The following is a 113,677-nucleotide window of genomic DNA, read 5'->3' as shown; positions in this document are numbered from 1 at the left end:
ATACGTAACAATTCATCATACTGTCGCCAAAATCCTGCCTGCTGCGGTGCAATTCCGCAGCTAAACCAGCGGGATGTGAATGCACCATATGTGCGACCCAGATTTTGGCCCTGGTCGACAAACTACGTCTGCCCCCACAAATGCACCAGACCGTTCGGCGCGAGCGTACCGGTGAGATTCATCCAGCGCCGAACGTGTTTATGCGCAACTTTGCCTACCAATCCATGAAATCGCCCGCGAACTGGAAGTATCTAAACATTCAGCTGCTATCCGATATCACTGAAAACCGGCCAAAACACCGCTTTCACATCAAAAACAGGCCATGCATTTTCAGGTCTGTTTTATGCACGTTTTATTCACTCCATTTCTCCGCGTTTCGGCCAGCAAGCTGCTGAAAACAGGTCGTTCACATCGATTTGGCAGCGAGTGCCGTTTCGCCGGTACGCATAAGATTCATTATATTAAATTGGACTGTTTTTCACTCAAAATTCCATCTGGTCAGGATTCCGACCAGGTAGTCGCCTGCGGGCTATAAGAGATCAACAGATGAAGGAAGGCTGCACAATATTATTTTAATAAAAAAGGGGAAGTAATAGTCAGTTAAATAAAAAGATTAATTAATCAGTATCAGCCATGTTTTTCCATGCAAGCAACGATTTGTTTCCTTTTGGTTATTTTATCTCCTCGTGGATATTGAATAGGGTGGGGTTTTATTTTCGAAGGATTAAGAGTATGTCATTATTACCTGTTAACGGACCAGGAATTGGAATTGTGCGTAATAATATGAAAGAGGCGCGCCAAAAAGGCATGTCACATAATATGGCCTTGCCAAACACATATTTTTGGTTTTATAAAAAAGTTAGACTGAAGGGGCCATGGGACTATAAACGGTTTGATCCTTATTGGGCTGATTTCGGCAATTTTAATTATGGTGCAACAGGCACTGCAGCCGGCATTCCTGAAGCTATACTGCTGAAGGCTGCCGGATGGGCGCAGAGTCGCGCAGGGACATCAGATCCTGATTGGGGTAACTGGTATGATGGCCCGCCGTACGGAGATGACTACAATGATCAATACTGGATCAAGGAAGGCATAAAATATGCGATTGAAAACGGTTATTAGTCATTTACACATTATTGTTACGCTCGTGCTGTTGGTGACGGTAGTCGGGGGAATCTGGCTTAAGCTCACCGACACAGATCGTGCCGATGACAAGTTAATCGGCGTACGCCAGCTGGATAAACAAACATGGCTTTATATTACTGAATATGACGGTGGCGGCGCAACGGTGCCTTATATTTATCGCTATTACCTGGCCGGTAAGTTAGAAGGCAACGTAAGCCAGCAGCTGGCAGATATTGCGCCGTTTATGAGAGCCGCTACGGCAAACGCCAAAATAAACGCTGACGACGTAATTATCAATGTTAAATATCAGGGACGCGTATACGCTTTTAACAACCTGGTACCGTATCGCTATCAAGAAAAAACAATTTTTCCGCGTATCCACTTTGAGACAGACTATGAGCCGCAAAGTGCCCAGAAATAGTACTTCCTGTACGCTAAAAGCCCTGCCATAGCAGCAGGGCTTTTCAGGTGTGGCGATTTTATCAGCGCAGGGCGCCGGACGTTTCTACCGGCATCTCGCACGGTTCCATCTCAACAGGGATGCTTTTATAAGCGGGGATCCCGCTGACGGTATCGTGGCTATCAAGCGGCACCATCACGTTGGCTTCCGGGTAATAGGCGCCTAACGAGCCAGGCGCCATATCCAGCACCACGATTGTCAGGTTATCCATGCGGCGCCCGGTGCGTTTGCCATCGGGATCGAGCGCAATAATATTCACCTTATCACCCACCCGCAGCTGACGTTTTTCCGCCTCGTCCGCATTGATAAACAGCACGTCGCGTCGTCCGGTCACGCCGCGATAGCGATCGTTCAGTCCGTACAACGTGGTGTTGTACTGATCGTGGCTGCGTAAGGTGGTCAACACCAGATCGTGACATTTCAGCGAACGCGGATCCTCATTAACGCCGTCCATAACCAAGAACTGCGCCCGACCCGAAGGCGTGTTCCATTCGCGTTCCGAAGCCGCGTTGCGCAGGCGGAAACCGCCCGGCTGCTGCACGCGACGGTTGTAATCCTGGAAGGCCGGGAAAACGGCCTCAATCGCTTCACGGATAAAGCTGTAATCACCGATCATCCGATCCCAGTTGATTTTGGTATTGGGCAGCGTCGCTTTGGCCAGCCCGGCGACAATCGCCGGCTCCGATTTCAGATGCGGCGAAGCGGGTTTTAACATACCGCGCGAGGCGTGAACCATCGACATTGAATCTTCCACGGTAATGCTTTGTTCACCGGACGCCTGCACATCCTGCTCGGTACGGCCCAGCACCGGCAGAATATAGTTGTGCTTGCCTAACAGCAGATGTGAGCGGTTTAGTTTGGTTGCCATATGCACCACTAAATCGAGCTTACACATCGCCTCAAAGGTAACCTGCGGATCGGATATTGCTTCCGCCAGATTGCCGCCGAGGCAGAGCAGCGCTCTGGCTTTACCGTCGCGCATCGCCTGGATGGTGGCGACCGCGCCGTGGCCGTGATGCTGCGGCGGCTTAAAGCCGAACACCTTTTCAATGCTGTCGAGCAGCTCCTGCGAGGGAATTTCAGTAATGCCCACGGTGCGGTCGCCCTGCACGTTGGAATGGCCGCGCAGCGGACAAATCCCCGCGCCGCGCTTGCCGATATTGCCGCGCATCAGCAACAGGTTAGCGATTTGCTGCACATTCTGGGTGCCGTACTGATGCTGGGTAATGCCCATGCCGTAGCAGATAATGGTTTTCTCTGATTTGGCATACAGGTGAGCAATGTTCAGGATCTCCTTATAATCCATCCCGGATACTTTCAGAATATGCGGCCATTCGGTGGCATCCAGATCCTGCTTCAGCGCCTCGAAGCCTTCGGTATGTTCACGGATGAAATCCTCGTCGATAACGCCCGGCTGGCCCTCTTTCAGCGCGCTTTCATGCATCGCCAGCAGCGCTTTCATCACTCCTTTCAGCATCGCCGCATCGCCGCCGACGCGCACTTTATAGTAAGTGGAGGCCAGCGCGGTGGAGCTGAGCGACAGCATTTCAATCGGGCTTTGCGGCGAGGTAAAACGCTCCAGCCCGCGCTCGCGCAGCGGGTTAATCGCTACAATGGTCGCGCCGCGTTTGGCGACTTCGCGCAGCGTACCCAGCATACGTGGATGGTTGGTGCCGGGATTATGGCCGATACACATCACCAGATCGCAGTGATCGAAATCTTCCAGCTCAACCGTTCCTTTACCGACGCCAATCGACTGCGGCAGGCCGACGCTGGTCGGTTCGTGACACATATTGGAGCAGTCGGGGAAATTATTGGTGCCATATTCGCGGGCAAATAGCTGATAGAGAAAAGCCGCCTCGTTGGAAGCGCGCCCGGAGGTATAAAACTCGACGCTATCCGGATCGCTATAGCTTTGCAATTTTTCACCTATTTCACGAAAGGCGGTTTCCCACTCAATCGGCTGATAGGTATCGCTGGCGGCATCATATTTCATCGGATGGGTCAGGCGACCTTCACCTTCCAGTTCAAATGCGTTGCGCTGCCACAGTTCGCTAACCGTATGCGCGGCAAAAAATTCCGGCGTGGTGCGTTTGCTGGTGGCCTCCCAGGAAACCGCTTTAGCGCCGTTTTCGCAGAACTCAAAAGAAGAGGCGTGGCGTGGATCGGGCCATGCGCAGCCGGGACAGTCGAAGCCCTGTGGCTGATTAACTTTAAACAGCGCGATAACATCCTGCTTCACTGACATCTGACCGCGCAATGCATCGGCAACTGCTTTAAGCGCGCCCCAGCCGCCTGCCGATCCGCCGTAAGGAGCAATACCAATCGTACGGTTTTGTTGTTTCATCATTCCCGGTTCCCGATTGTAAATTTATTATTAAAGGGTAGAACACTCCGCCAGCACCGGAGAAAAAAAGGGCGCTAATTGCTTTCGAAATATTACAAAGGCGGCGGGGTAAGAAAGGGGTGATAAATTGCGCAATGATTAAATTGTGCTAAACATTAAGTGTAAATATCTGAACAGGAGGTTATGATGAAAAAGAAAGTGTTATTAGCATTTGCATTTGCCGCAGCCCTGCCGTTAGCGGGCTGTTCCAGCAGCAACTATACTATCCATACTAACGATGGACGTACGATTGTCAGCGATGGCAAACCGAAAGAGGACAATGCTACCGGCTTGATTAAGTATAAAGATGCTAACGGAAACGAGCAGCAGATCAACCGTTCCGACGTTAAATCAATGACCGAAATTCCACACTAATTTCCTCTGCGAATGTTAACGAACTAAGCCACCGTCAGGTGGCTTTTTTGTTATTAAGCGTCGGCGGCTAATGAAGGTTATTGACGCCCCGGCGAAAACTGGCGTAATAAACAGCAGCCCGGCGGGCGCTAAATACATAATTATTTGCAATTTATTAAGAAAAAGCACCGCTTAATCCCGTACAACAACGCCCTGGTTAAATTCATGTTTATGATTGAGGGTGTTCCGTTGAAAAGGCGTCAGCTTACAAGTATTACCGGTTTTCTGTTTTTAGCATTTCAGGCCCATGCGGCTTCGATCTCTTTTCCGCTGACGCCGCCGTCGGTGGATGCCGCATCCTGGGTGTTAATGGACGCTACCACCGGGCAAATACTGAGCGAAGGCAACGCCGATGAACAGCGTAATCCGGCCAGCCTGACGAAACTGATGACCGGCTATGTCGTCGATCGCGCTATCGATCAGCATCGCATCAGCCGTGACGATAAGGTCACTATTGGTCAGGATGCCTGGGGCGCCGGTAATCCGGTATTTAAAGGCTCCTCGCTGATGTTCCTCAAGCCGGGCGAGCAGGTTACGGTGCGCGATCTGAGTCGGGGCGTAATCATCGATTCCGGCAACGATGCCTGCGTTGCGCTGGCCGATTACGTTGCCGGCAGCCAGGACGCCTTTGTCAAAATGATGAATGACTATGCGGCGAAGCTGGGATTAACGCATACCCATTTCGAAACCGTTCACGGACTGGATGCGCCAGGCCAGCACACCACCGCGCGCGATCTGGCCGTGCTTTCACGCGCCATCATCAGCGGCGAACCCGATTTTTATCAGATGTACAGCGAAAAATCGCTGACCTGGAACGGCATCACCCAGCAGAACCGCAACGGTCTGCTGTGGGATAAAAACCTGCACGTTGACGGCCTGAAAACCGGACATACCGAAAGCGCTGGTTTTAACCTGATCGCCTCCAGTCTGGATGGCCGTCACCGGCTGATTGCGGTAATCATGGGCGGTAAAAGCCCGAAAGGCCGCGAGGAGCAGGCGCGTAAACTGCTGATCTGGGGCAACAGTAATTTTGATACCGTACAGCTGTTCCATGCGGGTAAAGCGCTGGGTAAAGAAACCGTCTGGTACGGCAATCCGCATCAGGTAGAAGTGGGCACCACCGAAGATATTTATCTGTCGGTGCCGCGCAGCGCGATGGACAACATCAAAGCGAAATATGTTATCGATCGCAAAGATCTGGAAGCGCCGCTGAAGCAGGGCGAAAAGGTCGGCACGATTCAGGTGATCGACAAAGATCAGGTGCTGGCCAGCTATCCGCTGATGACGCTGAATAAGGTGGAAGAGGGCGGTTTTGTTACTAAAGTCGGCGATTATCTGAAACAGAAGTTTTAACCTGCAGGCAGGGGCGAACTCTCGCCTCTGCTGCTGCCCGCTGGCGTCAAATCCGCTTATTTTCCTTGCCCCGCTTTTTTATATGCCAACCCGCCTGACCCTGACCCTGACGCCACGTCAGCCTTTATGTTGTCGGCGATGAATATGACGCCGTTAACAGAGCGGTAACGATGAGGTTTACGCCTGACGCGGCGATATGCTTTGGTCACCTGCATCAGGTGTAGCAATTCCACGCTCATTGCGTTAATTAGTCTTTTCATTAACGTTAAATTTAGATAAAAATCAGCTAAATACAGACGAAAGTCTCATGCCGCTGGCAACTCCAGGTTATGATTACGTCCCGTTTTTCGTTACCGCGGAGAGATTTCTTGCGTCCTGATAAGCCGCTTTCGACCGTTGAATTCAGCGTTTACCGCCACTACCGTATCGTCCACGGCGTCCGCATTGCGCTGGGCTTTATTTTGACTTTCCTGCTGGTGCGCCTGAGCGAAATCCCGGAGGGAAGCTGGCCGCTGATCACGCTGGTGGTGGTGATGGGGCCGGTCTCCTCGTGGGGCAATGTTTTTCCCCGCGCGTTTCAGCGTATTGGCGGCACCATTTTCGGTTCGATTTCCGGGCTGATTGCGCTGAAGCTGGAGTTGATTTCGCTGCCGGCGATGCTGGCGTGGTGTACGGTAGTGATGTTTCTCTGCGGCTATCTGACGCTGGGCAAGCGGCCCTATATGGCGCTGCTGATTGGCATTACCCTGGCGGTAGTCTGCGGCGCGCCGGCGGGTGAAATAACCACCGCGCTGTGGCGCAGCGGCGATGTAATCCTCGGCTCGCTGCTGGCGCTGCTGTTTACCAGCATCTGGCCGCAGAAAGCCTATATCCACTGGCGCATGAAGCTCTCTGATTCGCTGTCGGCGATGGCGAAAATTTATCATGCCGGTTTTTCGCCGAATCTGGTGGATAAGCCGCGTCTCGACAAGCCTTTGCAGCAGGTATTAACCGATGTGATACGTATGCGTTCGCTGCTGGAACCTGCCAGCAAAGAGACGCGGATTCCGAAATCGGTGCTGGAAGGCATCCAGACCACTAACCGCAATATTCTCTGTACGCTGGAGCTGCAAATTAACGCCTGGTGGTCTTCCCGCGCCAGCCATCTGATCTTGCTGAATGCATCCACCCTGCGCCGAACGCAGCAGATGACGGAAAATACCTTTAAAGCGCTGGCAGGGATGCTGATTAACGGCAACACCGACCGGGTTGCGGCCAATCATCATGAACTGACGGAGATAGTGCGCGAACTGCGTCAGCTGATTGCGGAAAACGACAGCGATCGGCTGGTGGAAACGCCGATTCATGGCTATGTCTGGCTGAGCCTGGAACTGGCGAAACAGCTGGAGCGCCTGTCCGATCTGATTCGGCTGGCAATGCGTAAATAGCCGTTTCGACAATCGTCGCTGTGGCTGCGCGGGATTTCGCGCTAAAATGTCCCACAGTCTGAATTTAAACGTGAAAATTGCCATCGGCCCAGGCGAGCCGCTAAGCTGAAGGCTACGACAATACCGCCTGTTCAGGCAGGCCTAATGAAAGGTGTCAACATGGAAAATGCAAAGCAATCATTTCAGGACGTGCTGGAGTTCGTGCGCATGAACCGTCGCAAGAACAAGCTACAGCGCGAAATTCACGATGTTGAAAAGAAAATCCGTGACAACCAGAAACGTGTGCTGCTGCTGGATAACCTGAGCGAATACATCAAGCCGGGCATGAGCGTTGAAGCGATTCAGGAGATCATCGCCAGCATGCGCAGCGACTATGAAGATCGCGTAGATGAATACATCATTAAAAACGCCGATCTGTCGAAAGAGCGTCGTGAACTGTCCAAAAAACTGAAGTCAATGGGCGTTAATAAAGTCCCAGGGCAGAATCAGTAATCTCTGCGGCCAGCGTCTGTGCTGGCCGGTTATCATCGGGTCGCGTTGCGGCCCGGTTTCGTTTTATTCACCGCCATCATCGCGCCCCGGCACGGGCCAGACACGCACCGTTTCATCAATCTTAAACGCATGAATATGCGGCTAACCAGCGTGGGCGTCAGTTCATGGCAGTAAAAGCTGTAAAAAAGTAATGTAAGTATCCCGCATAACCGGGCCATTCACATTCAGAGATCTTCCGGCATACTCAATCTGCCAACGAAGGAGATCGCTATGCGTAAGGCCCGTTTTACTGTGCATCAGATCATCGCCGTGATTAAGTCGGTTGAAGCCGGACGAACTGTTAAGGATGTCTGCCGGGAGGCCGGTATCTCTGAAGCCACTTACTACAACTGGAAGTCTAAATACGGCGGCATAGAAGTTTCTGATATTAAAAAGATAAAGGATCTTGAGGACGAGAACCGACGCCTTAAACAGATGTTTGCCGATCTCAGTCTTGAGAACCGGGTACTGAAAGATGTTATCGAAAAAAAGCTTTAAAACCAGCCTTTAAGCGTGAGCTGGTAACGCATCTGATAACGACATTCGGACTCAGTATTCGTCAGGCCTGCCGGAGTCTGAATCTGAGCAGAACGGTTTATCATTACCGCCCGGATACCACTCGTGATGAACCTGTTATTTTCGCATTACAGGCTGCCGCCGAACGGTATCCACGATATGGTTTTCCAAAGTTATTTCAGATTCTGCGGCGGCAGGGATACCAGTGGAATCATAAACGGATCCACCGTATTTACTGTCTGCTTAAGCTGAATTTTCGCCGCAAAGGTAAACAGCGTCTGCCGGTGCGTAATCCATTACCGCTGGCTACGCCGGAAGCGTTAAACCAGAGCGGGTCCGTTGATTTCATGCATGATGCCCTGATTTGCGGTCGTCGTTTTCGTACGTTCAATGTCGTTGATGACTTTAATCGTGAGGCGTTGTCGATCGAAACAGATCTGAATTTGCCAGCCCAGCGAGTGGTTCGTGTACCAGACAGGATCGCGGCCAACCGGGGATATCCCGTCATGCTTCGCATGGATAATGGCCCGGAGTTTATCTCTCTGACGCTGGCTGAATGGGCAGAGATGCATGCCGTAAAGCTGGAATTTATCAAGCCGGGGAAACCAACTCAGAATGCTTTTACAGAACGTTTTAACCGAACGTATCGTACAGAAATACTCGATTTTTATCTGTTCAGAGCCCTGAACGAAGTGCGGGAAATAACGGAAAGAGGGTGTCAGAATACAACAATGAACGCCCGCACGAATCACTGAATAACATGACACAGGAGGAATACCACCTACAACATCACAAGGCCGGGCTCTTAAAAAGTGCTTGGAACTAAAACGGGTCTATTTACAGCAGCACCTCCCATATTAATGGGAGCTGAAGCGACGATCCCTTTTCCGGTTGTCGCTGCCGCTATTATTCCTGCCATAATCGCTTCCACATAACTGAGCGGATGTTTTCCGTCAAGCTGTACGCCAGTATTAACTCCCACGCCGATTGCCATATTTACAGCCATACCTTTTATTGTGATCCCCAGCACGCTGCCGCCAAATAACAACGGAGCATCGCCAATACTGGCATTCGATTTATGATAGCCCCAGGTATTCATAATGCTCTGAGCCTTCGCCATTGCCTCTGAGTCAGGATTACGTTTGATATAATCCTGGCCTGACAACAGCCCTTTAACCAGTTCCTGCTCTGCGGCCCGCCGCTGTTCGTCCTGTTGCTGCTCCAGAGCAAGCAACACCCGACCGGCCTCACGTTTTATCACCGCCGCTTCGCACTCCAGCTCTGCCGCCGCCGTACCGATATACGCCTGGCGCTGCTTCGCGTGGTACATATCGAAGCTGTCCACGTGGAACGCCCCCGTGCTTTCGTCCAGTACCTGCACGTTCACCTTCATAACCTCCAGCAACGTGTTCTTCTGCCAGCCCCGCACCCGCCAGACACGCGGACCGGCGCGTAACAGCAGCTCGCCGGATGCAGCTATTTCACAGGCGATATTTTCAGCGGCAGGTGTCGTCTGAACCCCCGGTCGGGCAGCTAAAGAAGGGCGGGTTTCATCGCTGTCCGTCACACTTTCGGCTGCAACAACAGAGCCGCTTTTCATCCGCACCGCCGACTCCAGCGCCAGACCCAGCGCATGTTCCGGGTTACCGCTTTTCAGCGCGTAGTCATTCGCATCCAGCCCGGCCGGGAACCGCAGGACGAGCTGAAGCTGAAGTTTGAGGCGATTAAGCAGATGGACGAGGAAGAGATGAAGTCGGTGACATCGATTCTGGATGCGCTGATTTTAAAACATCAGGCCCGGCGGGTGCTGGGCCTGATTTAGCGTGATTGCAACACGATAAGACCGCTGACCACAACCAACTGACAAGGAGTTGATTATGGCTGAGCACGATACTAAGCCAGAAGTTGTCACAACTGAAGCGCCGGAGCTAAAAACCCGTCGCTATACCGTGGGTTATATCCGCGACTGGAAGACCCATAACAGGGCCACTTCCATCACGCTGAAGGGTGCCTGGCTGGATGATGCGGGGTTTGAGACCGGGACACCGCTCAGGGTGCGGGTAATGCCCGGCTGTCTGATACTGACGGCGCAGGAGCTCCCACCGGCCCCGCCGCCTGAGCCGGAGATTATGCAGACGCTCAAAAAGGTCTGTAAGCTCTCCGCCCGCAAGCAGCGGCAGGTGACGGATCTGATCGAGGTGATCAGCAAGCCGCAGCGGTAATACGGTAACTGACTGATTATAAAGTAAAATCCCGGCTAGATGGCCGGGATTTCTTTTATGATGGGCCAACCCACGTCAATTTAGACTTCAAATCGTCAGGCACTATATTAAATAACTCTTTTATATAAATAAGATGTTGATTGTAATTTGGCGATATATCCTCATTACATTTTTCAACGTAATATTTTGCTTGGTTATTTAAAAACCATATATCGTGTTCTGTAAAGTTCTTATCCAGGATAGTAACAGTCAAATTATGAACAAGTTCAGCTTCCAGATAGCAAGATAAATTCAAGCTTTTTTCTTTCTTTTCCAGTCGCTGTAGGTTTCGTATGTAAGGCAGTGCAAGCCCTAACATTTTCACGTATACTTCATTTTTATACATGTAGCCATCCTCATGATTAATATGCATAAATTCATCACTTTCTTGTCGGAATAGAAGAAGCTCCAGCCGGAGCATTTTTAGTCTGAGTCCATGAGCCATTTTGTATAAGCTTTTCAATATACGAAGCATCTCCTGTTTTTTTGTATATTTCCTGAGCTGCAACCATCCTGTGATTACCTTTAGATATATAATAATTCCCTTTACTATCAACATATCCAGCAATACGCCCTTCAGGCGCTGTGAATTTATAATTACCACTCACCATATCGTTTTTAAGCTGATCCACCTGTTGTGGATTCCGTAATCCAACTTGCATACTTTTTATTGCGAATGGAATGCCACCTTGGGATAAGTTGGTTACGGTAGCTTTTGCTAGTTGTACTAAATCCTTTGCCAGTAACCCACCCGAAACCAACATGGCCTGATTTTCCGGATCTGAGGCAAATACCGCAAATTTCGTCCAGGTCGGGCTATTAACATCAATATTCGCCAGATCCTGACCGTTCCACTGCTGAACATAGGCTTTAGCCTCATCACTGGTCATCACATCCGCGCCAATGTTGCCAAGCCAGCCCGGACGATTCGCCATATCCGAACCACCCTGAGCCACTTCCTTATCAACAACCACGGCTTCCAGCGGGTTATCTTTCAGCTTCTGATCGGTTTCTGCGCTTTGCTTGTCGCTGACCTGTTTCCATTTATCGATAACCGCCTGGCAGTCGCCACCAGATTTACGGCAGTCCGACAGCTCTTTATCAAAGGTCAGTGCCTGCGTTGAACTCAACGAGTTATTCTCAACCGTCGTTTTACCCGCCTGTGCGCCGGCCAGTGCAGAGGAGGTACTGTTTCCGGTCAGCCCACCCGCTATACCTGATGCAATGGTCGCCAGGGAACTGATGGTCTGTTTCTCACTTTCGCTCAGTTCGCTGACAGGCTTACCGTATATCTCCAGGGCTATCATCCCCGCCAGTTCACCGGTAGCCGCACCCGCCGCACCGGCCAGCGCATTCTGGCCCTGCATAGAGGCCAGTACGGCATTTGCCACGGCATGGGCGGCCACTTTACTCATGCCCTCAAGGCCGGACTGATGCCCAATAACCTCAGCAAGGTAGGGGGCTGCCGCGCCCGCAATCGCCGCATTTATGTCACCACCGGCCACGCCCTGTACGGCAGCGGTGACTGCCTGAATGGCCTGTTGTGTCCGTCCACCGGTTCCGTTTGAGGATTCATTCATCGCATTATTATATGCCGTCTGGTAAATCTGGCTGGCGATGTCCTCTTCTGTTATCCCGGTTTTCCCCTGTTTCTCCAGTGCCGCAATCGCGGCACTGCGGTCGTCATCCGTGATATTCTTCATTTTTTCCTGCGCCGCTTTTGTTGCTGAGACAGCGCCTTCAGTACGCGCAATATCGCTTACCTGCGTACCGATTTCGCTGATGAGCTGCGATTCCTGTATTTTCTGCCGCTCTTTTTCCCTGTCAAATATCTGACCGATACTGCCGCTGGCATTCGCCGTGTCACGGGACAGGTCATCCACGTTCTGTTGCTGGCTGTCCTTGTCCCGGATGATAATGTTACCACCGCTGATGGCGGATGAGGTGGTACCTTCTGCGCTGCCGCTGCTGTTTCCGCCGCTGAGCATGCTGTTTGCCATATTTCCTGCAAACTGACCGCCGGTGCTGCCGCCTGTGCTCATCCCGACGCTCTGGTGCTCAACTTTGTATTCAGCTTCGTTGTGAATATCGCTCCAGCCCAGGGTGCCGGTCTCCAGACGGTTTTTGTCTTCCGTTGCCGAAGATGCAATGACCGCACCGTCCAGCCGGGTGTGCCCGCCGGCTTTAATATCAAAGCCGCCGCTGCCCGCCGTTATCCCGCTTTGTTCATTAACGGACTGATAATTACTGTCCATCTTGTCCCGGCTGGCGTTGATACTGGCCGAACCGGACATGGAGCCGATATTAAAACTGCCGCCCGCGCTGATATTCTGCTGTTTGCTGTGGTAGCTGTCGGTGTCCTGTTCGCTGCGGATGGTCAGGTCACGCCCGATATCTGCCGTCACGCTCTCACCGCTGACCTGTGCCCCGATAAGATTTGCATCACGCCCGCTGATGAGGGTCAGGTTATTCCCCGCATCCAGCGTGGTCTCGGTATGGGTGGTGCCATTACCTTTCTCGCTGCCTTTACCGGCATTGATGCTGGCCGAAACATTAATTCCCCAGCCACCGGAGCCTGCACCGACACCCACGCCGACACTACCGTCCTTGCTTTTGTTTTTACCGTCAAGCTTCGAGGTGTTTTCTGCTGAAATCAGGCTGACATCCCGGCTGGCTGACAGAAGGGCATCATTACCGGCACTGACCTGGCTGCCCTGTATCAGGATATTTCCGTCCTGGCCTTTCTGCCCGTTACCGGTGGCGGTAACCGCGCCCCTGCTGACCAGAACGACTCCGTTTTCCCGAACCGTCAGGCGATACGAAGACGAAATGTTCACAAAACAAAACCGATATTTATCAGACCGTCACCGACAACATCATTAAGGCGCTGGAGTCCGGTGTTAAGCCGTGGAAATGCAACGGCCATATCACCGGCATAGGGTTATTCATACTGGCAAGAATGCGTGCGGCATAATCTGCCGACCACTTTTTATTACTTTTATGCCAGCTCAGAGCCACGGTCTCAAAGACTTTTTCCGGCGAGCGAGCAGCCCTTTCGGCGATACGCTGTTGAACAGGGTTAATGTTCTGCGCCAGCAGCTTGCGGATACCGTCGCGCTGTTGCCGTGCGCCAGACAGGGATACATCGGGATAAGCACTTAAACCAAGGCGGGATTCTTTACCGTTAATTCGATACTTAAGATACCAGAGACGTGAGCCGCCGGGATTGACCAGCAGATACAGGCCGTGAGCATCGGAGACTTTAAAGGATTTTTCAGGAGGTTTGAGACTGCGAATTTTCGTGTCGTTAAGAGACATATGGTGGTCACTCCATAATCGAACTGAAATGACCCCAGATCAGACCACCAATTTTTCCCGATGCGGAGGGTAAACTGAAAATGTATCGGGAATATAAAAAGCAAAAAGCCCGCTAAAAAGCGGGCTTCTCTAAATATGGCTCCTCTGACTGGACTCGAACCAGTGACATACGGATTAACAGTCCGCCGTTCTACCGACTGAACTACAGAGGAATCGTGTGAACGGGGCGCATAATATCGAGGGCACCAGAGCTTGTCAAAGCCTGTTTCGCAAAAAGCGATTGAGTGCTGAAGAAAACAGCAGTCCGCCGCTATCTTAACCTTTCTAAGCGGCGTGCTGGTGTTCACAAAGGTGATTATGGCTATGAGAGTGGTTTAAAAGCGAGGCGAAAGGAGCAACCATAACGCAGGTAAAGGCGGCGCTGATTATGTTATGGCGCGATCTGCTGTAACCGCGGGCTGGCGCTGTCTGCTTTGCTGCCTTTAGCAGGCAGCGTGTATTATTCCTTTCAGCAATGCGAGCGTTAAACCGGTGTATCACAGCGCCGTAAATAGCGCAGCGTGGCGGTGACGGCCAGCTGACGATTACGCTTAATGCTTTCCGCCTCGCTGTTGTCAGGACTGAACAGCGCATTAAAGGTATAGCGGTTTGAGACATGATGAACACAGATACTGCTGATCAGCCGATGCACATCAATGGTATTTACATCGTGATGGAACAGGCCAGCCTGCTGCCCGCGTGACAAAATATCATCCAGCACATCCAGCGCGCTGCGGTTAAGCGCTTTGATGCGCGGCGACTGGCTAATATAGCGGCCGCGCAGCAGGTTTTCACTACAGACCAGGCGCATAAAATCAGCATGGGTAGCGTGATAATCAAAGCTTTCTTCTACCAGCCGGGTAAGCGCTTCTTCCGGCGGCATTTCGCGTAAATTTAGTCCGGTTTCATGCTCGCGAATCTGCTGATAAACCTGTTCCAGCACGGCAATATAGAGGTTCTCTTTATTGCCGAAGTGGTAAACCACCATTCGTTTGGTAGTCTGCGCATTGCCTGCAATCTGTTCCAGCCGTGCGCCTTGCATACCATATTCAGCAAAGGATTTTAGCGCGCTTTCAAGGATACGTTTTTTCAGTCCTTCAGGATCGTTCTTGCGTTTTGCCTGTTCAGCCATATCGGGGCCATTCCTGTTAACTAAGCCGCGGGCAGGGTAGCCTGTTGATTGGTTAAACACAACGTATCAGCGGCTTTGCTGGATGACTTCTACGGCAAAGGGGTATTTTTTCAACAATCGTTGACGCAGCAGCATATTAAGGGCGATTTTTATCATAATGACCTGGTGCGACGCACTTATTTTTGGCTGTAAAAAACGACGGTTAATAATGATATGTTTAAAACAGCCATTTTTATTCAAGCAGTTAAATCACTTTTCCAGAAAAATCCTAAGCTATACGGTGCCAATTTAAATCAGACCGTAAAAGTTAATAATTCTTATTTTGCTTAAGCCCGTTTCTTTATTTAGCAGACACCTTATGATTAAACCTGTCAGACCAGGGTAACTAAATTATGATCGTCTAACACCATATATCAAAAATACTTATAACAGGCAGGGTGCTATGTCTTTTACTGCTAATATTGATCCGAATAAGGTGCCACAGTTATTAGAAAGCATGGAAAACCAGGGTTATGCCGTACTGGAGAACGCCGTCACTGATGAAGGACTCGCACGGTTTCGTTACTGGATTGACGAGATCAGCGCAGGGGCTGGAAAGGGGTATCATGCTATTTTTGGCGACGTGGAAAAAATCGATCACACGCCGCTGGCAGAGCTAAGCGAAAGCGCTGATTTTCGTCAGCTTATGCAGTTAATGGCAGAAAAATCGCTGGGACGTCGGTTAGCCGATCAAAATATTCTGGCCGTCCTGCGCTGCGTGCAGGGAGAAAGCGGAAAGAAGAAATCAAACACTTTTCATTATGATGCCAGCGTTATTACCGCGCTGCTGCCGATTGAAATTCCTCAGGAAGGTGAGGCACGCGGGGATTTAATTTTGTTTCCTAACCTGCGGCGTTTTCGTTCCAGCGTGTTATTTAACGTGCTGGAAAAAACCCTGATGCAAAACAGGCTGTCGCGTTATCTGTTAACTAAAGCAATCAAACACCGGCTGGTTAAACCGATGACGCTTTATTTACAGCCGGGCAATATCTATTTCTTTCACGGCTATCGCTCTTTCCATGCTAACGGCACCTGCGATCCCGCCTTTCGCCGGGCGACGGCGCTGTTTCACTTTGGCGATCCGCATTATGGCAGCGCGCTGACCCGTTCAATCATCAAAGTTAACCGACTGCTGGCGAAGTAGTACCGCGCTGAGATTACCAGGCTGGCTCAGCCGCTGCGCCAGCGATTAGCCATGTGGTGAGACATTAAGATAATGAACCTCACTTTCAATGCGCCCATCATCATAAAAGCGAAAAGTACGCCAGCCGGGGCCCAGCCCGGCGGTTTGCTGGTCAGCTTCTCCGGCAACAAACTGTACGCAGGTAGAAGGCGTGGCGAAAAATTCCGTGCCCTGACAGGTGCGCTGTGATGCCTGATGGACGTGGCCGTGGATCACCGCCCGAACATTTTGCGCGCTACGTATCGTCTGCAGGAAGGCCGCGCCGTTACGCAAAATATAGCGGTCGATCCAGCGGCTTTGCAGCGGCAGCACATGATGATGCAGAAAAATCGCCGCGTGCTTATCCCGATGCTGCGCCAGCAGCTGCGTGAGGCGATCCAGTTCATGAGGCGGAATTTCACCGTCATCTGCATGCTCCCGGTGGCTGTTCAGCAGCAGGAAAACCCAGCGTTCGGTAACGCACACCTGCGCCGCGCTAAAGGCGGCCAGCCTCTCTCTGAGCAGCACGGGATCATCGTGATTGCCGGGAATGCAAAAAGCGCTCTCGAGCTGATGCTGCTGTAAAAGGTGGGCGAAATGGCGATAGGATGCAGGCGAGGCATCTTCGGAAATATCGCCGGTAACCATCAGATAATCCCGGTGCTGACGGGAAATTACCGTCAGCACCTCGGCCAGCGTCTGCTGCGGGTTGACGCCTTTCAGCATAAAGTCTTCGGTAGCGCCGAGATGGCAATCTGTTATCTGCACCACTTCGATGGCGTCCGGGCTTTTTCCGCTTACTGCATCCTGTGGGCTACTCACGTTTTTTTCGCGCCGAAAAGAAAATTATTGATGGTAGCAAGCACAATGATCGCGCAGCCGATAACCGACAGATTTGACCACAGCAGCCGGGCATCAAATCCCTGAAACAGCAGCGTCATCAGCGGTCCAAGCGAAAGCAGTACCGAAACCGTAAAGGGCGTCGACAGAATAATGCCTTTTTGCAATAGCCAAAGCGGCAGCAAAATGCCAAAAACGGAAACCAGCGCAATAGCGGTGACATTGCCAAACGAGCTGACCAGTAATCCTGGTCCGTTTAGCGCCATGCAGGCGGCCACCAGCGTTAACAGATAAAAGCGATGCGCCATAATCTGGCTGGCATTCCAGTTTTGCTTAGCAAGCTGCTTGGTGGATAGCGTAGTGATAACCTGCCCGATGCCGCCAATAAAGGCGGCAGACAGCCCAATCAGCACGTCCTGATAACTGACGTTTTGTATGGCGGACCGATCGGAAATCGAGGCCCAGGCGAGAACCACGGTGCCGATAATAATCCCGGCGGAGGTCACGATCTGGTTAGCCCGCAGAAGACGCAGCGTAATAAAGCTGGTCGCGACAATAAACAGCGGCCCGATGCAGCCCATCAGCGCGCTCACGATCGCCGGTTCAATAAATTTCAGCGCGTAGTAATAGCCAATCCAGCTGATAGCGCTGGCAATATTTAACGTAATCAAACTGGCAAACGAGGCGCGCGGGATTTTTAGCGCGCTGCGGCCATGCTGCAGGCTGAGCCTGGCGAAGAAAAACAGGCCGGTAATTAAAAAGCCCCAAAACAGCAGAGTAAAAGGGTGAACCGACTGCAGCAGCCAGCCAGAAACCACCGCATTGGCATTGGCCATTACCAGAAAGGCAAGAACCAGAATCGCGCCCAGTTTACGTGTATCCATGTTTTCTTCCTGCTCCAATAATTCAGCGGTCAGCTTTTTTCCGCAGCGGTTTCAGTTTCGAATTCGATGGCAATCGCGGAAAACAGACGTGAAGCCAGATTGATCGCCTCATCCTGCGTCGAGCCGGTTACGCCGATATAGCCGAAAATATCATTTCCTTCCGGCGGACGGCGATTAAGGTCACCCGCTTTTTGCAGCAGCCCAAGGTTAAACAGATCGGGATGATGGGCTACCTGCTCAGGAATGTGGATGCTTTTTATTTTTCCCGGTTCGCAAAGCATCGTCAGGCCAACGGCTACGCGGCCGGTTGCGGTCATCGGCATCTCATCAAGCGGCTGTCCGGCGGCGATGCGCAGGGCGGCGGTGACCGGACAATAGCCATAGCTAAGCCGCGCCATTTTATACAGGCTGCCGCCGCCTATGCGCGCTGCAATCTCCAGGATAAACGGGCGGCCGTGGTGAAAGCGGAATTCCGCATGCACCACGCCATGCGTAATTCCCTGCGCCTCAACGCCCGCCTGCAACGCCTGCTGCAGTGAGGCCATTTGAGCCGGGTTTAATGTGGTTGGCGTGCGGTAAAGGTCGTTATCGAAAATCTCCAGTTCGGCGGCGATACGGTCGGCCACCGCGCCGATATGTGCTTTCCCGTCACGCACCCAAGCCTCTACGCAATGCTCTGAACCCGAAAGATAGCCCTCGACCAGCATCGAATTAGGGCCAAGATCGATGCCCTGCGCCTCGTGCTGGCAGTAGGAGTAATTCCGATTCGCTTCGCGCACCTGAGAAAAGCGCTGACGCAGACTGACGGCATCGCGAATCAGATAAACGTGTTCGGCATTGCCGCCCAGCGTAGGCTTCACAATAACCGGGTAGCCGATCGTTTCTGCTGTCTGCAGCGCCTGCTCAACATTATCGCAGAGCTGGAAAGGAGGATGCGGCGCGTTATGCTGCTGATGAGCCAGGCGCATATCATATTTATTGCGGCTTTTTCGCGCGCTGGTCAACGTCAGACCTGGCAGAGAAAGCGCTTCGCCAACGGCGGCGGTAGCAATAACCGATGCCTCATCCGTGGTAATAATGGCATCAAAGCCGATTTCTGCATGCCAGGCCTGTGCAGCGGTAATTACCGTCTCGATAGATTGATCTGCGATCGTACGAAGGCCGTAAAAATGAGGGCAGGGCGCGATTTTTGGTGACGAGGTGAGGTAATAAATATCCGCGCCGTTCTCACGAAATATCTCATAGCGACTGTGGAATACCTCGCCGCGCGTGGTCACTTCAATATTAAGCAGCTTCATTTTTATTATGCCTTCAGGTTAAGCAGAGTCAGTAAATCGGCAAGCTGAGGCAAAAAATGCGCCTCAGATATGTCATATTTGATTAAATCATCGGGCTTAAATTTACCGGAGCCTACCAGCATCGCGTTAAGTCCGATATTTCTCGCGCCGGCAATATCAGTAGATACATCATCGCCAATCACCACAACCTGCTTGCTGTCCAGCTTCATCGAGGCGATGGCGCTGTTAAACAGCACCGGTGATGGCTTACCTGTGACTACCGCGCGCCGTTCGGTGGCGGACTCTAAAGCCAGCGTAAATGCGCCGCTGTCGAGCCAGGTTTTCCCCTCGCTAAAATACCAGGGATTACGATGAAAAACGATCAGCTGTGCGCCATTACGAATAAAATTAAAGACCTTATTCAGCAGGGCATAATTAAAGTCGTTATCGAGATCGCCCATTATTACAAATTCAGGTTTATCTTCATTAATGCTGACAAAAGAGAACAGACCGCGGATATTTTCCGGCACTGCCAGATAACCTTGCGCCGTCGGGTAGTGAACGCTGAGATAATGCAGGCAGGCGGTAACGGAGGTTTGTATTTCATTTTCAGCAATAGTAAAGCCGAGGCGATTCAGGCTTTCGGCCAGCTGAGCGGCGCTTCTGCTGGTAGTATTACTGACAAAGCGCAGGGCAAAACCGGCTTCTTTCAGGCGATTAACGGTGGCAACCGCCCCGGGAAGCGCGTTGCCGTGTAGGATAAGCGTGCCGTCAATATCAAAAATAAATCCTTTCGGCAGCGTGTAGGGTTTCATCATTTTTTATCCGTCACGGTTATAAAAATATCATCAGCGCCGCATAAACCAGCATAAAGGCGGAAAATATATGCTGATAAAATTGTTCATTCAGCGATTTAAACAGCCTGTTCCCCACCAGTAAATAGACGGCAGCGGCAGCCGTGCAACAGGCGAAGGTAGTGGCGTTAAGATTTAATGCATTAACATAATGCAGCGTACCGAGTTGTACAATACCAAAAAGAAGATAACCAGTGACAATACAGCCCAGTACATCCTGCTTCATTTGATGGCGCGTTACCGCATAGGCTGAAAGTAAACTGCCGCCCATATTTGATAAGCCATGTACACATCCCATTACCAGTAAATATTTACGTGAATTATTTTCAATAATCCGGCGCAGGTAACCGGAAATACGCGACGAGAAACGCGACACGGCGGTAAAAATAAGAACCGCTGCAATCAGGCTGCGCAGATTAACTTTGTAATGGCTGATAAAAGTCCAGGCCAGCGCCAGCACTAATATCGGCAGACAGAACGTTAACAGATCCACGGCGAAGCGTTTTTGCTGTCGTTCCTGCCTGAAAAGTTGAATGGCGCTGATGGTCAACGAGGGCGGCAATAATATCGACAGCACCGCCGCAAACGGATAGCCCATTAACAACAATGTTGGCGTACCGAATACCAGCAGCCCCATGCCGAAAACCGACTGGATAATTGAAAACGCCGCTACGATAAGAATAAGCTGTACGTCCATTTACGCCTCCAGCATGAAATGATGAATTTCGTACATTTCCATAACGGGCTGAGGTTTATCGATATTGGCCGTCAACAGCGTACCGCGTAGCCAGGAATGCGAACTGAAGCCGCAATGATCGCCCGCCTTGCTGCTGGAGGTAACATAACTATCCGCCGCACACGCCTTGACCCGAACGCCGTCAGGCGGTAGCAGAAATAGCGAGTTGCTAAAACCCTGCTGGGCAGAGCAGTAGTCCAACGTATCAATCTCACAACCGCTGAAGCCCGCCTCGGCAAAGAAGGCGATAATCTCACGCCGTAGCAGTTCGCCATCCGCCGTCGGACGCAGCATCAGGGTGCCATTTTCTGCCGGATGCAGGGCCGCCTGGGTTTCGTCCCAGTTAACGGTGCCGTTAGCGTTGAAGGCCAGCCAGCCGCGATCGGCCAGATACTGGTTAAGATAACAGGCGTGAAAAATCGGCTGCATGCCGTGATCGGAATTGATCGCCAGCCGTTCGTCCGTCGAACGGGCGAATAAAGTCGCTGAGCAGGCGCGGCGCTTCGTTACGCCAGCACAGCGTATTAAGACTGCGTTCAATGCGGGCTAAATCGTCGGTGAGAAAGGCACCGGAAGTAATGGCGATATGCTGCTCCGCCTCATCGATCTCTGCCTTGGCCTGGCAAAAATTAGCCAGCCAAAGGTTAAGATGAGCTTCAGTAACCAGCGTCATTTCCGGCACCGGAAAGCGTGCAGAAAGTGCAGCAATATATTTATATTTGCCGGGCAACGTGGCCTTCTCTCCGGTTATTTTACTCATAGCGGTACCTCGCAATCGCGGATTTTCTGTTGCAGGCCGAGACCTTTTTTTATTTTTTGTTCAAAGTCGATATGAATTCTGGATGCAAGCGGCCCACTGGCATGCTGATATTTTCCGTGATACAGCTCAATTTCGCCGGAAACATGCCAGAACATCATTTGCCCAATATTCATGCCGTAATAAACCTTAACCGGATGAATGCAAAAAAGCTGGATTGTCCATTTGCCAATAAAACCAATATCCCCCAGCGGCGCAGAGAGATTAATAAACATGCCCATGCGTGCGACGGATGAACGTGCTGCATAGGTAGGCACAAATTGGGTGCTGCCCATGGTTTCAATAGTTTCTGCCAGGTAAAGCCTGCGCGGCTGAAGAATAATGCCATCATCGTTTACGGTGAGCGTGTCTACCGGATTTTCTTGTGCCGGATCGATTAATTCATTGGTATATACTTTCATCTGACGTCCCAGACGAAAGTTATAGCTGTTAGGGTTAATATTCTCCGGCAGAAAGGGCGAGATAACGATCTCTTTGCTCTCTACTCTTTTTTCTATTTCTTTACCTGTCAGGATCATAGCGGCTCTGGCCTCAGGGTTGGAAGTCTTGATGAATTCTGGTGGCAATAACATCTTCCGACCCTTGATAGCGGCCCTCATAGCTGGAAAGATCGCCGAAGTTTTGCCAAAAACAAATTTTGCCTATCTTCATGCCGGGGTAAACCATAATGGGTTGGGCCACAATAATTTCCAGCGTCCAGTTAATTACCGCGCCGGTATGCCCAAGCGGCGCGCTGGTTTGAATAAACATGCCGCATGCAGCGGTGGAAAAATTTGCATAAAGTTCGCTGGCGCAAATACGGCTGCCCATTTTTTCATGGGTTGCGGCCAGATAAAAATGGTCTGGGTCAAGCCGGTAGCCCGTTTCCGGTATTTTTATACGCCGATGCTCCTGAGGAATATGCGGATCGACGACGCTGCTGTAATATTCAATAAGGGTATGACCTAAATGAAATGAATAGGAATTAACGTCCAGATAGCTCTCATCAAAAGGCGTAATTTCTATATCACCTGACTTAACCAGTTGCTTTATTTTTTTCGCGGCGATTATCATCTTTTATATTCTCTGGCATAAAAGCGGTGCACAACGGGCGCATTTTTTAATCATGTTTAAAGAAGGCATTTCTGCTTGCCTTTATGCCTGCTTAACTTCTGGATTAATGATGCCTTTACTTAAACAAAACTAATGTCATAAGAGCATGTGACTAATTTTTTGTCAAGAATGCAAATTCAGGTTATGTGAATAAAAATGATTTATAATTATGAGCTAATTATTAAAACAGTTAATGAGGGAAATTTTATGTTTATATTCAATTGGTTATAATTTAGAAAATTCGTTTAAAATAAAGTCACTTGTTGTTTATGCGTGGTTATGCATAAAAATTGCTTATGACTGAAATGGCGATTAGCCGAAATTCCTTCCGCTACGTTAGTAAATTTAATGAGGAAATACTGAAGAAGTGATGTTAGATGAACGAAACTGCTGCACTGTCGGGAATGACCTGAGCTTTATCCGAATTTAATGTCTGTTAACTATGCAGTGTTATTGCCGTTGCTTATAGACAAGTAAATAGTTCGATTTATTGTTAACTGTTAGTGTCAATAACAAGGTTCTGGCCAGGCTCTGTTAACTCTGACCCGCTCCCCGTAGGTGATCCATTCATAATCAGGAATATCCGGCTTCATTCTGGCTGCATATGCTGGCAACCGGCAGATTTTTCGGCAAATTCGGAGGGTGTCATCCAGCCCAGTGCAGAATGGGGACGACTCTGGTTATAGTGTAGGCGCCAGGCCTCGATTTTGCACCGTGCATCCTCCAGAGACATGAACCAGTTCTCATTCAGACATTCCTGCCGTAACCTGCCGTTGAAGGACTCCACCGTAGCATTGTCCGTTGGTGTTCCCGGGCGTGAGAAGTCGATCCTAATCCTTCTTTCATACACCCACTTGTCCAGCATTTTCCCTGCAAATTCAGAACCATTATCGGTTTTCAGCAACTGAGGTAAAGGACGTCTGAGCGCTATACCGTTCAGCATTTCTGCCACTTCTGTTGAACGCAGATTCTGCCCCACGCAGATCCCCAGGCATTCGCGGGTATACAGGTCTATAACCGTCAGCAGGCGCAGTCGCCTTCCGTCAAACAGCGCATCAGAGACAAAATCCATGCCCCAGACGTGATTCGGATACAGACCCTGAGGCTGCGGTTGTCGGCGCTGTGCGGATTCATTGCGGCGTGGCCGTTTGAGGCGCAGCGACAGCCCCTGCTCACAGTAGAGGCGATAGATTCTTTTGTGATTATCGCGCCAGCCCTCACGCCGGAGCATCACGTGTACCCGGCGAGATCCGTAGTGAATTCGCGTTTCAGTGATCTCACGGATACGCTGGCGCAGTGCACTGTCATCAGCAGCAACAGAACGATACCTGAACGAACTGCGGCTGAGCCGTAGCGCAAAACAGATTTGTCTTTCGCTGGCACCGTATCGGGCCTGTAAATCCCTGACCCATTCGCGCAGTCGTGCCAGCGTCAGCTCTTTTTTGCCAGCACGTCCTGCAGCATTGCCTTGTCGAGGCTGAGATCGGCAACCAGCCTCTTCAGTCGCAGATTTTCCTCTTCCAGTTGGCGCATATGTTTGAGTTCAGAAGGGGAAATTCCGCCGTATTTCTTACGCCACGTGTAAAAAGTGGCATCGGAGATGCCCAGTTTGCGGCAGACATCCGGTACGGAAGTACCCAGCTCAGCCTGCTTCAGGGCAAAGACAATCTGCTCTTCGGTGAATCGTGACTTTTTCATCGGCACAACCTCTGTTCAGGGGAGTGGTAATCATGCCGGAATTCTGTTTCTGAATGGAGCAGGATTTTGGGGCAGGTCAAATGAATATTGATGTTATATAAAAAGGATATATCCCCTTGCAGAGGGGTAATTAAAAAAAGAATGGTTTAACGATGAAGGAGAATTTCTTGGCATGGAGTTGAATGTTATAATAAATTGGTTATTCTTGCTTTTATTTTTATATAAATGGAAATTATTTGAATGATAAATTTTCAATCTTTTTTATAAAAAAGTATTTTACTATTGTATTTAATAATGTAGCTACAATTGTAGCTACTGTTTTAAATGCTCGTGTTATAACACGGTTTTTATTATCATGAGAAGTACCACTGTTTTAAATTTTAAAGTCTTTTAAATTAATTATTTCAGAATTAAGTTCACCTTTGTTTTTAAATGTTTTGTGTATTTTTGAATTTGGCCATGCTAGAGATATTGCTGAAATGATTTCGTCTATAGAAGATTGGTAAATATAGTTACCATTAAAAGGCAACAGCGACTCTATAAATACTATAGCAGATTTTGTTTTATTTGTAATGACAGAGTCAAGGCTTTGCTTATGAGACCATTTTCGGGCATGAGCTATATTTTTCTCATCAATAAACGAGACCTCACCAGCAAGAAGTTTTGTTTTCTCTCCAGAAAACGAGGTATATGTTTCAATACCATTAGAAAATTTAATAGTTAAATTACCATTAATACATTCAGCATCTAATACCGCAATAGGCAAGGCGAGCTTCACTGAAAATGAATTACATAATAATACCAAGGGATGAAGATGGCTAGGGATTTCTCCTTTGGTTCTCAATCTTCTAAGGAGTGATTCTGGCGCAATACGAAATTTTGTAGGGTCAACCCCGACTTTACGATAAGCTTCGCGCCAGAGTGATATCGAATGGAAAGAACTTTCTTTACCAATTTGAGCTAGGTTTTTTAATGCATACTCGATATTATCATTGATGATATTATCGAAATTTGCATCTTTATCAAGTCCATCTATATATATACAATGTGTACACAACTCGGGAAATAATGAGGTAAGGTGAGGGTCATATTTAATTGAAATAAGCATGATTACATCAGTCCTTTTTTCATTAATTGCAAAGTAGTTAATTCCTCTATTATTACGCTATAAATTTTCCTGACGAATTGCTCATTTCCATTATTGTTGGAAGCTATTTTAGCTACGCGATCCAATACTTTTTTTACACGATGTTTTGCCTGGACAGACGATATGCTATTATCTTTTAAATCAGCAATAGCTAAGGCAACATTCATCCGCTGGGTCAATAGAACAACAAGTTTTTCATCTAATTCATCAATTTCTTTTCTGAGTGACTCAAGACTCTTTGTATTCACTGTATACCTCATCGAGATTGAAAAAACGTTTAAAATAATTAGTAAGCTTGTATGGTGATGTTAAGTCAAAAATAATTGATTCAGTTATTGATTCTTTGTCATCAAGATATCCTTTTAGTTGGGAGGGGTCCATGTTCCAGCCCGGTAAACGAACAATATTCATATCTCTAGATGGTTGAAAACGGGTAGAAAAAGCCCAAAATATGTCCTCTGGAGAATAAATGTCAATATCATTGTCGACTAAATAAATGTGCTTACAAAGTGGATGTATGGAAAGTATGAATTTTTGAATGTCACATAAAGGAATGCAATCCAGTTTCTTTTCTATTTTAAGTATTAATACAAGTTGTCCTCCGCCAAAAGAGGGGTAATGGGCATCGATTAGGTTAAATAAAGAAAAGAATTTTTCACGTAATTTTATCTTAATGTCAATTTCAGTGGATATAGATAGTAATTCAGATTGTTCTTTTCCTGGTCCCATGAACGTTTGATAAATAGGATTTTCTTTATGATATATTCCGGTTATGTTTATAACAGGAAGCTCTTTTTTTCCTTCACCCATATAACCTATAAACTCAGGCATTGATAAATTATTTAGCCCTAAATTGCACTCATCAATAACATTGGAAGTTATTTCACCTTCAATGACAATTTCACTGTCGGCATAGCAATACGCATTATTTTGAGTCTTAGCTTTCGTCAGTAATACTGGATACCCAGTTAGTCCACCAATTTTCTCTAATTTGCTTTCATTTTCTTGAAGGAAATTTGATGATAAAGATGTTAGTAAATAATAAATAGGGGGTATCCCGATATTTATTGTAACAGGAAGGGTTTTATTATTCTTTAAAGCATTATGATAACACTCAAAAAGAAACCCTGTTGGCCTCATAGCTAGAGCAAGTTGGTTTTCATTAATAACTTTCAATCTATGTATGGAACTGCTAATTTTTTGGCTTTCTATATGTTGAGCACAAATTACACCTGATGTAATGTATGCTCCTGCATCATATGAAGTTAATTTTAATATCGGTAATTTATTAAGGCTGCAATCAATTTTATGTTGATGGCATGCGGCTTCATCGATCACGTCAGGAGGTATCAGAGAATAAGTGTTTAAAGGTTTTAAACAATATTCATCTATAATTTTTTGGTTGATAATTCGGTTGCCAAATAAACCAATTAATACAGGAATACTGTATTCCTTACATTCATACATAAACATATTTTCATGCCCTGTTCGGGAAGAACCCGGAACAGTTGCAATAATATTGTTATAATGTTCAGAAATTTCTAGTCTAGGTGATAATGGTGAATTATGAAAGCATGGAGATATTCCCCATGCAGACAATTTGCTCAACACTGAGCGTAGATCATTTTTCATCATGAAGCCGTCTTGCTTAAAACAAAATCAACATCCTTATCTCCTCGGCCGGATAAATTGACAATTATTGATTTGTCATTACCTAATTTCCGGGCATTTTTTATCGCCCATGCGACGGCATGAGCACTTTCAAGAGCAGGGATGATCCCTTCTTTTCGAGAAAGAGAAAAGAAGGCGTCAAGGCACTCGTCATCAGTAATTGTATGATATTCAACACGTCCGATGTCGCGAAGGTAACAGTGCTGAGGGCCTACACCTGGGTAGTCAAGTCCCGATGCGATTGAATAGGTATCAGAAGGGTTACCATTTTCATCTTGCAAATATAGGCATTTAAAACCATGCAAAGAACCGAATTTACCTTTAGTTAACGTTGCTGCATGTTTGTCAGTTTGTAACCCTTTTCCAGATGGTTCTACACCAATTAATTGAACTTCGTGATCGGATAAAAAGCTATTGAAGATGCCCATTGAATTTGAACCCCCACCTACGCAGGCTACTACTGCGGAAGGTAGAGTATTCGTTAACTCACTAAACTGCTGTTTGGCTTCTTGACCTACGATTGACTGAAAGTACTGAACTATCTCTGGGAATGGGGCAGGCCCAACGACAGAACCAATGGCGTAAAAGTTGTTCTTTAAATCTGTGACATATGAATTGAACGCGCTATCTACGGCTTCTTTTAAAGTTGCACTACCTGCTGTTACAGGTATAACATTACAACCTAACACTTTCATTTTATTTACATTTGGTTTTTCTTTTTCGATATCAACTTGGCCCATGTGTATTTCACATTCAATACCCATTAAGGCACATACAGTAGCGAGTGCAACACCATGTTGTCCTGCCCCAGTTTCAGCTAATACTTTCTTTTTGCCCATTTTTTTTGCGAGCAAGACTTCACCGATACAATGATTTATTTTATGTGCACCAGTGTGATTCAAATCTTCACGTTTTAGAAAAATTTTTGCCCCGCCAGCGTGTTCTGACAATCGTTTTGCAAAATACAAAGGACTGGGGCGACCAATATAAAAACGCTTAAGTTCTATCATTTCATCATGGAATTTAACGTCTTTAATTATATTATGGAAAGCATCTCTGATTTTATTCATTGCTGAGCGAAGTTCTGGGTTTTCAGCCTCTCCACCGTAAATGCCATAAAGTCCATTTCCATCAGGTTCAACAATTAACTTTTTATTTTTATAATTCATCATCGTTATCCTTTTAACATTTATCATCAACAACAAAAACAGTAGTTATCGAGTTTTCATCCCCTTTGGATCTGTGTGGGATGCCATCTGGTATTGAAAAAAAATCACCCTGTTGGCATTTATGTTCTTGGCCATCAATAATGATGGTGAAACTCCCTGACAAGACATACCCTTGATGGCCGATGAGACAGAGGTTTTCTTCGTCAAAACCTGCCGGTAATTCTAAAAGTCTTAACCGCTTATTGTTTGAAGAAAAAATCTTTACGCGGCCCTCTGCGCCTGGCTTTGACCATTTATCCCATGGTTCGCTTGGTGCATTAAATACGACTTTCTCGTAGCTTTGTGTGGCCATAAAATCTCCTTTTTATCAATCAGATTGAACAATTAACCTATTACTATTTCGTGGCCCTTTAATTTTCGGTTAGAATATGAACAGTCAGTACCGCTAAACTAGTACGCTGGAGTTTTATGTCAACGATTTTTTGGATCTTAATGTTGACTAAGATCAATAAACTGTTTGGTTGGTATTTGTTTTTTTGAGTAAAAATTAGCAAAAACATGTTTATTATGAGGTGAATCGTGATTAATACATTGATTTTATACGGGGTATCTTCTTTGGCAGTAACTGTCATTCCAGGTCCAACAATGTTGTTGGCTCTTTCAAATGGCACAACGAAAAATAAGAAAATTATTTTGATGGGAATTTTGGGTGCTGCTTGTTCTGATTTTCTATTGATCGGTTTGGTCGCTTTTGGTCTTGGTGCTATCATGGCTACTTCCGAAATACTTTTTTCAACCATAAAGGTGATTGGTGTTATCTATTTATTTTGGCTGGCATATAATTTATGGCAATCCACACCATTAACACTTCAAGTTGAAAATAGAAATAATAAAAACTCTATAAATGCAAAAGGAGCTTTCTATAAAAGCTTATTTGCTGCATTATCAAATCCAAAGGGTTTACTATTTTTGGTGCCTTTCTACCACAATTCATAAATACATCTTACTCACAGGTGCAGCAATACGCTTCATTCATTTTAATTACTATTGTTCTTGATATGATTATCATGGGGTGCTATGCAACAGCTGGCTTCCAGATTTCACGTTATCTTTCAGAAGTAAAATTAAAAATAATGAATCGCCTTTGCTCTTTAATTTTAGTATTTATGGCTTCTGGGTTGGCACTATACCGACGTATTAACTGAACCTTTAAAGTTAATATTATTTTTAATCTTATAATTGAATTAAATGTCCTCCCTCTCTTGAGAACAAGAGCATCTGTTCTTAAAGGGGGCTTTTGCTGTTTTTCAAATTTCAAATTTCAAATTTCAAATTTCAAATTAAGAAAACACTTTGTAATTTAAACTATCATAATTAGTTATAAATTGAATTATCAATTTTCCATGGGATTGTTTTAAATTAAATTTAATCTTATTTCTCCCTTTCTTATGAGCAGCTATAAATTAAATTTACACTTTGTTACAAATATCCAATTGATCACTTTATGTACAAGGTACTAGCGTACTAGTTTGAGGGTGTAAGTTAATTAACATGGTGAATATGCATATGGATATGAGTAGACATTCAATTTCAGCTGATTTCTCGGAGTTCTTGAATTTGGTCAACTCTCCTCATGGGCTTATCAGGAGAAAGAGCGATGCTTATATTCATTACTTATCCGTTATGAAATACACCTCTGTGCTAGTCGTTTTTTCAACTGCGTTTCCATTTTCCCTAATGATGCATGTTGTTAAACATGATGGTCCTGTGAAAAAGCGATAATTAATATTGCAGAATTTTTTATTACGGTAATTATTGATTGCATAATTCTTAATGAAATAATGTCTTCGCTTGATATGTTTGGAATGCTTATCGTGATAGCTAGCATACTTAGCATCAATAAAAATAATTTACAACAAAGGAGGTTGATATGAAAGCTGTGATTATATCTGGGTCAGAACGGCGATTTGGTATCACTTCAGCCGTTTCACAAAGAACCAGTAGTTTATTAAAAACATATGGTGTAGAAACTATAATAGTTCATTTGAATGAAATCGATTTATCACCTTGTAATGGTTGTGGTAACGGGAATTCTGATTGTAACTACCGAACTGAGCCATGTGAGAAAAACGATGGTTTACCGGCCATTATTGATTTGATGATAAAAGCCCATATCATTATTTATGCTACACCGGTACATGCATTTGGTGTATGTCACCTTATGCAAATTTTCCTTGAACGTGCAGGCGTTGGATATTTAAGATTTGAACGTCCGTTAGCAAATAAAATAGGTGGCTGTGTCGTTATTGGGCGAAAATATCATCTTGGACATGCTCACGATCAAATAGTGAATAATATGTTGTTGAATCGTATGATTGTTCCTGGCGCTGGTTTTCCTGTACTTATTCATGGAGATGAAAATATTAAAGATATAAAAGATATAGAAGAAGAGGTTGCGTTGGAGCAAATGGTCAATCGCTTGGTAAATATTCATGACTCAATTGATTTTCAAAAATTATCTCAAAACTGGGAAAATGAAAGAAAGCTTAAAATGATAAAGGAGAATATCAAATGACCTATATTTCTGTGTCTTGTAAATCTGAGAATATTAGTGTTAACAATGATCCTGTCTGTATTTATAACAAATTGAGAAAAAAGTATGGTGAGAACGAGATATTTTTACTTGAGTCAATGAGTGGTCCAGAAAAAGACTGTAATAAATCAATAATCGCTTTTGAACCTATCTTCACATTGAAGATAAATGAATATGATTTTTCTTTTACGGGAGTAGATAGTGTAGTTGATTTTGTATCCAGGCATGATGCTTTATCTTCATTCGCTATTAAAGGGCATGAAGGGGTGCTCAGTAGTGGTCAAGATCTTATTAGATTGCTTAGAGCTATTGAGAATGTTTTTTCTGTAGAAAATATAAATAATAAAAGTGATGTTAAATTTGGTTTTTTTGGTTACTTTGGATATGACACTGTTTTTTATTTCGAAGATATTGATAAAGTTATAAAAAGAGACAAGGGTATCGCCACTATACACCTTAGTATTTATAGAGCCGTGATTAATATTGATATTAGAAGTAAAAAAACATTACTTGTTTTAAATGATAGCGATTATTTTAGTGAGTTAAATGAAGAAGATATAATTAATCTTATTAACGATGATGAAGTGACTTATGAGTTTAATTCAAATTTTTCTGCTTCGAGCGTTGCACATCCTACAGTTTCGGTTGATGAGTATTATGCTTGGTTTGATATAGCTAAAGGTCATATAGATATAGGTAACGTTTATCAGATACAATTAGGACATGAGATTCGTATTGATTCTGATATTAAACCATATGATGTCTATTTGAGAATGCGTGAATATAACCCATCACCTTATATGTATTATTTTAAAACTAGTGAGGATGTTTATGTTATTGGTGCTAGCCCAGAGATGTTTATTACTTTAACTGGTAGTAAAGATATTTTTATGAGACCAATTGCAGGAACAATTAAAAATTCAACAGACTTGCAAGAAAAAGAACGAAATAGAAGGATTTTGCTTTCTGATGAAAAAGAAGGAGCAGAACATTTAATGCTTGTTGACCTGTGTCGAAATGATATAGCCAGAATCTGCGTGGCTGATTCCTTAAAAGTCGACGAGTTACTGGTCACCGAAGAATATTCTCATGTAATACACATAGTATCCCATGTTCGTGGAATTTTGACCGATGAATATGATAAATATGATATTTTAGCCGCAACTTTCCCTGCTGGAACTATGACGGGAACACCTAAGATTAAGGCTGTGGAAATAATAGAAAATACTGAAATAAATCCTCGGGGAATCTATGCTGGTTGTATTGGTTATTTCGGCTTTGACGATGTTATGATTTCTGCCCTTTGTATTAGAACGGCTATCTATAAAGACGGAATGTATATTATAAGGGCATCTGGAGGGATTGTTGAAGACTCTACAAAAAAAGGTGAATGGGATGAGACTATTAATAAGTTAAGTTCTACTTATTTGGCCATTACTGATAAGGAATTACGCAATGAAATTTTTGTTAGTTGATGCTTATGATAGTTTTGTTTATATAATTAAAAATTATATTGAGAACATAGGACTTGATATTGAGGTTGTTCGATGTGATAAAATTGATATTACTGATTTAGAAAAATATCAAGCGATAGTCCTTGGCCCAGGACCAGGCCACCCTACAGAGTGTGGCTATCTAGATATTATTCGCCATTCTGAGGGTAAGATACCAATTTTGGGCATTTGCTTAGGGATGCAAGCTATTGCTGAATATTATGGTGTCCCTGTAACTCCTGCGGTTAGTAGGCAGCATGGGAAAGTTAGTAAAATAGAGAATGATGCAGGAGGATGCTTTAGAGGGTTACCGTCTGTTTTCAATGTTACTCGATATCATTCACTTGTTGCTGAGCGTAAATATTTTAATGATACGATCCCTCTGGTAATAAGTGCCACTTCTATGAAAGATGGGTATGTTATGGGGATTAGGCATAAAAAATATTGTATTGAAGGGGTTCAATTCCATCCTGAAAGTGTGACGACAGAATATGGAAAAGAAATGATTAGGAATTTTTTTCTTCAAGCAATATGAAAATTTTATTTAATTGACTTATCGGATAATGTTATTCCTGACATGGCCACCAAGAAGTGCTTGGCGGCCATTATCTACGTTAAGGGCATATCTCGTAACTTTTTTATAAAAATCGAATTGAATCAACAATCATTCTATTCCTCTTCTAATTTTATTACCGGTTATTCTAATAAGATAGAAGACCTGTCATTTGGTTCAGAACTACACCGTTCGCGGGAAACTTCAGCACGTTAAACAGACCTTTGAACTGGGGGGTATCCTGTGTTTGGTGATGCCAAAAATCTGCTGTTAATATGGTGCAAAATATAGAAAATAATAGTTAACCCAACCATGGAAGGGGAAGCAAGGTTCATATGAGAGGTCGCCGGTATGCACAACCACCGCTCAAATTCTCTGCTCGCGGGGAAGATAAACTCGTGCTGAGATATGTCGAGAAAGCATGTATTTTTACACCGCTTATAAAATCGGCTTCGGCAGTTAGGCAGAAAGCTGACAAAGCAGATCTGTAAAACATTCATTCTCACTTTGAGTTGAAATCTTCTTACAGCTAGATATATGGGATTTGAAGAGGGGTCGCTGTTTTTTAAATAGTCGTGGCCTCTTACAAAGATTGGCTTGGTACTAGATGTTAACGCCATATTTGGCTGTCTGGCTAAGACTGATTTGGAAAATATTGACCTGTCATATTGTTAGTTTGATTGTGTGTTATGAGTTGATTTATTTCGAAAAATGGGTGTGTTATTCAGATGATGGATAAAAATTAGCTCTAGTTTTCAAATGGTTACGTTTTTAAATCGAATGCCGTCCGTGAGCCCGAACCCGATATATGATCCCGGAGGCTCAGCGAATGCAGGCAGAGCTGCGTCTGAAGCACCTCCGGCTATGCCGGAGGATATTTATTACCAACAAATTATCTTTCTGCTGATTCAGGCCGCCCGGTGCTGTCGGGCATAAATATAGGACGCAACATAACCTTCCCGGCTCGTATCCAGATAATCCGACCACCACTGCATCATGGCCTTGCGGGCGTCGGGGTGCTCAGCGCGGTGGATGTAAGCCGCCCGCACGCTGTTGCGTTCCTGATGACTCATCTGCCACTCTACAGCATCCTTAGACCAGAGTTCAGATTCCACCAGGGCGCTACAGGCCATTGCCCGAAAGCCATGCCCGCAGACGTCGGTTTTGGTGCAATAACCCATCAGGCGCAGCGCCCGGTTGACAGTGTTTTCACTCATCGGCTTATACGGGTTATGGTCGCCGGGGAACACCAAATCCAGATGGCCGGAGATCTCCTTTATCTGCTTCAGAATGGCGATAGCCTGATGAGAAAGCGGCACAATATGCGGGGTGCGCATTTTTGCTCCACGACCTGAATATCGAACGTTGTCGATCGCCTCGCGAGTGGCGGGGATGATCCAGACTTTGTGTCTGAAATCTATCTCGTTCCAGCGGGCAAAGCGCTGTTCACTGGAACGGATAAACAGATGCAGGGTTAGCGTCACCGCCAGCCTTGTCAGTTGCCGCCCCTGTTGATAGACACCAATACGCTCCAGCAGCTCGGGCAACTGCTCCAGCGGCAGGGCGGGATAGTGATTTTTAACCGGAGGGGCAATGACGCTTTCCAGATGCAGCGCCGGATTGTTTTCGGTCAGTCCCTGCTGAACGGCGTAGCGCATGATGTTGCAAAGTTGCTGCCGGGTACGGGACGCAACTTCCAGAAAGCTTTTGTCCTCGATAACTCTCAGCAACGCAGTGAAATGCTGCGTTTTCAACATCGTAACGGGCTGATGACCAATCGCCGGAAAAATATGATTTTTCATACTGGCGAGGATGCGATCTGCATAGTCAGCCGACCACTTTTTGTTGGTTTTGTGCCAGCCTCGCGCTACGGCTTCAAAGCATTTTTCCGGCGAAGCGGCGACTTTTTCGGCAACACGTTGTTGTACTGGATTAATATTCTGCGCCAGAAGTTTACGAATACCGTCGTGCTGCTGGCGGGCGTCGGATAGCGAAACCTGCGGATAGGCACCTAACGCAATGCGGGATTCTTTTCGGTTGAAGCGATATTTGAGATACCAGAGGCGTGAGCCGCGCGGATTGACAAGTAAATACAGACCCTGTGAATGGTCAGCTTAAAGGATGAAGGCTTAATACTGCGGATTTTCGCGTCGGAAAGAGACAGGTGTGGCCACTTCATTATCGGACTGAAATGACTCCAAATCTGACCATCAACTTCGCCGGATACAATGGGAAAACCAGATATGCATCGGGAAAGATTTTCACGCCAGGTTGTTGAATCGAAAGCAGACAGGGATTAGTCGGAAGGCATGAAAACAAGAATTTGGCTCCTCTGACTGGACTCGAACCAGTGACATACGGATTAACAGTCCGCCGTTCTACCGACTGAACTACAGAGGAATCGTGTGAACGAGGCGAATATTACCTGGCGCCTGTCTGAATGTCAAAGCCTGTACCGCTTTTCCCGGTGCGTTTGCTGGCAAAATCAACAATCCCTCGCCGTTTGCTGCTTTTCTAATCTGCCGTGTGGATCTCAATTTAAACGCTTTTCCCGGCTGATGTTAGAGGTATGTCAAATTTTTGTTATTTGGCAATTTTAAAACGCGCGTTTCGATGCTTTTATTATGAAAATTTCAATTGTGCTTATTATGAAATAAAAAAACTGTTTCGGCGTGTGACTGCGTCTGTAAGAACTTAATAATATGCAGTTCCATATAAAAAATATTAAAAATCAGTCGGTTGAAAAAAGGAAAGTGTAAACGGAAAAAGCGCGAACGATGTAAGGTTTTATCTCTTCCCGTAGCTGATAACCCTGGTGATGTTGTGTGAATGTAAATTATATTTTTCATTCGAGGTAACGGCCCGCCAGCGCAACTTAACAATTCAAAGGGTGAACTATGAAGATGAAAAAAGCGATTGTTGCCTCTGTCATTGCCTGTCTGCTGCCCGCCGCAGTGCTGGCGAAAGATATTCAGCTGGGCGTATCAATGGCGCTGTTTGATGACAACTTCCTCACCATCTTGCGTACCGCAATGCAAAAAGAGATGGATAAAGACCAGGTGAAAGGCCAGATGGAAGATGCCAAAGGCGACGTGGCGCAGCAGCTTCAGCAGGTACAGAACTTTATCGGACAAGGCGTCGACGCCATTATCGTCAATCCGGTCGATACTAACGCCGTAAAACCGATTATGGATCAGGCCAGTAAAGCGGGCATTCCGTTGATCTTTGTTAACCGCCGCCCACAGGCGGAGCTGACTGACAAAATGGCCTATGTCGGATCGGATTCTGAGCTGGCGGGCCGTCTGCAGATGGAAGCGCTGGCGAAAGCGATGCATCAAAAAGGCAACGTCGCCATTTTGATGGGCGATCTGGCGAGCGAGGCAACCCGCGACCGTACCAAAGGCGTTGAGGCGGTAGTGGCTAAATATCCGCAAATCAAAATCGTTCAGAAGCAGACCGCCAAATTTATGCGTAACGAAGCGGTAGATGTGGTCAGCAACTGGATGACTGCCGGCGATCAAATTGACGCCATCGCTTCCAATAATGACGAAATGGCCATCGGTGCGCTGATGGCGCTGGGCAAAGATAACAAGGTGCTGATTACCGGAGTGGACGGCACGCCTGATGCGCTGCAGCAGATCAAAAACGGCAGAATGATCGCCACCGTCTTTCAGGATGCCAAAGGGCAGGGCGAAGGCGCGGTACAGACGGCCATCAGCCTGGTGAAAGGCGAGAAAGTCCAGAAAAACATGATGATCCCTTATCAGCTGATTACCAAAGAGAACTATCAGCAGTTCGTCAGCCGTAACCAAAAATAATCCTTTCCGTTCGCCTGGCGCCCGTTACGCGGGCTGCCTGCAGGCGACCTGCCGTACGGAGGTAAAGCATGACGGCTTATGCGTTGGAAGCTGAAGGCATCAGTAAATTTTTTCCGGGCGTGAAAGCGCTGAATAACGTATCGCTGCGCGTTAGGCCTGGCACGGTACATGCGCTGATGGGGGAAAACGGCGCGGGAAAATCCACCCTGATGAAGTGCCTGATTGGGATTTACCGTCCCGATCACGGCATTATCCGTATCAAAGGCGAGCCGGTGCAGTTTCAGGACACGCTGGATGCGCTGCGCTCCGGCATCTCAATGATTCATCAGGAGCTTAACCTGGTGCCGTGGATGACGGTGGCGGAAAACATCTGGCTGGGACGCGAGCCGGTAAAATTTGGTTTGGTCGATCACCGTCGACTGAATCAGCAAACCCAGGAACTGCTGAGCAAACTTAATATTCGTCTACCGGCGGAGCGCATGGTGGGAGAACTGAGCATTGCCAGTCAGCAAATGGTGGAAATCGCCAGGGCGGTCTCGTGGAACGCCGATATTGTGATTATGGATGAGCCCACCTCTGCGCTGACCGAAGGCGAGGTGAAGCATCTGTTTACTATCATTCGCGATCTGCGTGCGCAGGGAAAAGCGATCGTTTATATCAGCCATAAAATGGATGAAATCTTCGCCATCACCGATGAGGTCAGCGTGTTTCGCGACGGCAGCTGGGTGGGCAGCGGCCAGACCGACAGCTATAGCCGCCAGTCGTTGATTACCCAAATGGTGGGCCGTGAGCTGACGCAGCTGTTCCCTAAGTTCAACAACGCCATCGGCGAAGAGGTGCTAACGGTGCGCCATCTGTCGCGGCAGGGTGCGTTTGAGAATGTCAGCTTTAGCGTGCGCCGTGGTGAAATCCTTGGCGTTGCCGGGCTGGTGGGCGCCGGGCGCAGCGAAGTAATGGAAACCCTGTTTGGCATGGCGCATGCCGACAGCGGCGAAGTGCTGATTGATGGCGTGCCGATCACCATCGACTCGCCCTCAACGGCAATCGAGAAAGGCATGGCGTTTCTGACGGAGGATCGTAAAAAGTCCGGCCTGTTCCTGGTGTTGTCGGTGCTGGAAAATATGAGCATTGTCAATATGCCGGAGTACAGCAGCAAAGGCGGCTTCGTCAGCCACGTGCAGATGGCGCAGGACTGCATGGAGCAGATCAGGCGGCTCAACATTAAAACGCCCACCATGGATCAGATCATCAATAACCTCAGCGGCGGCAATCAGCAGAAGGTGTTGATTGCACGCTGGCTGCTGGCGCAGCCAAAAATCCTGATTCTGGATGAGCCGACACGCGGCATTGATGTCGGCGCGAAAGCGGAGATTTATCGGCTGATCAGCGAGCTGGCCAACCGTGGCGTGGCGGTGATTATGGTGTCGTCAGAGCTGCCGGAGATCCTTGGCATGAGCGACCGGGTGATGGTGATGCACGAAGGGCAGATAACCGGCATCCTCGATAAAGAAGAGGCCGATCAGGAAACCATTATGTCGCTGGCATCTGAGTGAGGCGAGAGGAAAAACATGAGCAACGTAAAAATGAGTACTCAGCAACCGCGCGCATCGCGTCCGCCGCTGTTCAGTCAGTTGCAGGGCAAGTTGCCGAAAGATACCGGCATTTTTATTGTGATGCTCGGCATCGCGCTGATTTTTGAAGTGGCCGGCTGGTACGTGCGCGATCAATCTTTTCTGCTGAACACCAATCGTCTGGTGCTGATCGTGCTGCAGGTAGCGATTATCGGCATTATCGCCGTCGGCGTGACGCAGGTGATCATTACTACCGGCATCGATCTCTCTTCCGGCTCGCTGATTGCGCTAACGGCGGTCGTGGCGGCCAGCCTGGCGCAAACGTCTGACAGCCTGTCACCCATGTTCCCTTCGCTGATCGACCTGCCCGCCGTCGTGCCAATTATTGCCGGGATCGGCGTAGGCACCCTGTGCGGTTTGATTAACGGCGTGCTGATTACCCGAACCGGCATCCCGCCTTTTATCGCCACGCTGGGCATGATGGTGTCCGCGCGTGGGCTGGCGCAGTATTACACGCAGGGTAATCCCATCAGCTTCCTGTCAGACGGTTTTACCGCCATTGGTCAGGGCGCAATGCCGGTGGTGATCTTTCTGGTGGTGGCGGCGATTTTCCATATTGCGCTGAAGCACACGCGCTACGGCAAATATGTTTACGCCATCGGCGGCAATATGATTTCGGCGCGCGTTTCCGGGATTAACGTCAATAAGTATCTGGTGATCGTTTATACCATTGCCGGAGGGCTGGCTGGGCTGGCGGGCGTAGTGCTGGCGGCGCGCGTCAGTACCGGACAGTCGAGCATGGGCATGTCCTATGAGCTGGATGCTATCGCGGCGGCGGTCATTGGCGGCAGCAGTCTGATGGGCGGCGTCGGACGCATTACCGGCACGCTGATCGGCGCGGTGATCCTCGGGCTGATTAAAAGCGGATTTACCTTTGTGGGCGTGGATGCCTATGTGCAGGATATTATTAAAGGCATCATTATCGTTGCGGCGGTCTCCATTGATATGCACCGTAACCGTAAAAAACGCTAAGGCGTTGTTCTGAGGTTTTAGATAGCTTATTGCCAGGCGCTGATATTCGGGCCGGTTAAATTCCTCGTGACCTACGCAAAAATAACTATTGTTGTCTATTCGCTTCAGGGAGTTAAATCCCTGAGGCTGCTTGATTCTGGTCAGGCCGCATGCCTCCGGTGGCTTTTTATTATGATGTTCGATGTCAGCCCTTATAAATCAGTTGATTTCTGTTTTATATGGCGTTTCGTCTGTTACGCTACGCCGTGGCCGCGATGCAGCGCCATATCGAAGCGGGTCATAAAAAGTTGCCGCTGGTGATACCGGTGCTTTTTTATGTCGGTAAACGTAGCCCATATCCATACTCTACACGGTGGCTAAATCAATTTGATAACCCTGAGCTGGCTGGCGAACTTTATAGCGGTGCTTTTCCGCTGGTTGATGTCACCGTTATTCCTGACGATGAAATAATGAACCATCGCAGCATGGCGGCATTGACGTTACTGCAAAAGCATATCCGCCAGCGCGACCTCGCCACCCTGAAGGATCGCCTGGCCACGCTACTGCTGGGTGATTATCTTTCTTCACCGCAGGTGATGGCGTTGATACAATATTTAATACAGGCAGGCGAGTCTGCAGACTCCGAAGCTTTTGTTCGCGAACTGGCACAGCGTGTGCCGCAACACGGAGACGCACTTATGACCATCGCACAACAGCTTGAGCAGAAGGGCATTGAGAAGGGCATTCAGCTTGGCCGACAGGAAGGCAGGAATGAAGGTAAACTCGAAGTAGCCCGCAGCCTGCTAAAAATGGGGATGTCCCACGAGTCCGTGTTGGAAGCGACCGGCCTGACCGAAGACGATCTGGCTCAACTTCGCCACTGATCGTCAGCTTACCGTTTTATTGCCCGGCCGGCCTTTATTCAGGGATGCTCCGGCCGTACAACCTTCCGTTCAGGCTCACCTGGTCACAGCGATCAACTCACACTTTAACGGCTGCCACATCTCTGGCGAGCAGGTTCCCGCGCTAAACTTAGCGGTGCCAGAGCGGAAACGCGCCAAACACAATGCCACCTGCCATCAGCGCCATACTTACCAGGATCCCCCATTTAATCGAAAAGCGCTGGTGGTCGCCAATGTCCACCTTCGCCAGCCCGACCAGCAGATAAACCGACGGCACCAGCGGGCTGAGCAGATGGAAAGGCTGGCCGATAATTGAGGCGCGGGCGATCTCTTCGGCGCTGATACCGTAGCCTGCGGCGGTCTGGGCAATCACCGGCAGGATGCCGAAATAGAACGCGTCGTTAGACATAAAGAAAGTAAACGGCAGGCTGACTACCGCGGTAAACACTGCCAGATAAGGGCCAAAACTGTGAGGGATCACCGCCAGCAGGCTCTTAGCCATCGCATCCACCATACCGGTGCCGGACAAAATCCCGGTAAACACCCCGGCGGCGAAAATCAGCGCGGTAACCGCCAGCACGTTAGCGGCATGCGCGCCGATACGCGCTTTTTGCTGCTCCAGCGAGGGATAGTTAAGCATCACCCCGATGGCGAACGCCAGCATAAACAGAATATGAATCGGCATCAGCCCCACCACCAGCAGCACCAGCAGCGTGGTGGTAAGAATAAAGTTGGGCCAGAACATTTTAGGGCGACGGTTAGCTTCGCAATCATCCGCGTCGCCCAGTCCCAGGCTGATATTATCCAGATGATGATTCTCCATCGTCATAATGCCCAGCCGCCGACGCTCGCGCAGGCCAAACAGCACCGCCATTCCCACCAGGGTTAAACCGCCCAGGAGCATCGCCGGGATCATCGGAATAAAAATATCCAGCGCATCGATACGCAGCGCCGCCGCCGCGCGTGCGGTTGGGCCGCCCCACGGCGACAGGTTCATAATGCCGCTGGCGAGATTAATCAAACAGAGCATTGGCAGCACACTCATCCCCAGCCGGTGATACAGCGGCAGAAATGCCGCGACGGCGATCATATAGGTTGTGGAACTGTCGCCGTCCAGCGAAACCAGCAGCGTCAGCACGGCGGTACCGACCAGCACTTTTAACGGATCGCCGCGCACGATTTTTAAAATCAGCCGCACCAGCGGATCGAACAGCCCGGCGTCAATCATCATGCCAAAATAGAGAATAGAAAAAGTCAGCATTACGCCGGTAGGAGCCAGCGTCTTAACGCCGTTGAGCATCATCTCGCCCAATCCGTGCCAGTAACCGCCCGCCAGCGCAAATAACGTAGGAACAATAATCAGCGCAATCAGCGCCGACATCCGCTTGGTCATGATCAGATACATAAAGCAGATCACCATCGAAAAACCCAGCACAGTCAGCAAAATTCTTTCCTTCTAAAGGTTAGGGAGACAGCAGGCGTACTACCGCTTATCTCTGGTGATGAGGCACAACGGGTATAACGTCACGTTATTTATCTTTTATGTAGCGTGCATAAAAGTTAGCTAAGTGATAGTTACGTTTGGAATAACCCGCTGTTTTTGTAGCTATTTTGTCAATTAAGGAAATAACATAAATTTTACATTTGCTATAGATGAAAGGATGAACAGTGACGCGGTTCATATTTCAATCGGTACGGATGTAAGTTTTTGTGACCACGATCGGAAGAAACAGGGTGCGAGATGGCAGGAAAAGCGTCGCCGATCGCCGCACAGCGCCAACGCAGCATTTGCACGCTGATAGTGCAAGTCTGCCGGGCCGCCGCTGTTAATCCGGCTTATTAACTCTTCCGGGGTAATCAGATTCACTTATTTTATCGTGAGTTAGCCGCGCTCCATTTTGATTGTGTCAAAAGCTGGCCTGCATATTGCAACCCTTAGCTTACAGCCGCGATGCGCGCCTGAGCTGGTGATAACATTCGGGAACCCCGACGGAGGCAACATGAACTTAAGACGACTCAAATATTTCGTAAAAATCGTCGATATTGGCAGCCTGACCCAGGCGGCGGAAGTGCTGCACATCGCGCAGCCTGCGCTGAGTCAGCAGGTTGCCACACTGGAAAGCGAGCTGGACCAACAGCTGCTGATCCGTACCAAACGCGGCGTAACGCCGACCGGGGCGGGGAAAATTCTTTATGCGCACGCGCGTACCATTTTGCGTCAGTGTGAACAGGCGCAAATGGCGGTGATCAATGCCGGACAGACGCTGAACGGTCAGGTTTCTATCGGCCTCGCGCCGGGTACCGCCGCTTCATCGCTGACCATGCCGCTGTTGCAAACGGTGCGTGAAGAGTACCCGGAAATTCTGGTTTATCTGCATGAGAACAGCGGCTCCTCGCTGAATGACAAGGTTATGAACGGACAGCTCGATATGGCGGTGCTGTATGACCGTACGCCGCTGGCGGGCATTACCAGTACGCCGTTGATGAAAGAGGATCTTTATCTGGTCGGTGCCAGCGATGCGCCCGGCGCAACGGTTGATTTAGCCGAGGTGGCGCAGATGAACCTCTTTTTACCGCGTGATTACAGTGCGGTGCGTAAGCGGGTGGATGAAGCTTTTTCATTGCGTCGCCTGAGCGCGCGCATTATCGGCGAAATCGAATCGCTTGCGACGTTGACCGCCGCCGTCTCCAGCGGTATGGGCGCAACGGTGCTGCCGGAGTCGGCGGCGCGGGCGCTGGTTAGCGCAACCAGCGGCTGGATGGCGCGCATCAATTCACCTTCGCTTAATTTACCGCTGTCGCTGAATATCTCTACGTGTTTGCCGCTGTCGCCTTCCGCCCAGGCGGTGAAAAATATTCTGCTGACGTTGCTGAATAAGCCCGCGCTGGAAGAGCAGGAGCTGATGCTGGTGGGTTAAACGCCTTTTACTACGGACGGGCTGGCTAATCGTGGCTAACCGTCCGCCGACTTATCTCATAATGGCATAACAAACTGTTTTTTATTATTTGTAGCTATCAATAAGCCTGCTTAACATAAAGGCAATATTGACCGCCAGATAAGGAGAAACGGTGTGAACTTTCAACAGCTTAAAATTATCCGTGAAGCCGCACGCTGTGAGTTTAACCTGACGGAAGTCGCCAACACGCTTTTCACCTCGCAGTCTGGCGTCAGCCGTCATATACGCGATCTGGAAGATGAACTGGGCGTGGATATTTTTATCCGTCGGGGCAAACGGCTGCTGGGAATGACCGAGCCGGGTAAAGCGCTGCTGACCATCGCCGAGCGCATTCTTGATGAGGCAAGCCGGGTGCGTCGGCTGGCGGATGTTTTTACCAACGAAACCAGCGGCGTGCTAACCATTGCCACCACCCATACTCAGGCGCGCTACAGCCTGCCAAAAGTCATCAAAGCCTTTCGTGCCCTCTGGCCGCAGGTGCGCCTGGAGCTGAATCAGGGATCGCCGCAGGAAATTGTGGCGATGGTCTCTGCCGGTGAGGCGGATATTGGTATTGCCAGCGAGCAGCTGGTTAATCAACCTGCGCTGGCGGCCTTTCCGTGGTTTAGCTGGCATCATGCCCTGCTGGTGCCGAAAGGGCACGCGCTGGAGCAGGAACCGCAGCTCTCGCTGACGGCGCTTAGCCGCTATCCGCTGATTACCTACCGCCAGGGCATTACCGGGCGCTCGCGTGTCGATCGCGCCTTTCAGGCTGCCGGGCTGAAGCCGGATATTATCCTCAGCGCGCAGGACTCTGACGTTGTGAAAACCTATGTAGAGCTGGGGCTGGGCGTGGGCATTCTTGCCGATCAGGCGTGTCAGCTGGATGCGCAGTCGTCACTGACGCGGCTTGATGCGCACCATCTGTTTGAAGCCAGCACCGTCTGGCTGGCGCTGAAGCGCGGGCAGCTACAGCGTAACTACGTCTGGCAGTTCCTTGAATTATGCAACGCCAACCTGTCGCTGGAAGAGATCAAACGCCAGGCGCTCAGCGTGCAGGCAGAGGAGCCGGTCATTGACTTTCAGATTTAATTTGCCTCTCCCGCGCCTTGCAGTTCATTAGCGCTGCGGCGAATGTCGCTATTTTCCGCCAGGGGACGATCATGGTTAATCGGATAATGAGGTTGCAAGCGGAGCCAGAATCACGCTGCTGCGCCAGCCGATGCAGCCGCAGGGCATGACCGCCCGGAGCCTGATAAGCCAGGCGATGGGCTAATCGTGACGGTCGTATTCTGAGCAGGTCAGCTATGCTTAAAGTCTGTGTAATCTGAGAGGGAAAAACAGACGATGGCAATGAAAACCAGCGATTTTTTTGTGGAGCGCCTGAAGGCGTGGGGCGTCACGCGGATTTACGGTTATCCCGGCGACGGCATCAACGGGGTGCTGGGCGCGATTCAGCGGGCGAATAAAGCGGGCGCCGGCATTGAGTTTATTCAGGTGCGCCATGAAGAGATGGCGGCATTTATGGCCTCAGGCCATGCCAAATTTACCGGCGAGCTGGGCGTTTGCCTCTCTACCGGCGGCCCTGGCGCCACGCATCTGCTGACCGGTCTGTATGATGCCAAACTGGATCACGCGCCGGTGCTGGCCATTTCAGGCCAGGCCGAAACCACCTCCCGCGCCTCTAACTATCAGCAGGAACTGAATCTCGATCGCGTCTTTTCTGACGTGGCTAATTTTGTACAGGAAGCGGCGGCTCCGGCGCAGGTGCGCCATCTGGTCGATCGTGGCGTGCGCATCGCCAAAGCGCAAAACGGCGTGGCGGTGCTGATCCTGCCGAAAGATTTGCAGGATGAGCCGTGGCAGGCGCCGCAGCATATTCACGGTTTTACCCATTCCGGCCCTGGCTATCAGCGGCCAAAAGTGGTGCCTTACGATGAGGATTTGCAGCGTGCCGCAGAGATCCTTAACGCCGGTAAAAAAGTAGCGATCCTGATTGGTTCCGGCGCGCGCGGCGCGGCCGTTGAGGTCGTGCAGGCGGCCAGTCTGCTGGGCGCGGGCGTGGCGAAAGCGCTGCTGGGCAAAGATGTCCTGCCGGACGATGCGCCTTTTGTGACCGGTTCTATCGGCCTGCTGGGCACCAAACCCTCTTCAGAAATGATGAAAAACTGCGACACGCTGTTGATGATCGGCAGCGGCTTCCCGTGGACGGAATTTCTGCCGGAAGAAGGCCAGGCGCGAGCGGTGCAGATCGATATTGATCCGGCGATGCTTGGCCTGCGCTATCCCTGTGAGGTTAATCTGCATGGCGACGCGGCGGAAACGCTGCGTGCGCTGCTGCCGCTGTTGACACATAAAGAAGATCGCAGCTGGCAAGAGAATATTGCGCGCCAGGTACAAGAGTGGTGGCAGGTAATGGAAGAGAGGGCGATGGCGCCTGCCAATCCGGTTAACCCGCAGCGCGTGGTATGGGAGATGTCGCCCCTGCTGCCGGAAGACGCTATTGTTACCTCTGATTCCGGCTCCTGCGCCAACTGGTTCGCCCGTGATTATCGGGTGAAGCAGGGACAGCGCGCCACGCTCTCCGGCGGCCTGGCCTGTATGGGCGCGGCGGTCCCGTACGCGATTGCCGCCAAGTTCGCTTTCCCGCATAAGCCGGTGGTGGCGCTGGTGGGTGATGGCGCGATGCAGATGAATAATCTGGCGGAGCTGATCACCATTCAGAAATACTGGCAGGGCTGGGGCGATGGTCGGCTGATTGTCTGCGTGTTTAATAACCAGGATCTTAACCAGGTCACCTGGGAGCAGCGCGTGATGGAGGGCAATCCGCGCTTTGAGGCCAGCCAGAGTATCCCCAACGTACACTACGCTGCCTTTGCGGAGATGCTCGGCCTGAAGGGCATTTTTGTCGACGATCCGGAAAAACTCAGCGCAGCCTGGCAGGAAGCGCTGAGCAGCGATCGACCGGTGGTGCTGGAAGTGAAGACCGATCCGGAAGTGGCGCCGCTGCCGCCGCATATAAACTTAAAACAGGCGAAAGCTTTTATGAGCTCCATGCTGAAGGGCGATCGCGGGGCCGCGCAGGTGATTGGTGATACCGCCAGCCAGCTGCTGAATGAAGTATTACCGACAAAAAAGAAATAACCTGAGGGGTGCAGAAACCGGTTCTGGGTGCTGACGGCTGGCAACCAGAACCCCAGGTTAAGGGATACAACCTGCGACCGGCCGATTCGGCAAATATTTGAATAAACCTGAAGGCATTAACCTATTTAAAACAGGCGAAGGCTTGCTGATACTCATCCTTTAAGTACAAAAAGTTAAAGGTGGTGTTCTGCATCGCCCGAACGCAAATAAGGAAAACAGTATGACAACAGTAACGCGCCCGGTATGGTTTATTACCGGCTGCTCTACCGGCTTTGGCCGTGAGCTGGCTGAACAGGCCATTGAACGTGGTTTTAACGTAGTGGTGACCGCCCGCGATGTGCAAAAAGTAGCGGATCTGGTGGCAGGGAAAGAGCAACAGACGTTGGCGCTGGCGCTTGATGTCACCGACAGCGCCAATATTGATAGCGCGGTCAAGGCAACGCTGGCGAAGTTCGGCACTATCGACGTGCTGGTTAATAACGCGGGCTATGGCTATCAGTCGTCGGTCGAAGAGGGCGTCGAAGCGGAGATCCGCGCGCAGTTTGATGCTAACGTTTTTGGCCTGTTCGCCATGACGCGCGCGGTGCTTCCGGCAATGCGCAAGGCGCGGCGTGGACACATTATTAATATCACCTCGGTAGCGGGGCTGATTGGTTTCCCTGGTTCCGGCTATTATGCCGCCAGCAAACATGCGGTGGAGGGCTGGTCAGATGCGCTGGCCGTTGAGGGCGCGCCGCTGGGCATTAAGGTCACCTGCGTCGAACCGGGCCCGTTCCGTACCGACTGGGCTGGACGCTCGCTGCATCAGACGGAAAACCGCATTGAAGATTATGCCGAAACCGCCGGCGCGCGCATGAAGAATACCGCTGGCTACAGCGGCAAACAGCCAGGCGATCCGGCGCGTGCCGCAGCGGCGATGATTGCGGTTACCGAAGATGCGCATCCGCCGCGTCATCTGGTGATGGGGGCTTTTGGCTTTGAAGCGGTCACCCATAAACTACGCGAGCGGCTGGCGCAGATTGAAGCATGGCAAGAGACCTCGCTCGGCACCGATTTCCCGCAGTAAAACGCCCGGTTAAATGACAGGGTGCCTGCGCAGCGCGCCCTGGCTTTCTCAGCCGTTAAAGAAAAGAAGCGTTTTATCCCGCCTTGCGCTTTTCCAGCATCGGGGCGATTTGGTCAGGCGGCACCGCCTGGCTAAACAGATAGCCCTGTAGCTGGTTGCAGCCCGCCTCGGCCAGCGCCGACATTTGTCCGTTCGTTTCCACCCCTTCGGCGGTGACGGTCAGGCCCATCGCATGACCAAGCCGCACCACAGACTCAACGATCGCCGTTGAGTTTTCCGCCACGCCCAGCGACTGGGTAAACGAGCGATCGATTTTAATTTTATCCACTGGAAAATTGCTTAAATAGTTCAGGCTGGAGTAGCCGGTGCCAAAATCATCCAGCGCGATACGAAAGCCTGCCTCACGCAGGGCGATGATAATGGTGCGTGCTTCACGCTCATCTTCAATCAATACGCCCTCGGTAATCTCCAGCTCAAGGTTGTGCGGATCGGCGCCTTCCATCTGCACAATATCCTTAAAGCGCTGCACAAACCCGGCGGCGCGAAACTGCAGCGGCGACACGTTAATAGCGATGGAGAGAGTGGGCCAGCGCAGCGAAACCTGGCACGCTTCGCGCAGCACCCATTCACCGATCTGCAAAATCAACCCGGTTTCCTCGGCAATCGGAATAAATTCCGACGGCGCGATAAAACCGCGCTGCGCATGTCGCCAGCGCAGCAGCGCTTCAAAACCTAAAATCTGCTCGCCCGCCACGTCCATCAGCGGCTGATACCAGACTTCCAGCCCCTGCTGCTGCTGCAGCGCATGGCGCAGTTCGGCGGCAATCTGCTGACGCGTTTGCACCGATTCGTCCATGGCGCGCGCGAAACGGCGGTACTGTGCCCGCCCCTCGTTTTTAGCTTCATACAGCGCAATATCCGCTTTGCGCATCAGATCCTGACGATCCAGCCCGTCCTGCGGCGCGATCGCGATGCCGATACTGGCGCCGATCCAGACCTCGCTGCCAAGCAGCATATAAGGCTCCGCCAGCGCATCAATAATTCCCTGACACAGCGTATCGACTTCGCTGAGATCCTGAATGTCTTCCAGCACAATAACGAACTCATCGCCGCCAATTCGTCCAACGGTATCAACGTCGCGCAGTAAGGTAGAAAGTCGGTGTGAAACTTCAATAATTAAATCGTCGCCGGCGTGGTGACCATAGGTATCGTTGATATTTTTAAAGCGATCGAGATCAAGCAGCAGCAGCGCCGCCTGACTGCGGCTGCGCGCTGCGCGCGCCAGCGCCTGCGTCAAACGCTCATCGATCAGCGCCCGGTTGGGCAGTCCGGTCAGTACATCATGAAACGCCAGATGCTGCGCCTGTGCTTCGCTGGCTTCCAGCCGCAGTATCGACTGCGTCAGCCGCAGACGCAGCCGCCAAAGGCGATATATCATGATAATACAAACCAGCGTGGTAACCAGCAGCACCGCGGCGAACAGCGGCATCAGCATCTTCATCATTTGGCTACCCGGCTGTTCCGGCCGCCAGGCGAAATAGCCGGCGGATAAGCCAAGACGCGAGATAAGTTGAAAGCGTACCTGACCCGTCGGCGCGGGTCGATCGCCGATATAGTGCAAACCATTAATCAGACTGTGCTGGGCCAGCTCGTTGAGAAAAGCATCGTCGAAATATTTAATGCCAACCAGCCTGAAGCCGCCGCTAATCTCTTCGTTGCTAATATTGTTGATGGCCACCAGCGCCGCGCGCCCGTCAATTCGGGCAAAATCAACCGTACCCTGAATGCCGCGGCCGCCGTGCGAACGATCCTGACGCAGCAGCCAGGGGGCCAGCGCCTCTTCAAACGCGCTCCAGTGGCGGTTATCAATGCGCTGACCGTTCTGCCAGCTGCTCAGTATCCGGCCATCTGGATCGAGGATGAAAATATCCTGGTGACCAAACATCTCATACAGCCAATGGCCCACGTTATCATCCAGCCAGCGCGGATCGACGTTGGGCTGCTGCAAATGCTGGTCTAAAGGTGGCCAGTTAGTCAGGCTGTGCAGCTGGCGAAAATGCTCGGTCATGCTCTGGGAAAAGGCGGATTTAATAATATTTTCCTGCTGTACGATCGCCTCGCTGTTGTTGTGTCGCGAGATCCACACCAGGCTGAAGCTGGCCGCGCACCAGGTAATGAGCAATACTGCCGCTAAAGGAAAAATAACTTCCCGAATAAACTCGCGTCGAAAACGTTCCGGAAGCTGATCTTTATTAAACATTTGCCCGCTCTTTTTACCGTTCTGTATCACTTAATTGTGACAGATAAAATAGATTTTGCTCCCTGACATCTGGCGTAGCGGTAAAACTACGGCTGTCATTTAAAACGGTGCGCAGAGTTATTTTTATTCATTATTGTTACTTTTTAAGGCCGCAGCGCTGGCCTTAACGCAAATTCATCCCGCTGCCATCACCGCGTAACCCGCCTGTCATTTAGCTGCGGCAAAGTAGTCACCGGGCTGTACCCTATTCGCTGCGGCAGAGCGAGGAAATAGCGACCGTTGCGCCGAGCCGACATCGGCACCCTGATGCTGATGCATTCTGTTAATTCTCCTCAATATGCCCGTACCCGCTTTAGCCAGAATTCGCTGGAGCAGGACTGCAATCCCGCCAGCGAACTTAACGCCTGAATATCTGACGATAAATAACGGAGAAAAACATGAGCTTACTGGCGAGCCTGAACCGTCCTGTAGTAGAGACGCAGCCCGTGCTGCGCCGAATTTTAAAAGCAATGAACGAAGCGGGCGTGGTCGTCACGCTGCCCTGCGCTCAGCGGTGGGCGGGCCTGTCGCCTGCGGCTACCGCGCTGCTCACGACCCTGAACGAAGCGGATACCCCGCTGTGGCTGGATGAATATCTGGATACGCCAGCGCTGCGCGAGCGCCTGCATCAGGCCAGTAGCGCGCCGCTGAGTCATCAACGGCCTGCGGCTCTGGCGCTGCTGCACAGCGACAGTAATCCCGATTTGCACGCCGTCGCGGCGGCGGGTGGGACGATGATTCTGGAGGTGCCGGCGCTTAACGGCGGCCTGACGCTGCGCCTGCGCGGTCCGGGCATTCAGGAACGCCGCGCCGTGGCGCCGCAGCTGCCGCCGCAGGTCATCGAATTTTTGCGTGAATGGCCGCTAAACGGGCAGGGCATTAATTTGCTGCTGACCTGCGGCGATATGCTGATGGTGCTGCCGCGTACCGCGCAGGTGGCTGTCTGTTGATTTAAGCTGGGCTGGCTGAGCGTCTGAGTACAGATTTAACGGAATGGCGGCTCGTTAAAAGTGCGTAGCTTACGCGAATGCAGCTTGTCGCCCTCGGCGCGCAGCAGCTCCACCGCCCGAATGCCGATTTGCAGATGTTCGGAAATGGCCCCCTCATAAAAGCGGTTAGCCTGGCCGGGCAGCTTAATCTCGCCGTGCAGCGGTTTATCGGAAACGCAAAGCAGGGTGCCGTAGGGCACGCGAAAGCGATAGCCCTGTGCGGCGATGGTCGCACTCTCCATATCCACTGCGACCGCACGGCTGAGATTAAAGCGCAGCGCCGAAGCTGAATAGCGCAGCTCCCAGTTGCGATCGTCGGTGGTGACCACCGTACCGGTACGCAGCCGCATTTTTACCTCTTCGCCCGGCATCCCGCTGATCTCCTTAGTGGCGTCATACAGCGCACGCTGCACCTCGGCAATGCTGGGGATTGGAATATCCGGCGGCAGCACCGCATCCAGCACGTGATCGTCACGCAGGTAGGCATGCGCCAATACATAATCGCCGATCTGCTGGCTTTCCCGCAGGCCGCCGCAGTGGCCGATCATCAGCCAGGCGTGCGGACGCAGCACCGCAAGATGATCGCAGATAGTTTTCGCATTCGACGGCCCGACGCCAATATTCACCAGCGTAATGCCATGCTGGTTCGGCGAAATCAGGTGCCAGGCGGGCATTTGATGCTTTTTCCACGCCAGATTGGTGAGCGCGGCTTCGGCATCCTCCGTTTCTTTTGCGATCAGCGCGCCGCCAGCGCAGGAGAGCGCGGTATACGGGCTGCTCTCATCGTTAATCTGCTCACAGGCCCAGCGCACAAACTCATCAACGTAGCGCGTATAGTTGGTAAACAGCACAAACGGTTGGAAATGCTCCGGCGGCGTGCCGGTGTAATGTCGCAGACGCGCCAGAGAAAAATCCGTACGCAGCGCGTCAAAATGGCTCAGGGGAAAAATGCTGGAGGTGTTAAAAATGCCGTCTGCCGTTTCATCGCCAATATTCGCCAGATCGGTAGTAGGAAAATGCTTTGCCAGCGCGCTGCTCATTGAGCGGTCCAGCCCAATATCGGAGCCGTCAATCACGTAAGGAAAAGGAATCTCCTGGCGCGACGGGCCAACGGCTATCGTGACGTCATAATCACGTTCGATAACCGCCAGCTGCTCGCGCAGATAATGGCGCAGCAGTTCCGGACGGGTAATGGTAGTGGCATAGCTTCCGGCGTGGCTGAATCGTCCCCATGCCCGGCTGCGGTTTTTTTGTGGTGAAGCGCCGTCCCAGCTGATACGCAGTTCCGGGTAGACGAACAGCCCATTGGCACGCGCCTGCGGATCCGGCAGCGTGCCTTCCTCGACAAAGGCTTTAATGGCGTCACGCAGGGCGCTCACCGCCTGGTAATAGAGCGCATCCAGCTGCTCCAGCGCCTGCGCCGTATTCAGTCCATTAGCGAAATGGTCGTTAGCCATTTTTCTCCTCCGGTTTTCAGCTTTGCGTTGCTCTATAGCTTAGAACCATTCCGCCAGAGGGGTTAGTCCGCTAACATTTTCTCCAGCGTAATCGGCAGATCGCGGATGCGTTTGCCGGTTGCGTGGAACACCGCATTGCTGATGGCGGCCGCCACGCTGACGATGCCCAGCTCGCCTACCGCTTTGCCGCCCAGCGCGCTGGCCTGATAGTCCGGTTCGCCGACGTTAATCGCTTCCATATGCGGAATGTCGGCGTTGACCGCCACCAGATAGTCCGCCAGGCTGGCGTTCAGCACGCGGCCATTATCATCATCGAGCAATCCTTCCTCCATCAGCGCCTGACCAATCCCCATCACCATCGCGCCGATCCACTGGCTTTCCGCCAGCTTCGGGTTATACAGACGGCCGCTATCGAAAGCGCCAACGATACGGCGCACCCGCACGGTGCCGAAATCCTCATCAACCGCCACCTCGACAAAAATAGCGCTCCAGCTGTGCGCCGAAAAACCGCCGGAGGTGGGCGGGATCATTTTTGACGAGGTGCGGTCAGCGGCCTCGCGATCTTTCTGCGTGGCGTTGGAAGGGAAAGTATCCGCCTGGACCTCCAGCGTTTCCCGTCCGGCGACGCGCAGCAGATCGGTAAAGCTCAGGCTGCTGCCCGGCTGGCTGAACAGCCGCAGCTGGCCTTCCGCCAGTATCACATCCTCGCGTCTGGCCCCGAATAGCGGCGATTCGGCGCTGCCGATCGCCAGCGTAATCAGCTCCTCGCGCAGCTTAAGGGCGGTTTTATACACGGCGGCGGTTAGCAGGTTCGCTAGCTGCGAGCCGCCGGCCACCGGCGCACGCGGTAGGTCGGTATCGCCCAGCAGCACATCGATCTGCTCTGACGGCACGCTCAGCACGTCGGCGGCGGTTTGCGCCAGAATGGTATAGGTGCCGGTGCCAATATCCGCACCGCTGCTGCGCACCTCCAGCCTGCCGTCCTGACTAAGTTTGATCCCCGCTTCGCCCGGCGTACGCCGCACCGGATAGCTGCCGGAAGCCATACCCCAGCCGATGCGCTGACGACCTTCGCGCAGGGTGCCAGGCGCCAGCGGGCGCTGCGCCCAGCCAAAAGCCTGTGCGCCGGCGGAATAAGCCTCGCGTAGCCGACGCGAGCTCCACGGCAGGTTGGCCTGCGGATCTTTCTCCGCGTAGTTGCGCAGGCGTAGCTCCAGCGGATCGAGCTTCAGCGCATACGCCAGCTCGTCCATCGCCACTTCCAGCGCCCAGCTGCTGGGGTTTTCGCCCGGCGCGCGCATCCAGCCGGGATTAACGGTGTTGACCGGCACCAGCCGATGACGGGAATGAAAATTAGGCACCGCATACATCAGCGCGGTAACCGAGTTGCACGGTTCAAGATGCGTATCCTCACGGGCGGTTTCGTTCCAGCTTTCATGGACGATCGCCTGTAGTTTGCCCTCGCTGTTGGCGGCCAGCGTAAGCTGCTGATGGGTGCGGGGGCGACCACCGAAGCCGGTAAAGGTTTGTCCTCGCGTTAGCACCAGTTTGACCGGGCGGCCCAGCGAGCGCGAGGCCGCGCAGGCCAGCGCTGAATGAGGCTGAATACCGCCTTTCGAACCGAAGCCGCCGCCGGTAAACGGCGAAAGAACCCGCACCTTCTCAATATCGATACCCATCCACTGCGAAACCACGTTGCGCGCGCCGCCGACCCACTGGCTCGGCTCCCACAAGGTCAGCTCGCCGTCGCGCCAGTCGGCAATGCAGCCGTGTAGCTCTATCGGCAGGTTATATTCGCGCGGCGTGGTATAGGTGCCGCTAATCGAGACGCTCGCCTGCTGCAGCGCCTGTTGGGCGTCGCCCCAGTCCACATCCAGATCGGCTACCGGCTTTGGCTGAGCGAGGGGATCGTCCGGATGGATAATCGCCGGTTGCGCAACGTAATCAATATGGATGCTGGCCGCTGCGGCCTGCGCCTGTTCCAGCGTTTCCGCTACCACCAGCGCCACATGCTGTCCATTCCAGCGCACGCGCGGGCTTTGCAGCGGCACAAAGGATTGCGCCGCCGCGCCGCCGTTGGCGAAGGTGGCGGGCGGATGAATGGTCAGCCCGCTTTCATGGGTGTAAACCGCCAGCACGCCCGGCATCTGGCGCGCGGTTTCGGCATCGATATGGCTGATTTCCCCTTCGGCAACTGAGGACTGCACCACCACCGCATGACACAGGTTATCTACCGGATGATCGACGGCGTAGCGCGCCTGCCCCATAATCTTCAGCTTTCCGTCGGCCCGATCGCGGCGGGTGCCCAGCCCCTGCAGCGCGTCGGCAGCGGTGCCGGGGTTATGTCGTTTAATGGTCTCGCTCATGCCATGCCTCCCGCGTTCAGCAACGCCCGCACGATAACGCGTGGCGCCAGCGTAATTTTGTAACCGTTGTGCGCCAGCGCGCTGGCTTCCTGCATGGACAGCGGCGCCAAATCGCGTAGCAGCTGCTCGTTAAACGGCTTGCCACGCAGCGCCTGTTCCAGCGCGCGTAGCCGCCAGGGCCTGGTCGCGACGCCGCCCAGCGCAATGCGTACCTCACGCAGCGTAACGCCATCCTCCTCCAGCTCCAGCCCGACGGCGGCACTGGCGGCGGCAAATTCATACGAACTGCGATCGCGTACTTTCAGATAATGCGAGCGCTGCAGGGCAGCGGTCAGCGGTATCTCTACGGCGGTGATTATTTCACCGGCATGTAAGTCCTGTTCCCGATCGGGACGATCGCCCGGCAGCAGTAAAAAATCTTCGACTGTTACGCGCCGCTGGTTGCCGTCCACCGCCTGCAGCAGCAGCGTGGCATCGAACGCGGTCAGCGCCACCGCCAGATCGCCCGGATAGACGGCAATGCACTGTTCGCTGTTGCCCAGAACCGCATGATTGCGGTTTATGCCGCTGCGGGCGGCGCAGCCGGAGCCGGGATGACGTTTGTTGCAGTTTTGATAGCCGCGCGGATCGCGAAAATAGCTGCAGCGCGTACGCTGCATAATATTGCCGCCGATGGTCGCCATATTGCGAAGCTGGGCGGAGGCGGCGCTGGTAAGGCTTTGTATCAATGCGGGCGCGACGTTTTGCAAGGCGTTGTGTTGCGCCACCTGACTCATTTTGCACAGGCTGCCGATGCGGATCACGCCATCGTCCAGCTCAATGGCCGACATCCCGGCTAAAGAGGTAATATCGATTAGCCGGTCAGGCTGTTCGACGTCGCATTTCATCAGGTCGATTAAGGTGGTGCCGCCTGCCAGGAAGCGGCTTCCCGGCACGCTGGTGGCTGCCGTCGCGCCGGCGATCTCTTCGGCGCGCAGATAGTCAAATTCTCTCATGCCGTCTGCTCCTGTTGCAGCTGCTGCGCCGCTTCGCGCACCGCCGCAACAATAAAGGGATAGGCGCCGCAACGGCAGATGTTGCCGCTCATATATTCGCGGATTTCATCGTCGCTGTTGGCATGACCTTCATTAATACAGGCCACGGCGGACATAATCTGGCCCGGCGTGCAGTAGCCGCACTGGAAGGCATCGTGGCGTAAAAAGGCCGCCTGCACCGCATGCAGCGTTTCATCCGGTCCAGCCAGCCCTTCGATGGTCGTGATTTCATGTCCTTCCGCCTGCGCGGCCAGCGTCAGGCAGCTTAATACCCGTTCGCCGTCGATATGCACGGTACAGGCGCCGCACTGACCGTGATCGCAGCCTTTTTTAGCGCCCGGCAGGTTAGCGTATTCGCGCAGGGCATCAAGAAGGGTTACGCGCGCATCAAGCGCCAGAGGGTGTTCTTTGCCGTTGATGCGCAGGCGCATTATTCGTTGCTGAGCCATAACGGTCTCCCATAACAGGATGAGGGGATGGCAGCAGCCGTGGCGCTTCAGCGCCTGGCAGCACTGCCCACATTGCGTTTATCAAAAAGTGTAGAGCAGGCCGCTGCGATGACGGCCCTTTATCCGGTAACCGGATAAGTGTAGACGCTATGAGTCGGTGACGAGAGGCGGCGGGGCAAAACAGGGGAAGCGGCAGGCCAGGCTGCCGCCTGCAGAAGACGCGCCTTAGTGGGTCATATGGCTGTGGGTGGGCGCGCCGGTTTGCAGCAGCACCAGCAGCTGAGAGAGCGGATTGCTGAGGATAAACTGGTGGCAGCCAGTATCCGCCATCAGCTGAGACATCGCCACCGCCAGGTTTGCCAGCGTGGTTTCCGGCGGCAAATTTTGCTGCCGTAGCAGGGAGAGCAACTCCTGAACGGAGTCCTGATTAGCCGCCGCCATCAGTTTTTGCGGCTGTTGAGGGAGGGTTTCATCGCACGGTTTCATTCGCCAGGCTCCTGACAATTAAGTTTCAGATAATCCTCAACGCTATATATTGGCCGATTCAGGAATTTCAAGCATAAAAAATCGGCGGTTATACGCCAAATCTAAGCGCTCCATGCCTTCTGACTGCAATCGATATGCGATCGCGGCGCAATATCGTTTATTCTGACCTGACGCTATGTATCAAACCGATCGAAGGAGAAACAAAATGAGTGAAGTTATCGCTATTGTCGCAACCGTGATCCCGAAAGCAGGCGAGGCGGAAATCGTTGAGCAGGCGCTGCGTACCGTAGAGCGCGCAGTACAGGGCGAGCCGGGTTGCCAGCAGTATCAGCTGCATCAGGATCTGGATAATCCGCAGCGCTTTGTCCTGCTGGAGCGCTGGGAATCCGCAGCGCATCTGCAGCAGCACAGTGAAGCCGCACCGTTTCTGCGCCTGATGGAAACCATTAAAGATCGCGCCGAGCTGCAGGTGATTAAACTGAAAGTGCTGGCCTGAGGTGATAAACCCGGCGCTAAATGCAAAAAACCGCCCAGGGAAACCTGAGCGGTTTTTTCACTCTGGCCGCCAGAGCGTGCTGAAGCAATCCATTAGTGAACACGATTTTGAAAACGTCGGGCTGCGTTACAGTTAGTGTCACTTTTCAGCGCGCTTCTCTGTGCTGAGACTGGTTTTGCGGGGCAGGCCGGTGCCGTTAAATATCAAACAGCGGCGCGCGCTTTTCTCCCAGCGACAGCAGATAATCCTGCGCGCTGGTTATCAGGCGCTGATAACGTTCGGGCTCCTGCGCGGCGACATTATGCTGCTCGCCGCTATCGATACGCAGGTTAAACAGCAGCGGTTGTTTTAACCGTACCGGCTGTCCGCCCTCATACTGTGTAAAAACCAGCTTATAATCTCCTTCGCGCCACGCCTCCATTTCGCCTTTGTAGAAGTAGGGCATAAAGGTGCGCGGGCTGGGCTGACGCTGTAAAAAAGCGGCGCTTAAATCAAAGCCATCCAGCGTTTGTTGTGCATGGGTGCTGCCGGTGAGCCTCATCAGCGTGGGCAGTAGATCGAGCGTGCTGCCAATATCTTCTACCACGGCTGGCTTGATTTTACCGGGCCAGTTAATAATAAAGGGCACGCGCAGGCCGCCTTCCCAGGCGGTGCTTTTTCCGTCGCGTAACGGCAGCGCCGAGCCGGAAATGCCATATTTGTCATACATCAACCAGGGACCATTATCAGAGGTAAACATGACGATGGTGTTTTCCGCCAGGTGGTTCTTTTCCAGCGCCTGATAAATCTGGCCCACTGACCAGTCAATCTCCAGCATAATATCGCCGTAGCGGTTATGACCCTTGCCTTTAAACTCTGGCGAGCCAAACAGCGGCACATGCGTTTGCGGGTAAGCCATATACATAAAGAAAGGGCGGTTCTTATGTTCGCCGATGTAGTTTACCGCTTTCTCCGTCACCACTTGCGTAAAGCTGGACTGTTGAAATCCTTGAGGCACCAGATAATCGACCTGCTTGCCTTTATATTGATAAGAGTGATAGAGCGGCACATTCCAGTACGCCTGGCGCGGCTGGCTGTTGCTTTTTTCGACGATGGCAAGGGTATTTTTAAAGATCTGCGGATCGGAGGAGGTCAGGCCATCAAACAGATCGACCTGCGTACTGTAACAGTCGTTACTGATGGGAATGCCGAACCATTCGTCAAAGCCGTGGCGGGTGGGAAAATCCTGCGCATGATTGCCGAGATGCCATTTGCCGTACATGATGGTGTGATAGCCATTTTGCCGCAGCGAGTCGGCGATAGTCAGCTCATCGGCGGGAAAGCCGTCGGGATCTTTTTCCAACAGTACCGGCGTTTGCGTGCCATACAGCCCGGTGCGCGTCTCCAGCCGTCCGGTCATCAGCCCGCCACGGCTGGGCGAACAGACCGGTGAGGAAACATAAAAATTAGTCCAGCGCTGGCCGGTCGCCGCCAGTCGGTCAAGATGCGCGGTAGGCGTTTTTGCGCCCTGAACGGAAATATCGGCCCAGCCCATATCATCAGCGAACAGTAAAATAATATTGGGACGGGCAGTTAAAGCCGAAGGGTTTGCCAGCGCCGGCGCCGCCATTAATGCAAGGCTTACCGCCGCCAGACTCAGTTTAGCGTTCATGTTTTCTCCCTTTTACAGTAACGGTAATGCGTAAAATAAATTAGCCCTGTGTCGGCTAATTATTTAAAACAACAGGTAAAGCGCTTTACTCTCCGCTTTCCCGGACGGGCGGATAAAGAGCATAAAAAAAACCTGACGATGGCGCATACTGGCCAGCATCAGGTTTCGCCTCATCATTCGAGTTACGATCGCCCTGTTAACATCCTCTTTTTAAATTAAATTGCAAATGCCGGATTTATTATTGTGATCTTCTTCATGAGGTTTTTTATTTCCGCCGCTAAAAATTGATATATAACAAACAAGTGGAATATGTTTTGATTTTTTCGTTGCCTGAAAATAACTATTAAATTATGAATTTAAAAGGCTGTTTTTCTTAAAGGGTTTTAATGAATGATTAAATATCAGAGTAAATAGATGTATTAATCCAGTGGCGAACATCCCTTTCTTTGCACTATTTGGCTACCACGATTGCCATATTAATATTACCGATGGCCGTTACGTTTATATGCGCTCGCCGACTTATACGATCCGGCATTGCCCGCACCGGCGCTGCCAGCGTTGCTTAATGTAATAAAAGGAGATCTGACATGACGGTAGCGGGTTGCCACGTAATGGCGAAACCGAGCGGTTCGGTCTGTAACATTGATTGCACCTACTGCTTCTATCTTGAAAAAGCGACGCTGTATCCTGAGCGGAACCAGAACTGGCGTATGTCGGATGAGACGCTGGAGCAGTTTATCCGCCAGCATATCACCGCACAAAACAGTGACCACGTTAACTTTGTCTGGCAGGGCGGCGAGCCGACCATGATGGGGCTGCCGTTTTTTCGCCGGGTGGTGGCGCTATGCGAGAAATACGCTAACGGCAGGACAACAGGCCATGCTCTGCAAACGAACGGTATTCTGCTGAATGACGCGTGGGCGAGCTTCTTTGCGGAACAGGGGTTCCTGATTGGTCTGTCGATTGACGGCCCGGCGCATCTGCATAACCCCTATCGGGTCAACCGCGCCGGGAAGGGAACGCATGAACAGGTGATGGCTGCAATGGCGCGACTAAAGGCGCACAGGGTCGAGTTCAACACCCTGACGGTGGTCGGTAAGCATAACGTTGATCAGGCGCGGGAAGTGTATGAGTTTCTGCTGGCGGCGGGTTCCCGCTATATTCAGTTTATTCCGCTGGTTGAACGGATGAGCACGGAAGCGACCCGCGTGTTGAACCTGGTGATGCCGGGCGAAAGCGCTGCGACGCTTGCACCCTGGACGGTACCTTCATGGCAGTACGGCGAATTTCTTAAGCAGATTTTTGATATTTGGGTTCGCCGCGATGTGAACCGCGTCTATGTACAGATGTTTGACGTCGCGCTGGCGGCCTGGACAGGACAGCCTCCGGTTCTGTGCGTTCACGCGGAAACCTGCGGACATGCGTTTGCGCTGGAATCAAATGGCGATCTGTATAACTGCGACCATTTTGTCTATCCGGAGCACCTGCTGGGCAATATTCATCAACACAGCATTCAGGAGCTGAATAACAGCGAACGGGCCATTGCTTTTGGACAGGCGAAACGGGAGACGTTAACCGCTGATTGCCGTCGCTGCGATTACCGCTTTGTTTGTCACGGCGGCTGTCCGAAACATCGCTTTGCCGTGTCACCCTCCGGGCATCCCGGCCATAACTATCTCTGTGCAGGCTATAAACATTTTTTCCAGCATATTACACGCGCTATGAACGTATGGCGGCAATTGCTGGATCAAGGCTATCCGATCCCTGCGATTATGCAGTGGCTGGCGCAGAAGACGCACGCAACGTCCGGGGCGACAGGGCGCAACGAGCTTTGTCCGTGCGGAAGCGGAAAGAAATACAAGCGATGCTGCGGTTAATATACTACAGAGGAATCGTGTGAACGGGGCGCATATTACCAACCCGGCGAGAAATAGCTGCTGGAGAAGTTATCTAATATAATTTTCTCCTTAATGCCTGAAAGAAAATAAATATTATTAGCGGCGAAAGCAAGGCTGATGAGGAAGCGGCCGTTAGTTATCAGTAGGTATGGCTGGGTTTTCAATAACATGGAATTTAATACAGGTAATGACTGGGAATATTTATGATTGCTATAATCAGATTGATTTTGATTGGGGGGTTTATATTGTTGAGCACCATAGTGGTGCTGCTTGTCTGTCTTTTCAGGCCGCGTAATACCAGTAATGCTTACTTCGCAGCCCAGCTTTACAGTAAGGTTTCTCGATTATTAGGAGTTAAAGTCACCATTACAGGCAAGGAAAATATATTAGCAGATAGTTGTGTTTATGTCGCAAATCATCAAAGTAACTTTGATATTTTTTTCCTTACCGCAGCCGTACCGCCAGGAACCGTAAGTATTGGCAAAAAAAGCATTCTCTATTTCCCTTTCTTTGGGCTTATTTATTGGCTATCTGGCAATATCCTTATTGAACGCGGTAATAAGGCCAGGGCTATGCAGGCGCTGCAAAAAGCTAAAGAACAAATGTTGAAAAATAATACCTCTGTCTGGTTATTTCCTGAAGGGACACGTAACTATGGCAAAGAATTAAAACCGTTTAAAACAGGCGCTTTCCATCTGGCACGTAACGCTGGCTTGCCTTTGGTTCCGGTTAGTGCCAGTACTTACTATCCTGACTACAAACTTAACAGAATTAACAATGGTGAAGTTATCATAAACTTTTTACCTCCGGTGCCAAAAGAAATGGTCGAGACACAGCCGGTCCGGGAAACTGTCAGCTTTGTTTATAATCAGTTAAGTACGGCAATAGCCGTGTTAGATAAACAAATTAGATTGTCGGCTGGCGATGACGTAAATTAACTAAATCATTAATAGCTATCTTTTAGATTAGAATATCGTAAGGTGGAAAACCTCATCATAAAATCAAATGATGCACCAGTTGATTACTAATGCAAGTATGTTGTTAGCGGCCTTGGATGTTACAGGTAAACGTATTTTAGTTACGATTTTACTTTGCCGGGTAAGAGAAGGGGCGCTATACCTATACAGATAACACTGTATAGCGCCCGTACTTTTTTATTTTATTATCGTTAACGTGTTACGCTCGCTGCCGCGAGGGGGAAATATGTTAGCAGCATGGCAACAGGCTAAAGTACTCTGGCGATTAATATCTAATTAAATAAAGTCAACAGAACGATAATTATAACGGATGAAATGTAACAAACGTAAGCTGCTATCCACATGGAAGAGAAAATATTCATCCAGCCTGCTATTTTTATATTTTTTCCTTAAAGAAATTATAGGCTGAATTAGCTGGGGTGAGAAAAAATATTCTTTCCTCGCCATTTAGTCTGATAAAAAAACGAATCATTGGATAGGCGCCAAAAAAACCGACTAAATGATAAAAATAATAAGGCGCTGGTAATTAATATTCCTCCAGATATAAAGGGAGTAAATTATTGTATTCATTTTTTGAATCCAAAGATAATAAAGCTTGTAAAAATAAGCGCGCTGCCGAAAAGACAAGTAAATAATACGAAGCCGGCAATTACTTGTTTAATTTCCATAAAATTCAAACGCTTTATCTATTATTAACTCACCAATCTTGCTTCCTGCATAACCTCCGGTAACCGATCCTACAACTGCACAAGCTACGCTACCAAATCCAGCTGTAGCTATTCCTACCGCAGCACAAGCACCTACCATAGCTGCACTGCTATACGCTCCGGCAGTGAAAGCGCCTCCAGTACTGACAGCAAACTTAGAATATTCCTTAAACGCCACTTTCCCACACTCATGCTCCCTGCCAATAGTACAGGCATTATCTACATATCTGCCCTGGTTTCAGCCAGGGTGTATCGGCATTGTTCTGCATAAACAGACGGGCAGCGGGAGAATGGCAGTCGCGGAACAGCATTGTGGCCTGAAAATCCAGCGTGCCGGGCTGTTCGACGACACAGTAGCCGGGGGCAATATGGCGTGACATAAACTTTCCCTGTTATTTAAGCTTCCGGTTAAAAAGGCTAATGTTTTTATTTTTTCATAACGTTACAGTGGCGGGCAACTGCCGGAACAGTAGCGGGAGTCAGGCAGCCAGCCCTTATTGCAATGTTTAAAAAATGATTTGAACTTTGGCCGCCAGGTTTTTGTTGCCAGCCGTTTCGAGAGCATAAACGATATCCCGCTGCGGGAATTCTGCCGACAAGAGGGGAAGAGGGTTGACCTGGCCATTTTCCAGCCAGCGAACTGCAGTCTCAAACTCGTTAATGAAGCGGAAAGAGCCCGTCAGTTCAATTTCTTTTACCAGCAGCAGACCTAATGGAAATTCTACATGTGTTGCCCCCATTCCCAGCTGAATTATGCGCCCTTTTGGACGCGTGAAACCAACCAGCGAGGCAATTGCTGCCGGCGCGCCTGATGCTTCAAAACAAATATCAAAATACCCTCCATTTTCCTGCCATTGCCCGGTTGTCGTTGTAACTATCGGGTCAACGGTGAGTGAAGCCCCCATTTGAGATGCAAGAGTTCTGCAACGTTCGCTTATATCCGTCGCAACGATTTCAGCAGCGCCTGAAGCCAGTGCTGCGGCAACCACCAGGCACCCAATTGGACCTGCACCGGTCACCAGTACTTTTTTACCGGTCAGGTCACCCGCCTGATTGATGGCATGAATGGCTACCGCCAGAGGTTCGGCAAAAGCGATGGTTTTTGCCTCAGCCTCACTGGAATAAGGTATACATTGATGAGGATTTACCGCGACAAAGTCAGCAAATCCCCCGTTAACGTGCGGGAAAAACTGTGCGCTACCCATGAATCGCATATTACGACACAGATTTTGCTTCTCTTCCCGACACAGCTCACAGTGATTGCAGGGCTGAGATGGATTAATCGCCACGCATTGCCCGATTTTTAGCGGGCTTCCTGACGGTGCTTCCATTATCCGGCCAACGAATTCATGACCGATAATCATGGGCTGTTTTAACACCGACATACCGGCACGCCCGTGCTGATAATAGTGAATGTCGGAGCCGCAGATCCCGCCGCGCTCAACCTTCACCAGCACCCGATCGTCGTCATACTCCAGGCTCCTGGGTTCGTTATAAACATGGTGTGCGGCGCTAATGACACTGGCGGTAATTTGTTTTGTCTTTTTCATCAATAACTCCCGGACTTAATGAAAAGACTCGGAGATTTCTTTCTGACCCATCTCCTGATTCGATTTGGAACGAGGAAGCGTAATAACTTCTATTTTATCTACCAGGAAAAGGTAAGCCAGAAAACCAAACAGCGCCACGGCGGCGATATACCACATCGCATACTGGAAATTGTCGGTTTTTTGCAGAATAACGCCAATAACGATTGGACTGATAATACCTGAGAGATTGCCGAAGATGTTGAGCATTCCCCCAATGGTGCCGATCAAATGGCGGGGAATAACATCGCTGCATACCACCCAGCCCAGATTAGAAAAGGCATTGGCGAAGAAAGCGATGGAAAGTATGGCAATGGCGATAGTCGGACTGTGCTGGAAGAAATTCACCAGCGCAATCGACGTAGTAACCAGTAACCCCGACATAACCGGTAATTTACGGGCGAAAGTTCTTGAATGTCCTTTCTTGAGTAACATATCGCTCAGCATGCCACCGCAGAGCACGCCTGCCATCGCCATAAGATACGGGAACATGGCCCCGATACCCGCTTTGGCAATTGACAGACCCAGACCTTTTTCCAGATAAACAATAAACCACGTAAGGAAAAAGTAGAGGGTGGAAGACGCGGCAAATTGTGCAATAAACAAGCCCCAGACGGTACGTTGTTTGAGGATATGTCGCACATCCGCCCAGTTGACCGTGGTGCTGTTTCCCTGCTGACTGGCTGAGCCGTAGCCGCCGCCTTCACGTATATAGCGCAGCTCGGCTTCGTTAGTCCTTTTACTGTGTTGCGGATCGCGGTAAACGATAAGCCAGTAAATACCAAATACAATGCCCGCCGCGCCGGAAATGTAGAATGACATTTCCCAGCCCCAGGTGGCGACAATAAAGGAGAGAGCGGGCGTCAATAGCGCCAGACCAATGTACTGGGCGCTGGCATAAAATGCGGTCGCGCGGGCACGTTCATGATCGGGAAACCAGTTGGCAATAATTTTTGTGTTTGACGGGAAAGAGGGCGCCTCAGCGATACCTATCAGCGCACGGCAAACCAGCAGCATCATAAATGAGGCGGTTACGGTGGTGAACATATGATGCGAAGCGAACCCCATGATAAAGGTGAATACGCTCCAGAGTACAATCGCGCTGCCGTAAAGCACCCGCGAACCCACCCGATCCAGAATGTAACCAACCGGAACCTGGCTCAGGGCATAAGCCCAGGTAAACATCGAAAACAGCAGACCCAGCTGAGTAGGAGAAAGTTCGAATTGTCCCTGAATATGAGAACCGGCAACGGATAAGTTAGCGCGATCCATATAGTTAATCGCGGTGACGATAAAGAGCATCACCAGAATTAACATTCGTGAGCGCGTAGGCTTCATTGTTGTCATAATACTACCCTCTGATTTATCAGAATATAAAGAGGAGAGGCCGCTCTCTTTGTATGCTACTGGCGACCTGAATGTATTGCTAAAGAGTGGCGAGCCACCCGCCATCAACATAGATAATCTGACCGTTGACATAGTTTGATGCCTGAGAGGAGAGGTAAACGGCAGTGCCGATCAACTCTTCCGGCGCTCCCCAGCGCCCTGAGGGCGTGCTGTTGCGTACCCACCGATCGAATTCGGCATTTTCGACCAGCGCCTGGTTCATATCGGTCAGGATATAGCCGGGACCAATGGCGTTCGACTGGATGTTGTACTGCGCCCATTCCGCCGCCATGGATTTTGTCAGCAACTTGATGCCGCCTTTGGCTGCGGTATAAGGGGCGACGGTAGCGCGTGCGGCCTGGCTGGTAAGCGAACCAATATTGATTATTTTGCCGCCGCTCTGACGGCTAACCATGCGGCGAGCCGCCGCACGGGCAACCAGAAAAGCGCTGGTCAGGTTTATATCCAGAACGTGCTGCCAGTCGCTCAGTTCCAGTTCAAGCATAGGTTTACGAAACTGGATACCGGCGTTGTTGATCACGATATCAACCTGTACGTTTTCTGCATCAAGCTGAGTAAAGAGGGCTTCTACCGCAGCTTCATCGGCAACGTTTAACAGAAACCCTCGCGCGTTAACTCCCTGATTTTGAAGTTTTTCAAGGGCGTTTTTAAGATGTATTTCCTGCGTCCCATTAATAATTACCGAAGCTCCCGCCGCAGCCAGGCCCTGAGCGTAAGCAAATCCCAGCCCGCGCGTAGAGCCAGTAATCAAAGCCGTTTTTCCGTGAAGAGAAAAAAGGGAGGACATAAATAGGCTCCTGGAATATCGATGTAAGATGACTAACAAGTTGTGTTTTAAAGATCTACTTGAGGAAGCTGAAAGGAGCAATGGGGAGATAAAAAAAATGCTGGACAGTTCACAGATTGGCGATGGGATTATTTGAAACTTAAATAAAAATAGTTGAAAAATAAGGTAATATTTCTCTTTTGGTGATTTGCTTCACATTATGAGAAATTAACCAGGGAAGTCTTGCAGTCCGGGAGTTAGCAATGGTACAACTTGTAGGACAGGTTGCCGTGAGCTACGCGGATATTTTAACTGTAGCTGAATAATCCGCGCTGAAAACGCTATGATAGGGTTGGATCTGTTGATGAATGAGGAATCCCGTGACTCTGGAAAGCGTACAAAAGCATAATGTGGTAAATGTTATTTACCAACAGATGAAAAAGAATATTCAGGACGGCGTCTGGGGGCCGGGCGGTAAACTTCCCTCGGAAGCGGAGCTGGTAGCGACATTTAACGTCAGCAGAGTCAGCGTACGTAGCGCTGTACAGAAATTGCGCGATCTTGGCGTGGTGGTGACTCATCAGGGCAAGGGAACATATGTTACCCGGGATGTGGCAAGATTTGGGGAGTTCAGCGATAACCAACCCATCTTGCATCTTTCGCAGGAAGAGTTTGAGGATATGCGCGTCTTCCGCGAGACCGTGGAATTTCGTTGTATGACTTTGGCCGTTGAGAAAGCAACTGACGAGGACATCTCTCGTTTAGAGCAGGCTCTGAGCCGCATGCTGGTTACAAAAGACGATTATAAAAAATATTCTCAGGCTGATTATGATTTCCATCTGGCGATTGTCAAAGCCTCTCACAATAAAGTCTTTATCCATGTTATGGAATCGCTGAAAAACATCTATATCCACTATCTTCAGGAGCTGAACCGCGTTCTCGGCATTACTCTGGAGAGCGTTGAGGCGCATATCAAAGTTTATATGGCGATCAAAAATCGCGATGCGGCAACTGCCAGTGAGACGCTTAATAAAGCCATGGCCCATAATGTTGACGTAATCGAAGAATCCAGACTGCTGGATAAGTAATTCATAAAGCCTCCGCTGCGAGGCTTTTTAATCATTCCTACTTGTAGGACATCATACATGATGATGAACCCGGAGGACCCGATGGAAACCCTGAAAATTACGAACGTTAAAACGATCCTTACTGCCCCTGGCGGAATTGATCTGGTGGTGGTGAAAGTTGAAACTAACCAGCCGGGTCTTTATGGTCTGGGCTGTGCAACCTTTACCCAGCGGATTTTTGCCGTTGAGGCGGCGATAGAAAATTACATGAAGCCTTTACTGCTGGGTAAAGATCCGCTGCGAACCGAGGACATCTGGCAATCGGCGGCGGTCAGTGGTTACTGGCGCAATGGTCCGGTTATGAATAATGCTTTATCTGGTGTGGATATGGCGCTGTGGGACATTAAAGGGAAGGTCGCCGGACTGCCGGTTTATCAGCTGCTGGGTGGAAAGTGTCGGGATGGTATTGCACTGTACAGGCACTGTGATGGGGCTGACGAAGTTGAAGTTGAAGACAACATTCGTGCCCGTATGGAGGAAGGATATCAGTATGTGCGTTGCCAGATGGGTATGTATGGCGGAGCAGGTACCGAGGATCTGAAACTGATCGCCGGGAAACTGGCGAAAGCACGTAATATTCAGCCTAAGGTTTCACCACGGACAAAGACACCGGGTATTTATTTTGATCCGGATGCGTACGCCCGAGCGGTACCCCGATTATTTGAGCACTTACGTAATAAGCTGGGCTTTGGTGTTGAATTTATCCATGACGTTCATGAAAGAATTACCCCGGTCGCTGCTGTACAGATGGCGAAAAACCTGGAACCTTATCAGCTCTTCTTCCTTGAAGATCCAGTTGCGCCGGAGAATATCGACTGGCTGAAAATGCTACGTCAGCAGTCAGCTACGCCGGTGGCAATGGGGGAACTCTTTGTCAATATTAACGAATGGAAGCCGCTGATTGATAACAAACTGATTGATTATATCCGTTGTCATGTCAGCACTATCGGCGGTATCACACCGGCGAAAAAACTGGCCACTTACAGCGAGCTTAACGGTGTCAGAACGGCCTGGCATGGTCCCGGTGATATTTCGCCGGTGGGCGTCTGCGCCAATATGCACCTTGATATGAGCTCGCCAAATTTGGGTATCCAGGAATACACGCCGATGAACGATGCGCTGTATGAGGTGTTCCCAGGCTGTCCTGAAATTGATCAAGGCTATGCCTATATCAATGACAAACCAGGCTTGGGGATTGATATAGATGAACAGTTGGCGACTAAATACCCCTGCGAAGGCGGCATCCCTTCATGGACTATGGCCCGCACCCCGGATGGTACGGCATCACGACCATAACATCCGCAGGGGATAGCTATGTGTCTAAACCGGAAACTACGTAGTTTCTGGTTTTTAATAAATCTCCGTTTAGTTCCCTGCATTTTTTGAGGGCTTTGGGATCTACCTGCCACCATCCGATTACTGTTCTGGTTGTTGGGCAAATGCTTCGATGCAATTGCCCATATGCCATTAAAATCCACCAGTGGTGTAATTTTTCTACATAAAAATAATACTTCGAGCCTTAGCCCAGGTGGGTGGCAAAAAATGGCAGGACTTTATCCAGGGCTGCGCGAACCGTCTCCGACTTGTCATACAGATCGTAGTGTGAGAAGTCCGGCAGCGAAACCAGTTGGCGATTTTTTGACGCGGTGGCCCGGCCATAGATTTCCATGCCGTCCCGATAAGCGCCAAAGGCGCCTGTTTTCTCGCCAGTTACCACTATCACCGGCTGAGTGAGAAAAATTTCCGCCAACGAGAAGGCATCCCATGCCAGGGTTTTTTGCGCGTGCGAGAACAGCATGCGGGTCGCGCCGACGGGTTGCCGGCCGCGCGGCGTCTTGTAATAGTCGGTGGCTTCAAAGACGTCGCGCTCGGTCAAGCCGTTCTCTTACGCGACCTCTGGGCTCGGCGGCAGCAGCTCATTCACCTGCAATTCGTTCCCCTGCGCCTCGGCGGTACGCTGGGCGACCATAGCGTTTAGCGCACCGATGGGATCGTACTGGCTGAAACCTTCACGGAACAGACGGCCCACGTTGACGCCGGTAATACTGGCCACCGCTTTGATCCGTTTTTCCGTCAGCGTCGCATTGATGGCATAGCCACCGCCGCCGCAAATAACCAGTACGCCAATGCGATCCGCATCGATATAAGGCAGCGTAACGGCGTAGTCGATAACCCTGCTGACGTCCTCAACGCGCTGGGTTGGGTCTTCAATCCAGCGCGGCGCGCCGCCCGATTCTCCCTGAAAGCTGGCGTCATAGGCGATGACGACATAGCCCGCCTCCGCTCAGCCCGGATATTCCGATGGCAATTGTCGGCTCGCCGGATTATTTCAACAAACAGCCCGTTCCGGATTCTCCGGCCCAGCTGGTCGAGCACAGAGCAATAAATCTCTATCTTCCTACCTCGGCAACGGCGAATCGCTGGCGCTTAATTCGCGATGGTCGTGAGGTGAGAGCCCGGATGGAAGGGCAGCTGTTGTTAAATTCCATCGATCTGATTTTTGACGCGGCCATTAATGGTCATGGTCTTGCTTATCTTCCTTTCGACCAGGTGCAGGATGCGTTAACGGCAAAAAAATTAATCCGGGTGCTTAATAAATTTACGCCTGACCTGCCGGGATACCATCTCTATTATCCTCATCGTCGCCATGCCGGCTCTGCTTTTTCTTTAGTGATTGACAGATTACGATTAAATGCAGAATCCATGAGAATAACGTAATGTTTGCGCCATGCAGCCTATCGAACGGCTGCTTCGGGTTAATTCTGGTCGTCAACACGTAGAGTGAGTGTCAGCTTGCGACTGCACATGGGCGAGCAACGATCGGCATACTTACAGTAAAGGTAGTCCCTCGTACTTCAACACCATCAACAATGACACTCCCTCCGTGAATTTCTGCAACAATTTGAACAAAGAGTAGTCCAGGTCGCAGGACCGTGTACCCACCGAACAACCTATTTACTTACCTGCTGGCATCGACATCTGCTGGGCGGACTTTAGGTGCTGCTCAACGACCGGCGTATGCGCGTCGGCCAGGGCCTTCACATCCGGATCCTTGATCTTCCTGGAGTCACTCTGCAGCGTCGACAGCACCATCTTGTGGTCTTTGGTGCCAGCGTTTTCCATATACATTTTGTCAAATGCGTCGCCGCTCTGCTTTTCCAGCTTGGCGGCCATGGTCTTGTGCTTGGCATCCGGCTCAGTCGGCAGTGCCACGCCCTTTTGCTGGGCGACCGTCTGTACTTTGGTCAAGGCACCGCCATGGTCTTCGACCATCTGCTGAGCGAATGTTTTGACTTCGCTGCTTTGGGCCTTGCTCAGCGCGATCTTGGCGGCGGCGATTTCATTGATATCGGCCTGCGCCATGTCCTTCAACGCTTTTTCGTCGCCGGAGCTGAGCCTGGCGCTCGATCCGGTCTGGCCTGCGGCGCCATTCTGCGCGGCGCTCGTCGGCGTCTGGGCTTGCACGCCGACAGTGCTGAACATAACTGCTACTGCCGATACGGCTAGCAGCCCTTTCAAGGTTTTACTCTTTTGCATTTTGTTCTCCTGATAGTCATGGGTAAGGTTGGTGTCAGGTAATTAACCGTGCGCAGCCTCGTATGTAAATTACAACTGCAATGGCCAGTATAGTAGATCAACGATTTGAGACAGCGGGTTAAGTTATGGTCCTCAACGGAGGACGGCAGGAAATGACGGAAGCAAAGAAGCGGAAATTGCACAGCGCGGCGTTCAAGGCGAAGGTCGGATTGGAGGCATCCCGCTCACGAACGTGCGCAACTGATCCGGTGGATACGAGAAGCCATGAGCGCCGGCGCACGTCTGCTCTCCGCCTGTCGGGAAGTAGGTTAAGCCTCAGTACCTGGCGGCGCTGGAATGGGCGGGCTGAAGAGCGTCGCCCCACAGCGATCTGTCCTCATCCATTGAGTCTATTGTGAAATTGCTCTTGCCACTATCACCAGTAATAGCGGCAAGCTCTGCTGACAATTTTTCAATCAAATAATGTGATTCTGAAGAAAGGGGATCTGATTTCTCTACTGTTATCAAGGGAGTACCCTTAGTAAATGTATCAGTCAGGATAGAAGATGTTGATGATAAATACAGCATCTTCGAATGGTGACAGGGAATTGCTATAGCGGCATAGCCTGATATGCCATTATGCCCGCTTTTCGCTCTTAGCGGACTGTTAGGTTTAATCAAACCTTACTATTGAACTGTTTCAGGTTGAATCTGGCAGGTTCTCTACAGCACCAGACAAAAGCTGTTCTACTTTCATTTGTTCAGGCCTCAAGCTTGTTCATGAATCATGAACAAGTTAATGTTATGAACAAATTGGAGGAGAAGTAACGCAAATTCTCAAAGAGATACAAGGCAGAGAGGTTACTCTCTGAGCCATCATCCCTGTGGCGTTTTCCACTTCAACAGCCGCTCAACTGCTGAATCTCCCGACATGAACTGACGAGCCAGCTGCAGGCGTTCTAAAAGCGGTGTTTTCTGCTGATTGCTCTGAGCTGACGATTAAAAGCGACTGAATACAAAAAGCCCGCTTAAGTTTCCTTAAGCGGGCTTCTCTAAATTTGGCTCCTCTGACTGGACTCGAACCAGTGACATACGGATTAACAGTCCGCCGTTCTACCGACTGAACTACAGAGGAATCGTGTGAACGGGGCGCATATTACTGATTTTCAGGCACGTGTCAAAACCCTTTTTTCATCTTCCCGTTCCGTTTGTGGAAAGCTTAAGCAATCTGTGGCAATTATCAGCGTTCAACGCGATCGATTGTTGATTTTGCCAGCAGATGTGCTGACTGTTATCGGGATGATTTTTTATTAAATGCGAAGTTGTAATAAAGCGTTAAACCGCACCGGAAAGATTTTGCATAATCGCTGGCCATTGCTCATCATCATTATTCTCACCTTTACTAAGTCATCGGGTCGACCTTGCAAACTTTACTCGTCAAACTGCGACGCGCTATTGAAGGCACGGCGTGGTATCCCAAACGGCGTTCCTATCGGGTGCTGTTCTGGCGTGAAATCACGCCGCTGGCGGTGCCCATTTTTATCGAAAACCTCTGCGTACTGCTGATGGGGGTGCTAAGCACCTTCCTCGTCAGCTGGCTGGGCAAAGAGGCGATGGCAGGCGTTGGGCTGGCCGACAGCTTCAATATGGTGGTGATCTCCTTTTTTGCAGCGGTCGATCTGGGGACTACGGTGGTGGTGGCGTTCAGCCTCGGCAAGCGTGACGGGGAACGCGCCCGCGCGGCAACGCGGCAGTCGCTGGCGCTGATGACGGCGATGTCTCTGGTGCTGGTGGGCGTTATTGAATTCTACGGTCATCTGATTATTGACGGCATTGCGGGCAGCGCGTCGCCGCAGGTAAAAGAGCTGGCGCTTAGCTATCTGCAAACCTCCGCCTGGAGCTATCCGGCGGCGGCTATCGCCCTGATCGGCAGCGGTGCGCTGCGCGGGGCGGGCAATACCAAAATCCCGATGCTGATTAACGGCGGCATGAACATTCTTAATATTGTGATCAGCAGCGTGCTGATTTATGGCTGTTTCTCCTGGGAAGGGCTGGGATTTATCGGGGCCGGGCTGGGGCTGACCATCTCGCGCTATATCGGCGCGATTGGGGTGATCGTGGTGCTGATGGTGGGCTTTAACCCGGCATTGCGTATTCCGCTGCGCAGCTATTTCAGCCGCTGGAACAGCAAAATCCTGATGGAAGTGTTGGGCATTGGCGTACCGGCCAGCATTGAATCCGTGCTGTTTAACGGCGGCAAGCTGCTGACGCAGGTATTTGTCGCCGGGATGGGCACCAGCGAAATCGCCGGTAATTTTATCGCCTTTTCTATCGCTTCGCTGATTAACCTGCCGGGCAACGCGCTGGGATCCGCATCGACCATTATTGTGGGAACGCGGCTGGGTAAAAATCAAATTGGCCAGGCAACGCGTCAGCTGAAGCATATTTTCTGGCTGGCAACCTTTGGCCTGTGCGTGCTGGCTTTTCTTTCTGTGCCTTTTGCCGGGCTGCTGGCGCGTTTTTATACCCGCGAGGCGGACGTTATTGAGGTGGTGAAACAACTGGTATGGCTGAACGCCGCCTGTATGCCGATTTGGGCCGCCTCCTGGGTGTTGCCGGCCGGGCTGAAAGGCGCACGCGATGCGCGTTACACCATGTATGTTTCCATGCTCAGTATGTGGGGGGCGCGCGTCGTCGCCGGCTATCTGTTGGGGATCGTGCTGGGAATGGGCGTGGTGGGCGTCTGGCTGGGTATGTTCCTTGACTGGCTGGTGCGCGGCATCTTCTTCTGGCGACGGTTAATCAGCGGTAAATGGCTGCGTAAGTACCGGCCCGTATCCAACAAAGTTTAAACCGCACCTTACTCAGTTGAATTTCAACCTTTGGGGTGCGGTTTACAGGCGGCTATTTGAGGTTACAGCGATGATAACGCGTGGCGTTGGTGCTGCCAGCGCGCTTCAACTTTTTCCGGTTCGTGCAGCTTAAAAGTAACCCCGGTAGCCACATCGGCATAGTCGGATCGATGTAGCTGGATATTGCCAATATCGATCTCGAAGACCGCCAGATTCAGGTCGGTTTCATTTTCCGCAATCTGAATGGCGCGGCCACGCATCTCAATAATGCCCCGGTCGTAAGCCATGGCGACGGACAGGCGGCCATCGCGCCGCAGGTTTTCAGTGGTATGGGAATGCGGCCACAGGGCAACGCGCAATGTCTGACGATCAACAGCAAAAACTTCGCCCAGGCTAAGCTGAGCGGCATGCGGCCAGCCATCGGCATCAACGGTAGAGAGACGAACAGCCTCGTTCACCGCTTGCGGCTTTATATCGCCGCGTAGCCGACTAAATACCGCTTCGGGTAATTCCACAATCGGTTCAGGACGGGTGTAAACCTCGCTTTCACTTTCCATGATGCCTCCGTAAGGGTTTTGCAACGTAACCCCCAGTATAGACGGTCACGGCGGGCGTGATTGATACCTGAGTTTGCGCAAGGGGAAATGATAAATGCTTATCCTTGCCGACGACGCCGTTATCCGCACCGTAGTCTTTCCCGGTACAAAATGCTTGCTGGCCTGAAAAAAACGCCTGATGAATCAGGATAGCTGCCCTTCATACAACAAGACCCTGGAAATGCTCGGTTCTGTCGGGCGGAATTGATAAAGGTGCTGCGGGCAGCATCAGCCATTATGTGAACCAGACGATTGCAACGTGCGAAATAGCCGGATAAAAAGGGACTGGCGTTAATCCGTTGGTGCGTATTAACAGGGAGGTAAATAAGATGGCGGTACCGGGATCAAAAGCTGAATTAATTAAAGCGATCAATAGTAATTTCGCGTTGCTGAATAAAAAGCTGGAGGCTATTGCGCCAGCGCTTGCCTTTGAGCCGCTTATGGAAGGGCATGCCAAAGGGAGCACGATGAGCGTGGCGCAGCTGGTCTCCTGGCTGATTGGCTGGGGCGAATTGGTGTTGCACTGGCATAACCAAGAGGCGAAAGGGGAAACCATCGTGTTTCCTGCAGAGGGCTATAAATGGAATGAGCTGGGACAGCTGGCGCAGAAATTCTACCGTGACTATGAAGACATCAACAATTATGAAACCTTGTTGGCGCGGTTAAGGGAGAACAAACAGCGGCTCTTGATGCTGACTGAGCAATTTAGCAACGATGAACTTTACGGTACGCCCTGGTATGGCAAATGGACGCGAGGACGAATGATTCAATTTAATACCGCCTCGCCCTATAGAAATGCCGCAGGACGATTAAACAAATTGAAAAAACAAACTGCTGCGTAAGATGCTGGCGTTTTCTGACAAACTGTAGGGTGTTTTTAGTAAGCGTTGACAGTTGTAAAGAGAGGATAGCCCGTTGATAAAATGCAAAAAACCAGACGCCCGTAGACATCTGGTTTCTTTAAAATGGCTCCTCTGACTGGACTCGAACCAGTGACATACGGATTAACAGTCCGCCGTTCTACCGACTGAACTACAGAGGAATCGGTTAAGTGGCGCGAATATTACCGTTAGCTTGCCGGGCTGTCAACAGCAAAAAAAGTATTAGTATTCAGTTGGCTAGCTTTGCAACAATTCTTACAGCGACACAGCGGTTTATCCGGTGATCACCACAGGCTGCAGACGCGCCAGCGGGTCCTGCCGATAAAAATGTGTCATACGCTGATAAAAGGCAGGAAAACGCTGCGCCAGTAGCTCAGGCGCGCTAAAAAAATATTCCGACAGCACGGCAAAGCATTCAGCCGGATCGGAAGCGGCATACGCATCAATAGTGGCGGCACTTTCGCCAACCAGGTCGATCTCTTCCTGAATAGCCTCCATCGCCGCATGCAGATCCTGCTCCCAGCTGGCAACCTCACGTAGCGGAATTGGCGGTACGCCGTTGGTATAACCGCTGCCGCGAGCGTCCAGCTTATGCGCGACTTCGTGAATAATCAGATTAAATCCGCTCAGATCAAATGAGTCCTGAATATCAAGCCAGTTCAGGATAATCGGTCCCTGCTGCCAGCTTTGTCCCGACTGCACGCTGCGATCGCTGTGAACCAGACCATCTTCATCCTGCCAGTGATCGTCGGCAACGAATGGCGCTGGATAGATTAACGCTTCGTGAAAACCATCCAGCCACTCCAGCCCCAGCTTTAATACCGGCAGGCAAAAGAGCAGGGCGATGCGCGCGCTGTATAACGCATCCAGACGTAGATCGGCCAGCGGGACGAGCCGCTTCTGGTGTAAAAAGCGTTGCGCCAGCTGGATCAGCGCTTGTTCCTCATCAGGATGCAGCGAAGCAAAGATCGGCACCGCCAGCGCCTGTTCCCAGGGAAGAGGTGCCGGAGTGACCTTTTCTTTCCATGGCCATTTGATCATCGCAATACTCACTCTGCGCAACGTTATTCACGGCGTACCATGCCGCAGCATGAGATTTCACGCAACTGCTGAACGCGCTAAAGCGGCGCATCGTCACAGCCTGACTGCTCAGGCGCGGCGAAATTCAATCACCCAAACCCAGGGATTGACCTCCCAGCTGGTGCCGCCGTACTGTTTTTCCCAGGCTTTACGGTAAGCTTCTTTCGGCGCGATAGATTCGCTGTTCATAGTAAAAAAGTGATTTAAAAAGTGCGAATCGGTTTGCACGCCTTCCGCCATCACGTCGTCATCGCTGATATTCTGGATGCGCTCGGCACGCACGTTGGTAATCAGCAAATCAATACGGCTGGCCCAGCGGGGCATATGAATGCCGGTCTGCCAGCCAAAGGTTTCGCTTTCCTGGTCGTGCTGCAGGCCCAGCTCCCGGCTGTCGGCGCGATACTGGCAATAGGTTGCCTGACGAAAGCTGCCCGGCGATCGTTCATAAGCTTCCAGCTGTTCCGCTGGCACGATCGGGCCGCGCCACGTTTCACGAACCCACAGCCGATCGCCCGGCTGGCCGTAAGGACATTGATAACCCAGGTTAGCCATGCTCATCATTTTTTTGCCGTGCAAATAGTTGCCTGTTACATCAACCACGTAGCAGCCTTCATGATTGTCCTGCCCTGGACCAAAAGGCTGAGACTTCATAATCCGCCGGGTTTGAGTTTGCTGGCCAGCCAACAGAGCGCGTACCCTTTGTTCAGAGAACAGAATTGGCCTTTCTTTCATGTCTACCTCGTTTTTCTTCTTTTCTTAACTTCCCGTTAATAGCTGCCTGAAACAGACAATAGGATAAATCCTAACATTACTCATGATAAAAGGGGCGATCATTTCAATATTTATTCATGAGAACATCTTATGAAACAAGCAAGTTTATTACCCAACGTGCGCCCGTTCGGAACTCGTCTGAAACTATTACCGCTCACGTTGAAAAATATTCGCCTCTTATGGAGATCTTGGATATTTTTACAGCACTTTATCTGCCCATAAAGCAACAGGCGTCTTTTTCAGTGAATAAATTTGGCTTAAGTCATTGCCGCTTTAATATGGCACAAGCTGGTCGGACATGCAGTAGGCTTGTTGTCTGATTTATTATTCAATCATTAATAATTATTATATTTAAAGATTTATCTTCGTCGAGCGAAACGTGAGCTCTGTTGCAATTATGTTGTTATCTTGTAATGAGCGGACTATAAATTGATGTAGATCCCATTTTTAAAGGATGGCTTACACGAGTTACAACGGCGGCTTGCATCATCAGGCTGTCATATAAAAGCGGTATATCCGCAAAAGGAGCAGGTCACTCCTGTCCGGCATAATGTCCTGCCATTTTGCACGTCTGCTAATAATAAAAAGGAGAAGATGATGTCTTTGACTCTCTGGCAATCCCGTTTTGAAAACTGGCTGCATACCAGCTGGCCGCAGGACGATAAAGCCCATGATATTGCTCATCTGCGGCGCGTCTGGCAGAGCGCACAGCGCATTATGCAGGGTACTGACGCCGATCCGCTGGTGGTTATGACCGCCTGCTATTTTCATGATGTGGTCAATTTGCCGAAAAACCATCCGCAGCGGCATCTGGCATCCAGCAAGGCGGCAGTAGAAACCCGCCGAATTTTAAACGAAGCGTTCCCTGACTTTCCCGTTGAGCTACACGACGCCGTAGCGCATGCGGTACAGGCGCACAGCTTTAGTGCAGACATTACGCCGGAAACGCTGGAAGCGCGTATCGTTCAGGATGCGGATCGGCTGGAAACGCTGGGCGCGATTGGGCTGGCGCGGGTGTTCTATACCTCCGGCGTGTTAGGCCGGGCGCTGTTTGACAGTGAAGATCCGTTAGGACGCGATCGCCAGCTCGATGACACCAGCTGGACGCTGGATCATTTTCAAAAGAAACTGCTGCGTTTGCCCGATACGATGCAAACCGCAGAAGGTAAGCGTCTGGCCCGGCACAATGTCGCTTTTCTGGTCACCTATATGGCCAAGCTGTGCGCAGAGCTGCAGGGGGACCTGGTTTCGTTGGATGAATCGGTGCTGCGCGATTTTACGCCTGCGCTGGGTGAATATTAAATTTTTGTGACAGTCTGTTAAATTTCCTGCCGTTAAGCTACGTTGACCCAAACAATCAGGAGAAATGGTATGACTGACACGGTTAGCTTAACGATTAAAATTGATCCGAACTTAAAGGAAGCATTAAAAACGCTGGCGCTGGAAAATCAGCTGTCGCTGAGCCAGGAAGTTAGCCAGCGTTTACAGGCCAGCTTAACTACCCAGCCGCATCCGGTAGTGGATAACCAGCATACCCAGGAAACAGAAGACCAGGAAGAAGATGAGGCGCTACAGCTAACCAGCAGCGAGTTGAAACAAATCCGCACGCTGCTGAAAAAAAGTAAAAAGAAGAAATAGCTACAGGCTGAACTGGCGCACGCTTTGAGAAAGGCGCTGCGCCTGTTGGATCAGAATTTGAGAGGCGCTGGCGCTTTGCTGTGACAGCGCCTCATTTTGTTCTACCTGCTGCGCCATTCTTGAAATCTCCGCTGCAATCTTACCTACGCGTTCGCTTTGCGCCGTCGCGTTCTGTTCCAGCTCCGCCAGCAGTACCACGACCCCGGACACCTCTTTACGAATCTGATCGTAGAGCGCTTCCAGCGCCTGCACGCGCTCAGAGCCGGTTGAAATATGCTGATGCGTATGTTGAATCCGCCGATCGATTTCGCGCGTTGAATGACTGCTCTGACTGGACAGCTGGCCAATCTCTTTGGCTACGATGGAAAAACCGCGGCCATAGACGCCCGCATGGGCTGACTCAATGGCGGCGTTAAGCGCCAGCATGCGTGTCTGAAGCGATAATCCTTCCAGCAGGCTGACGATGCCTGAAATCTCACCTGAGGCCAGTACAATATCACGCATGTGCGTATCTACCTGGCTGACCACTTCGCCGCAGCGCTGCGTCAGCGTATCGGTATGTTGCACCTGGCGGGTGGCGTGCTGGGTAAAGCGGCTGCTGCTTTCTACCTCTTCCGCCATACGTGACAGACGGGCAGAAATATGGGCGAAAGCGCTGTTCTGCTGGTGGCTGCTGTGATTCAGCATATCGCTGTGCTGTACAATTCCTTCAGCGCTGTGCATAACCGCATCGGCAATCCCGTTGATTTCGCTGACGATATGCTGCAAGCCCTGCTGCATTTGCCGCATGGCCTGCCACAGACGCTGCATCTCCTGCGACTGCCGCCCGGATTTTGATAAAGGCTGCGTCAGATTGCCTGTCGCAATATGCTTTAGCGCAATAGTGGCCTGAGTCAGCGGTTGCAGAACGCCGCGCAGCAGCAGTCCTCCGGCAATCACCAGCATCGCCAGCAGCAGCAGAGAGAAGAACAGCAGCAGATCGCGGCTTTCGGTTAGCGAATGCAGCGTGGCCTGATTGGTTGCGCTGGCCTGCCGATCGGACTGGGCTAAGGTGGCGTGCCACGCTTCGTTAAACTGCTGTTGAAAAGCCTCCATCGGTACCATAAAAAAACCGTCAATACTGTTGTCGCTCAGGCTTTTTAACTGTTCCTGCAGCCCGCCCACCAGCTGATTAAAACTTTGCGCCAGCGCACTGTTAGCCGGGGCGCCATAACGGGTAAAGGCGGTCTGCGCCTGGGTTAGCGCGTCTGCGGCGCTGGCGGCCAGCGGCTTCCAGCTATCCACCGAGCCGCTCTCTTTATCCTGCATAAACCAAATTCCGGCGCGATGGCTGTTATCGCTGGCGGTCAGCAGCGCAACGCGGGCATTTTCCAGTAGCGCCTGTCGTTGATGCAGCAGCTGCGCGGTTTCGACCGTGGTATGGGTATGACTGACGGAGCGGGTCAATATCAGCACGCTGGCGCACTGCAGCAGGCAAAACAGCGCCAGAAAAAGCCAGAAAATAGTGCTGAGTCTGAATAAAAATTGCGGCAGGCGAAAACGCAGAGGGCGCAACAGGCGCGGCGGAAGCTCCGAGAGTAGTGACATAATCCTTTCCATAAAAATAAAAAGGAGTATTGGCGCGGCTGATGTCAGTTTTGTGACAGCGACAGCGGCTGATGCAGTTTCGGTAGTTCTGCTGGTATTAAGACAAATCCGCGGTGAATAGGGCTGCGTTAGCTTTCACCAATGCCGTTAACGGCGGTTAAAAAGCAGCTGCGCTAATCAATGGAGCGTCGGGACAAACAGATGTTACACTTGCGTCACTTTTTCCCAAAACAGCAAAGTTATGAGCGAATTTGACGAAGTAGCGCTTCAGCTGGCTCAGCAGGCGCAGGCCGATGAACAGCAGAAACGGATAGAGGATAGCCAGCTACTGCAGCAGGTGCTGGCCGTTTACGATCGAAAAACCGTAGCGGCCTGTTTGCGTCAGCTCAACCAGCATGAATGGACGCGCGAATCGCTCAGCCGCTGGCTGGCAGGCAAGGGAAGCCAGCGCTCGCTTACCGCAGCAGAAGCGGCTCTGTTACAGCAGATGCTGCCCGCGCCGCCGACGCAGCATCCCAACTACGCTTTTCGTTTTATCGATCTTTTTGCCGGTATTGGCGGAATACGCAGCGGTTTTGAAGCTATCGGCGGGCAGTGCGTATTTACCAGCGAGTGGAATAAACATGCGGTGCGTACTTATAAAGCCAACTGGTACTGCGATGAGCAGCATCGTTTCAATCAGGATATTCGTGACGTCACGTTAAGCCAGCGTGCCGATATTGATGAGCAAACGGCGTGGGGGCATATCAATCAACAGATCCCCGATCATGATGTACTGCTGGCGGGCTTTCCGTGCCAGCCGTTCTCGCTGGCGGGCGTATCAAAGAAAAACGCCCTGGGACGGGCGCACGGTTTTGCCTGTGAAGCGCAGGGCACGCTGTTTTTCGACGTCGCACGTATTATCGCCGCCAAAAAGCCGGCAATTTTCGTGCTGGAAAACGTGAAGAACCTGAAAAGCCACGACCAGGGCAAAACCTTTCGCATTATTATGCAGACGCTGGATGAGCTGGGCTATGAGGTCGCGGATGCAGATGCGCCGCCGGGGCCGGACCCGAAAATTATCGACGGTCAGCATTTTCTGCCGCAGCACCGCGAACGCATCGTGCTGGTGGGTTTCCGCCGTGAGCTGGGGTTAAAGCCGGGCTTTACCCTGCGCGATATTTCCCGTTTCTGGCCGCAGCAGCGGCGCACGCTGGCGGAGCTGCTGGAGCCGCAGGTTGACGAGAAATATATTCTGACGCCGACGCTATGGAAATACCTCTATAACTACGCGCGCAAACATCAGGCAAAAGGCAACGGCTTTGGCTTCGGCCTGTTCGATCCTGCCAGCACGCAGGGCGTGGTACGTACGCTTTCGGCGCGCTATTACAAAGACGGCTCGGAAATTTTGATCGATCGCGGCTGGGATCGCACGCTTGGCGAAAAGGATTTTGATAATCCGGCTAATCAGCAGCGTCGCCCACGGCGTCTGACGCCGCGTGAATGCGCCCGGCTGATGGGTTTCGAAACGCCCGGCGGAAAAAATTTCGTATTCCGGTATCAGATACCCAGGCTTATCGTCAGTTCGGCAACTCGGTTATCGTGCCGGTATTCGCTGCGGTGGCAAAACTGCTGCAGCCGTGGATTACGGAAGCGGTCAGTAAACGGCGGTAATCTGCGCTTCCCCGCGCCTGGCTTCTGGTTCGGTGCGGCAAAGCAGGTAAGTCATAATATCTCCCGATAATAATGCGCAACAGCAGCAGACTGCCCGTTTATCCGGCTGTCGGCCGGTAAATTATTAAAGCCGGCAGGACGTTTGCCGGTTTTCGTTATCGGCACATACACTGTTAACAGAGCAAAAGGAGAACATTATGGCTGATGTGCATTCGGCTGCCGTACGCAGCAAGAATATGCGCGCAATCCGCACCCGAGATACCGCTATTGAACAGCGTCTGGGCGAGCTGCTGACCGATCGCGGTTTTCATTTCCGCGTGCAGGACAAAAATTTGGCGGGCCGGCCCGATTTTGTTCTGGATGAATCACGGGCGATTATTTTTGTGCATGGCTGCTTTTGGCATCACCATCACTGCTATCTGTTCAAGGTGCCCGCCACCCGCACCGCTTTCTGGATGGGGAAAATAGGCAGCAACGTTGAGCGTGACCGCCGTCATATTGCGCAGTTAACGCAACAGCAGTGGAAGGTGTTGGTCGTATGGGAATGCGCGCTGCGCGGAAAGTTAAAGCTGGATGACGAGGCGATAGTGAGTCGCCTTGAAGAGTGGATTCTTGCCAGCGACAGTAATGCCGCGATCGATCATCAGGGAATGCATCCGCTGATGCTGGCGCCAGAATAATGTTGCCCCGGCAAAGTGGGGCAACATAAGGAGAAAAATTTACAGAAAGTTCAGGGATGCTGCGTTGCGGTTCTGCAGCAGAAGCGGCAGGGGAGTATCATCTCGCTCCAGCTTAAAGACGTTGATCGCCTCCGTCAGCTGTACGGCCTGAAGGCTGAGATCCTGCGTAATGTTGGTTGATTCTTCTACCAGCGTCGCGTTTTTCTGCGTCACATTGTCAATATCGTTAAGCGCCTGCGCTATTTGGCTAACGCCCGTACTTTGTTCAGAAGAGGCGAGGGTGATTCCCTGCATAATCTCATTTACCTGACCAATTGAAGAGACCAGCTCTTGCATGGTATTCCCGGCCTCGGAGACCCGATTGGTGCCCTGATTGACATTTTTTACTGACTCGGCGATCAAATCGTTAATCTCCTTCGCCGCATCTGAGCTGCGCTTCGCCAGATTACGCACCTCTGCCGCCACAACGGCAAAGCCACGTCCTTGCTCACCTGCGCGAGCCGCTTCAACCGCCGCATTCAGGGCCAGAATATTGGTCTGATCGGCGATGTCATTAATCACATTATTGATAAAGGCGATACGTTTAGCGCTATGTTCAATGTTATCCATGGTGGAAATGACATTGGCCATAATATCGGCGGCATTATGGGAAATCAGGCTGGCTCGCGTCGCTAGCTGGCTGGCCCGATTGGCCGTTTCCGCATTTTGGGCAACGGTAATTTTGATCTCTTCCATACTGGCTGCGGTTTGTTGTAAAGAAGACGCCTGTGTCTCGGTGCGTGATGACAGGTCATTATTGCCTGTCGCGATATTATTGGTGTTTTGTTGGATATGCATCGCGGAACGTTGCACCGATGAGATCATGCCAATCAGTGAATTTTTCATTTTATTCATTTCAGCGAAGAGCAAACCAAATTCATTTTTCCCCTCGGCAGGCACGGGAACCAGTAAATTGCCCTTGCTGATTTCAGCAAATATTAGCGTTGACTGATGCAGCTTATGGATGAGGTTGTTTTTTACCCAGCGATAGGTCACGAAGGAGATCATCACAATCAAAATGAAAACGGCGGCTGAAAACATTAACAGATTAGTTTTGTAATCATGCGCCAGGCTGGCATATTGTTTATTTTGCGTATCCTCATGGTACAAAATTTTGTCAAGATGCTGGTTCATATCATTCAGAATATCTGAGGTTGAGCTGGTCGCGTTCTTACCCTCCGTAAGCTGCTGCAGCGAAAAATTATAAATATCAATCAACTCATTAGTTAGTTTAATAATATAACCCAGATCCTTATCTTCCTTATAAGTAGCCAGAATTTCCACATCATGCGCTATTTCTTTCAGCCGTTCTCTGGCGGAATCAACATAGCGCTGCGTTAATGGTTTCTTAAGCGCTATATCCGCATCCAGGGTATTTATATCAGCACGCGTCATCGCGATGTCATATCTTATATCATTTAAAACTAAGGACTTATGGCTGGATGTGTTCGATTGCTGGAAGTTGTTTTCAGAGTTCACTGCAATATTAATAACGTAAGCGATGAAAAAAGAAATAATAATAAATATAAGTAATATCAAACTATTGGTGGCGGTAACTACCCTGATGTTCTTCATAAAAATCCTTCCTGTGATTTTTTTATTACTATAAAAATCGGTCTCAGCAGAAAAAACTAAAAATATAAATTCATGTTGAAGGAAATTTCGTAACTTTCCGACGGAAATTTATTTTTTCTAAGGTTAATTGTATTGTTAACTGAATCTAAAACAGAAAAGGAATTCCATGAATTGCCGTTATTAATGTTGGCTGACCGTCTTAACGGTTAGTCACCCACCCCTGGCATCACAAGAGGGCGATCTGCCCTTGTCACCGCAAGCGGGCCGGCACTTTAATCAACGATTATCACGCGCTAACGTGAACTGGCGCAAAGTTTGCCAAATCAGGCCATAATTGGTTAGATCGCTGTTTTAGCCCAATCGGTCCGGGAGGACGACATGTCCAGTGTTAAACTTACGGTACGGCGACTCTATAAGCTGCAGGAAGAGCGTATGGTCAACACGCGCGCAACGGCGCGGGTTTACGTTGGAGAAACCCTGATCGCCACGGAAGAGATTACCGGTATGACTGAAAGCCCGGTCAGCAAGTATTTGCATCATCGCGCCGGTGATGGAGCGTTACGCGTTGAATGGGACTGCGAAGGCATTGCCGATATGGCGGTCAGTGAAATGCAGGCTTGTCCCTGTTGTCAACATGATGAACTGTAAAAAAGGAACCTAACTTGGCTGGAAGTAGCTTACTGGCACTGCTTGATGATATTGCTACCTTACTGGATGACATCTCGGTCATGGGGAAAGTAGCGGCAAAGAAAACGGCTGGCGTACTGGGTGACGATTTGTCGCTAAACGCGCAGCAGGTTACCGGCGTCAAGGCGAACCGGGAAATACCGGTGGTGTGGGGCGTAGCGAAAGGCTCGTTCCTCAACAAGCTGATCCTGGTGCCGCTGGCGTTGATTATCAGCGCATTTGCTCCCTGGGCGATCATCCCGCTGTTAATGATCGGCGGCGCCTATCTCTGTTATGAAGGCGTGGAAAAGGTCATGCACAGCCTGCACCATGATAAGCATGCCGAAACGCCGCAGGCGCGTCAGGCGCGGCTGAAAAAGCTGGTGGAGCAGGACCCCGCAGGCTATGAGAAAAAGAAAATCAAGGGTGCGGTGCGCACCGACTTTATTCTCTCGGCGGAAATCGTGGCGATCACCTTGGGGATCGTTTCCGAAGCGCCGCTGTTAAATCAGGTACTGATTTTAGCCGGTATCGCCATTCTGGTGACCATCGGCGTGTATGGCATCGTGGCTGCCATCGTTAAGCTGGACGATCTGGGCTACTGGCTACGCGATAAGTCATCGGCGGTGGCGCAGGCGGTGGGTAAAATGCTGCTGGCGCTGGCCCCCTGGCTGATGAAGATACTTTCTGTGGTTGGCACGCTGGCGATGTTTTTGGTGGGCGGCGGCATTGTGGTGCACGGAATTCCGCTGCTGCACCATGCGATTACTCACTTCAGCGAAGGTTTCCACGGCATTATTACTACGCTGCTGGAAAACGGCGCTAATCTGGTTATCGGCTTCATTATTGGGTCGATCGTGCTGTTAGCGGTAAATCTGATTGCGAAGCTGCGCGCTTAATGTATAAAGAGCGGCGAAATTGACTAACGGGAGCACGCCATGAACGACGATATGTTTGAATTTGACATTGATGCACAGCTGGAAGAGGCGCAGGCCAACGCTGAAAAGAAAGCCAGCGAAGTGCCGACTGAGCTGAATGATGAAGCCGATTGCGAAGGCTGCAAAATTTAATCATCAGCGGCGCTGCGCGATTCATCCTGATAGCGAGCGCCCGCGTCTGGGTTAAACGCCGGTTTAACTTTTACGCGCTTTGTTTATTATCCTTATATTTCGCTGGCTTCCGTGGGCTAAGGTCCGTTTTTTGACTGGCATGCAGGAATTTTCTGGAAGTGCCTGCTATACATAATGGGTGCTTTTTTACCAAATTAAGGAGGCCGCATTATGTTTATCAGCGTCAGTGATGAAGTGAAGCATAAAGAGGATGGTCAAACGATGATCGTCACCGGCATCGCCAGCGGGATGGTGGAATGTCGCTGGTATGATGGTTATGGCGTAAAACGTGAAGCATTCCGTGAAGATGAACTCTTCCCGGTTAATGTCGCTCGCCAGCTTGTCAGCTAACCCCTTCCTTCTGTCCCGCCGGACTTGACTGGCGGGATACGTTTTTGTACATTTGGTTCATTATTTCTCTTTTTTGGCGTAATGTTGCGCTAATGATGAACCAGGTGAACCATGTCAGAAGAAACTCTTCGTCTCGCTTTTTCCGCAAGGCTTATTGAAGCCTGCAATCGTAAAGGCCTGGAGGCGCACGGTCGCGGCGTCGCGCTGGCGCGGGCGCTGGCGGTAACGCCGCGCGCCGTGGGCAAATGGCTAAACGGTGAAGCGCTGCCGCGCGACGGTAAAATTCAGGCGCTGGCGGACTATCTGGAGGTCAGCCGCGAATGGCTGCAGCTGGGCACCACGACGCTGGATAACAACGTGCGTGCGGTCGCGCAGGCGCCTGGCTACAACAGCTATCCACTGATCAGCTGGGTTAGCGCCGGGCTGTGGAGCGAGGCCGTTGAGCCCTGGTCGCGTGCGGAAATCGATCGCTGGCCAGCCACCACGCGTCACGTCAGTGAAAATAGCTTTTGGCTGGAGGTTAAGGGCGATTCGATGACTTCGCCGGTCGGCCTGAGTATTCCGGAAGGGATGATGATTCTGGTCGACCCTGATATTCCCGCCACTTCAGGAAAACTGGTGATTGCCCGCCTGATCAATGCTAACGAGGCGACCTTTAAGCGCTATATCGAAGACGGCGGGCGTAAATACCTTAAGCCGTTGAATCCCGAATATAAGATGCAGGAAATTCACGACGATTGCCGCATTATCGGCGTGGTGGTTGAAGCCAAATGGGAGAATTTGGCTTAAGCGATCCCGTTATCAATATGTACTAATGGTTCTTGTAATTAATGTACTTTTAGTTCATTATATCTTTATCCTTTTATCGTCGGGAGAAGAGGAATGGATATGATAATGAACGGCATTCTGTTGTTGTTGGGCGTAGTGAAAGGCTGTATCAGCGAACTGACGTTACAGGAGTGGGGCTATCTGCTTGGCATTGTCTTTACTATGCTGCGCGGGATAATGATCTGGCGTGATAACCGTAACGAGCAGCGTCGGCGGACCGAGATTTTTGAACGCTATGCCAGCCAGCTGGCGCAGCGGGGCGTTAGTCAGGCGTGGAAAAAATTACGGCAGCTGGAAACCAGGCCGCCGTCAGAACCTCCCAAAGAGTAAACGCCCGCTATCGCTGTTGACCGCAGGCGTTATCTGGCGAAGCAGGGCGGGCGCTGCCGCACCTGCCGTCGGGGTTAAACGTGACCTTCGTTATCCTCTTCTACCGCCTGATAAATCCGCTGCAAAATATCAGGGAAGGCGGACTGCACGCGACTCCAGCTGGGAATAAACGGTTTATCGTTAGGGCGTTCGGTAAAGGCCTGGCCAGCCTCAAGGATGGCCTGAGTAAACATCTCAACCGCGGCTTCTTCGCTGTGCTGATCGAAATGCAGTGCGTTCATGCTCGCTTCATGGCTATAAATTTCCATCATATCGAGCGCGTTACGGTAGTAGGTTGCTTTCAGTACCCGGAAAGAGTCGCTGGTCAGGCTCACGCCCATCGTCGCCAGCTTACGCAGCAGCGATTGCACGATGTCGTTACTCATACGGCGCAGGCCGCCGGTTCCATCCTCTTCCGAGAGCGGCTGATGCTTGTGATCATAATTATGAGCGATTTCCGCCTGGCAGCTCTGGCGGGTGGTGTAGTTGCGATAGATCTCTGACAGCACCCCAATCTCCAGCCCCCAGTCGCCGGGAATTTTAATATTGTTCAGCACGTGGGTGCGCATGGCGAATTCGCCGGATAGCGGGTAGCGGAAGCTGCTGAGATACTCCAGATAGTCAGAATGTCCGTAGACCTGCTGCAACGAGCGCAGCAGCGGCCCCACCAGCAGACGGCCCACGCGCCCGTTCAGCTTATTGTTGGCCACGCGCGCATAAAAACCTTTACAGAACTCATACTGAAACGTCGGATTGGCCAGCGGATAGAGCAGGCGCGCCAGCATCCCGCGTTCATAGGTGACGATATCACAATCGTGCAGCGCCACGCAGCTGGTGCGATCGGAGGCCAGCGTATAGCCGGTACAGAACCAGACGTTACGTCCTTTACCCGGCTCGCTGGGAGATAACCCCTCTTTGTCCAGTTCGGCGTCCAGCGCTTTCAGACGCGGGCCGTCGTTCCATAAAATCCGATGGCGCTGGGGCAGACGGGAGAAAAAGTCGCGGGCAAACAGAAACTGATCGCGATCGGCGCGATCGAGGCCGATCACAATCTCTTCCAGATAGGGCACTTTCGCCAGTTCATCGACGATATGATTAAGGGCCGGTCCTTCCAGTTCAGAAAACAGTGAGGGCAGAATTAAGCCCATTTTGCGTTTACGCGCAAACTGCACCATCTCTTTTTCCAGCGACTCGGTGGTGCGACCGGTCAGATTATGAAAATTCGTAATAACGCCGTTCTGGAAAAAATCACTCATATCTGCTCCCCATAAAGCAATCAGGCGACAGTGCCGCGATTGGGTTATTCCTGCGAGATAAAATAATCAAGGCCTTCGCTCCAGCCAGTTGGGCCATATTCCATCGTTTGATAGACGTGACGCTCATCCTGGCGCGTCAGCTCAAGCGGAAACTTGCTGTAGCCCTTGATCACGACAGCATAATCAACGCAGTCCAGCATTGGCGCGTCGTTAGGGCCGTCGCCGAGTCCGATGGTAATAAAGCGTTTACCTCCCGCCGTGGTCATATTTTGCAGCAGCCAACGCAGCGCTTCGCCTTTGCCGCTGCCTTTCGGCATGACATGCCAGAAACGCCCGCCCTGCACCAGCATCAGCGATTCCTGCTCCAGCTGCTGGCGGAAAAGCGCAAACTGTTCATCGGTATCGTTCCAGACCAGTGCTTCCGACGCTTCGCGCATCCGCGCCAGCGCGACGCTCGCCGGCGGTAAGCCGGTAATATTTGTCAGCTCTTTTTCAGTAAAATCAGCAAAGCCGGTGAAACGAAACTGATATTGCTGTTGCAGACGGCGCAGGCAATCACAAATTTCAGCATAGTTTTTACCGGCGTGATGGCGCACCATTTCGCCATGCGCATTATCGATCTGCACCAGCGCGCCATTTTCCGCAATAAAAGGCGTGCCGGGAAAACCCAGCTGCTGCTGCAGCGGAATGACCTCTGCGGAGGTTTTACTGGTGCAAAACACCAGCGGAATATCCTGCTGTCGTAGCTGCGTTAGCCAGCGTTCTGCTGGCTGCCAGCTGTAGGTATGATGATCTAACAGAGAACCATCGAGGTCGGTTACTATCATTAACGGGTCGTGCAGATGCGGCATGCTCAGATCCTTATAATAACGGAGGCCCGCTCCGATAAATGCTGATGCCTAAGTATAACGACAGATGTTAATTATGAGGGGGATTAGCGTGAAAGGCGGGTTAACTCTTCTCTCAGATTATTCTGTAAAATAAGGCATTGCTGGCAGATTAAACTGGACGTCAATGGGAAAAAAAAGGAGATAAGCTGGCGATATTTAAGTGATAACCTGCGGGCATTGAATAAAACGCGCGCCTCTTTATGCTTAAATAAGATTTGTCTTAGGGTAAAATTAACGTAATCTGTAGGCGTTAAGGAATTTCCTGGTGTAACGAATTTCATTGACGATTCTGTCATCCCGGCCTTTCGAGGCCGGGATTTTTTTTGCCGTTTAACGATTAACTTCGCTAACCGAGCAGTCATGAATATCAAATTCAAACGATTGCACCACTTGCGGACCAAAGCCGCTACCCTCAGGCGCGTTTTGCTGTTGCGCCAGTTCCCATTCGCTGTCGTCATCCATCTTATCGCAAAGCCGGGCATCGCTTCTGAATAAAGCGGAAGCGGCATTGTTCGCTGTTCCGGCGCTACGGTGATCGTAATTGTTCATGATGGTCTCCGACAATCGGGCGACCAGCTAAGTATAGGCGAAGGGCGGAAAGGAATGGGGATTAAGCTCGCAGGCTGGAATAACCAGGAAATAACTTAAAAAAAAGCCCGCGCTGCGCGGGCAAAATCCTTGTTACTTTTAGGTTGGCTGCGCCTATGGGGTGACGCAGTAAAAACAGTGTAGATAAATCTACTGTCAGAAGTCTCGTAGTGAAACGTTAAGAAAATGAAAATCCTGCCGGGAATAAGTTCCCTGGCTTCGCGTTTACTTAGCCTTACAGGCAACAAATAACAGGCCTGCTACACTTAACCGCAGGAAAAGCGAAGAAAACAGGAGAAATTATGGATTTATTACGCATTATTATTGCCATTATATTACCGCCGCTGGGAGTCTTCTTACAGGTAGGTTTTGGCGGCGCGTTCTGGCTAAATATTCTGCTGACGCTGCTGGGTTATATTCCCGGTATTATTCATGCGGTCTGGATTATTGCGCGTCGCTAATTTGCCGTTTATGCTCCGCTTTTAACGTAAAGGTCCAGGCAAGAGAGCATGAAGATGAAGGTAAACGATCGCGTCACGGTAAAAACCGATGGCGGCCCGCGTCGGCCAGGCACTATTCTGGCGGCAGAGGATTTTAATGAAGGCACAATGTATCTGGTGGCGCTGGAAGATTATCCGCTGGGTATCTGGTTTTTTAATGAGACCGACCATGACGAAGGCGTGTTCGTCGAGCCGCAGACGGAGAGCGAATAAATAAAAACCCACCTCTCTGGAGATGGGTTTTTACGTTCTGCGGCCAGTCAGTTAACGGCAAGGCCGGTATGATTAAAACTTTTCCCAGTTATCGTCGGCGGCCTGCGCCAGCGCCGGGCGCAGTTTTACTGCCGCCGGCGCAACCGGCGTCACCTTAACCGGAGCGCTGGTTTCCTGCTGCGACAGGCGGAAGGCGGCCACGGCTTTCGTCAGGCGTGCGGCCTGTTCTTCCAGCGAGACGGCCGCCGATGAGGCTTCTTCTACCAGCGCGGCGTTTTGCTGGGTAACATTATCCATCTCGGTTACCGCCTGGCTGACCTGCTGGATACCACGGCTTTGCTCATCGGACGCGGCGGCAATTTCCGCCATAATATCGGTAACGCGCCGCACCGCCTCGACAATATCGCTCATGGTGGATCCGGCATGGCTGACCTGCACAGAACCCTGACCAATCAGCTGCACCGATTCGGCGATCAGGCCGTCAATCTCTTTTGCTGCCTGGGCGCTGCGCTGCGCCAGATTACGTACTTCGCTGGCAACTACCGCAAATCCACGACCCTGTTCACCGGCACGCGCCGCCTCAACCGCCGCGTTCAGCGCCAGGATATTAGTCTGGAAGGCGATACTGTTGATCATGGTGGTGATCTCAGCAATTTTCTTCGAGCTGCCGGAGATATTGTTCATGGTATTAATCACGCCGCTAACAATATCGCCGCCTTCGCGCGCTTTGCCGGAAGCATCGGCGGCCAGCTGGCTGGCATGATGGGCGTTATCGGCGTTCTGTTTCACCGTGGCCGTCAGCTGCTCCATGCTGGCTGCCGTCTGCTCAAGCGCTGAGGCCTGCTGTTCGGTACGTGAGGAAAGATCGGTATTGCCGGCAGAGATTTCACCGGAACCCTGATAAATAGCCACGGCTCCTTCACGCACTACGCCGACGGTTTGCACCAGCGCCTGCTGCATCGCCTGTAAATTAGCGCCCAGCATGCCGATTTCGCTGCGGCCCCAGCTGCGGAGCGGGGCGGTGAGATCGCCTGCGGCGATACGCGCGATGCGTTCACCCGCCTGATGCAGCGGATTAATCACTATGCGGCGCAAAAAGATAAAGGTCATCAGCGTCAGCACCAGCGCCACGGCGAACGCCACGCCCATAATTATAAAGCCGAGATGCGACTGCGCTTTGGCCTCGTGATTAATCGCTTCGGCGCGCGCGGTGCGGATCTTAATCGCTTTTAGCAGCACCTCGTTATATTGATCGTCAAGCTTACGGGTTACGTCGGTTTCCTGAGCAATCACGCCTTCAAAGCTGCCTTGCCTGGCCGATTTCACCATTGGTAGCACTCCCTGATTAAGATAGGCGTCAAAGCGCTCTTTTAGCGGCGCATCAAGCGCGCTGTCGGCTGCGCTTTTATGGGGACGATGAGTATAGGAATCAAAGAATTGCTGTGCCTGACCGAGACGCTGCTCTACCGTGCTCAGAATAGAGCGGAACTCATCCATTTCGCCGATGCGCGCCGCAGCGCCGGCGTGAATAACCAACAGCCTGGCGGTGCGCAGATTGTTAGCACTGTTGGATAAATTCATACGAATCTGGATTTCCTGCGTCGCCTCGTCCAGCGAACGGTTGCTTTGCAATAAAAACCAGCCGGAAAGCCCAATACACAGGGCAAACAGCACCAGAATACCGGTAAAAATTGTGGTAAACAGGGGAACCAAACGCAGATGTTGCCAAAAGCTGATCCGTTTTTGGTCTTCATCAGGGGAAGTGGTCTTCATATCCTTTTGCTCTCTGTAGGTAAGGTTGGCGATGTTAAATCTGTCATAAGCATCGGCAACCCCGGCAAAAGGCTTAGCGGGATAAATGAGAGGCGCGTCGCAAAACGCGAAAGCATGATGGCCGGCAAAAGCCGGCCATCATGTTTATCTTACATTCACATAGATACCGGACGTTACGTTGTCCGTCAGGCGCACCACATGATAAATGACCTGTTTATTATGGGTCTTAATTTTACGCTTAATATTGCCTTTGTGAGATGAAACCGTCTTGGCTTTAATTTGCATCTTGTCAGAGATCTGAATGGTATCGTGCCCGGACATCCACATTTTAAGCATATTTGATTCGGTCTGGCTGAGCGTTAAAGGATTTACATCAATGCCAGAGGAAATACGTGTGTTAGCGCTAACCTTTTTCTGTAAATAACTGCTTAATAGTTTATCCAACGTGGCGGACTTTACCGATTTTGACGTAATAATCAGGTTCTTACGAACGTAGAGATATTCCTCAAAATGGATATTAGCAATCGCCATAAAGATAAAAAATAACGTATCAGGATGCTGTAGAATAATATTGCGAATACGTTCGCTGGAATCAGCTTCATGAATGAAGCATTCTTCGTTAATAAAGACAACGCCAGGTTTTAGCTGCTGGCACTTAATGTGTAGTTGCTCAATATCGTTAACGGATGAGATATTTTTCTTCTTGATCCCTTTTGTAGCCATGTAATCCATTAATCCCAGACGTGTGTAGCTGCATGAATCCATAATAATCGTTGGCATGATAGCGACCCTCACCAATTTGTTATCCGTTAAATCAACGATGAATACGCGTTTGCGGTACGGGAAAGATTTCTATTAACAATCTTGTAATTTTACTCAGCTGTGCTGAATCCGAAACGGAGCCTTGCCGAGGTCATCTTTCTTCCTTGTATCTACAGCAGATTTTGCGCAGGGCAGCATAAATGACTGCCTTTAAGCGCAGCAGAACGCGAACGGCCCCTGTCGCAATGACAAATTACCGTGGCCAGCGTCTGACGCAACTTTTGAGAACGTTTCCACTATCGCGTACAACTCAGATAATCCTGATAGGACAAATCTTAAAATGATTTGTTTCGCGAATGTGTAACAAACTCGGGAGTCGAGACAATGCCGTAAAAATTCCTTTTAGACAAGAAAAAAACGCAGAAAAATTTTTTCTTTCGAAAACATCAGTTTGCGTATTTTGCCCAGGGCTGACCTGACATAAAACTCGTTGCGAAGTCCGTTTTAAAATACGCGAAGCGGGATTTTATGCGAATAATTTTCATCGTTTGGCGCTATTTATCAGATTTTCCTTAGTGAAATTCTGATAAAAATGGTTCGAAAAGTACGCAGAAACATAGTGGTTTCTTAAGTATTCATAAGCGGCGACTTAAGAGATGTTGGAGATTAGTTTTGCGGCATTTCTGAAAGTATGTCAGAAAGTAAATCAAAGACTTCACTAAACAGATGCTCGCAAAAGGGGGCGAGAAGGGGCATAAGTATACTAATTGTTAAAATTCCGATCGATAAGGTTACAGGAAAGCCAATGGCAAAAACTGATAGCTGAGGTGCAACACGGTTTAACAAACCCAGGGCCAGGTTAATCGTGAGTAATAAAATGATAAGCGGTAACGCCAGTCGCATACCGTTAAGGAAGATTAATCCTCCTGCTTTGGCAAGCGCCAGGAATGCATTCGCGTTAAGTGGATCACCACCAATAGGTAAAGTATGAAAACTGTCTGCCAGCAGCGAAATTAACCACAGGTGTCCGTTGAAGGTTAAAAACAGCAGCATCGCCAGCATATCCAGGAAGCGGGCCAGCACCGGCATATTCAGTCGGCTGCCAGGATCGAAGAAGGTCGCAAAAGAAAGCCCCATCTGTAATCCGATAAGTTCACCCGCCATACGCACCGCGGCAAAAGCGAACTGCATGGTGAAGCCTAAGGCAATGCCGATCAGTATCTGCTGGATCAACAGCCAAAAACCGCCAACGGAAAACAGCGTTACCGTGGTTGGCGGCAGCTGCGGCGCCATAATCCAGGTAATCATCACCGCCAGACCAATTTTGACCTTTTTACTCACGGCGCGTTCACTGAAAATAGGCGCAGTACTGAACAAAGCCAGCAAACGCACCAGCGGCCAGAAAAACTGGCCGACCCAGAGCATCAGTTGGTTGCTGTCCAGCGTTAACATAGGTGCGGTCTCTTAAAGGTCGGACGGAGAAGAGCGGGGCGGTTAGCCGATCATATAGGGCAGGTTGGTGAACAGCGTGCGGATATAGTCCAGCAGCAGGTTCAGCATCCACGGACCGGCCACCACCACGGTAGCGGCCACGGCCAAAATTTTGGGAATAAAGGAGAGCGTCTGCTCATTGACCTGAGTCGCCGCCTGCAGCAGGCTGATAAACAGGCCGCTGACCAGCGCGGCCAGCAACAGCGGGGCCGCCACCATCAGGGCGATTTTCATTGCGTCGTGGCCAAGGACCATTACCGATTCTGGGGTCATGATTGCTCCGGGTATCAGGAATAAAAGCTCTGCGCCAGCGATCCGACCAGCAGCTGCCAGCCATCCACCAACACAAATAACATCAGCTTAAATGGCAGGGCAATCGTTGCCGGCGGTACCATCATCATCCCCAGCGCCATCAGCACGCTGGCAATGACCAGATCGATAATCAAAAAAGGAATGAACACCGTAAAGCCAATCTGAAAAGCGGTTTTCAGCTCGCTGGTGACGTAGGCCGGCAGCAGGATGCGCATCGGCACCGCTTCCGGCCCGGCGATCGGCGCGGTATTCGCCAGACGGGCAAACAGAGCGAGATCCGCTTCGCGCGTCTGACGCAGCATAAACTCACGCAGCGGCTGCGCGCCTTTGTCCATCGCCACTTCCATCGAAATTTTGTCCTGACTGAACGGCAGATAGGCATCCTGATAAATCTTATCGAATACCGGCGCCATGATAAAAAAAGTCAGGAACAGCGACAGGCCCAGCAGCACCTGGTTCGGCGGTGCGGAAGGCGTACCCAGCGCGTTGCGCAGCAGGCCGAAAACGATAATGATGCGCGTAAAGCTGGTCATCATCAGCAAAATGGCCGGCAAAAAGGTCAGCGAGGTAATAAAAACCAGCGTCTGCACCGGCAAAGACCAACTCTGACCGCCGTTCGGCAGCGGCTGAGTGACCAGGCCAGGCAATTGAGCATGCACCTCCGGCGTTAACAACAGCAGCGGCAGAAGGGGAAGCAGACGACGAATCATTGTGGTTTTCCGGGACGTTTCACTAACGTCTGTAAAATCTGACGGAAGTCAGGTGCCGCCTGTACGGGCGGCGCATCCTGTTGTTCGGGATCTTTTGGCGGCAGCGTATGCAGATGGGTAATCTGCTGCGCGGTCACGCCCAGCACCAGGCGCGCATCTTCCACCTCGACAATCACCACACGCTCGCGCTGGCCAACCTGTACGCTGGCGCTGATTTTCAACGCCTGCGGGCCGCCAAGGCGCTTCGGCGTAAAGCCAAGACGCCGGGCCAGCCAGGCGCAGGCGAGGATCAGTAACACGATCCCTGCCAGTACGCTGCTGACCTGCGTTAACGCCGATCCGGTAGAAAAGGCGGGCTGTGGAGCCTGATGAGTCGTTGCCTGCTGGGTGCTGTTGTTCATTATTAGCGGCTCAAACGGCGCATACGTTCAGACGGCGTGATAATGTCGGTGATACGTACGCCATACTTATCATTCACCACCACCACTTCACCCTGAGCAATCAGGTAACCGTTGATCAGAATATCCAGCGGCTCACCGGCAAGGCCTTCCAGCGCCACCACCGAACCCTGCGACAGGCGCAGCAGCTCTTTGATAGTCATCTTGGTGCGGCCCAGTTCAACGGTGAGCTTGACCGGAATATCCATAATCAGATCGATATCCTGCAGCGATCCGCCGAGATCTTTGCTGTCCAGTGATTTGAACACGCTCTCGGTGGATGACGCGCTGTCGGTCGAGGCTTGTTCATTCATCGCCTCCGCCCACAGATCGTCCGCAGAGATACTGTCATCGGACGTTTTTTTGCTGTCACTCATCGGGCTGTTCCTCATTCAGCGAATTCAATATCGGATTAATTAAGTGTTCTACACGCAGCGCGTATTGTCCATTCAGGGTGCCATATTGGCTGGTTAATACCGGAACGCCATCAACGTGAGCGATAATGCGATCCGGTTTTTCAATCGGTAATACATCGCCGGGCTTCAGCTGCAGGATGCGTGACAAACGCAGAGAAACGTCGGCAAAGTTAGCAATCAGCTCCAGCTCGGAGTGCTGCACCTGCTTCACCAGCGTGTCGCGCCAGTGTTTATCTTCCTGCCGCGAGTTTTCCAGCGGCGGGTTAACCAGCAGTTCGCGCAGCGGCTCGATCATGCTGAAGGGGATACAAATATTAAATTCCCCTGTCAGGTTGCCGATCTCCACCTGAAACGGCGTGGTAACCACAATATCGTTCGGCGACGTGGTGATATTGGTAAATTTTACCTGCATCTCCGAACGCACATATTCAACTTCCAGCGGATAAATCGCTTTCCATGCATCGCTGTAGCCTTCCAGCGCCAGCTTCAGCATGCGGCGGATTACGCGCTGTTCCGTATGGGTAAATTCGCGTCCCTCAACCTTGGTAGGGAAGCGACCATCGCCGCCGAACAGGTTATCCACCGCGATAAATACCAGGCTGGGCGAGAAAACGAACAGCGCTGTGCCGCGCAGCGGCTTCAGGTGGATCAGGTTCAGGTTGGTCGGCACCGGCAGGTTGCGGGCAAATTCATGGTACGGCTGAATTTTAATCGCCCCAACGCTAATATCCGGACTACGACGCAACAGATTAAACAGTCCCATACGGAACTGGCGCGCAAAACGCTCGTTGATAATTTCCAGCGCCTGCAGGCGCTCGCGCACCACGCGACGCTGGGTATTAGGATCGTACGGGCGAATAGTGTCATCGCCGGTACTTTTATTCTTATCATCTTCCGCGCTTTCACTGTCGCCATTGAGAAGCGCGTCAATCTCAGCCTGTGAAAGAATGCTATCGCCCATTAACTCACCTCAATATGAAGGCGGTAAACAGAACATCGTTTACGACCTGCGGAGGTTGACCTTTAACCAGCGGCGGCGCCAGCGACTGCTTGATCTGTTCGATCAGCGCCTGCTTACCCTGTTCCGATGCCAGCTTCAATGAATCCTGGCGTGAGAGCAGCAGCAGCAGTCGGCTACGAACTTCAGGCAGATAGTCGTTCATGCGAAGACGCGTCGCCTCATCCGGCAGACGCAGGGTAAAACCTACGTACAGCACGCGATCGGGATCGTTATCCGCATTGACCAGGTTAACCGTAAATGTATCAAGAGCAAAAAAGACCGGTGCGGCAGGTGGTTCCACTTTCGCGGCTTCCTGGTGTCCGTCGGTTTTATTCATTGTTCGCCACACTAGATAGCCTGCCACGCTACAAGCGGCCAGCGTTACAACCAGTAACACCGGAATCAGGATGGAACGTTTGCGGCCTTTAGCTTTCGCGTTATCAGACATTTTGCAGAAATACCCTGTGAATTATCTGGGGCAGGCCATAGTGGCGAGCCGGAAGTGATTATCGCGCGTCTCTCGCCGATCAATGGGGGGAAAAGACGCGCCTTTTGCTTTTACCTTTGGCGTTTGTCACCGTCAGGCGAATGTATCTACTGCGCTACTGCCCGCCGCGCGCGCCTGCAAGGCGGCGGGAACGGTCAACGGGGTAACGTCATCTTCACTACCGGTTGCCAGCGAAAAACCGCCCTGCGGCTGGTCGCGACGCGACTCCTGCTGGTTACCAAAACTCTGGCTCTGCGGGAAAGCATCGCTGCTGACGTTGCTCTGGGCCAGGTTGATGCCGTTCTCCGCCAGCGCGGTACGCAGATGAGGCAAAGCGGCCTCCAGCGCGGCGCGCACCTGGCTGTGGTTTGACACCATATTCAGCTGCGCCTGATCGTCATCCAGCTTCAGGCTGATCTGGATCGCGCCTAAATCATCCGGGTGCAGATGCAGCTCGGCGTTCTGCTGTCCGTTGCGGCTGAACATCAGCACCTGCTGGCTTACCGCCTGCTGCCATTCCGGGCTGCCCAGCTGCGCATTAATCTGCGAGGTCGCTGGCGTCATCGCCGTGGCCGACGCGGTGGGCGCAGCGGCAGCGGCGGTGGCGTTGTTCATTACGGCTGACAGCGCGCTCAGCGTATGCGTCGGCAGGCTCTCTTTATTATCTTTACCTTCCTCCTGACGCGTGTCGTTCATCAGGCTCTGGAAGCTGGAAAGCGGGGATTTTTCCTCGCTGCCGGCTGTCGTCGCGGCGGTAGTCAACGGCATACCGCCGGTCAGGCTGGCCTTATCCGCACCGGCATCCGCCTGATCCGCAGCGGCGGGCTGCTGCGCGGTCAATGTCGCCAGCGTGGCCTTCAGGTTTCCGCTCTGCGTGCTCAGGGGGCTGAGGCTCTCGCCGTCCAGTTTCACTTCATTACTTTTAGCGGCCTGTTGTACCAGCGGCGTTTGCGGCAGCATGGCGAACAGCGCCTGTAAAGATTGCTGATCGGCAGCGCTTAAACTGTCCTGTTTCAGCTCATCTTTATCATCGACGAGCTTAAGGTTCTCTTTAGCCTTTTCCGGCGTCAGCAGCGCATTAATCGCATCCGGCTTTTGCAGCGCGCTCAGCAGCTGGCTTAGCCCGGCCGCCGGTTTTTTTTCCGTCAGCGTTTCCTGTGCGTCGGCGACCGGCGCGGCTTTCTCATCGCCCTGTTTCGCCAGCGTCAGCAGGCGATTGCCGAGCAGCGACAGAAACGTGTCCGGCAGCTGGCCGGAAGCCGCGCCGTCGCCGCTGGTAAGATCGGCGCCGCTCTCGACGCTGACGGTATTGACTGATGTTGGCAACTTAATCATTAGCCTTCCTCAAAGATGCCCGCTGGGCATACTCATCCATCCGTTTCTGATCGAGACGGTTTTCCTGTAATAGTTCACTGGCCTGCGAACGAGCCTGAAGCGTTTCCCAGGCGTGCAGCCGCTGCTGTTTGTTGCGCCAGACGTTGAGCGCCTGTTCGACTTTTTGCGTACACTGCGCCAGCTGGTGACGATGCTGTTCGATGGCTTTTTCCAGCGTCTGAATAAACTGGTGATAGTTAGTCCAGCGCGAACTGGCGATGCCGGACGACATGTTGTTGTTCAGCTTATGGCGGTATTCATCCTGATAGTTAAGCAGCATATTCAGCTGCTCGTCCGCCTGCTGCTGGGCGCGACGCATCGTACCCAGCCGGATCGCCGCGTCTTCCACCTCTTTCTGCGCCAGGTCGCGCAGGGTTTCCATCGCACTGTTGGGTTTAGCCATCGTCAGGTGACCTCATTTCTCGCGTCGGGCCGCGGCCCGGCGACATCAACCAAAAATTGCCTGTAGATGCAGGCAGGCATCGTCATAGCGGCTCTGCTCGAAGATGCCCTGTTGCAAAAAGGATTCCAGCATTGGCCACAGCTTAATCGCCTTATCCAGCATCGGATCGCTCCCGGCCGCATAGGCGCCGACGCTAATCAGATCGCGGTTGCGCTGATAGCTGGAGAGCAGCTGCTTAAACTGGCGCACGCGCGCGTAGTGCGTTTCATCGATCAGCGCGGTCATCGCTCGACTGATCGAGGCTTCAATATCGATGGCCGGATAGTGACCCGCCTCCGCCAGCCGCCGCGACAGCACTACGTGGCCGTCAAGAATGGCGCGGGCGGAGTCGGCAATCGGGTCCTGCTGATCGTCACCTTCGGTTAATACGGTATAGAAGGCGGTAATCGAACCGCCGCCGTCGATGCCGTTACCGGCGCGTTCCACCAGCGCGGGCAGCTTGGCGAAAACCGAAGGCGGATAGCCTTTGGTCGCCGGCGGCTCGCCGATCGCCAACGCAATTTCACGCTGCGCCATCGCATAGCGCGTTAATGAATCCATGATCAGCAGTACATGCTGGCCGCGATCGCGGAAGTCTTCGGCGATGCGCGTGGCGTAGGCCGCGCCCTGCATACGCAGCAGCGGAGAAACATCCGCCGGTGCGGCAATCACTACCGAGCGCGCGCGTCCCTCGGCGCCAAGAATATTTTCAATAAAATCTTTTACTTCACGGCCACGTTCACCAATCAGCCCGACCACGATCACGTCGGCTTTGGTGTAGCGCGCCATCATGCCGAGCAGCACGGATTTCCCCACGCCGGAGCCGGCAAACAGCCCCATACGCTGACCGCGGCCTACCGTCAGCAGCGCGTTAATCGCGCGGACGCCGGTATCCAGCACGTCGGTAATCGGCGTACGCTGCAGCGGGTTAAAGGGCGGAGTAATCAGCGGCGCGCGGTAGCCGGTTTCCGGGGCGGGCAGGCCGTCCAGCGGACGACCGCTGCCGTCCAACACGCGGCCCAGCAGCTGCGGGCCCAGCATCAGCTGTTTGCCGCTCTGAGCGCTGTCGCCGTTGCCGCGGGCAAATACGCGCGCGCCGGGCAGAATGCCTTCCACCTCTTCCAGCGGCATCAAAAAGAGTTTCTGACCGTTGAAGCCGACCACTTCGCTTTCGACTTCAGCAATCTGCTTACCGTCGTGGCGTTCAATAACGCAGGTCGCGCCCAGCGGCAGCTGGAGGCCGGTCGCCTCCAGCACCAGACCGGTAGCGCGCGTCAGGCGACCGTAGCGGCGCACTTCAGGCACGTCCGCCATGCGTTTTTCAAACGCATCCAGTGAACCCAGCCAGCGTGAAAGACGGGTTGTCATTACAGTTCTCCCGGCGCCGCCAGGCGGCATAATTCATACCAGCGCGTCGCCACGCTGGCGTCCAGATCGCCATCTTCCGCGCTCAGTTTGCAGCCGCCCGGATGCAGCGAGCTGTCAGCCAGCAGGCGCCAGCCGTGCAGGTCAAGCGTAGGGCCAAGCGTCTGTTCAACGCGTTGCAGATCGTCAGGATGAACCCGCAGCTGCGGCTTGCCGCTGAACATCGGTTCCTGCTGGATCATCTGCTGAATTTGACGCAGCAGGGCAGAGCCGTCGACCGCCGTCGCCTGGCCGATAACCTGACGCGCCGCCTCCAGCGCCAGCTGCAGCAGGCGCGAGGCGATCACGCTGTCCAGCGCTTCCAGCGTGTGCTGAAATTCGGTGACCAGCTGCTGCATACGCGCCTGAACCGGCGCCTGCTGCTGCTGAGCTTCCGCCAGCCCCTGCTGAAAACCGGCATCAAAGCCCGCCTGTTTTCCTTCATTAAAGCCTTTCTGCTGACCTTCGGCGTAGCCTTGCGCATGAGCGTCAAGGCGCGCCTGGATCTGGATCTGCTCCAGCTGCGACTGCGACGAAAGCGCTTCGCTTTCTTCGCTAACGTCGAAGGTGAACTCGGGCTCGGCCTGCAGCTCGGCGGCGGGCGGGTCAAAGCGCGTTAAATCGTCAGGCTGCCAGCGCTGCCACGGACGGGAAGAAAAGGCATCAGACATAAGTTTCCTCGCCGCCGCCAATCACCATTTCGCCGCTTTCCGCCAGGCGACGAACGATAAGCAGGATCGCTTTCTGTTCGTTTTCTACCAGCGACATACGTACCGGGCCGCGGTTGGCGAGGTCGTCGCGCAGAATATCGGCAGCACGCTGCGACATATTCTTGAGGAACTTCTCGCGCAGCGGCTGATCGGCGCCTTTCAGTGCCACCAACAGCGATTCAGATTCCACTTCCTGCAGCAGGCGCTGGATGCTGCGGTCGTCCACATCCACCAGGTTTTCGAACAGGAACATTTCGTCGATAATTTTCTGCGCCAGTTCGCCATCGAACTCGCGTACCGCATCCATAACCGCTTCTTCCTGCTGCGTTTTCATCAGGTTGATGATTTCCGCCGCGGTTCTTACGCCGCCCATCTTCGCGCGCTTGAGGTTCTGACCATCCAGCAACGAGTTGAGTACTTCGGTCAGCTCCGCCAGCGCCGCTGGCTGCACGCCGCCGAAGGTGGCGATACGCAGCATCACGTCGTGACGCAGACGATCGTCGAACTGGGCCAAAATATCCGCCGCCTGTGAACGCTTCAGATGGACCAGGATGGTGGCGATAATCTGCGGATGTTCGTCGCGGATCAGATCGGCAGCCGCCTGCGGCTCCATAAAGTTGAGCGTTTCCATACCGGTGGTGGTTTCGCGCGTTTCCAGAATGTCTTCCAGCAGCGTCGCGGCGCGCTCTTCGCCCAGCGCCTTAACCAGTACCGAACGCAGATATTCATTGGAGTTCAGGCTCAGCGCCGCGAACTGCTCGGCATCCACCTCAAACTCACGTAGCACGTCGGCCAGCTGCTGGTGAGAAACCTGGCGCATATTGGCCATGGCCGCACTCAGGTGCTGCACTTCCCGCGTGCTGAGGTGCTTGAACACTTCAGCCGCGCGGTCTTCACCAATCGTCATCAGCAGGACGGCGCTTTTTTCAGTACCGGTCAGACTCATAGTTCGTTACTCATCCATTGGCGGATTACCAGCGCCACAACGCGCGGATCGTTTTCAGACATATCGCGGATGCGCTGGCTCATCACTTCGGCGCTCACGCGATGTTTAGATTTACGTTCCTGCTCCAGCTCGTCTTTGCTGAGCGAAACAGAGAAGGCTTCTTCTTCCTGGCGCTGCTGCGCCTGGGCTGCGGCCTGTTCAAGCGCCAGCCTGGTCATCTCCTGCTTACGCAGCAGCTGTGGACGAACCAGCTTGCGGTAGAGGATGAAGGCAACCAGCGCAACCAGTAACCAGCGTCCGGCGTTCATCATCTGATCGAAGAAGGACTGCTGCTGCCAGAACGGGAGATCGCCACCGGTCTCATCACTCTGGGTAAACTGCGAGTTCACCACGTTTATGCTATCGCCACGATCGCCGGAGTAGCCCATCGCTTCACGCGTCAGATCTTCAATCTGCTTCAGCTGTTTCTCATCCAGCGCAATCGCTTTGCCTTTAGCATCGGCGCGATAGTTCACCACTACGGCAACCGACAGGCGCTTCACGCTGCCCACGTTCAGTTTGGTATGACGAATGGTACGATCCAGCTCATAGTTGGTCGTTTCATCATGATGCGTATTGGACGGCGCCGAACGCGCAGCGTTAGTGCTGGCCGTGGTGCTGGCCGCCGCGCCGTTATTATTGCCCGCCGTCGGATTCGCATTCGCTTTAGGCGTTTCGATCGGCGCGCTGTTAGCCGGCGCAGGCTGGTTAGAGAGCGCACCCGGTACGCCGCCAGGATACTGACCGCCAATCTGCTCGTTGTTGCTGCTCTGACGAGAGCGGATAGCGGCATTGGCCGGATCGGTATTTGGTTTGTACTGCTCTTCCGTCTGTTCACGCGCATCGAAATCGATCTGGGCGGTGACCTGAGCATGCACGTTGCCGCTGCCCACGATTGGCCCAAGGATGGCTTCGATACGCTGCTGATAACGGCTTTCCACTTCGGTGGTATATTTCAGCTGGGCATCGTTCAGATCGCGACCGGCCGCGTCGGAGCGGGTCAGCAGACGACCGCTTTGATCGACCACCGTTACGTTGCCCGGCGGAAGACCGGCCACGCTGCTGGAAACCATATGTACGATGGCGCTAATCTGACCTTCATCCAGCGCGCGTCCCGGCTGCAGATTCAGCGTGACGGAGGCGGAAGGGGACTTTTGTTCGCGAACGAACAGCGTAGGTTTAGGCATCGCCAGATGGACGCGGGCGCTTTTTACCGGGCCGAGCGTCTCAATGGTGCGTGACAGTTCGCCTTCCAGCGCGCGCTGGTAGTTAACCTGCTCGCTGAACTGGCTGATACCGAACTTTTCTTTATCCAGCAGTTCAAAACCGACGGCGCCGCCTTTCGGCAGGCCCTGCTGAGCGAGACGCAGGCGCAGCTCGTGCACCTTTTCTGCCGGCACCATCAGCGCGCCGCCTTTCTCTTCGAAGCGGTAGGGGATATTCATTTGAGTCAGCTGCGTTACGATCGCGCCGCCATCCTCATCTGAGAGGTTATTATAAAGGACGCTATAATCCGGTGCTTTCGCCCACAGTACCATCGCGACAATGATGGCAGTAGCGGCGGCGGCTGCGATTATCAGCGGGATCCGCGGATTGGCGCGCAGGCGAGCAACAAGGTCATTTAAGCCTTTCTTATTTGCTGTTTCCTGAGTTGCGGTTGCATTCATGACCATTTCCTGCCTGACAGTTGACCGGACTGTGTGTTAAGTGGTGACAAAACTGACTCCCTGATGCGGCTTAGAAAAGTTCCACTTCAATGGGTGCCATTATTTTCCTGTTCGTAAATTTCGATGGGTCAAAAAGCCACGTTTTTTGCTGTCATTTACGCCCTTTGTCCTATTGACTTTGTGTTAAGTTTGTTTGCGTGAATTAAACGAACCGCCAATAACAACGAGGGTTAACATGGCAATCCAGGGGATAGAAAGCGTGATCCAGCAGCTGCAGCTTGGTTCGCTGCAGGCAAGTAACAAGAACACCGACAGCGCGGCGCAGGTGGATTTTTCCGCACAGATGAAAGCGGCGCTGGATAAAATTAGTGAAACGCAGAATCACGCCCGCGTGCAGGCGCAGGATTTTACGCTGGGCAAACCGGGAATCGCGCTGAACGACGTGATGATCGATCTGCAGAAGTCATCGGTTTCCATGCAGATGGGCGTTCAGGTGCGTAATAAGCTGGTGTCGGCTTATCAGGAAATTATGAATATGCAGGTGTAGTGGGATAATTTATTAATAATTAAAATAACCAGCCGTTCCCCTGTAGAGCATATGCAGAGCCAATTCGTTAAGCTTCGATTTGTGAAAGCTAACCTGCTCAGGACTGTTTACTGCTATGCACGTCCGTAAAGCTGATAAAACCTCGCTGCGTTAGCGAATCCCATCTGTGTGGCCACATAGCTGTGATTCGCTCCGGCAACCGCGACGCGTAATTCGAGGGAATATTTTGTTCTGCTCATTGAACCGCACCTTATTGAGTTGAGGATGCAACTTTGGGGGGGAGTTCAGGGCGAGGCTGGTTGAATACGATGGATTGCTATAGCAATGAAAAGTGCCATGAGCCAATGGCGTTTCTTGTCAGAACCATAACCTTTTCTTCGCCATCAATAACAACGTAAAACTGTTCTTTAACTTTAAGGTTTCGTGGAAAGCTTTCATTACCTTCGTATCGAACGGTAATCTTTTTTCCAAAAATCTCAGCCTCAGCTTTTTTATCGAATTGAGGCAGGTAAATTGTCTTCTTCACTGCTTATCCTCCTTCTGATAAACCGGGGCGCTGCCGCGCGATCCGCCTGTAGGGCTGCACGCTCGCCCTGAAGTAATCACCTAAATCTGCTGACTGCGGTAGTTCTGATGACAGGATAAAGGAAGAGTGGAGCGGCCAGCGGGAATCGAACCCGCGTCATCAGCTTGGGAAGCTGAGGTAATGCCATTATACGATGGCCGCCTGGTGGGTCGTGCAGGGTTCGAACCTGCGACCAATTGATTAAGAGTCAACTGCTCTACCAGCTGAGCTAACGACCCAGGCGGGAAATATCCTGGCACATGGTATAACAAGAGTATTGAGACATATCAAGCGAACACCAAAAAGTTCGTGCTGGACGGGGCTAATTTATCGCAGGCGGTCAATGCCAGCCCCGACATCAATAGATGACACATCGCCATGTTACGGCCCTGGCATACTCAACGATGGCAGACACATAATGCAGAGTCTACTACGCTAAAGATATTCTTATCGGAACTGTAGCACCTTTATTATGGCAAGGGGGATATGATGTCTGAAGGCGGAGAAGTTAAAAATGTCGTGGCAAGCAAGATGCGTGACATGGATTTGGTTTATCTCACTAATATCGTGAACGCGGTTGGCGGATCTTTTGGTATTACCCTGTTTCTGAAAGGCACCGTGATCAGCGGTTTAATGATCTCAGGTAAAGAATATTATTCAACCCTGGCTGAAAACTTAGCGCTTGTCGGGGATGTCGGTGAAAATTTAGCGCAACATTTTTCGCGGGTCGCTGATGACGTTTACACTCCTGTGTCAGAAAGCGAGTCTATCCCGGCAAACTTTATCCATATGAAAGATGTGAAGATTAAATCCGGCACCGGGGAGTTTGACGAAATGCAAAATGCCCTGTTACGGCTAAAAATTGAAGAGATAGACGGTCACATTGTGGGTAACGTCTCTTAATTCGCTCTCGTTTTATCAAACCGCCTGCGGGCGGTTTTTTACTGGGAACAGGATGCTCGTTTCGGCCTTACCTGAGCCGTTGGCATGAGGAGAGCGGCTATGTTTATTAAAAAGTTGCTGGTCACAGGTTTTTTAGCCGTCAGCGTTTTGTCTTCAAACGTTGTTCTGGCTAAGGCTTCTCGCCTTTCTGATGACCAGGTAAAACAAAAAGTCATTGATGAATCGATTGAGGCGTATCCGGGAACATGCGCCTGTCCCTTTAACACGGCAAGAAATGGCAGCCATTGCGGCAGGCGTAGCGCCTGGAGCAAAGAGGGTGGCTATGCGCCTGTCTGCTATAAAAATGAGATTACTCAGGAAATGATTTCGGCGTGGCGAAAAGAACACAATGCTTAAATTAACCCGCTTCGGTGAGGACGTTAAGTCACGCCGATATTAAAGTTGCTCCCGATTAAATCCTGGCTGCTTCGGTTCATACTAATTAAAACCCGGCTGCTTCCGTTCAGGCAATAAGGGCATTAGACGTTGTACGGTTATCCAGGCGCAACCCGATTATCCGGGAAAACAGACCTGCGTTAACCAGGCTGGCAGCATTAACTTCTGCATCGGGTTCCCGGCAGGCCAGGCGCCTGCGTTCCAGCGAAACGTTTATTTAAATAAATAGCGGTATCTTTTTGCATGTAAAGCCGTACAGCGTGATTGATTTTTGGATGTGGTGCCGGAAAATAAATTTTTCAGACAGGATATTTGCTGATATACGCTTACTGATGAAAAATAATATTAGCGAATATCCGATATTCAGAGGTTAGTTTTTCATTTTTTTCAGAAGTTTCCTGCTAGCTTTTTTTATTTTAGTCCGCCGAGGTTCTGCTAATCTTCAACAGGTAAGAGACTACGGAGGAGCGGGGATGAACAAACGTATACTTTTTGCCATCTTAGCCGTCGCGTTTTTAGCTGGCGCTATTCTGCGTTTTATGGCGGGCGGCATGGCTTATGGGCTGATGTTGTTAATTCTGGCAGGCGCATCGGCCTGGTTTAGCATTAAAGCGCAGCGGGATTAAAGGGCGCGCCGTTTCTGTTTAATGGCGTAGCAGAGGATCTTATAAAAATAAAGCGAGGCGGGAGTATTTTTTTCTATACGTTTCTTTACGCAGCAAGGCATTTAGCGCAAAAAAAGCGCTGTGCTTTTAATTTTTTCCTTCCTGAGTAAAACAATTTAAAATAACGCTTGCGCTCAATTAGGTTCCATGAGTAAATAGCGCATCGGTTTGAAAGACAGACCTTATGAAAGCAGTTTTAGTAAAGCAGTCCTCATTTAAAGCGTTATCTTAGATACCCTTCTTCGTGAGCCTCTTCCTAAGTGCCCAGTAAGTATTCTCTGCAATACAGACCTTGTATGCCACGATAGCTGGCTCCCCAATTAAGAAGGAAGTATCTATGTCTAACAAAATGACTGGTTTAGTAAAATGGTTCAACGCTGAGAAAGGTTTCGGCTTCATTTCTCCGGAAGACGGCAGCAAAGATGTATTCGTACATTTCTCTGCAATCCAGAGCAACGATTTCAAAACCCTTGATGAAGGCCAGAAAGTGCAGTTCTCTATTGAGAACGGTGCTAAAGGTCCGTCAGCAACTAACGTTGTTGCGCTGTAAGGCTCTGTAGCCTGCATCAAGCCTTGCAATAGCGATGAAGGTTTTAACCTGAGCAGTGAGGCACCATGATAAAGGCAAAGGCTACGGTCTGATGACCGGCGCAAACTTTCAAAAGCGGCTGATATTCAGTTCGCATTTTGAATAGAAAGGCTCACTTCGGTGGGCCTTTTTTACGTCTGAAAATCGGTGATCTGGTAAACCAGAACCGCATCCACATGGATAGGGCCATTAAACAAGCAGGATGGAAGGGCGCAAACTAACCTGGACCACGGTAAGAAAGCCGCCGGTAACAGTCTTAACTGTGACCGGGCCAACAGGAGAAAAATTTGTTGCCCGGTTATCTGCGGCGCTCGCCTACACTTATTAAGCCCCTGTCGGGTTACTGGAGGTTAACATGTCAGAGCGTCCTGATGTAATCGATCCGCTGGAAGATGATGAGCCCGTACCGCAAACGCCGGACGAAATCGTTGACGACGATGATGATGATGCCGATCCGTTGGAAGATGACGATGACAACGATCAGGATCCCAGCACGGTTATTTAGCCCAAAAAAAACCGCCCCAACGGGCGGTTTCTTGATCTGGCGTCGGATTACTCCGCCACCAGCCACATATCCGCTTCATCAAACATCTCTTCAACGATGCGGATAATAATTGATTTATCGCTTTTGCTGGCGTCGCTTTCAATGGCGTTACGCTGCATGGCTTTGGCTTTCACTTCTGCATCCGGGAAGGTGCGATGGATCCGTTTTTGCAGCTCTTCCAGAATAAGTTCGTGCGCGCCAGGCAACCCGGCAACGTTGCGCTTGTCATAAATTAGTTCAACAAACATGGGTAGCAATCCTCTTGATTCCGCACCGCTCGAAGCGCCAGCTATCATACTGGATATGCAAACAGTATCAAATGCATTTTTAGCCTTTCACTCTAAGAAAATTATTATTCCGTCAGCTTTACGTTTTGTCTTATACAACTCAGCGCGTTCGCATGCTAGTTTCGGCGCAAAAGTAACAGGGGATTATCATGAAACACCTTGTCATCGATATTTTGATGAAGCTGGCAAAAATGGATGTAGAAGCCAAAGAAATTACCGCGCAGGTAGAAGCGCAGTCTTTACTGATTGCCGCGCTACTGTTAACAGCCGGGAAAGAAGGGTCAGACAGCATTGAAAAGAATGTTAATAACGCCATACTGGCGGCTTCGCGAGCCACGCCCGATGTGATTCAGTCCGATATTGATTTGCTTTTGACGCACATTAACCGGCTGCTGGCGGTAACGCACTATATCGATAAGACGGCGGAGTAACAGTGAAAAGTTACCTCTGGAGGTGAAAATCCAGCGACACTTCCAGAGGCAGTGCAAGGCACCATTCGTTCAAGGTGTGTTGTGACAGTGGTCACACCAAATAAGTTATACAAAATTAATAAATTTGTACAACTTTATCCGGTTCCAACGCGACTGGTTAAAGCGATAACTCACTTGTTAATAAAAACCGCTCTCAGGCGGCTACAGATCGTTTTTCCGACAAAATTCTTCCCACGTCATCCCCAGCGCCGCCGCATGTTCTTGTAGATAAGCCTCTATCGCCTGCATCGCCACTTCTTTATTGGGTTCTGCCAGCTGAATGGAAAACAGAATAGCATCCTGATTTTTAGCGCGCAGAAACGAGGCGTACAACCGATCCGCCTGCATACTGCGATATTGCGCCAGCGGCATTTTAAAACCGTCCGCTTCTTCCTGCGTCAGGCCATCAAGGGCTGCCTGAAAGTCAGGATGGGCCGACAAAAACATTGAACGGGCGATAGCATAATACTCTTGAGGCGTTTTCATGGAAGTAACCTGTAAATAAAGCCAGCCTTAAGTGTAACCTGACGCGGCGCAGCTGTCAGGACGTAGCCGTTTAACCGCCGCAAAGTTATTCAGTGCTGGCCAAGTCCGTGAAAAAGCGGCCGCCAGGCGCACGCATTCGCCACTCTGGCGCGCAAGTTTCTTGCGCTGACGGGGGGAAAAATTATAACGTAGCCGCCATCAAACGAAGGTTAGGGAGCCAGAATGAAAAAGTGGATGCTGTTGGGCGCGCTGGCGCTGACGGGCTGTACGCAGATTAATCAATACCAGCAGGCGGTAAAAACTCCCGCACCGGCCAATCTGCAAGGCTACTGGCAAACTACCGGGCCGCAGCACGGGCTGATTAGCGATCGGGCGCTGGGAAGCCTGATTATTACTGCCGAGGGAGATACGCTGGATTGTCGTCAGTGGCAGCGGGTCATCGCTAAGCCGGGTAAGCTGACGCTGCTGAACGGAGAGTACGTTAACGTTAATAAGCAGTTGCGCGTTATGCCGCTGGAACTGGATGGCAACGAATTGCGCTACGACAAGCTGACGCTGAAGAAAATGGATCAGCCGACTATCGAATGCCAACAGGCGCTGGAGCAGGTGGCGCTTCAGCCAGATGCGGCGGTTATCCGGAACATCGAACCGCAAAATATGCGCGCCGTTTTTGCGCCGCAGCCTGCCGAAAGCCAGCCGTAAAAGAGGCGATGACGCGCGGGCGCGTGTCATCTTCTCGTGCTCTGTTGCTCCGGCTGCGGGGTTAGCTATCTGTCGGAAAAAGCACGTTGCCGGAAAAACGTCCGTAGGCAGAGGTAACGTTCTTTTGTTGATTGCCCTGATTAACCAGCATGCGCAGCTCATCCATCCGGCGGACAAGCAGATCTTTAATCAGGTTTTCATTCTCCAGCAGCTGGGTGAGCAGCGGACGAATCTGCGTTTGTAGCGCGGCGGACAGAGTCGTGTCAGCCACCGCCTGTGTCACGCTTTCGACCGCCTGGATATAACTCATTTCATGACCGATCAGCTCATCCCATTGGCTCTGTTTCGCCAGCGACAACATGGTATTACTGAGCATCAGCAGTTGCTGATAACGGCGAAGCAAATCAATGTTAGCTGACATAATCAGGCGTCCTGAGTAGCATGCGCGTTCGGACCGATCTCTTTCCAGGCATCGGCAATATTAGTCAACAATCTTTCCACTTCTGCAATAGCCTCAGGGTCATTATGCAGGTTGGCATGCAGCAGACGGCGCGTCATGTAGTCATACAAACCGTCAAGATTCGCTGCAATCTCGCCGCCAGCCTCGTGATTCAGGCCGGCGCGCAGGCCGTTAGTGATAATATTGATGGCTTTAGATAGCGCCTGACCTTTGCCGGGAATGTCGCCCTGTTCCATCAAAATGGCCGCTTTTTTCATGGCGCTTAGCGCGCCATCAAACAGCAGAACCACCAATTGATGCGGAGTGGCGCTCATCACGGCACTTTCAACGCCAACCTGGGCGTAGGCCTGGATTCCCGATTTTGCGTACATTTTATTCCTCTGATTAGCTATTCATCGCATCGAACTGTTGGGTCAGATAGTTCCCGGTCTGCGTCATCGATGAAACTAAGGTACTTAAGCTGGTAAATTGTGTTTTATAGCGCGCCATGGTCGCGGTGATCTGATCGTTCACCTGATCGTACTGATCGGACAGACGCTTCAGCGTGGTATTAATACCGTCTTCGGCTTGTTGTACCGAACCGTCTGAAGCCAGCATCGACTCAAGCAGGTTGCTGGCCTGCGTCGCGAAGCCGGTAGTCTTGCCGTCACCTGACAGAAAGGTCACCACGCTGGCCGATTTTTCATCTAACGCCGTATTCAGCTTATCGCTGTCTACCGTCAGCTTGCCGTCAACATCCTGCGTTACGCCGATCTGCGACAGCAGCGAATAGTCGCCGCCGGACTGCGAAGTGGACAGCATTGAACGCAGGCGCGTTTGAATATTACGCAGCGTGCCGTCACCCAGCAGATCGCCGTTGCTGGTACTCTGAGCGTCGCTGCCCTGATCGACCGTGGTATATTTGGTCTGGTTAGCGATGGTGGTCTGCAGCGAGTTATAGGCGTCAACATAAGCCTGCACCGCGTCAACCATCGGCTGATTGTCTTTTTGTACCGTCAGGGTTTCCGGGCTGCCGACGTTAGTTTTCGTCAGTGCCAGGGTCACGCCTTCCGGCGCATCGGTAATGGTATTGCTGCTGCGCGTAATCGCTACGCCGTTAATCGTCAACTCGGCATCGGCGGCGGCAACCTGCTGGCTCATGCCGTTGGTTGCTGAAGTTTTATCATAGCTAATGTACTGCGCCAGCGAGCTATCGTCGGTGGTTACCGTCATTTCATTAGCGGTGCCGGTATCACGCGAGGTCAACGACAGGTAATAGGTATCGTCGTCAGACTTAATAATACTGGCGGTAACGCTACCCTGCTGCTTGTTAATCGCGTCGCGAATATCCGACAGGCTGCTTTGATCCTGCGTCAGCGTCACGGTCATCGGCGTGTCCTGACCGCTTTGCGTGATGGTAATGGTGCGTGAGGCCAGCGAGCTGTCGCCTAAATCCGAATCTTTGCTGGGTGCGGATTTAGAAAGCAGCGACTGCGCCTGGGCGAGCTGACTCACTTCCACCGAATAGCTGCCTGCCGACGCGTCGTTAGCCAGCGTCGCGCTAAATGCGGTATTGGTGCTGCTCACTTTGGTTGAGGCAATTTTAGACGTGTCTTTCAGCGTATCGGCTGCCGTCTGCAATTTTTCCAGCGATGTTTGCACGATACCCCAGGCGGTCAGCTTAGCCTTATAGGAAGTCTGCTGCGTGGTAATCGGCGTCAGGCGTGTTTGTTCTGATGACTCAAGGCTGTCATACAACGTTTGCAGATCGAGACTGGTACCTGCACCGAGAGAGCTAACACTTGCCATGTTGTAATCCTTCGTTCGTTGACTATCACTGGGTGAGGGTATCGGCAGCAGCAGAGAAAAGATTAGCCTCAAAGAAAAAAATCAATGGGCAGATAACGCGCCCTTCTTTATTGCAGTTCCGGCTTTTAACGTTTTGCTAATTTTTGGCGAAAATTTTCTAAAGGTTGTTTTAGGGCTGACGATAATGAGGTTGACGGTGATGAAGCCGTATAACAGATGCCTGAATCTGAACCCATTTTTAAAGGAAAACCATCATGGCAGTTATTAATACTAACACTCTGTCGCTGACTACTCAGAACAACCTGAGCAAATCTCAGTCTTCTCTGGGCACCGCGATTGAGCGCCTGTCTTCTGGCCTGCGTATCAACAGCGCAAAAGATGACGCAGCAGGTCAGGCAATCGCTAACCGCTTCACTTCTAACATCAACGGCCTTGGCGTGGCAGCACGTAACGCCAACGACGGTATCTCCCTGGCGCAGACCGCTGAAGGCGCGCTGA

108 protein-coding genes, 6 tRNA genes and 14 pseudogenes are annotated in these 113,677 nt (G+C 51.2%); 55 read left to right on the top strand and 73 right to left on the bottom strand.

What is annotated here, in order from left to right; all coding sequences use genetic code 11:
• Positions 1-218, bottom strand: a pseudogene (locus tag COO59_RS21060) (hypothetical protein); the annotation flags it as partial.
• A 514-nt stretch (positions 219-732) separates the two neighbouring features.
• On the opposite strand from COO59_RS21060, the gene COO59_RS16515 reads away from it, so the two are divergent.
• On the top strand, positions 733-1,122 hold the full coding sequence (locus tag COO59_RS16515) for a polymorphic toxin type 44 domain-containing protein (protein WP_165786535.1): 390 nt from the start codon (positions 733-735) through the stop codon (positions 1,120-1,122).
• Positions 1,100-1,546, top strand: coding sequence for a hypothetical protein (locus COO59_RS16510; RefSeq protein WP_103060840.1), 447 nt, complete (start codon positions 1,100-1,102; stop codon positions 1,544-1,546). Before COO59_RS16515 ends, COO59_RS16510 begins: the two co-directional genes overlap by 23 nt.
• Positions 1,547-1,607: 61 nt before the next feature.
• Here the strand turns inward: COO59_RS16510 and COO59_RS16505 are convergent, their stop codons facing one another.
• Complete coding sequence (locus tag COO59_RS16505; RefSeq protein ID WP_103060847.1) at positions 1,608-3,932, bottom strand: FdhF/YdeP family oxidoreductase; 2,325 nt, start codon at positions 3,930-3,932, stop codon at positions 1,608-1,610.
• A gap of 183 nt (positions 3,933-4,115) precedes the next feature.
• Between COO59_RS16505 and COO59_RS16500 the strand changes: the two genes are divergently transcribed.
• The 5 genes and pseudogenes from COO59_RS16500 (at position 4,116) to COO59_RS16480 (ending at position 9,038) form a co-directional block, all read left to right on the top strand.
• Positions 4,116-4,346, top strand: a complete 231-nt coding sequence (locus COO59_RS16500; protein WP_409371632.1) for a YgdI/YgdR family lipoprotein — start codon at positions 4,116-4,118, stop codon at positions 4,344-4,346.
• Between the two features lie 228 nt (positions 4,347-4,574).
• Positions 4,575-5,738, top strand: coding sequence for a serine-type D-Ala-D-Ala carboxypeptidase DacD (dacD, locus tag COO59_RS16495; RefSeq protein WP_240614151.1), 1,164 nt, complete (start codon positions 4,575-4,577; stop codon positions 5,736-5,738).
• A gap of 368 nt (positions 5,739-6,106) precedes the next feature.
• Entirely contained in the window at positions 6,107-7,165 is a 1,059-nt protein-coding gene (locus COO59_RS16490) for an FUSC family protein (RefSeq protein ID WP_205960883.1), read from the top strand.
• A 159-nt stretch (positions 7,166-7,324) separates the two neighbouring features.
• Positions 7,325-7,657 carry a DUF496 family protein gene (locus tag COO59_RS16485; protein ID WP_103060845.1) on the top strand — a complete coding sequence of 111 codons (333 nt, stop codon included), beginning with the start codon at positions 7,325-7,327 and terminating at the stop codon, positions 7,655-7,657.
• Between the two features lie 270 nt (positions 7,658-7,927).
• Positions 7,928-9,038: pseudogene (locus COO59_RS16480) on the top strand (IS3 family transposase).
• Here COO59_RS16480 and COO59_RS21670 read toward each other — a convergent pair.
• Positions 9,039-9,407: pseudogene (locus tag COO59_RS21670) on the bottom strand (VENN motif pre-toxin domain-containing protein); the annotation flags it as partial.
• Between the two features lie 489 nt (positions 9,408-9,896).
• Here COO59_RS21670 and COO59_RS16470 point away from each other — a divergent pair.
• Both COO59_RS16470 and COO59_RS16465 read left to right on the top strand, forming a co-directional pair.
• Positions 9,897-10,034, top strand: a pseudogene (locus COO59_RS16470) (helix-turn-helix domain-containing protein); the annotation flags it as partial.
• A 55-nt stretch (positions 10,035-10,089) separates the two neighbouring features.
• Positions 10,090-10,434: a SymE family type I addiction module toxin gene (locus COO59_RS16465; RefSeq protein WP_103060836.1), complete on the top strand. Its 345-nt coding sequence runs from the start codon at positions 10,090-10,092 to the stop codon at positions 10,432-10,434.
• Between the two features lie 55 nt (positions 10,435-10,489).
• On the opposite strand, the gene COO59_RS16460 is transcribed toward COO59_RS16465, so the two are convergent.
• Positions 10,490-10,819: a zinc ABC transporter substrate-binding protein gene (locus tag COO59_RS16460; RefSeq protein WP_103060844.1), complete on the bottom strand. Its 330-nt coding sequence runs from the start codon at positions 10,817-10,819 to the stop codon at positions 10,490-10,492.
• A gap of 34 nt (positions 10,820-10,853) precedes the next feature.
• A pseudogene (locus COO59_RS16455) lies at positions 10,854-13,244 on the bottom strand (hemagglutinin repeat-containing protein); the annotation flags it as partial.
• 32 nt (positions 13,245-13,276) lie between these two features.
• Here COO59_RS16455 and COO59_RS21310 point away from each other — a divergent pair.
• A pseudogene (locus COO59_RS21310) lies at positions 13,277-13,390 on the top strand (ArdC-like ssDNA-binding domain-containing protein); the annotation flags it as partial.
• On the opposite strand, the pseudogene COO59_RS16445 reads toward COO59_RS21310, so the two are convergent.
• The 3 genes and pseudogenes from COO59_RS16445 to COO59_RS16435 form a co-directional block, all read right to left on the bottom strand.
• A pseudogene (locus COO59_RS16445) lies at positions 13,351-13,791 on the bottom strand (Arm DNA-binding domain-containing protein); the annotation flags it as partial. The pseudogenes COO59_RS21310 and COO59_RS16445 sit on opposite strands and share 40 nt — an antisense overlap.
• A gap of 136 nt (positions 13,792-13,927) precedes the next feature.
• Positions 13,928-14,003 (bottom strand) — tRNA-Asn (locus COO59_RS16440).
• Between the two features lie 311 nt (positions 14,004-14,314).
• Entirely contained in the window at positions 14,315-14,962 is a 648-nt protein-coding gene (locus tag COO59_RS16435; protein ID WP_103060834.1) for a TetR/AcrR family transcriptional regulator, read from the bottom strand.
• 442 nt (positions 14,963-15,404) lie between these two features.
• Here COO59_RS16435 and COO59_RS16430 point away from each other — a divergent pair, with 442 nt between their 5' ends.
• Entirely contained in the window at positions 15,405-16,145 is a 741-nt protein-coding gene (locus COO59_RS16430) for a hypothetical protein (RefSeq protein WP_103060833.1), read from the top strand.
• Between the two features lie 45 nt (positions 16,146-16,190).
• Here COO59_RS16430 and COO59_RS16425 read toward each other — a convergent pair whose 3' ends face one another.
• From COO59_RS16425 to COO59_RS16355, 15 genes are all read right to left on the bottom strand, one after another.
• The gene (locus COO59_RS16425) at positions 16,191-16,985 is read right to left on the bottom strand and encodes a metallophosphoesterase (protein WP_133158616.1); all 795 of its coding nucleotides are present in this window, start codon (positions 16,983-16,985) and stop codon (positions 16,191-16,193) included.
• The gene (locus COO59_RS16420; protein ID WP_103060831.1) at positions 16,982-17,887 is read right to left on the bottom strand and encodes a DMT family transporter; all 906 of its coding nucleotides are present in this window, start codon (positions 17,885-17,887) and stop codon (positions 16,982-16,984) included. Before COO59_RS16420 ends, COO59_RS16425 begins: the two co-directional genes overlap by 4 nt.
• Positions 17,888-17,916: 29 nt before the next feature.
• Entirely contained in the window at positions 17,917-19,185 is a 1,269-nt protein-coding gene (locus COO59_RS16415) for an ATP-grasp domain-containing protein (RefSeq protein ID WP_103060830.1), read from the bottom strand.
• Between the two features lie 5 nt (positions 19,186-19,190).
• Positions 19,191-19,982 carry an HAD-IIA family hydrolase gene (locus COO59_RS16410; protein ID WP_103060829.1) on the bottom strand — a complete coding sequence of 264 codons (792 nt, stop codon included), beginning with the start codon at positions 19,980-19,982 and terminating at the stop codon, positions 19,191-19,193.
• A 16-nt stretch (positions 19,983-19,998) separates the two neighbouring features.
• A complete protein-coding gene (locus tag COO59_RS16405; protein ID WP_103060828.1) occupies positions 19,999-20,715 on the bottom strand; it encodes a TSUP family transporter in 717 nt (238 codons plus the stop codon).
• A complete protein-coding gene (locus COO59_RS16400; protein ID WP_103060827.1) occupies positions 20,716-21,183 on the bottom strand; it encodes a hypothetical protein in 468 nt (155 codons plus the stop codon). It lies immediately after the preceding gene.
• Positions 21,152-21,514, bottom strand: a complete 363-nt coding sequence (locus tag COO59_RS16395; protein ID WP_103060826.1) for a hypothetical protein — start codon at positions 21,512-21,514, stop codon at positions 21,152-21,154. Before COO59_RS16395 ends, COO59_RS16400 begins: the two co-directional genes overlap by 32 nt.
• The gene (gene dcd, locus COO59_RS16390; protein ID WP_205960882.1) at positions 21,511-22,170 is read right to left on the bottom strand and encodes a dCTP deaminase; all 660 of its coding nucleotides are present in this window, start codon (positions 22,168-22,170) and stop codon (positions 21,511-21,513) included. Before dcd ends, COO59_RS16395 begins: the two co-directional genes overlap by 4 nt.
• Positions 22,103-22,624 (bottom strand): dCTP deaminase, encoded by a 522-nt coding sequence (locus tag COO59_RS16385; RefSeq protein ID WP_103060824.1) that lies wholly within the window; start codon positions 22,622-22,624, stop codon positions 22,103-22,105. The genes dcd and COO59_RS16385 overlap by 68 nt, the downstream gene beginning before the upstream one ends.
• Before the next feature lie 628 nt (positions 22,625-23,252).
• A protein-coding gene (locus COO59_RS16380; RefSeq protein ID WP_409371633.1) for an IS3 family transposase occupies positions 23,253-24,361 on the bottom strand; the annotation gives its coding sequence in 2 pieces (ribosomal slippage) (positions 23,253-24,100 and positions 24,100-24,361; 1,110 coding nt in all).
• A gap of 373 nt (positions 24,362-24,734) precedes the next feature.
• The gene (locus tag COO59_RS16375) at positions 24,735-25,469 is read right to left on the bottom strand and encodes a B3/B4 domain-containing protein (RefSeq protein ID WP_103060823.1); all 735 of its coding nucleotides are present in this window, start codon (positions 25,467-25,469) and stop codon (positions 24,735-24,737) included.
• A 2-nt stretch (positions 25,470-25,471) separates the two neighbouring features.
• Positions 25,472-25,756: a chorismate mutase gene (locus tag COO59_RS16370; protein ID WP_165786534.1), complete on the bottom strand. Its 285-nt coding sequence runs from the start codon at positions 25,754-25,756 to the stop codon at positions 25,472-25,474.
• Entirely contained in the window at positions 25,737-27,143 is a 1,407-nt protein-coding gene (locus COO59_RS16365) for a UbiD family decarboxylase (RefSeq protein ID WP_103060821.1), read from the bottom strand. Before COO59_RS16365 ends, COO59_RS16370 begins: the two co-directional genes overlap by 20 nt.
• A complete protein-coding gene (trpB, locus tag COO59_RS16360) occupies positions 27,140-28,351 on the bottom strand; it encodes a tryptophan synthase subunit beta (protein ID WP_103060820.1) in 1,212 nt (403 codons plus the stop codon). Before trpB ends, COO59_RS16365 begins: the two co-directional genes overlap by 4 nt.
• Before the next feature lie 10 nt (positions 28,352-28,361).
• Positions 28,362-28,700 (bottom strand): cupin domain-containing protein, encoded by a 339-nt coding sequence (locus tag COO59_RS16355; RefSeq protein WP_103060819.1) that lies wholly within the window; start codon positions 28,698-28,700, stop codon positions 28,362-28,364.
• Positions 28,701-28,927: 227 nt separating this feature from the next.
• Between COO59_RS16355 and COO59_RS16345 the strand changes: the two genes are divergently transcribed.
• The 4 genes from COO59_RS16345 (at position 28,928) to COO59_RS16330 (ending at position 32,969) form a co-directional block, all read left to right on the top strand.
• The gene (locus COO59_RS16345; RefSeq protein WP_133158615.1) at positions 28,928-29,344 is read left to right on the top strand and encodes a LysE family translocator; all 417 of its coding nucleotides are present in this window, start codon (positions 28,928-28,930) and stop codon (positions 29,342-29,344) included.
• A gap of 934 nt (positions 29,345-30,278) precedes the next feature.
• Complete coding sequence (locus COO59_RS16340; RefSeq protein WP_103060816.1) at positions 30,279-30,923, top strand: flavodoxin family protein; 645 nt, start codon at positions 30,279-30,281, stop codon at positions 30,921-30,923.
• On the top strand, positions 30,920-32,416 hold the full coding sequence (locus COO59_RS16335) for an anthranilate synthase component I family protein (protein ID WP_103060815.1): 1,497 nt from the start codon (positions 30,920-30,922) through the stop codon (positions 32,414-32,416). The genes COO59_RS16340 and COO59_RS16335 overlap by 4 nt, the downstream gene beginning before the upstream one ends.
• Positions 32,397-32,969 (top strand): anthranilate synthase component II, encoded by a 573-nt coding sequence (locus COO59_RS16330; protein WP_103060814.1) that lies wholly within the window; start codon positions 32,397-32,399, stop codon positions 32,967-32,969. Before COO59_RS16335 ends, COO59_RS16330 begins: the two co-directional genes overlap by 20 nt.
• A gap of 926 nt (positions 32,970-33,895) precedes the next feature.
• Here COO59_RS16330 and COO59_RS16325 read toward each other — a convergent pair.
• Together COO59_RS16325 and COO59_RS16320 are read right to left on the bottom strand one after the other, a co-directional pair.
• Positions 33,896-35,151, bottom strand: a pseudogene (locus COO59_RS16325) (tyrosine-type recombinase/integrase).
• A 160-nt stretch (positions 35,152-35,311) separates the two neighbouring features.
• Positions 35,312-35,387 (bottom strand) — tRNA-Asn (locus COO59_RS16320).
• A 497-nt stretch (positions 35,388-35,884) separates the two neighbouring features.
• On the opposite strand from COO59_RS16320, the gene COO59_RS16310 reads away from it, so the two are divergent.
• The 4 genes and pseudogenes from COO59_RS16310 to COO59_RS16295 all read left to right on the top strand — a co-directional run.
• Positions 35,885-36,805, top strand: coding sequence for a sugar ABC transporter substrate-binding protein (locus tag COO59_RS16310; RefSeq protein ID WP_103060812.1), 921 nt, complete (start codon positions 35,885-35,887; stop codon positions 36,803-36,805).
• A 68-nt stretch (positions 36,806-36,873) separates the two neighbouring features.
• A complete protein-coding gene (locus COO59_RS16305; RefSeq protein ID WP_103060811.1) occupies positions 36,874-38,358 on the top strand; it encodes a sugar ABC transporter ATP-binding protein in 1,485 nt (494 codons plus the stop codon).
• A gap of 30 nt (positions 38,359-38,388) precedes the next feature.
• Entirely contained in the window at positions 38,389-39,408 is a 1,020-nt protein-coding gene (locus tag COO59_RS16300) for an ABC transporter permease (RefSeq protein ID WP_409371638.1), read from the top strand.
• Positions 39,409-39,623: 215 nt separating this feature from the next.
• Positions 39,624-40,271: pseudogene (locus COO59_RS16295) on the top strand (Rpn family recombination-promoting nuclease/putative transposase); the annotation flags it as partial.
• Between the two features lie 148 nt (positions 40,272-40,419).
• Here COO59_RS16295 and COO59_RS16290 read toward each other — a convergent pair.
• Complete coding sequence (locus COO59_RS16290) at positions 40,420-41,733, bottom strand: CitMHS family transporter (RefSeq protein WP_103060809.1); 1,314 nt, start codon at positions 41,731-41,733, stop codon at positions 40,420-40,422.
• Positions 41,734-42,289: 556 nt separating this feature from the next.
• On the opposite strand from COO59_RS16290, the gene nac reads away from it, so the two are divergent.
• From nac to COO59_RS16270, 4 genes are all read left to right on the top strand, one after another.
• A complete protein-coding gene (gene nac, locus COO59_RS16285; protein ID WP_103060808.1) occupies positions 42,290-43,207 on the top strand; it encodes a nitrogen assimilation transcriptional regulator NAC in 918 nt (305 codons plus the stop codon).
• Between the two features lie 153 nt (positions 43,208-43,360).
• Positions 43,361-44,317: an HTH-type transcriptional regulator Cbl gene (gene cbl, locus COO59_RS16280; RefSeq protein WP_103060807.1), complete on the top strand. Its 957-nt coding sequence runs from the start codon at positions 43,361-43,363 to the stop codon at positions 44,315-44,317.
• A 255-nt stretch (positions 44,318-44,572) separates the two neighbouring features.
• Positions 44,573-46,369 carry a thiamine pyrophosphate-requiring protein gene (locus COO59_RS16275; protein WP_103060806.1) on the top strand — a complete coding sequence of 599 codons (1,797 nt, stop codon included), beginning with the start codon at positions 44,573-44,575 and terminating at the stop codon, positions 46,367-46,369.
• A 220-nt stretch (positions 46,370-46,589) separates the two neighbouring features.
• Positions 46,590-47,435 carry an oxidoreductase gene (locus COO59_RS16270; RefSeq protein WP_103060805.1) on the top strand — a complete coding sequence of 282 codons (846 nt, stop codon included), beginning with the start codon at positions 46,590-46,592 and terminating at the stop codon, positions 47,433-47,435.
• 73 nt (positions 47,436-47,508) lie between these two features.
• Here COO59_RS16270 and COO59_RS16265 read toward each other — a convergent pair whose 3' ends face one another.
• Positions 47,509-49,695 (bottom strand): putative bifunctional diguanylate cyclase/phosphodiesterase, encoded by a 2,187-nt coding sequence (locus COO59_RS16265; protein WP_103060843.1) that lies wholly within the window; start codon positions 49,693-49,695, stop codon positions 47,509-47,511.
• 279 nt (positions 49,696-49,974) lie between these two features.
• On the opposite strand from COO59_RS16265, the gene COO59_RS21510 reads away from it, so the two are divergent.
• Complete coding sequence (locus tag COO59_RS21510; protein ID WP_276308277.1) at positions 49,975-50,103, top strand: hypothetical protein; 129 nt, start codon at positions 49,975-49,977, stop codon at positions 50,101-50,103.
• Between the two features lie 29 nt (positions 50,104-50,132).
• Complete coding sequence (gene phnH / locus COO59_RS16260; protein ID WP_103060804.1) at positions 50,133-50,684, top strand: phosphonate C-P lyase system protein PhnH; 552 nt, start codon at positions 50,133-50,135, stop codon at positions 50,682-50,684.
• Between the two features lie 35 nt (positions 50,685-50,719).
• Here phnH and COO59_RS16255 read toward each other — a convergent pair whose 3' ends face one another.
• The 5 genes from COO59_RS16255 to COO59_RS16235 form a co-directional block, all read right to left on the bottom strand.
• A complete protein-coding gene (locus COO59_RS16255; RefSeq protein ID WP_103060803.1) occupies positions 50,720-52,180 on the bottom strand; it encodes an AMP nucleosidase in 1,461 nt (486 codons plus the stop codon).
• Between the two features lie 62 nt (positions 52,181-52,242).
• Positions 52,243-54,546 carry a xanthine dehydrogenase family protein molybdopterin-binding subunit gene (locus COO59_RS16250; protein ID WP_103060802.1) on the bottom strand — a complete coding sequence of 768 codons (2,304 nt, stop codon included), beginning with the start codon at positions 54,544-54,546 and terminating at the stop codon, positions 52,243-52,245.
• Positions 54,543-55,541, bottom strand: a complete 999-nt coding sequence (locus tag COO59_RS16245) for an FAD binding domain-containing protein (RefSeq protein WP_103060801.1) — start codon at positions 55,539-55,541, stop codon at positions 54,543-54,545. Before COO59_RS16245 ends, COO59_RS16250 begins: the two co-directional genes overlap by 4 nt.
• Positions 55,538-56,029 (bottom strand): (2Fe-2S)-binding protein, encoded by a 492-nt coding sequence (locus tag COO59_RS16240; protein ID WP_103060800.1) that lies wholly within the window; start codon positions 56,027-56,029, stop codon positions 55,538-55,540. The genes COO59_RS16245 and COO59_RS16240 overlap by 4 nt, the downstream gene beginning before the upstream one ends.
• Positions 56,030-56,254: 225 nt before the next feature.
• Positions 56,255-56,515: a hypothetical protein gene (locus tag COO59_RS16235; RefSeq protein WP_103060799.1), complete on the bottom strand. Its 261-nt coding sequence runs from the start codon at positions 56,513-56,515 to the stop codon at positions 56,255-56,257.
• Between the two features lie 205 nt (positions 56,516-56,720).
• Between COO59_RS16235 and COO59_RS16230 the strand changes: the two genes are divergently transcribed.
• Positions 56,721-57,011, top strand: a complete 291-nt coding sequence (locus COO59_RS16230; protein WP_103060798.1) for a putative quinol monooxygenase — start codon at positions 56,721-56,723, stop codon at positions 57,009-57,011.
• A 196-nt stretch (positions 57,012-57,207) separates the two neighbouring features.
• On the opposite strand, the gene COO59_RS16225 is transcribed toward COO59_RS16230, so the two are convergent.
• Positions 57,208-58,662: a sulfatase-like hydrolase/transferase gene (locus tag COO59_RS16225; protein ID WP_103060797.1), complete on the bottom strand. Its 1,455-nt coding sequence runs from the start codon at positions 58,660-58,662 to the stop codon at positions 57,208-57,210.
• A 587-nt stretch (positions 58,663-59,249) separates the two neighbouring features.
• Here COO59_RS16225 and COO59_RS16220 point away from each other — a divergent pair.
• Together COO59_RS16220 and COO59_RS16215 are read left to right on the top strand one after the other, a co-directional pair.
• Entirely contained in the window at positions 59,250-60,539 is a 1,290-nt protein-coding gene (locus tag COO59_RS16220; RefSeq protein ID WP_103060796.1) for an anaerobic sulfatase maturase, read from the top strand.
• 224 nt (positions 60,540-60,763) lie between these two features.
• The gene (locus tag COO59_RS16215; RefSeq protein WP_103060795.1) at positions 60,764-61,498 is read left to right on the top strand and encodes a lysophospholipid acyltransferase family protein; all 735 of its coding nucleotides are present in this window, start codon (positions 60,764-60,766) and stop codon (positions 61,496-61,498) included.
• Positions 61,499-62,194: 696 nt separating this feature from the next.
• Here COO59_RS16215 and COO59_RS16210 read toward each other — a convergent pair.
• From COO59_RS16210 to COO59_RS16195, 4 genes and pseudogenes are all read right to left on the bottom strand, one after another.
• Positions 62,195-62,624 (bottom strand): annotated as a pseudogene (locus COO59_RS16210) (hypothetical protein).
• Positions 62,625-62,750: 126 nt separating this feature from the next.
• The gene (gene idnD, locus COO59_RS16205) at positions 62,751-63,794 is read right to left on the bottom strand and encodes an L-idonate 5-dehydrogenase (RefSeq protein ID WP_103060794.1); all 1,044 of its coding nucleotides are present in this window, start codon (positions 63,792-63,794) and stop codon (positions 62,751-62,753) included.
• A gap of 15 nt (positions 63,795-63,809) precedes the next feature.
• Complete coding sequence (locus COO59_RS16200) at positions 63,810-65,168, bottom strand: MFS transporter (protein WP_103060793.1); 1,359 nt, start codon at positions 65,166-65,168, stop codon at positions 63,810-63,812.
• Between the two features lie 88 nt (positions 65,169-65,256).
• Positions 65,257-66,024 (bottom strand): SDR family oxidoreductase, encoded by a 768-nt coding sequence (locus COO59_RS16195; protein ID WP_103060792.1) that lies wholly within the window; start codon positions 66,022-66,024, stop codon positions 65,257-65,259.
• A gap of 359 nt (positions 66,025-66,383) precedes the next feature.
• Between COO59_RS16195 and COO59_RS16190 the strand changes: the two genes are divergently transcribed.
• Positions 66,384-67,091 carry a FadR/GntR family transcriptional regulator gene (locus tag COO59_RS16190; RefSeq protein ID WP_103060791.1) on the top strand — a complete coding sequence of 236 codons (708 nt, stop codon included), beginning with the start codon at positions 66,384-66,386 and terminating at the stop codon, positions 67,089-67,091.
• 81 nt (positions 67,092-67,172) lie between these two features.
• Complete coding sequence (locus COO59_RS16185) at positions 67,173-68,426, top strand: enolase C-terminal domain-like protein (protein WP_103060790.1); 1,254 nt, start codon at positions 67,173-67,175, stop codon at positions 68,424-68,426.
• Positions 68,427-68,649: 223 nt separating this feature from the next.
• Here the strand turns inward: COO59_RS16185 and COO59_RS16180 are convergent.
• Positions 68,650-69,414, bottom strand: a pseudogene (locus COO59_RS16180) (alpha/beta hydrolase); the annotation flags it as partial.
• On the opposite strand from COO59_RS16180, the pseudogene COO59_RS16175 reads away from it, so the two are divergent.
• Positions 69,414-69,848 (top strand): annotated as a pseudogene (locus COO59_RS16175) (LysR substrate-binding domain-containing protein); the annotation flags it as partial. The pseudogenes COO59_RS16180 and COO59_RS16175 overlap by 1 nt on opposite strands.
• A gap of 237 nt (positions 69,849-70,085) precedes the next feature.
• Here the strand turns inward: COO59_RS16175 and COO59_RS16170 are convergent.
• The 3 genes and pseudogenes from COO59_RS16170 to COO59_RS16160 form a co-directional block, all read right to left on the bottom strand.
• Positions 70,086-70,667 carry a DUF4142 domain-containing protein gene (locus tag COO59_RS16170; protein ID WP_103060788.1) on the bottom strand — a complete coding sequence of 194 codons (582 nt, stop codon included), beginning with the start codon at positions 70,665-70,667 and terminating at the stop codon, positions 70,086-70,088.
• Positions 70,668-71,027: 360 nt separating this feature from the next.
• Positions 71,028-71,174 (bottom strand): annotated as a pseudogene (locus tag COO59_RS21305) (GNAT family N-acetyltransferase); the annotation flags it as partial.
• Positions 71,175-71,705: 531 nt separating this feature from the next.
• Positions 71,706-71,781, bottom strand: a tRNA-Asn gene (locus COO59_RS16160).
• Between the two features lie 5 nt (positions 71,782-71,786).
• On the opposite strand from COO59_RS16160, the gene COO59_RS20965 reads away from it, so the two are divergent.
• The gene (locus COO59_RS20965) at positions 71,787-71,960 is read left to right on the top strand and encodes a hypothetical protein (protein WP_165786533.1); all 174 of its coding nucleotides are present in this window, start codon (positions 71,787-71,789) and stop codon (positions 71,958-71,960) included.
• A 107-nt stretch (positions 71,961-72,067) separates the two neighbouring features.
• Positions 72,068-73,498, top strand: coding sequence for an EmmdR/YeeO family multidrug/toxin efflux MATE transporter (locus COO59_RS16155; RefSeq protein ID WP_103060787.1), 1,431 nt, complete (start codon positions 72,068-72,070; stop codon positions 73,496-73,498).
• 62 nt (positions 73,499-73,560) lie between these two features.
• On the opposite strand, the gene COO59_RS16150 is transcribed toward COO59_RS16155, so the two are convergent.
• Complete coding sequence (locus tag COO59_RS16150) at positions 73,561-74,055, bottom strand: pyridoxamine 5'-phosphate oxidase family protein (RefSeq protein ID WP_103060786.1); 495 nt, start codon at positions 74,053-74,055, stop codon at positions 73,561-73,563.
• Positions 74,056-74,423: 368 nt separating this feature from the next.
• Here COO59_RS16150 and clbS point away from each other — a divergent pair, with 368 nt between their 5' ends.
• On the top strand, positions 74,424-74,936 hold the full coding sequence (gene clbS / locus COO59_RS16145; protein ID WP_103060785.1) for a colibactin self-protection protein ClbS: 513 nt from the start codon (positions 74,424-74,426) through the stop codon (positions 74,934-74,936).
• 124 nt (positions 74,937-75,060) lie between these two features.
• On the opposite strand, the gene COO59_RS16140 is transcribed toward clbS, so the two are convergent.
• The 3 genes from COO59_RS16140 to COO59_RS16130 all read right to left on the bottom strand — a co-directional run bounded on the left by COO59_RS16140 (position 75,061) and on the right by COO59_RS16130 (position 76,787).
• A tRNA-Asn gene (locus tag COO59_RS16140) sits at positions 75,061-75,136 on the bottom strand.
• A gap of 112 nt (positions 75,137-75,248) precedes the next feature.
• Positions 75,249-76,016, bottom strand: coding sequence for a DgsA anti-repressor MtfA (gene mtfA / locus COO59_RS16135; protein ID WP_103060784.1), 768 nt, complete (start codon positions 76,014-76,016; stop codon positions 75,249-75,251).
• Between the two features lie 108 nt (positions 76,017-76,124).
• Complete coding sequence (locus tag COO59_RS16130; RefSeq protein ID WP_103060783.1) at positions 76,125-76,787, bottom strand: ASCH domain-containing protein; 663 nt, start codon at positions 76,785-76,787, stop codon at positions 76,125-76,127.
• Between the two features lie 636 nt (positions 76,788-77,423).
• On the opposite strand from COO59_RS16130, the gene COO59_RS16125 reads away from it, so the two are divergent.
• Both COO59_RS16125 and COO59_RS16120 read left to right on the top strand, forming a co-directional pair.
• A complete protein-coding gene (locus tag COO59_RS16125; protein ID WP_103060782.1) occupies positions 77,424-78,128 on the top strand; it encodes a phosphohydrolase in 705 nt (234 codons plus the stop codon).
• A gap of 69 nt (positions 78,129-78,197) precedes the next feature.
• Positions 78,198-78,464 (top strand): hypothetical protein, encoded by a 267-nt coding sequence (locus COO59_RS16120; protein WP_103060781.1) that lies wholly within the window; start codon positions 78,198-78,200, stop codon positions 78,462-78,464.
• On the opposite strand, the gene COO59_RS16115 is transcribed toward COO59_RS16120, so the two are convergent.
• Positions 78,465-80,051 carry a methyl-accepting chemotaxis protein gene (locus tag COO59_RS16115; RefSeq protein ID WP_103060780.1) on the bottom strand — a complete coding sequence of 529 codons (1,587 nt, stop codon included), beginning with the start codon at positions 80,049-80,051 and terminating at the stop codon, positions 78,465-78,467.
• 241 nt (positions 80,052-80,292) lie between these two features.
• Between COO59_RS16115 and COO59_RS16110 the strand changes: the two are divergent.
• Both COO59_RS16110 and COO59_RS16105 read left to right on the top strand, forming a co-directional pair.
• Positions 80,293-81,704 (top strand): annotated as a pseudogene (locus tag COO59_RS16110) (DNA cytosine methyltransferase).
• A gap of 197 nt (positions 81,705-81,901) precedes the next feature.
• Positions 81,902-82,384 carry a very short patch repair endonuclease gene (locus tag COO59_RS16105; protein ID WP_103060779.1) on the top strand — a complete coding sequence of 161 codons (483 nt, stop codon included), beginning with the start codon at positions 81,902-81,904 and terminating at the stop codon, positions 82,382-82,384.
• Between the two features lie 39 nt (positions 82,385-82,423).
• Here COO59_RS16105 and COO59_RS16100 read toward each other — a convergent pair whose 3' ends face one another.
• Positions 82,424-83,818 (bottom strand): methyl-accepting chemotaxis protein, encoded by a 1,395-nt coding sequence (locus COO59_RS16100; protein ID WP_165786532.1) that lies wholly within the window; start codon positions 83,816-83,818, stop codon positions 82,424-82,426.
• 558 nt (positions 83,819-84,376) lie between these two features.
• Between COO59_RS16100 and COO59_RS16095 the strand changes: the two genes are divergently transcribed.
• The 6 genes from COO59_RS16095 (at position 84,377) to COO59_RS16075 (ending at position 87,282) form a co-directional block, all read left to right on the top strand.
• Positions 84,377-84,646 carry a hypothetical protein gene (locus tag COO59_RS16095; protein WP_103060777.1) on the top strand — a complete coding sequence of 90 codons (270 nt, stop codon included), beginning with the start codon at positions 84,377-84,379 and terminating at the stop codon, positions 84,644-84,646.
• Positions 84,647-84,660: 14 nt separating this feature from the next.
• Positions 84,661-85,563, top strand: coding sequence for a DUF808 domain-containing protein (locus COO59_RS16090; RefSeq protein ID WP_103060776.1), 903 nt, complete (start codon positions 84,661-84,663; stop codon positions 85,561-85,563).
• A 39-nt stretch (positions 85,564-85,602) separates the two neighbouring features.
• A complete protein-coding gene (locus COO59_RS21505; RefSeq protein ID WP_276308276.1) occupies positions 85,603-85,734 on the top strand; it encodes a hypothetical protein in 132 nt (43 codons plus the stop codon).
• A gap of 210 nt (positions 85,735-85,944) precedes the next feature.
• Positions 85,945-86,124: a YodC family protein gene (locus COO59_RS16085; protein ID WP_103060775.1), complete on the top strand. Its 180-nt coding sequence runs from the start codon at positions 85,945-85,947 to the stop codon at positions 86,122-86,124.
• A 111-nt stretch (positions 86,125-86,235) separates the two neighbouring features.
• Positions 86,236-86,913, top strand: a complete 678-nt coding sequence (locus COO59_RS16080) for a LexA family protein (RefSeq protein WP_103060774.1) — start codon at positions 86,236-86,238, stop codon at positions 86,911-86,913.
• Positions 86,914-87,006: 93 nt separating this feature from the next.
• Complete coding sequence (locus tag COO59_RS16075; RefSeq protein ID WP_133158614.1) at positions 87,007-87,282, top strand: hypothetical protein; 276 nt, start codon at positions 87,007-87,009, stop codon at positions 87,280-87,282.
• Positions 87,283-87,356: 74 nt separating this feature from the next.
• On the opposite strand, the gene COO59_RS16070 is transcribed toward COO59_RS16075, so the two are convergent.
• The 3 genes from COO59_RS16070 to COO59_RS20800 all read right to left on the bottom strand — a co-directional run bounded on the left by COO59_RS16070 (position 87,357) and on the right by COO59_RS20800 (position 90,016).
• Positions 87,357-88,577 (bottom strand): glycosyltransferase family protein, encoded by a 1,221-nt coding sequence (locus tag COO59_RS16070; protein WP_103060772.1) that lies wholly within the window; start codon positions 88,575-88,577, stop codon positions 87,357-87,359.
• A 44-nt stretch (positions 88,578-88,621) separates the two neighbouring features.
• Positions 88,622-89,428, bottom strand: coding sequence for a mannosyl-3-phosphoglycerate phosphatase-related protein (locus COO59_RS16065; RefSeq protein WP_103060771.1), 807 nt, complete (start codon positions 89,426-89,428; stop codon positions 88,622-88,624).
• 369 nt (positions 89,429-89,797) lie between these two features.
• Entirely contained in the window at positions 89,798-90,016 is a 219-nt protein-coding gene (locus tag COO59_RS20800) for a hypothetical protein (RefSeq protein ID WP_133158613.1), read from the bottom strand.
• A gap of 341 nt (positions 90,017-90,357) precedes the next feature.
• On the opposite strand from COO59_RS20800, the gene COO59_RS16060 reads away from it, so the two are divergent.
• On the top strand, positions 90,358-90,516 hold the full coding sequence (locus COO59_RS16060) for a YqaE/Pmp3 family membrane protein (protein ID WP_103060770.1): 159 nt from the start codon (positions 90,358-90,360) through the stop codon (positions 90,514-90,516).
• Between the two features lie 54 nt (positions 90,517-90,570).
• Positions 90,571-90,768 carry a protein DsrB gene (gene dsrB / locus COO59_RS16055; RefSeq protein ID WP_103060842.1) on the top strand — a complete coding sequence of 66 codons (198 nt, stop codon included), beginning with the start codon at positions 90,571-90,573 and terminating at the stop codon, positions 90,766-90,768.
• A gap of 72 nt (positions 90,769-90,840) precedes the next feature.
• Here the strand turns inward: dsrB and COO59_RS16050 are convergent, their stop codons facing one another.
• The 15 genes from COO59_RS16050 to fliF all read right to left on the bottom strand — a co-directional run bounded on the left by COO59_RS16050 (position 90,841) and on the right by fliF (position 104,738).
• Positions 90,841-92,541: a methyl-accepting chemotaxis protein gene (locus COO59_RS16050; protein WP_103060769.1), complete on the bottom strand. Its 1,701-nt coding sequence runs from the start codon at positions 92,539-92,541 to the stop codon at positions 90,841-90,843.
• A gap of 144 nt (positions 92,542-92,685) precedes the next feature.
• A complete protein-coding gene (gene rcsA, locus COO59_RS16045; protein WP_103060768.1) occupies positions 92,686-93,321 on the bottom strand; it encodes a transcriptional regulator RcsA in 636 nt (211 codons plus the stop codon).
• Positions 93,322-93,969: 648 nt separating this feature from the next.
• Positions 93,970-94,755, bottom strand: coding sequence for a flagellar biosynthetic protein FliR (gene fliR, locus COO59_RS16040; protein ID WP_103060767.1), 786 nt, complete (start codon positions 94,753-94,755; stop codon positions 93,970-93,972).
• A 42-nt stretch (positions 94,756-94,797) separates the two neighbouring features.
• Positions 94,798-95,067: a flagellar biosynthesis protein FliQ gene (fliQ, locus tag COO59_RS16035; RefSeq protein ID WP_103060766.1), complete on the bottom strand. Its 270-nt coding sequence runs from the start codon at positions 95,065-95,067 to the stop codon at positions 94,798-94,800.
• 14 nt (positions 95,068-95,081) lie between these two features.
• Positions 95,082-95,813 (bottom strand): flagellar type III secretion system pore protein FliP, encoded by a 732-nt coding sequence (gene fliP / locus COO59_RS16030; RefSeq protein WP_103060841.1) that lies wholly within the window; start codon positions 95,811-95,813, stop codon positions 95,082-95,084.
• On the bottom strand, positions 95,813-96,217 hold the full coding sequence (gene fliO / locus COO59_RS16025; RefSeq protein ID WP_103060765.1) for a flagellar biosynthetic protein FliO: 405 nt from the start codon (positions 96,215-96,217) through the stop codon (positions 95,813-95,815). The genes fliP and fliO overlap by 1 nt, the downstream gene beginning before the upstream one ends.
• 2 nt (positions 96,218-96,219) lie before the next feature.
• Positions 96,220-96,630 (bottom strand): flagellar motor switch protein FliN, encoded by a 411-nt coding sequence (gene fliN / locus COO59_RS16020; RefSeq protein WP_103060764.1) that lies wholly within the window; start codon positions 96,628-96,630, stop codon positions 96,220-96,222.
• A complete protein-coding gene (gene fliM, locus COO59_RS16015) occupies positions 96,623-97,630 on the bottom strand; it encodes a flagellar motor switch protein FliM (protein ID WP_103060763.1) in 1,008 nt (335 codons plus the stop codon). The genes fliN and fliM overlap by 8 nt, the downstream gene beginning before the upstream one ends.
• Positions 97,631-97,634: 4 nt before the next feature.
• On the bottom strand, positions 97,635-98,117 hold the full coding sequence (fliL, locus tag COO59_RS16010) for a flagellar basal body-associated protein FliL (protein ID WP_103060762.1): 483 nt from the start codon (positions 98,115-98,117) through the stop codon (positions 97,635-97,637).
• A gap of 132 nt (positions 98,118-98,249) precedes the next feature.
• Complete coding sequence (locus tag COO59_RS16005; protein ID WP_103060761.1) at positions 98,250-99,491, bottom strand: flagellar hook-length control protein FliK; 1,242 nt, start codon at positions 99,489-99,491, stop codon at positions 98,250-98,252.
• Positions 99,484-99,933 carry a flagellar export protein FliJ gene (gene fliJ, locus COO59_RS16000; protein ID WP_103060760.1) on the bottom strand — a complete coding sequence of 150 codons (450 nt, stop codon included), beginning with the start codon at positions 99,931-99,933 and terminating at the stop codon, positions 99,484-99,486. Before fliJ ends, COO59_RS16005 begins: the two co-directional genes overlap by 8 nt.
• 45 nt (positions 99,934-99,978) lie before the next feature.
• The gene (gene fliI, locus COO59_RS15995; RefSeq protein WP_103060759.1) at positions 99,979-101,340 is read right to left on the bottom strand and encodes a flagellar protein export ATPase FliI; all 1,362 of its coding nucleotides are present in this window, start codon (positions 101,338-101,340) and stop codon (positions 99,979-99,981) included.
• Complete coding sequence (gene fliH / locus COO59_RS15990) at positions 101,340-102,047, bottom strand: flagellar assembly protein FliH (protein ID WP_103060758.1); 708 nt, start codon at positions 102,045-102,047, stop codon at positions 101,340-101,342. Before fliH ends, fliI begins: the two co-directional genes overlap by 1 nt.
• Positions 102,040-103,032, bottom strand: a complete 993-nt coding sequence (gene fliG, locus COO59_RS15985; RefSeq protein WP_103060757.1) for a flagellar motor switch protein FliG — start codon at positions 103,030-103,032, stop codon at positions 102,040-102,042. The genes fliH and fliG overlap by 8 nt, the downstream gene beginning before the upstream one ends.
• Complete coding sequence (gene fliF / locus COO59_RS15980) at positions 103,029-104,738, bottom strand: flagellar basal-body MS-ring/collar protein FliF (RefSeq protein ID WP_409371634.1); 1,710 nt, start codon at positions 104,736-104,738, stop codon at positions 103,029-103,031. The genes fliG and fliF overlap by 4 nt, the downstream gene beginning before the upstream one ends.
• Positions 104,739-104,973: 235 nt before the next feature.
• Between fliF and fliE the strand changes: the two genes are divergently transcribed.
• Entirely contained in the window at positions 104,974-105,285 is a 312-nt protein-coding gene (gene fliE / locus COO59_RS15975) for a flagellar hook-basal body complex protein FliE (protein ID WP_103060755.1), read from the top strand.
• A gap of 316 nt (positions 105,286-105,601) precedes the next feature.
• On the opposite strand, the gene COO59_RS15970 is transcribed toward fliE, so the two are convergent.
• From COO59_RS15970 to COO59_RS15960, 3 genes are all read right to left on the bottom strand, one after another.
• Positions 105,602-105,811 (bottom strand): hypothetical protein, encoded by a 210-nt coding sequence (locus COO59_RS15970; RefSeq protein ID WP_103060754.1) that lies wholly within the window; start codon positions 105,809-105,811, stop codon positions 105,602-105,604.
• A 127-nt stretch (positions 105,812-105,938) separates the two neighbouring features.
• Positions 105,939-106,012: transfer RNA gene (locus tag COO59_RS15965), tRNA-Gly, on the bottom strand.
• Between the two features lies 1 nt (position 106,013).
• A tRNA-Lys gene (locus tag COO59_RS15960) sits at positions 106,014-106,089 on the bottom strand.
• Positions 106,090-106,336: 247 nt separating this feature from the next.
• Between COO59_RS15960 and COO59_RS15955 the strand changes: the two genes are divergently transcribed.
• From COO59_RS15955 to COO59_RS20955, 5 genes are all read left to right on the top strand, one after another.
• A complete protein-coding gene (locus COO59_RS15955; RefSeq protein WP_133158612.1) occupies positions 106,337-106,753 on the top strand; it encodes a gas vesicle protein in 417 nt (138 codons plus the stop codon).
• Positions 106,754-106,852: 99 nt separating this feature from the next.
• Positions 106,853-107,149 carry a hypothetical protein gene (locus COO59_RS15950; RefSeq protein ID WP_103060752.1) on the top strand — a complete coding sequence of 99 codons (297 nt, stop codon included), beginning with the start codon at positions 106,853-106,855 and terminating at the stop codon, positions 107,147-107,149.
• A 512-nt stretch (positions 107,150-107,661) separates the two neighbouring features.
• On the top strand, positions 107,662-107,814 hold the full coding sequence (locus tag COO59_RS20960; RefSeq protein WP_165786531.1) for a hypothetical protein: 153 nt from the start codon (positions 107,662-107,664) through the stop codon (positions 107,812-107,814).
• A gap of 376 nt (positions 107,815-108,190) precedes the next feature.
• Positions 108,191-108,403: a transcription antiterminator/RNA stability regulator CspE gene (gene cspE, locus COO59_RS15945; RefSeq protein ID WP_103060751.1), complete on the top strand. Its 213-nt coding sequence runs from the start codon at positions 108,191-108,193 to the stop codon at positions 108,401-108,403.
• Positions 108,404-108,797: 394 nt separating this feature from the next.
• On the top strand, positions 108,798-108,947 hold the full coding sequence (locus tag COO59_RS20955) for a hypothetical protein (protein WP_165786530.1): 150 nt from the start codon (positions 108,798-108,800) through the stop codon (positions 108,945-108,947).
• 47 nt (positions 108,948-108,994) lie between these two features.
• Here COO59_RS20955 and COO59_RS15940 read toward each other — a convergent pair whose 3' ends face one another.
• Positions 108,995-109,234, bottom strand: coding sequence for a DinI-like family protein (locus tag COO59_RS15940; protein WP_038625468.1), 240 nt, complete (start codon positions 109,232-109,234; stop codon positions 108,995-108,997).
• A gap of 188 nt (positions 109,235-109,422) precedes the next feature.
• Between COO59_RS15940 and iraP the strand changes: the two genes are divergently transcribed.
• Positions 109,423-109,704: an anti-adapter protein IraP gene (gene iraP, locus COO59_RS15935; RefSeq protein WP_103060750.1), complete on the top strand. Its 282-nt coding sequence runs from the start codon at positions 109,423-109,425 to the stop codon at positions 109,702-109,704.
• A gap of 201 nt (positions 109,705-109,905) precedes the next feature.
• On the opposite strand, the gene COO59_RS15930 is transcribed toward iraP, so the two are convergent.
• Positions 109,906-110,229, bottom strand: coding sequence for a DUF6388 family protein (locus tag COO59_RS15930; protein ID WP_103060749.1), 324 nt, complete (start codon positions 110,227-110,229; stop codon positions 109,906-109,908).
• A gap of 222 nt (positions 110,230-110,451) precedes the next feature.
• On the opposite strand from COO59_RS15930, the gene yedD reads away from it, so the two are divergent.
• Positions 110,452-110,931 carry a lipoprotein YedD gene (yedD, locus tag COO59_RS15925; protein WP_103060748.1) on the top strand — a complete coding sequence of 160 codons (480 nt, stop codon included), beginning with the start codon at positions 110,452-110,454 and terminating at the stop codon, positions 110,929-110,931.
• Between the two features lie 61 nt (positions 110,932-110,992).
• Here yedD and fliT read toward each other — a convergent pair whose 3' ends face one another.
• From fliT to fliD, 3 genes are read right to left on the bottom strand one after another with little or no spacing between them, the layout of a single operon-like run.
• The gene (gene fliT, locus COO59_RS15920; RefSeq protein WP_103060747.1) at positions 110,993-111,352 is read right to left on the bottom strand and encodes a flagella biosynthesis regulatory protein FliT; all 360 of its coding nucleotides are present in this window, start codon (positions 111,350-111,352) and stop codon (positions 110,993-110,995) included.
• Between the two features lie 2 nt (positions 111,353-111,354).
• On the bottom strand, positions 111,355-111,762 hold the full coding sequence (gene fliS / locus COO59_RS15915) for a flagellar export chaperone FliS (protein WP_103060746.1): 408 nt from the start codon (positions 111,760-111,762) through the stop codon (positions 111,355-111,357).
• A gap of 13 nt (positions 111,763-111,775) precedes the next feature.
• Positions 111,776-113,179 (bottom strand): flagellar filament capping protein FliD, encoded by a 1,404-nt coding sequence (gene fliD, locus COO59_RS15910; protein WP_103060745.1) that lies wholly within the window; start codon positions 113,177-113,179, stop codon positions 111,776-111,778.
• 254 nt (positions 113,180-113,433) lie between these two features.
• On the opposite strand from fliD, the gene COO59_RS15905 reads away from it, so the two are divergent.
• Positions 113,434-113,677 (top strand): flagellin N-terminal helical domain-containing protein (locus COO59_RS15905; RefSeq protein WP_476738906.1); only part of this gene is annotated, 244 nt, incomplete at its 3' end.

This window comes from Mixta theicola (assembly GCF_002895925.1).
GTDB lineage: Bacteria > Pseudomonadota > Gammaproteobacteria > Enterobacterales > Enterobacteriaceae > Mixta > Mixta theicola.
Note: the sequence above shows the minus strand (reverse complement) of the source record. Positions and strands in the feature narration are given on the sequence as shown.

Excerpts from the sequence above, each read along its gene's own strand:
- nac (WP_103060808.1), top strand. The coding sequence starts at position 42,290 with ATGAACTTAAGACGACTCAAATATTTCGTAAAAATCGTCGATATTGGC.
- COO59_RS16225 (WP_103060797.1), bottom strand. The coding sequence starts at position 58,662 with ATGAACGCTAAACTGAGTCTGGCGGCGGTAAGCCTTGCATTAATGGCG.
- COO59_RS16050 (WP_103060769.1), bottom strand. The coding sequence starts at position 92,541 with ATGAAGACCACTTCCCCTGATGAAGACCAAAAACGGATCAGCTTTTGG.
- COO59_RS16095 (WP_103060777.1), top strand. The coding sequence starts at position 84,377 with ATGTCCAGTGTTAAACTTACGGTACGGCGACTCTATAAGCTGCAGGAA.
- COO59_RS16410 (WP_103060829.1), bottom strand. The coding sequence starts at position 19,982 with ATGATGAAACCCTACACGCTGCCGAAAGGATTTATTTTTGATATTGAC.
- COO59_RS16085 (WP_103060775.1), top strand. The coding sequence starts at position 85,945 with ATGTTTATCAGCGTCAGTGATGAAGTGAAGCATAAAGAGGATGGTCAA.
- COO59_RS16075 (WP_133158614.1), top strand. The coding sequence starts at position 87,007 with ATGGATATGATAATGAACGGCATTCTGTTGTTGTTGGGCGTAGTGAAA.
- COO59_RS16230 (WP_103060798.1), top strand. The coding sequence starts at position 56,721 with ATGAGTGAAGTTATCGCTATTGTCGCAACCGTGATCCCGAAAGCAGGC.
- COO59_RS20955 (WP_165786530.1), top strand. The coding sequence starts at position 108,798 with ATGTCAGAGCGTCCTGATGTAATCGATCCGCTGGAAGATGATGAGCCC.
- COO59_RS16500 (WP_409371632.1), top strand. The coding sequence starts at position 4,116 with ATGATGAAAAAGAAAGTGTTATTAGCATTTGCATTTGCCGCAGCCCTG.
- COO59_RS16405 (WP_103060828.1), bottom strand. The coding sequence starts at position 20,715 with ATGGACGTACAGCTTATTCTTATCGTAGCGGCGTTTTCAATTATCCAG.
- COO59_RS16355 (WP_103060819.1), bottom strand. The coding sequence starts at position 28,700 with ATGGCCACACAAAGCTACGAGAAAGTCGTATTTAATGCACCAAGCGAA.
- idnD (WP_103060794.1), bottom strand. The coding sequence starts at position 63,794 with ATGAAAAAGACAAAACAAATTACCGCCAGTGTCATTAGCGCCGCACAC.
- fliQ (WP_103060766.1), bottom strand. The coding sequence starts at position 95,067 with ATGACCCCAGAATCGGTAATGGTCCTTGGCCACGACGCAATGAAAATC.
- COO59_RS16170 (WP_103060788.1), bottom strand. The coding sequence starts at position 70,667 with ATGCAAAAGAGTAAAACCTTGAAAGGGCTGCTAGCCGTATCGGCAGTA.
- fliE (WP_103060755.1), top strand. The coding sequence starts at position 104,974 with ATGGCAATCCAGGGGATAGAAAGCGTGATCCAGCAGCTGCAGCTTGGT.
- fliH (WP_103060758.1), bottom strand. The coding sequence starts at position 102,047 with ATGTCTGATGCCTTTTCTTCCCGTCCGTGGCAGCGCTGGCAGCCTGAC.
- COO59_RS16340 (WP_103060816.1), top strand. The coding sequence starts at position 30,279 with ATGAAAGCTGTGATTATATCTGGGTCAGAACGGCGATTTGGTATCACT.
- COO59_RS16105 (WP_103060779.1), top strand. The coding sequence starts at position 81,902 with ATGGCTGATGTGCATTCGGCTGCCGTACGCAGCAAGAATATGCGCGCA.
- COO59_RS16485 (WP_103060845.1), top strand. The coding sequence starts at position 7,325 with ATGGAAAATGCAAAGCAATCATTTCAGGACGTGCTGGAGTTCGTGCGC.
- fliG (WP_103060757.1), bottom strand. The coding sequence starts at position 103,032 with ATGAGTCTGACCGGTACTGAAAAAAGCGCCGTCCTGCTGATGACGATT.
- COO59_RS16415 (WP_103060830.1), bottom strand. The coding sequence starts at position 19,185 with ATGAAGCTGCTTAATATTGAAGTGACCACGCGCGGCGAGGTATTCCAC.
- fliN (WP_103060764.1), bottom strand. The coding sequence starts at position 96,630 with ATGAGTGACAGCAAAAAAACGTCCGATGACAGTATCTCTGCGGACGAT.
- COO59_RS16505 (WP_103060847.1), bottom strand. The coding sequence starts at position 3,932 with ATGAAACAACAAAACCGTACGATTGGTATTGCTCCTTACGGCGGATCG.
- fliR (WP_103060767.1), bottom strand. The coding sequence starts at position 94,755 with ATGTTAACGCTGGACAGCAACCAACTGATGCTCTGGGTCGGCCAGTTT.
- COO59_RS16305 (WP_103060811.1), top strand. The coding sequence starts at position 36,874 with ATGACGGCTTATGCGTTGGAAGCTGAAGGCATCAGTAAATTTTTTCCG.
- COO59_RS16220 (WP_103060796.1), top strand. The coding sequence starts at position 59,250 with ATGACGGTAGCGGGTTGCCACGTAATGGCGAAACCGAGCGGTTCGGTC.
- COO59_RS16515 (WP_165786535.1), top strand. The coding sequence starts at position 733 with ATGTCATTATTACCTGTTAACGGACCAGGAATTGGAATTGTGCGTAAT.
- COO59_RS16240 (WP_103060800.1), bottom strand. The coding sequence starts at position 56,029 with ATGGCTCAGCAACGAATAATGCGCCTGCGCATCAACGGCAAAGAACAC.
- COO59_RS16060 (WP_103060770.1), top strand. The coding sequence starts at position 90,358 with ATGGATTTATTACGCATTATTATTGCCATTATATTACCGCCGCTGGGA.
- COO59_RS16275 (WP_103060806.1), top strand. The coding sequence starts at position 44,573 with ATGGCAATGAAAACCAGCGATTTTTTTGTGGAGCGCCTGAAGGCGTGG.
- mtfA (WP_103060784.1), bottom strand. The coding sequence starts at position 76,016 with ATGATCAAATGGCCATGGAAAGAAAAGGTCACTCCGGCACCTCTTCCC.
- fliI (WP_103060759.1), bottom strand. The coding sequence starts at position 101,340 with ATGACAACCCGTCTTTCACGCTGGCTGGGTTCACTGGATGCGTTTGAA.
- COO59_RS16185 (WP_103060790.1), top strand. The coding sequence starts at position 67,173 with ATGGAAACCCTGAAAATTACGAACGTTAAAACGATCCTTACTGCCCCT.
- COO59_RS20800 (WP_133158613.1), bottom strand. The coding sequence starts at position 90,016 with ATGAACAATTACGATCACCGTAGCGCCGGAACAGCGAACAATGCCGCT.
- rcsA (WP_103060768.1), bottom strand. The coding sequence starts at position 93,321 with ATGCCAACGATTATTATGGATTCATGCAGCTACACACGTCTGGGATTA.
- iraP (WP_103060750.1), top strand. The coding sequence starts at position 109,423 with ATGAAACACCTTGTCATCGATATTTTGATGAAGCTGGCAAAAATGGAT.
- COO59_RS16130 (WP_103060783.1), bottom strand. The coding sequence starts at position 76,787 with ATGAAAGAAAGGCCAATTCTGTTCTCTGAACAAAGGGTACGCGCTCTG.
- COO59_RS16465 (WP_103060836.1), top strand. The coding sequence starts at position 10,090 with ATGGCTGAGCACGATACTAAGCCAGAAGTTGTCACAACTGAAGCGCCG.
- COO59_RS16080 (WP_103060774.1), top strand. The coding sequence starts at position 86,236 with ATGTCAGAAGAAACTCTTCGTCTCGCTTTTTCCGCAAGGCTTATTGAA.
- fliD (WP_103060745.1), bottom strand. The coding sequence starts at position 113,179 with ATGGCAAGTGTTAGCTCTCTCGGTGCAGGTACCAGTCTCGATCTGCAA.
- COO59_RS16235 (WP_103060799.1), bottom strand. The coding sequence starts at position 56,515 with ATGAAACCGTGCGATGAAACCCTCCCTCAACAGCCGCAAAAACTGATG.
- dsrB (WP_103060842.1), top strand. The coding sequence starts at position 90,571 with ATGAAGGTAAACGATCGCGTCACGGTAAAAACCGATGGCGGCCCGCGT.
- COO59_RS16125 (WP_103060782.1), top strand. The coding sequence starts at position 77,424 with ATGTCTTTGACTCTCTGGCAATCCCGTTTTGAAAACTGGCTGCATACC.
- COO59_RS16510 (WP_103060840.1), top strand. The coding sequence starts at position 1,100 with ATGCGATTGAAAACGGTTATTAGTCATTTACACATTATTGTTACGCTC.
- COO59_RS16150 (WP_103060786.1), bottom strand. The coding sequence starts at position 74,055 with ATGGAAAGTGAAAGCGAGGTTTACACCCGTCCTGAACCGATTGTGGAA.
- trpB (WP_103060820.1), bottom strand. The coding sequence starts at position 28,351 with ATGATGAATTATAAAAATAAAAAGTTAATTGTTGAACCTGATGGAAAT.
- COO59_RS15940 (WP_038625468.1), bottom strand. The coding sequence starts at position 109,234 with ATGTTTGTTGAACTAATTTATGACAAGCGCAACGTTGCCGGGTTGCCT.
- COO59_RS20960 (WP_165786531.1), top strand. The coding sequence starts at position 107,662 with ATGAACAAACGTATACTTTTTGCCATCTTAGCCGTCGCGTTTTTAGCT.
- COO59_RS16115 (WP_103060780.1), bottom strand. The coding sequence starts at position 80,051 with ATGTCACTACTCTCGGAGCTTCCGCCGCGCCTGTTGCGCCCTCTGCGT.
- COO59_RS16195 (WP_103060792.1), bottom strand. The coding sequence starts at position 66,024 with ATGTCCTCCCTTTTTTCTCTTCACGGAAAAACGGCTTTGATTACTGGC.
- COO59_RS16065 (WP_103060771.1), bottom strand. The coding sequence starts at position 89,428 with ATGCCGCATCTGCACGACCCGTTAATGATAGTAACCGACCTCGATGGT.
- yedD (WP_103060748.1), top strand. The coding sequence starts at position 110,452 with ATGAAAAAGTGGATGCTGTTGGGCGCGCTGGCGCTGACGGGCTGTACG.
- COO59_RS16255 (WP_103060803.1), bottom strand. The coding sequence starts at position 52,180 with ATGGCTAACGACCATTTCGCTAATGGACTGAATACGGCGCAGGCGCTG.
- fliJ (WP_103060760.1), bottom strand. The coding sequence starts at position 99,933 with ATGGCTAAACCCAACAGTGCGATGGAAACCCTGCGCGACCTGGCGCAG.
- COO59_RS16460 (WP_103060844.1), bottom strand. The coding sequence starts at position 10,819 with ATGTATAAAAATGAAGTATACGTGAAAATGTTAGGGCTTGCACTGCCT.
- COO59_RS15950 (WP_103060752.1), top strand. The coding sequence starts at position 106,853 with ATGTTTATTAAAAAGTTGCTGGTCACAGGTTTTTTAGCCGTCAGCGTT.
- fliT (WP_103060747.1), bottom strand. The coding sequence starts at position 111,352 with ATGTCAGCTAACATTGATTTGCTTCGCCGTTATCAGCAACTGCTGATG.
- fliF (WP_409371634.1), bottom strand. The coding sequence starts at position 104,738 with ATGAATGCAACCGCAACTCAGGAAACAGCAAATAAGAAAGGCTTAAAT.
- COO59_RS16270 (WP_103060805.1), top strand. The coding sequence starts at position 46,590 with ATGACAACAGTAACGCGCCCGGTATGGTTTATTACCGGCTGCTCTACC.
- COO59_RS16435 (WP_103060834.1), bottom strand. The coding sequence starts at position 14,962 with ATGGCTGAACAGGCAAAACGCAAGAACGATCCTGAAGGACTGAAAAAA.
- COO59_RS16245 (WP_103060801.1), bottom strand. The coding sequence starts at position 55,541 with ATGAGAGAATTTGACTATCTGCGCGCCGAAGAGATCGCCGGCGCGACG.
- COO59_RS15955 (WP_133158612.1), top strand. The coding sequence starts at position 106,337 with ATGATGTCTGAAGGCGGAGAAGTTAAAAATGTCGTGGCAAGCAAGATG.
- COO59_RS16250 (WP_103060802.1), bottom strand. The coding sequence starts at position 54,546 with ATGAGCGAGACCATTAAACGACATAACCCCGGCACCGCTGCCGACGCG.
- COO59_RS16385 (WP_103060824.1), bottom strand. The coding sequence starts at position 22,624 with ATGATAATCGCCGCGAAAAAAATAAAGCAACTGGTTAAGTCAGGTGAT.
- COO59_RS16200 (WP_103060793.1), bottom strand. The coding sequence starts at position 65,168 with ATGAAGCCTACGCGCTCACGAATGTTAATTCTGGTGATGCTCTTTATC.
- COO59_RS16420 (WP_103060831.1), bottom strand. The coding sequence starts at position 17,887 with ATGGATACACGTAAACTGGGCGCGATTCTGGTTCTTGCCTTTCTGGTA.
- COO59_RS16330 (WP_103060814.1), top strand. The coding sequence starts at position 32,397 with ATGAAATTTTTGTTAGTTGATGCTTATGATAGTTTTGTTTATATAATT.
- phnH (WP_103060804.1), top strand. The coding sequence starts at position 50,133 with ATGAGCTTACTGGCGAGCCTGAACCGTCCTGTAGTAGAGACGCAGCCC.
- fliL (WP_103060762.1), bottom strand. The coding sequence starts at position 98,117 with ATGTCTGATAACGCGAAAGCTAAAGGCCGCAAACGTTCCATCCTGATT.
- COO59_RS16215 (WP_103060795.1), top strand. The coding sequence starts at position 60,764 with ATGATTGCTATAATCAGATTGATTTTGATTGGGGGGTTTATATTGTTG.
- fliS (WP_103060746.1), bottom strand. The coding sequence starts at position 111,762 with ATGTACGCAAAATCGGGAATCCAGGCCTACGCCCAGGTTGGCGTTGAA.
- cspE (WP_103060751.1), top strand. The coding sequence starts at position 108,191 with ATGTCTAACAAAATGACTGGTTTAGTAAAATGGTTCAACGCTGAGAAA.
- COO59_RS16365 (WP_103060821.1), bottom strand. The coding sequence starts at position 27,143 with ATGATGAAAAATGATCTACGCTCAGTGTTGAGCAAATTGTCTGCATGG.
- COO59_RS16400 (WP_103060827.1), bottom strand. The coding sequence starts at position 21,183 with ATGCAGCCGATTTTTCACGCCTGTTATCTTAACCAGTATCTGGCCGAT.
- COO59_RS16005 (WP_103060761.1), bottom strand. The coding sequence starts at position 99,491 with ATGATTAAGTTGCCAACATCAGTCAATACCGTCAGCGTCGAGAGCGGC.
- COO59_RS16100 (WP_165786532.1), bottom strand. The coding sequence starts at position 83,818 with ATGACGCGTGCTGATATAAATACCCTGGATGCGGATATAGCGCTTAAG.
- clbS (WP_103060785.1), top strand. The coding sequence starts at position 74,424 with ATGGCGGTACCGGGATCAAAAGCTGAATTAATTAAAGCGATCAATAGT.
- dcd (WP_205960882.1), bottom strand. The coding sequence starts at position 22,170 with ATGAGGGCCGCTATCAAGGGTCGGAAGATGTTATTGCCACCAGAATTC.
- COO59_RS16375 (WP_103060823.1), bottom strand. The coding sequence starts at position 25,469 with ATGCTTATTTCAATTAAATATGACCCTCACCTTACCTCATTATTTCCC.
- COO59_RS16070 (WP_103060772.1), bottom strand. The coding sequence starts at position 88,577 with ATGAGTGATTTTTTCCAGAACGGCGTTATTACGAATTTTCATAATCTG.
- fliM (WP_103060763.1), bottom strand. The coding sequence starts at position 97,630 with ATGGGCGATAGCATTCTTTCACAGGCTGAGATTGACGCGCTTCTCAAT.
- COO59_RS16430 (WP_103060833.1), top strand. The coding sequence starts at position 15,405 with ATGTCTTTTACTGCTAATATTGATCCGAATAAGGTGCCACAGTTATTA.
- COO59_RS21505 (WP_276308276.1), top strand. The coding sequence starts at position 85,603 with ATGAACGACGATATGTTTGAATTTGACATTGATGCACAGCTGGAAGAG.
- fliO (WP_103060765.1), bottom strand. The coding sequence starts at position 96,217 with ATGAACAACAGCACCCAGCAGGCAACGACTCATCAGGCTCCACAGCCC.
- COO59_RS16300 (WP_409371638.1), top strand. The coding sequence starts at position 38,389 with ATGAGTACTCAGCAACCGCGCGCATCGCGTCCGCCGCTGTTCAGTCAG.
- COO59_RS15930 (WP_103060749.1), bottom strand. The coding sequence starts at position 110,229 with ATGAAAACGCCTCAAGAGTATTATGCTATCGCCCGTTCAATGTTTTTG.
- COO59_RS16265 (WP_103060843.1), bottom strand. The coding sequence starts at position 49,695 with ATGTTTAATAAAGATCAGCTTCCGGAACGTTTTCGACGCGAGTTTATT.
- COO59_RS16120 (WP_103060781.1), top strand. The coding sequence starts at position 78,198 with ATGACTGACACGGTTAGCTTAACGATTAAAATTGATCCGAACTTAAAG.
- COO59_RS16310 (WP_103060812.1), top strand. The coding sequence starts at position 35,885 with ATGAAGATGAAAAAAGCGATTGTTGCCTCTGTCATTGCCTGTCTGCTG.
- COO59_RS16335 (WP_103060815.1), top strand. The coding sequence starts at position 30,920 with ATGACCTATATTTCTGTGTCTTGTAAATCTGAGAATATTAGTGTTAAC.
- COO59_RS16395 (WP_103060826.1), bottom strand. The coding sequence starts at position 21,514 with ATGAGTAAAATAACCGGAGAGAAGGCCACGTTGCCCGGCAAATATAAA.